At 34.5% G+C, this 104,604-nt stretch carries 84 protein-coding genes and 1 tRNA gene; 20 read left to right on the top strand and 65 right to left on the bottom strand.

Annotated features, from left to right (window positions below; translation table 11 throughout):
* Positions 1–347 precede the first annotated feature (347 nt).
* The 14 genes from ACFFIT_RS05845 to ilvD all read right to left on the bottom strand — a co-directional run bounded on the left by ACFFIT_RS05845 (position 348) and on the right by ilvD (position 16,115).
* Positions 348–1,166, bottom strand: coding sequence for a glycosyltransferase (locus ACFFIT_RS05845; RefSeq protein ID WP_385876711.1), 819 nt, complete (start codon positions 1,164–1,166; stop codon positions 348–350).
* The gene (locus ACFFIT_RS05850) at positions 1,163–2,014 is read right to left on the bottom strand and encodes a glycosyltransferase family 2 protein (protein WP_385876712.1); all 852 of its coding nucleotides are present in this window, start codon (positions 2,012–2,014) and stop codon (positions 1,163–1,165) included. Before ACFFIT_RS05850 ends, ACFFIT_RS05845 begins: the two co-directional genes overlap by 4 nt.
* Positions 2,011–3,333, bottom strand: coding sequence for a hypothetical protein (locus ACFFIT_RS05855; RefSeq protein ID WP_385876713.1), 1,323 nt, complete (start codon positions 3,331–3,333; stop codon positions 2,011–2,013). The genes ACFFIT_RS05850 and ACFFIT_RS05855 overlap by 4 nt, the downstream gene beginning before the upstream one ends.
* A gap of 4 nt (positions 3,334–3,337) precedes the next feature.
* Entirely contained in the window at positions 3,338–4,258 is a 921-nt protein-coding gene (locus ACFFIT_RS05860) for a glycosyltransferase family 2 protein (protein ID WP_385876714.1), read from the bottom strand.
* Between the two features lie 1,149 nt (positions 4,259–5,407).
* Positions 5,408–6,826: a lipopolysaccharide biosynthesis protein gene (locus ACFFIT_RS05865; protein WP_385876715.1), complete on the bottom strand. Its 1,419-nt coding sequence runs from the start codon at positions 6,824–6,826 to the stop codon at positions 5,408–5,410.
* 1 nt (position 6,827) lies between these two features.
* Positions 6,828–7,493 (bottom strand): HAD family hydrolase, encoded by a 666-nt coding sequence (locus tag ACFFIT_RS05870; protein WP_385876716.1) that lies wholly within the window; start codon positions 7,491–7,493, stop codon positions 6,828–6,830.
* Entirely contained in the window at positions 7,490–8,176 is a 687-nt protein-coding gene (locus tag ACFFIT_RS05875; protein WP_385876717.1) for an acylneuraminate cytidylyltransferase family protein, read from the bottom strand. The genes ACFFIT_RS05870 and ACFFIT_RS05875 overlap by 4 nt, the downstream gene beginning before the upstream one ends.
* Before the next feature lie 10 nt (positions 8,177–8,186).
* Complete coding sequence (locus ACFFIT_RS05880; RefSeq protein ID WP_385876718.1) at positions 8,187–9,791, bottom strand: aldolase catalytic domain-containing protein; 1,605 nt, start codon at positions 9,789–9,791, stop codon at positions 8,187–8,189.
* 9 nt (positions 9,792–9,800) lie between these two features.
* Positions 9,801–10,694, bottom strand: coding sequence for a hypothetical protein (locus ACFFIT_RS05885; RefSeq protein ID WP_385876719.1), 894 nt, complete (start codon positions 10,692–10,694; stop codon positions 9,801–9,803).
* A complete protein-coding gene (locus tag ACFFIT_RS05890; RefSeq protein WP_385876720.1) occupies positions 10,691–11,791 on the bottom strand; it encodes a DegT/DnrJ/EryC1/StrS family aminotransferase in 1,101 nt (366 codons plus the stop codon). The genes ACFFIT_RS05885 and ACFFIT_RS05890 overlap by 4 nt, the downstream gene beginning before the upstream one ends.
* Positions 11,791–12,264, bottom strand: coding sequence for an acyltransferase (locus tag ACFFIT_RS05895; RefSeq protein WP_385876721.1), 474 nt, complete (start codon positions 12,262–12,264; stop codon positions 11,791–11,793). Before ACFFIT_RS05895 ends, ACFFIT_RS05890 begins: the two co-directional genes overlap by 1 nt.
* 1 nt (position 12,265) lies before the next feature.
* Positions 12,266–12,658 (bottom strand): sugar 3,4-ketoisomerase, encoded by a 393-nt coding sequence (locus tag ACFFIT_RS05900; RefSeq protein ID WP_385876722.1) that lies wholly within the window; start codon positions 12,656–12,658, stop codon positions 12,266–12,268.
* Between the two features lie 53 nt (positions 12,659–12,711).
* A complete protein-coding gene (gene ilvA / locus ACFFIT_RS05905; protein ID WP_385876723.1) occupies positions 12,712–14,262 on the bottom strand; it encodes a threonine ammonia-lyase, biosynthetic in 1,551 nt (516 codons plus the stop codon).
* Between the two features lie 2 nt (positions 14,263–14,264).
* Positions 14,265–16,115, bottom strand: coding sequence for a dihydroxy-acid dehydratase (gene ilvD, locus ACFFIT_RS05910; RefSeq protein WP_385876724.1), 1,851 nt, complete (start codon positions 16,113–16,115; stop codon positions 14,265–14,267).
* Positions 16,116–17,143: 1,028 nt separating this feature from the next.
* Between ilvD and ACFFIT_RS05915 the strand changes: the two genes are divergently transcribed.
* Positions 17,144–18,286: a porin gene (locus ACFFIT_RS05915; RefSeq protein ID WP_385876725.1), complete on the top strand. Its 1,143-nt coding sequence runs from the start codon at positions 17,144–17,146 to the stop codon at positions 18,284–18,286.
* 267 nt (positions 18,287–18,553) lie between these two features.
* Here ACFFIT_RS05915 and zwf read toward each other — a convergent pair whose 3' ends face one another.
* Positions 18,554–20,023, bottom strand: a complete 1,470-nt coding sequence (zwf, locus tag ACFFIT_RS05920) for a glucose-6-phosphate dehydrogenase (protein ID WP_385876726.1) — start codon at positions 20,021–20,023, stop codon at positions 18,554–18,556.
* A 466-nt stretch (positions 20,024–20,489) separates the two neighbouring features.
* Here zwf and ACFFIT_RS05925 point away from each other — a divergent pair, with 466 nt between their 5' ends.
* Positions 20,490–21,011, top strand: coding sequence for a hypothetical protein (locus tag ACFFIT_RS05925; protein WP_385876727.1), 522 nt, complete (start codon positions 20,490–20,492; stop codon positions 21,009–21,011).
* Between the two features lie 368 nt (positions 21,012–21,379).
* The gene (gene secA, locus ACFFIT_RS05930; protein ID WP_385876728.1) at positions 21,380–24,091 is read left to right on the top strand and encodes a preprotein translocase subunit SecA; all 2,712 of its coding nucleotides are present in this window, start codon (positions 21,380–21,382) and stop codon (positions 24,089–24,091) included.
* 184 nt (positions 24,092–24,275) lie between these two features.
* Here secA and recJ read toward each other — a convergent pair whose 3' ends face one another.
* From recJ to efp, 11 genes are all read right to left on the bottom strand, one after another.
* The gene (gene recJ, locus ACFFIT_RS05935) at positions 24,276–26,021 is read right to left on the bottom strand and encodes a single-stranded-DNA-specific exonuclease RecJ (protein ID WP_385876730.1); all 1,746 of its coding nucleotides are present in this window, start codon (positions 26,019–26,021) and stop codon (positions 24,276–24,278) included.
* A gap of 133 nt (positions 26,022–26,154) precedes the next feature.
* Positions 26,155–27,495: an O-antigen ligase family protein gene (locus ACFFIT_RS05940; protein ID WP_385876731.1), complete on the bottom strand. Its 1,341-nt coding sequence runs from the start codon at positions 27,493–27,495 to the stop codon at positions 26,155–26,157.
* A 48-nt stretch (positions 27,496–27,543) separates the two neighbouring features.
* Positions 27,544–28,608, bottom strand: coding sequence for a glycosyltransferase family 4 protein (locus ACFFIT_RS05945; RefSeq protein ID WP_385876732.1), 1,065 nt, complete (start codon positions 28,606–28,608; stop codon positions 27,544–27,546).
* 315 nt (positions 28,609–28,923) lie between these two features.
* Positions 28,924–29,469, bottom strand: coding sequence for a dTDP-4-dehydrorhamnose 3,5-epimerase (gene rfbC, locus ACFFIT_RS05950; RefSeq protein WP_385876733.1), 546 nt, complete (start codon positions 29,467–29,469; stop codon positions 28,924–28,926).
* A gap of 99 nt (positions 29,470–29,568) precedes the next feature.
* Positions 29,569–30,114, bottom strand: coding sequence for a transcription termination/antitermination protein NusG (nusG, locus tag ACFFIT_RS05955; RefSeq protein WP_385876734.1), 546 nt, complete (start codon positions 30,112–30,114; stop codon positions 29,569–29,571).
* Between the two features lies 1 nt (position 30,115).
* Complete coding sequence (secE, locus tag ACFFIT_RS05960; RefSeq protein ID WP_385876735.1) at positions 30,116–30,565, bottom strand: preprotein translocase subunit SecE; 450 nt, start codon at positions 30,563–30,565, stop codon at positions 30,116–30,118.
* Positions 30,566–30,709: 144 nt separating this feature from the next.
* Positions 30,710–31,894: an elongation factor Tu gene (gene tuf / locus ACFFIT_RS05965; protein WP_385876468.1), complete on the bottom strand. Its 1,185-nt coding sequence runs from the start codon at positions 31,892–31,894 to the stop codon at positions 30,710–30,712.
* Between the two features lie 98 nt (positions 31,895–31,992).
* On the bottom strand, positions 31,993–34,101 hold the full coding sequence (gene fusA, locus ACFFIT_RS05970; protein ID WP_385876737.1) for an elongation factor G: 2,109 nt from the start codon (positions 34,099–34,101) through the stop codon (positions 31,993–31,995).
* A 117-nt stretch (positions 34,102–34,218) separates the two neighbouring features.
* On the bottom strand, positions 34,219–34,689 hold the full coding sequence (gene rpsG, locus ACFFIT_RS05975) for a 30S ribosomal protein S7 (protein WP_385876738.1): 471 nt from the start codon (positions 34,687–34,689) through the stop codon (positions 34,219–34,221).
* Between the two features lie 103 nt (positions 34,690–34,792).
* A complete protein-coding gene (gene rpsL / locus ACFFIT_RS05980; RefSeq protein ID WP_385876792.1) occupies positions 34,793–35,167 on the bottom strand; it encodes a 30S ribosomal protein S12 in 375 nt (124 codons plus the stop codon).
* A 721-nt stretch (positions 35,168–35,888) separates the two neighbouring features.
* Positions 35,889–36,455: an elongation factor P gene (gene efp, locus ACFFIT_RS05985; protein WP_385876739.1), complete on the bottom strand. Its 567-nt coding sequence runs from the start codon at positions 36,453–36,455 to the stop codon at positions 35,889–35,891.
* 792 nt (positions 36,456–37,247) lie between these two features.
* Here efp and epmB point away from each other — a divergent pair.
* Positions 37,248–38,267 carry an EF-P beta-lysylation protein EpmB gene (gene epmB / locus ACFFIT_RS05990; protein ID WP_385876740.1) on the top strand — a complete coding sequence of 340 codons (1,020 nt, stop codon included), beginning with the start codon at positions 37,248–37,250 and terminating at the stop codon, positions 38,265–38,267.
* Between the two features lie 79 nt (positions 38,268–38,346).
* Here epmB and mgtA read toward each other — a convergent pair whose 3' ends face one another.
* On the bottom strand, positions 38,347–41,121 hold the full coding sequence (mgtA, locus tag ACFFIT_RS05995; RefSeq protein WP_385876741.1) for a magnesium-translocating P-type ATPase: 2,775 nt from the start codon (positions 41,119–41,121) through the stop codon (positions 38,347–38,349).
* Positions 41,122–41,921: 800 nt separating this feature from the next.
* Here mgtA and ACFFIT_RS06000 point away from each other — a divergent pair.
* Positions 41,922–41,998, top strand: a tRNA-Asp gene (locus tag ACFFIT_RS06000).
* 112 nt (positions 41,999–42,110) lie between these two features.
* On the opposite strand, the gene ACFFIT_RS06005 is transcribed toward ACFFIT_RS06000, so the two are convergent.
* The 3 genes from ACFFIT_RS06005 to ACFFIT_RS06015 form a co-directional block, all read right to left on the bottom strand.
* Positions 42,111–42,659, bottom strand: a complete 549-nt coding sequence (locus tag ACFFIT_RS06005; protein WP_385876742.1) for a hypothetical protein — start codon at positions 42,657–42,659, stop codon at positions 42,111–42,113.
* Positions 42,660–42,750: 91 nt separating this feature from the next.
* Complete coding sequence (locus ACFFIT_RS06010) at positions 42,751–43,857, bottom strand: baeRF3 domain-containing protein (protein WP_385876743.1); 1,107 nt, start codon at positions 43,855–43,857, stop codon at positions 42,751–42,753.
* Positions 43,858–44,420: 563 nt separating this feature from the next.
* Positions 44,421–45,095: a type 1 glutamine amidotransferase domain-containing protein gene (locus ACFFIT_RS06015; protein ID WP_385876744.1), complete on the bottom strand. Its 675-nt coding sequence runs from the start codon at positions 45,093–45,095 to the stop codon at positions 44,421–44,423.
* Between the two features lie 504 nt (positions 45,096–45,599).
* On the opposite strand from ACFFIT_RS06015, the gene ACFFIT_RS06020 reads away from it, so the two are divergent.
* A complete protein-coding gene (locus tag ACFFIT_RS06020) occupies positions 45,600–46,379 on the top strand; it encodes an SDR family NAD(P)-dependent oxidoreductase (protein ID WP_385876745.1) in 780 nt (259 codons plus the stop codon).
* A 147-nt stretch (positions 46,380–46,526) separates the two neighbouring features.
* Here the strand turns inward: ACFFIT_RS06020 and ACFFIT_RS06025 are convergent, their stop codons facing one another.
* Positions 46,527–46,781, bottom strand: coding sequence for a YfhL family 4Fe-4S dicluster ferredoxin (locus tag ACFFIT_RS06025; protein WP_385876746.1), 255 nt, complete (start codon positions 46,779–46,781; stop codon positions 46,527–46,529).
* A 2-nt stretch (positions 46,782–46,783) separates the two neighbouring features.
* Complete coding sequence (trhP, locus tag ACFFIT_RS06030) at positions 46,784–48,172, bottom strand: prephenate-dependent tRNA uridine(34) hydroxylase TrhP (RefSeq protein ID WP_385876748.1); 1,389 nt, start codon at positions 48,170–48,172, stop codon at positions 46,784–46,786.
* A gap of 938 nt (positions 48,173–49,110) precedes the next feature.
* On the opposite strand from trhP, the gene ACFFIT_RS06035 reads away from it, so the two are divergent.
* Complete coding sequence (locus ACFFIT_RS06035) at positions 49,111–51,456, top strand: DUF945 family protein (RefSeq protein ID WP_385876749.1); 2,346 nt, start codon at positions 49,111–49,113, stop codon at positions 51,454–51,456.
* A gap of 381 nt (positions 51,457–51,837) precedes the next feature.
* Here the strand turns inward: ACFFIT_RS06035 and ACFFIT_RS06040 are convergent, their stop codons facing one another.
* From ACFFIT_RS06040 to mepM, 12 genes are all read right to left on the bottom strand, one after another.
* A complete protein-coding gene (locus ACFFIT_RS06040; protein WP_385876750.1) occupies positions 51,838–52,077 on the bottom strand; it encodes a YheU family protein in 240 nt (79 codons plus the stop codon).
* 58 nt (positions 52,078–52,135) lie between these two features.
* Positions 52,136–53,050 (bottom strand): bile acid:sodium symporter family protein, encoded by a 915-nt coding sequence (locus ACFFIT_RS06045; protein ID WP_385876751.1) that lies wholly within the window; start codon positions 53,048–53,050, stop codon positions 52,136–52,138.
* A gap of 286 nt (positions 53,051–53,336) precedes the next feature.
* Positions 53,337–54,584, bottom strand: a complete 1,248-nt coding sequence (gene fabF, locus ACFFIT_RS06050; RefSeq protein ID WP_385876752.1) for a beta-ketoacyl-ACP synthase II — start codon at positions 54,582–54,584, stop codon at positions 53,337–53,339.
* Positions 54,585–54,671: 87 nt separating this feature from the next.
* Positions 54,672–54,908, bottom strand: coding sequence for an acyl carrier protein (acpP, locus tag ACFFIT_RS06055; RefSeq protein WP_385876753.1), 237 nt, complete (start codon positions 54,906–54,908; stop codon positions 54,672–54,674).
* Positions 54,909–55,059: 151 nt separating this feature from the next.
* The gene (gene fabG / locus ACFFIT_RS06060) at positions 55,060–55,794 is read right to left on the bottom strand and encodes a 3-oxoacyl-ACP reductase FabG (protein WP_385876754.1); all 735 of its coding nucleotides are present in this window, start codon (positions 55,792–55,794) and stop codon (positions 55,060–55,062) included.
* Between the two features lie 54 nt (positions 55,795–55,848).
* Positions 55,849–56,787, bottom strand: coding sequence for an ACP S-malonyltransferase (gene fabD / locus ACFFIT_RS06065; protein ID WP_385876755.1), 939 nt, complete (start codon positions 56,785–56,787; stop codon positions 55,849–55,851).
* Between the two features lie 22 nt (positions 56,788–56,809).
* Entirely contained in the window at positions 56,810–57,763 is a 954-nt protein-coding gene (locus ACFFIT_RS06070) for a beta-ketoacyl-ACP synthase III (protein ID WP_385876793.1), read from the bottom strand.
* A 217-nt stretch (positions 57,764–57,980) separates the two neighbouring features.
* Positions 57,981–58,151: a 50S ribosomal protein L32 gene (rpmF, locus tag ACFFIT_RS06075; protein WP_093321095.1), complete on the bottom strand. Its 171-nt coding sequence runs from the start codon at positions 58,149–58,151 to the stop codon at positions 57,981–57,983.
* 45 nt (positions 58,152–58,196) lie between these two features.
* Complete coding sequence (gene yceD / locus ACFFIT_RS06080) at positions 58,197–58,739, bottom strand: 23S rRNA accumulation protein YceD (RefSeq protein ID WP_385876756.1); 543 nt, start codon at positions 58,737–58,739, stop codon at positions 58,197–58,199.
* 47 nt (positions 58,740–58,786) lie between these two features.
* Positions 58,787–59,503 (bottom strand): Bax inhibitor-1/YccA family protein, encoded by a 717-nt coding sequence (locus tag ACFFIT_RS06085; protein WP_385876757.1) that lies wholly within the window; start codon positions 59,501–59,503, stop codon positions 58,787–58,789.
* Between the two features lie 136 nt (positions 59,504–59,639).
* Positions 59,640–60,611: a lauroyl-Kdo(2)-lipid IV(A) myristoyltransferase gene (lpxM, locus tag ACFFIT_RS06090; RefSeq protein WP_385876759.1), complete on the bottom strand. Its 972-nt coding sequence runs from the start codon at positions 60,609–60,611 to the stop codon at positions 59,640–59,642.
* A 63-nt stretch (positions 60,612–60,674) separates the two neighbouring features.
* Positions 60,675–61,985: a murein DD-endopeptidase MepM gene (mepM, locus tag ACFFIT_RS06095; protein WP_446697450.1), complete on the bottom strand. Its 1,311-nt coding sequence runs from the start codon at positions 61,983–61,985 to the stop codon at positions 60,675–60,677.
* Positions 61,986–62,953: 968 nt separating this feature from the next.
* Here mepM and ACFFIT_RS06100 point away from each other — a divergent pair.
* A complete protein-coding gene (locus ACFFIT_RS06100) occupies positions 62,954–63,175 on the top strand; it encodes a SlyX family protein (RefSeq protein ID WP_385876760.1) in 222 nt (73 codons plus the stop codon).
* A gap of 20 nt (positions 63,176–63,195) precedes the next feature.
* Here ACFFIT_RS06100 and gmk read toward each other — a convergent pair whose 3' ends face one another.
* Together gmk and ACFFIT_RS06110 are read right to left on the bottom strand one after the other, a co-directional pair.
* A complete protein-coding gene (gene gmk, locus ACFFIT_RS06105) occupies positions 63,196–63,825 on the bottom strand; it encodes a guanylate kinase (RefSeq protein WP_385876761.1) in 630 nt (209 codons plus the stop codon).
* Positions 63,826–63,857: 32 nt separating this feature from the next.
* Positions 63,858–64,253 (bottom strand): ASCH domain-containing protein, encoded by a 396-nt coding sequence (locus ACFFIT_RS06110; RefSeq protein WP_385876762.1) that lies wholly within the window; start codon positions 64,251–64,253, stop codon positions 63,858–63,860.
* A 275-nt stretch (positions 64,254–64,528) separates the two neighbouring features.
* Here ACFFIT_RS06110 and ACFFIT_RS06115 point away from each other — a divergent pair, with 275 nt between their 5' ends.
* A complete protein-coding gene (locus tag ACFFIT_RS06115; protein WP_385876763.1) occupies positions 64,529–66,682 on the top strand; it encodes a hypothetical protein in 2,154 nt (717 codons plus the stop codon).
* A 123-nt stretch (positions 66,683–66,805) separates the two neighbouring features.
* Here ACFFIT_RS06115 and ACFFIT_RS06120 read toward each other — a convergent pair whose 3' ends face one another.
* Positions 66,806–68,722 carry an ABC transporter ATP-binding protein gene (locus ACFFIT_RS06120; protein ID WP_385876764.1) on the bottom strand — a complete coding sequence of 639 codons (1,917 nt, stop codon included), beginning with the start codon at positions 68,720–68,722 and terminating at the stop codon, positions 66,806–66,808.
* Between the two features lie 573 nt (positions 68,723–69,295).
* Between ACFFIT_RS06120 and ACFFIT_RS06125 the strand changes: the two genes are divergently transcribed.
* Both ACFFIT_RS06125 and ACFFIT_RS06130 read left to right on the top strand, forming a co-directional pair.
* Complete coding sequence (locus ACFFIT_RS06125) at positions 69,296–69,922, top strand: VUT family protein (protein WP_385876765.1); 627 nt, start codon at positions 69,296–69,298, stop codon at positions 69,920–69,922.
* A gap of 9 nt (positions 69,923–69,931) precedes the next feature.
* The gene (locus ACFFIT_RS06130; RefSeq protein ID WP_385876766.1) at positions 69,932–70,321 is read left to right on the top strand and encodes a hypothetical protein; all 390 of its coding nucleotides are present in this window, start codon (positions 69,932–69,934) and stop codon (positions 70,319–70,321) included.
* Between the two features lie 117 nt (positions 70,322–70,438).
* Here the strand turns inward: ACFFIT_RS06130 and yihA are convergent, their stop codons facing one another.
* The 4 genes from yihA to dnaB form a co-directional block, all read right to left on the bottom strand.
* Complete coding sequence (yihA, locus tag ACFFIT_RS06135) at positions 70,439–71,074, bottom strand: ribosome biogenesis GTP-binding protein YihA/YsxC (protein ID WP_385876767.1); 636 nt, start codon at positions 71,072–71,074, stop codon at positions 70,439–70,441.
* A 92-nt stretch (positions 71,075–71,166) separates the two neighbouring features.
* The gene (gene miaE / locus ACFFIT_RS06140; RefSeq protein ID WP_385876768.1) at positions 71,167–72,063 is read right to left on the bottom strand and encodes a tRNA isopentenyl-2-thiomethyl-A-37 hydroxylase MiaE; all 897 of its coding nucleotides are present in this window, start codon (positions 72,061–72,063) and stop codon (positions 71,167–71,169) included.
* Between the two features lie 138 nt (positions 72,064–72,201).
* Complete coding sequence (locus ACFFIT_RS06145) at positions 72,202–72,759, bottom strand: dihydrofolate reductase (RefSeq protein WP_385876769.1); 558 nt, start codon at positions 72,757–72,759, stop codon at positions 72,202–72,204.
* A 106-nt stretch (positions 72,760–72,865) separates the two neighbouring features.
* On the bottom strand, positions 72,866–74,278 hold the full coding sequence (dnaB, locus tag ACFFIT_RS06150) for a replicative DNA helicase (protein WP_385876795.1): 1,413 nt from the start codon (positions 74,276–74,278) through the stop codon (positions 72,866–72,868).
* 316 nt (positions 74,279–74,594) lie between these two features.
* Between dnaB and zapE the strand changes: the two genes are divergently transcribed.
* Positions 74,595–75,749 (top strand): cell division protein ZapE, encoded by a 1,155-nt coding sequence (gene zapE, locus ACFFIT_RS06155; RefSeq protein ID WP_385876770.1) that lies wholly within the window; start codon positions 74,595–74,597, stop codon positions 75,747–75,749.
* 82 nt (positions 75,750–75,831) lie between these two features.
* Here zapE and ACFFIT_RS06160 read toward each other — a convergent pair whose 3' ends face one another.
* The 5 genes from ACFFIT_RS06160 to ssb all read right to left on the bottom strand — a co-directional run bounded on the left by ACFFIT_RS06160 (position 75,832) and on the right by ssb (position 80,433).
* Positions 75,832–76,758, bottom strand: coding sequence for a LysR family transcriptional regulator (locus tag ACFFIT_RS06160; RefSeq protein WP_385876771.1), 927 nt, complete (start codon positions 76,756–76,758; stop codon positions 75,832–75,834).
* Between the two features lie 177 nt (positions 76,759–76,935).
* Positions 76,936–77,853, bottom strand: a complete 918-nt coding sequence (locus tag ACFFIT_RS06165) for an isoaspartyl peptidase/L-asparaginase (protein ID WP_385876772.1) — start codon at positions 77,851–77,853, stop codon at positions 76,936–76,938.
* A 59-nt stretch (positions 77,854–77,912) separates the two neighbouring features.
* The gene (locus ACFFIT_RS06170) at positions 77,913–79,133 is read right to left on the bottom strand and encodes a BaiN/RdsA family NAD(P)/FAD-dependent oxidoreductase (RefSeq protein ID WP_385876796.1); all 1,221 of its coding nucleotides are present in this window, start codon (positions 79,131–79,133) and stop codon (positions 77,913–77,915) included.
* Entirely contained in the window at positions 79,133–79,744 is a 612-nt protein-coding gene (locus ACFFIT_RS06175; RefSeq protein WP_385876773.1) for an HD domain-containing protein, read from the bottom strand. Before ACFFIT_RS06175 ends, ACFFIT_RS06170 begins: the two co-directional genes overlap by 1 nt.
* Positions 79,745–79,893: 149 nt before the next feature.
* A complete protein-coding gene (ssb, locus tag ACFFIT_RS06180) occupies positions 79,894–80,433 on the bottom strand; it encodes a single-stranded DNA-binding protein (RefSeq protein ID WP_385876774.1) in 540 nt (179 codons plus the stop codon).
* Positions 80,434–80,830: 397 nt separating this feature from the next.
* Here ssb and uvrA point away from each other — a divergent pair, with 397 nt between their 5' ends.
* Both uvrA and ACFFIT_RS06190 read left to right on the top strand, forming a co-directional pair.
* On the top strand, positions 80,831–83,656 hold the full coding sequence (uvrA, locus tag ACFFIT_RS06185; protein ID WP_385876775.1) for an excinuclease ABC subunit UvrA: 2,826 nt from the start codon (positions 80,831–80,833) through the stop codon (positions 83,654–83,656).
* A gap of 199 nt (positions 83,657–83,855) precedes the next feature.
* The gene (locus ACFFIT_RS06190; protein WP_385876776.1) at positions 83,856–85,052 is read left to right on the top strand and encodes a Wzz/FepE/Etk N-terminal domain-containing protein; all 1,197 of its coding nucleotides are present in this window, start codon (positions 83,856–83,858) and stop codon (positions 85,050–85,052) included.
* Positions 85,053–85,412: 360 nt separating this feature from the next.
* On the opposite strand, the gene ACFFIT_RS06195 is transcribed toward ACFFIT_RS06190, so the two are convergent.
* The 4 genes from ACFFIT_RS06195 to speG form a co-directional block, all read right to left on the bottom strand.
* Positions 85,413–86,813: a sodium-dependent transporter gene (locus tag ACFFIT_RS06195; RefSeq protein ID WP_385876777.1), complete on the bottom strand. Its 1,401-nt coding sequence runs from the start codon at positions 86,811–86,813 to the stop codon at positions 85,413–85,415.
* 44 nt (positions 86,814–86,857) lie between these two features.
* Positions 86,858–87,223, bottom strand: coding sequence for a thioredoxin family protein (locus ACFFIT_RS06200; protein ID WP_385876778.1), 366 nt, complete (start codon positions 87,221–87,223; stop codon positions 86,858–86,860).
* A gap of 140 nt (positions 87,224–87,363) precedes the next feature.
* Positions 87,364–88,443, bottom strand: coding sequence for an outer membrane-stress sensor serine endopeptidase DegS (gene degS / locus ACFFIT_RS06205; protein ID WP_385876779.1), 1,080 nt, complete (start codon positions 88,441–88,443; stop codon positions 87,364–87,366).
* A gap of 73 nt (positions 88,444–88,516) precedes the next feature.
* Positions 88,517–89,056, bottom strand: a complete 540-nt coding sequence (speG, locus tag ACFFIT_RS06210; RefSeq protein ID WP_385876780.1) for a spermidine N1-acetyltransferase — start codon at positions 89,054–89,056, stop codon at positions 88,517–88,519.
* A 519-nt stretch (positions 89,057–89,575) separates the two neighbouring features.
* Here speG and nqrM point away from each other — a divergent pair.
* The 3 genes from nqrM (at position 89,576) to pdxY (ending at position 92,781) form a co-directional block, all read left to right on the top strand.
* Positions 89,576–89,770 (top strand): (Na+)-NQR maturation NqrM, encoded by a 195-nt coding sequence (gene nqrM, locus ACFFIT_RS06215; protein WP_385876781.1) that lies wholly within the window; start codon positions 89,576–89,578, stop codon positions 89,768–89,770.
* An 84-nt stretch (positions 89,771–89,854) separates the two neighbouring features.
* Positions 89,855–91,750: a 1-deoxy-D-xylulose-5-phosphate synthase gene (gene dxs / locus ACFFIT_RS06220; RefSeq protein ID WP_385876782.1), complete on the top strand. Its 1,896-nt coding sequence runs from the start codon at positions 89,855–89,857 to the stop codon at positions 91,748–91,750.
* A 122-nt stretch (positions 91,751–91,872) separates the two neighbouring features.
* Positions 91,873–92,781: a pyridoxal kinase PdxY gene (gene pdxY / locus ACFFIT_RS06225; protein ID WP_385876783.1), complete on the top strand. Its 909-nt coding sequence runs from the start codon at positions 91,873–91,875 to the stop codon at positions 92,779–92,781.
* A gap of 79 nt (positions 92,782–92,860) precedes the next feature.
* On the opposite strand, the gene recG is transcribed toward pdxY, so the two are convergent.
* Together recG and spoT are read right to left on the bottom strand one after the other, a co-directional pair.
* Positions 92,861–94,954: an ATP-dependent DNA helicase RecG gene (gene recG / locus ACFFIT_RS06230; protein ID WP_385876784.1), complete on the bottom strand. Its 2,094-nt coding sequence runs from the start codon at positions 94,952–94,954 to the stop codon at positions 92,861–92,863.
* Between the two features lie 79 nt (positions 94,955–95,033).
* Positions 95,034–97,163, bottom strand: a complete 2,130-nt coding sequence (gene spoT / locus ACFFIT_RS06235) for a bifunctional GTP diphosphokinase/guanosine-3',5'-bis pyrophosphate 3'-pyrophosphohydrolase (RefSeq protein WP_385876785.1) — start codon at positions 97,161–97,163, stop codon at positions 95,034–95,036.
* A 341-nt stretch (positions 97,164–97,504) separates the two neighbouring features.
* Here spoT and bacA point away from each other — a divergent pair, with 341 nt between their 5' ends.
* Together bacA and ACFFIT_RS06245 are read left to right on the top strand one after the other, a co-directional pair.
* Complete coding sequence (gene bacA / locus ACFFIT_RS06240) at positions 97,505–98,329, top strand: undecaprenyl-diphosphate phosphatase (protein ID WP_385876786.1); 825 nt, start codon at positions 97,505–97,507, stop codon at positions 98,327–98,329.
* Positions 98,330–98,350: 21 nt separating this feature from the next.
* Entirely contained in the window at positions 98,351–98,500 is a 150-nt protein-coding gene (locus ACFFIT_RS06245; RefSeq protein WP_385876787.1) for a hypothetical protein, read from the top strand.
* A 277-nt stretch (positions 98,501–98,777) separates the two neighbouring features.
* Here ACFFIT_RS06245 and cpxA read toward each other — a convergent pair whose 3' ends face one another.
* From cpxA to recF, 3 genes are all read right to left on the bottom strand, one after another.
* On the bottom strand, positions 98,778–100,157 hold the full coding sequence (gene cpxA, locus ACFFIT_RS06250) for an envelope stress sensor histidine kinase CpxA (RefSeq protein WP_385876788.1): 1,380 nt from the start codon (positions 100,155–100,157) through the stop codon (positions 98,778–98,780).
* A gap of 8 nt (positions 100,158–100,165) precedes the next feature.
* Positions 100,166–100,882: an envelope stress response regulator transcription factor CpxR gene (gene cpxR / locus ACFFIT_RS06255; protein WP_385876789.1), complete on the bottom strand. Its 717-nt coding sequence runs from the start codon at positions 100,880–100,882 to the stop codon at positions 100,166–100,168.
* Positions 100,883–101,135: 253 nt separating this feature from the next.
* The gene (gene recF / locus ACFFIT_RS06260) at positions 101,136–102,218 is read right to left on the bottom strand and encodes a DNA replication/repair protein RecF (RefSeq protein ID WP_385876790.1); all 1,083 of its coding nucleotides are present in this window, start codon (positions 102,216–102,218) and stop codon (positions 101,136–101,138) included.
* A 255-nt stretch (positions 102,219–102,473) separates the two neighbouring features.
* Between recF and parE the strand changes: the two genes are divergently transcribed.
* Positions 102,474–104,372, top strand: a complete 1,899-nt coding sequence (parE, locus tag ACFFIT_RS06265) for a DNA topoisomerase IV subunit B (RefSeq protein WP_385876791.1) — start codon at positions 102,474–102,476, stop codon at positions 104,370–104,372.
* Positions 104,373–104,604 lie beyond the last annotated feature (232 nt).

The raw sequence follows: 104,604 nt of genomic DNA on the forward strand, positions 1-104,604 counted from the left end.
AGTTCATAATCACCATCCAAAAAGTCATAATTGATCATTTTTTGCTAATAATGTCAATGATTTAATATTGAAATGTGATAAATATCACAAAAAAACACATCAATTAATTAATTTTTGAACAGCGGAATGTCAGTTACAAATCAGATGAGCAATATATCAGTTTATTAGATGAAATTTTTTCATCTATTTCGAAGATTTGTAGGAAATCTAATACGAAGGGAGATAGAGAACCTGAGATGTTTACATCAGATCTGATCCCTTACTGCCAAATCCAATACTTAGAATTAGATCTGCATAAAAAACGAGCTTAAGAACTAACGTACGATTCTTACTTAGGGATAGCAGAATTATAATTTTTTTCTTAATATCTTATAAACTAAGCCAAGCAATACTACAGGCATAAATCTAAGCACTGCTCTAAGAAAAAAGACAAAAAAATTCATAAACCTATTAGATAATAAAAGTTCATTTTTTATTAACATAATCTTATATTCACTTTCAGCATATTTTAGCCCTCTTCTTCTAGATAGCATGTTATAACCTGCCCTTGCATTAACTAATGGCTCAGATAAATTTTCTCCTAGCTTTCCAGCAGCGATCATTCTGATCCATAAATACCAATCTTCCATTAGGTGTAAATGCATATAACTCCCAACAGCTAATATATCACTCTTTCGATAAACAACTGTCATATGGTTAAATGGTGATTTGTAAAGATAGCTTTTAACTATATCCTCATGCATGACAGGTACTGTTCTTAAAGAGATTTTTTCATCTGTTTCAGGGTCGATTTCTTGTATAAAACTACCACAAATACTAATCTTAGGATTATTTATCATGAAAGGAATTTGTTTTTCAAATCGATTATATACACAAATATCATCAGTATCCATCCTTGCTATTAATTCATGCTTACAATGAAGAATACCAACATTAAGAGCATTTCCTAGTCCAACATTAGAATCAAGCTTAATAATCCTTATTGGAAGTTTTGCCATAAAGTCCAAAACAACCGAATGCAAATCATTACCAACCTCTCCATCGTAAACAATAACTACATCATCAGGTCTCAAAGTTTGAATATTTAAACTTTCCAAACATTCGTATAAAAAATCTGCTCGTTCACGATGATATAGTGACATAAGAACTGAGAATTTACATGTCATATTTTACCAGTTTTCCTTCTTAAATAATCAATTATACCTTTTAATGAGTATGATATTCGTTTTATTTTTTGATCTGCGAAACATAATAGGAAAAAAAGTTTGAATGGTAACTTTATTAAGTTTTTTAATTTCCAAGCTAAAGGAGCATAAGGCTTAGAGATCATAAAAAGAATATTTCTAAATTGATAGTAATGACGAATTGGAGAAGATAATCTTAAATTAATATATTTAATGGTATATTCTCCTTGTCTGTGATTTAAAATAGCAGATTTAACTAAAAATATACAAAAGCCTATGTTTTTAGCTCTCCAGCCCCATTCATAATCCACGCAATCTATAAATAAAGACTCATCATAAAAGCCAATTTTTTTAAATGTATTTGTTGATACTAAAGTTCCAGAACTGATTAAATCTCTTATTTCATAAATACCTTCAGTAATTAATTTACCTGATTTTAACAAATCATTCCCATTTGAATCTATTGGATTAGGACAAACAATAGGATCTACAAAGCCACTATCAATTAAAAGATTTTTGTAATAAATTAATTTTTTTAACATATCTTTTTGCGGTAAACTATCATCATCAAGAAATAATAATTCTTGTGCTCCATTTTCGATAGCGAATTGAACCCCTACATTTTGTGCTGAAGCTATGCCTTTATTACCGTTCATTGAAATATAATTTAAGTTGAAACTACTACAAAGGTCTTCAATTTTATTTGATACTTCTAGAATTGTTGAGTTATCAACGATAATAAAATTGCCTAAAGAGTAGCAAGATAAAACAATCTCATTTAATTTATCGATTGTTGAATTAAATGTAACAATTACTATAAACACATTCATTTTTTAACCAACTTTAAGATGCTAGAAATAAACCATATAAAAAATATAAATAAAAGACTATCTGAAATATTACTTATTCCAACTGATGGTGTTAACAATATAGCCAATGATCTTATATAGAGAGTCACGATAAAGGCTACATAAAAAGAATTTAAATTATGCGTGAAAATTTTAAATGAATTTATTTTGGATAAAACAATTGCTAAAAAAATAGTAAAAATTAATCCTCCCCAATATCCAAAATATACATAACCTGAAAGATCAAAATGATTTGTTGGGCCTCGAGAAATGGAGTCATTAGGAAACCACAGCAACCAGATTTGTCTTCCTACGTCCACATTTGAAAAATTAATATCATAAAAATACCCCATAAAACTTGAACCAAAAACACTATTCAAAAAAATAGGTAATGGATTATTTATTATAATATTATCCAAAAGTTCGTTAGGCAATGATAAATAATACTTATCAGCATTAGCTATAATACGCTTTATTAATAATTCAAATTCCACTGGATAATCTGTAAAATACATTGGTTGTGTATAACCAAGTGCTATTGAAAATTTGTTTAAGGTAAAAAAAACAAATACTGAAATAAAACAAGTTATTATTATTCCATAAAAAATATTTTTACAGTTAATCCTAATTATTTTATTTTCAGCAATATAAACTGCTAATAAAGCCACATATATATGTGATAACAGTGCAATTTTAGCACCAGATAAAAAAGAACCTACCAATGATATGGATACCGCTGCAATTATATATGTTAAAAATAGCCCTTTCTTCCTTCGTACAGCATAGATAGCAAATAGAGCAGTTAAAAAGTACCTTAAAAAATCCATAATCCTCACTAATAATCCTAAACCTCTATTAGCTTCAAAACGAGATGTATAAAATAAAGTTGAATTAAACTTACTCAGGTATACTATTGCAAATATACAATAAGTTATCAATATGCAAGCCAATATATATAATTCTGCCCTAGCACAAGTAAGGGACATCCTATAAATCAGGCTATTGCTTAAATTAGAATTAGAAAATACGGTAGTGAAATATTTAAATGAAACAAAGAAAACAAAACCATTTGCTGCTATAAGGAATAAATAAAAAAAAGTAATATAGTTAAATATATAGAGTAAAAAAACGACTGCATATGCTGAACCAAATGTAAAAGTATAAGTAAAGTGAAATGGATCCAAAAAATTACCAACTAAATCCCTATAAGCATAATAAATGCAAACAATAAAAATAAAAGACAAGAATAGGAATAGCTGATAATTTAAAAAAATAAAATAAAAAAAATCTTCTGCGTTCATTAATCTATTGTTTCCCTATCTTTTTGTAGATTATCCTAATTACACTTCCAATAAAAAAAACAGGGTTATTCTTCAGCGCCTTAGATAAGGTAAGAAGCGAAAATTTTAGTTCAAGCGACCTTAGGCCTATAAGGAAATAAAAAGCATATAAAAATACTAAATTATGTTTTAAATTTGGTTTCGGTGAATAAGCATTCAAACATTCTTCAAGCATACTAAGTATTAGACTCAAATTTTTATGCAAATTATTTGGATGTTGCCTATATTTAGCTACATATATAGATTCAAAAAATTTTATTTCGCCCTTTTCTAATGAATATTTCAACATTAACCTAATAAATATGGGGTAGTCATCTAGCCTTATTGATTCATCCCAAGATATTTTTTTTAATTCTTTTGTCCTAAAAATAGAAGTTTGGAGTAATAATGGCTGAGGATAATTGCAAAAAATATCTTTTCTAATTTGATTGTCTGAAAGGGAAAAAAATTTCTTATGCTCATTTTTATAGATTGTTTTTTTTTCATCATTTTTGCCATAATACAAAAAACCATTTCCAATATATGCGACTGTAGAATTATCTGATTTTATTTTATTCAAAAGATTAATTAATCCTGATGGAATTATTATATCATCAGAACCAATGAAATAAATGAATTCTCCATTTGAATGATTTAATCCAATATTTAAGGAATTTACTAAGCCAACATTACTCGATTTTGTAATAATATTTACTTTATCGATATGATTATTAACATTTAAATAGCTTTTAACTATCTTTATTGTATCATCGGAAGAAAAATCATCAACGATAATGATTTCACAATTAATATCTTCCTGGAGAATTAATGCACTTTCTAGCGTGTCTAAAATGTAATCTGAGTGGTTATATGATGCTATTACGATACTTATTAAGTTACTTTTCATTACTATATCCATTTTATGTAAGGAGGCTGATTCTTGAGTATAGCACAAACTTCCTACTCTCATACAGAACCATAGGTGAGCCTTTAAACTAATGCGGTTCTTCTAGCTTAATCTCACTTGTGCTATACTTTTTGCTTTTATCAATAACTCTAATGACGAATATGCAAAGGGTTATAATAGTATAACATCTGGTTTGATCTCAGAAATTAATTAGTATCTTTTATTTCCTTTGATTTTTTTATCAACTAGAGCTAAAGGTGTCAATCAAGTGACGGCCTTATGCTTCTTAATTGTGTTGCATAGAACCTTATATGGACGTCTTCCAATTGGCAAGAAAAATTTAGATTTTGAAATAAATTCGATTGATTCCATATATTCGGTTTCTTTGTAGGCTATTGAGCCAGAGCACAAGATGAAATTCGCACATAGGATCTTATCAACTTCATGGCTTCATTGGTAGAAAGCCTTTGTAAGAAACAAATTTCTCTCATGTCGGTTAGACCAATGAGTCATCCTATTTTTTATGCGCAAACTGTTAGATTGTTTTAAATATTTACTTTTCTTCTATGACAATAAACTTCACTTATCTTAATTTCTCTTAGTCCTAGTCACTTTAGCTTCCTAAGGATAAGAATCCTGTCTGGGCTTTTTTATGCGAAACACATTCAGACGACCTCGTCTAGTAGCATCTTACAGGGATACTCAATTTTTTTATATAAAATAGCTCACATCGTGTTCGTCATTTTACAACCAAGTTTATCATTTCCACCTGAATGAATATTGGTTAGGAAGCTATCCCCAATTCGCAGCAAAGCGCAGCTGCGTATTGAATTTGCTTTCATTTCAGAGTCCAGCAACCAGACCTGATACAGTGATGGGACCCATACTATAATGGCCAACTAATTTTGGACACTTTCTTAGAGGTTTCCCAAAATAATTACTCTGATCTGTTTGGTTTCAGGCCACCGTTATAACGATGATGCCTAAACGGACTGCAATATTTAACAATATAGTTCACTATATTTTGTGAATCTGCAGTTGGCTTGTTACAAACTTATAATTAAGATTTGCTTTACCTGAGCCAAGGCGTTACCACTTTTTTCAAATGAAGGGGTTTGCCAACTTGACTGAAAACTGTAAATTATTAAATTATTTAAATAATTTAATGACTTTACTTATGTATAGCTTTCCACCTAAAAAATACATACTTATTAAATAAAATAAAATTCCCATAAGAATTAAAATCACGAGTGATAAAAAATCATTTATATACTGGGATAAATAAAAACAAATAGAAAACATCATAAATGAAGATAAAATTGGTATTAATCCAATTTTCAATTGGGTATAAGCATTTATACCAAGAATTTTTCCAAAATAATACGCGTTTATAAAAAACGACAAATAACTAGTAATTAACAATGCTATTACAACTGCATTTAAACCGAAAGAAATCGATAATAATATTGAAGATATTGTCAACGGAAATTTAATAATTTCAATTTTAAAAGTTAAATTAGCCTTTCCAATCGCATTTATTAAACTTAAATTCAGAGAGTTTATTGGGGTTACTACCCTTGCGAATGAAAGAATAACGATTAGAAAAATAATTCCTTCCCAATCATTACCCAAAAACAATAAAGTGAATGGCTTAGCAATAGCAGCGAAACCTAATAATAATGGAAAAGAAATTAAAAATGTAATTTCAAGAATGCGCAGATAAATTTCTTTGAGCAAATTAATATCAGTCTTTACAGATGAAAAAACAGGGAATATTACCCCTTGCAAAACTGAGGATACTAGTCCAGATAGCATATTAGTCTGAGAATTAGCCTGAGACAGATATCCCGCACTTGTAAAGTTTATATTTTTGGTAACTATGAATAAATACAAATTATTAGAAATAAATGCAATTATACTAGATAACATTATATATATACCAAATCCTAATAATTCCTTTAATGATTCCATGCTAAATTTAAGCCTAAAATACGATTTTTTTAAAAGAATAAATAAAAGAACTGAAAAAATAGATTTTGTTAAAACTTGTAAGACTAATGCCCAATATCCAAAACCTAAATTTATAGCTAAAACCGCTAATAATGTCGCTACCAATCCAGAAAATGAATTGATAATAGCTATTGTTTTAAAATTTAGTTTAATTATTAGCTTAGCTCTTGGGACAACCGTAAAAGAGTTAAATATTACAACTACTAATAGAATTCTTCCAGCTTGTATTAACTCATGCTTATTTACCAATTTACTCAAAAAAGGCAATAAATTGTAAAGTAACAAATAAAACAATAATCCTAAGATCACGCCACAAATAAAAATTGTTGAAAAATCTTCATTAGTTGCATTATTGTTTTTTTGTATTAAAGCTTGGCTAAACCCATTATTTAAGGTTGTTTCCACTAGCAAAACAAACACCATTAACAACCCTATCATTCCAAAATCAGCAGGACCAATGACTTTAGCAATATAAATAGTTACAAAAAAATAAACAAGTTGATTTATTAGCTTATCAAATAGATTCCATGATACTCCTTTTAAAAATTGCTTAATCAATTTATTTAACTTCTGTATTGAGTATTTCAGATAATGAGTTTAAAACTATGACGTCCTTATCATTAAAATATACTGTCCAATCAAAAAATTCTGTCCATTGAGTTATAAATACAAAATCAAAAGAATACTTTTTTGATACTATATAATCATATTTGCTATCACCTATGAACAAAACTGGTAATTCTATACTACCCTTTTCTAGTTGATTTTCAATAATAATTTCTTTGCTTGAAGGACTACCAAATATCCCTGCATTAAAAAAACAATCAATATTTTTTGTTTTAAATACTTTGCGAAGTTCACATTCATCTCCACCTGACACAACTAACCAATTAGTATCATTCCAAAAATGCCTTAAATCTTTAAGTGATTTTTCCACTTCACATTCAATTAATTTTTCAACCACCATATCTGAATAATCAGAAAGTAAAATATCTAACTCTTTTTTATACTCATTATTACTTAAGTCTAATTTCTGTAGTAAATATTCAAATTTTACATATCTAGATAACCCACCATTTTCTATGTGAAATTTAACAAGTTGATTTGCTTGCAATTCACCAAAACGTTTAGATACTTCATAAAAAGATTTAGTCTTTATTTTATTTGAATTTAATATAACCCCATCGCAATCAAAGATTATAGTTTTATATTTTTTCATATTCATAGAGTTGCCATTTTTGATTTTAAAATCATTTCCGCCAAATAAAAATCTTCTTCCCAATCAATATCATGACCAGTTATTTTATCAATTTCATATAAATAAGGCTTCAATCCTATTCTATCTGAATGATTTCTATAGTTAGATAAATTGCTTAGAAAAACACCACTATTGATTTCATGAATTGTTTTAAGGGTTTGAGTTCTAGGCCACTTTTCTATATTCCGCATGTAATTTATTGGACCATTTCTATCCCATAAAAAACTTCTTATAGGTGTTGTAGTCATCAAGGAATCATATCCTTCAGTTAACGCCTTGAAATAGGTACAAATTATTTCATCATAGCGTGAAGCATTAATAAATGGTGAAGTAACATGTGTCCAAAGAATATGCCCATCATTGAAAAGTGATCCAGCATATTTTATCAATTCATCCGTACTAGTTTTTGAACTAGATAAGCTATTTGTTCGTTTGTCAAGCAATATTCGTGTTGAATTTATTTTTTTAATATACTCAATTATTAGTTCATCATTTGTAGATATTAAAATATTCTTTATATATTTTGCTGATAAAAGTTGATTTATTTTTATTTCTAACAATCCGTGTTCAAATTCAAGGAATTTTTTTGTGTTTTTATTAACAATTCTTTCGCTACCTTTTCGACAGGGTAAAAATGCAAGTACTTCCATGTTTTTTCCTCTAAAATAGGCCATAAATGCTTTTCACTGGAATTTGATATCTTGTTGGTGTTACAGAAATTAATTCTAGTGATTCAGGTTTTTCTTTATATAATTTTATTATTTTATTCATTTCTGAGTTACGCGGATCGTCAGCCCCATAACCATCAAATCCTGCCATATAAATTTGTTTTGCACAACCAGCTGTTATGACTGCCAAAGCATAACTAAAAACTAGTGAATTTGGTATTACACAGGAACATGAATTAAAATCAAATTCCCCGGGAATTACTTGAATTGCATAGTCTAGTATTTTATTTACTCCTAATTGTTCAAGCTGATATTCATCAAATAATTTTTTATGAGTTATTAGTTCTTGCGGTAATTTTGCATATTCATTTATATCTGCAAGGATACGTATTGGATGACAAGCAATTCTGTATTTTATAAAATCCTGAGGAAGTTCAGACTGTGCATTTAGAGCTATTACAACTAAGTCCTTTTCTTTGATAAACCTTTCCAATGCCAGTTTATGTTTCTTTACACCAGGACCAGTACCAAGAAGTAAAACATCACGTTTATTTAATATAGTTTTGGGTTCCCAGTTTCCAATGTCTTCAGTAGAATTTAAAATTCGACTAGAATCTAAATTTTTAATATTAAATTTCTTCCCTCCACTATTTTTAAGATATTTAAGTGCGCTAATAATATCCTCATCCGTATAACGTGAATCACTCAGCATTTCTTGTACATATGTTGGGTGTATACCATATTTTCCTGATAAATAATAATAAGGATTTGTCCCCCATAAACATCTAGTTTTTAAAGGAACAAAAAAACTATTTATTAATTTCATTAAGGGTAAAATATTTATTGGTTTATCACGTATATCAGAAATTTCTATCATTAATTCTTCAGTTTTCGCATTCCCTGGTCCTCTTCCCATTCCAGTTACAGTCGAATCTACCCAATGAACTTTATTCTGAATAGCAACTAGTGTGTTAGATAATGCCAATCCTTTATTGTCATGAGTATGGATGCCAATCTCATTTTCCCAATATTTACGTAATGATTTAATAATTTTTTGCACATCACTAGGATTTAGACTGCCCATACTATCCGCAAAATATAAAACATTAAAATCACATTCTTTTGCTGCTTTAGCTAATTTTTCTATATTTATATAACTACTTTCAGCTATTTGCATTATATTTATTATTACTTCATAGCCAAGTTCCTTCAACTTTTCAATCACAGGGAAAATTAAATAAAATTCATCCATATGGCAGGCTAATCTTACTATATCTACTCTCGATTTATCTTTTTGAAGTGGCATAAGCTTTTCAATTATTTCTATTTGTGTGCTTCCATTAATCAGTTCACTGGCATTTATCATGACTGCTATTTTTAATGATTCAGGAATTATTAAACTAGAGAGGTATGCTTCTGTTGTAAAAGCATTAGGCCCCTTAAAACCATTATTTATAGAAGACCTAAATCCTAATTCAACTACATCTACTCCACAAAGTTCCATAGCAATCAAGTACTCATTGACTACCTCAGCAGGGAAATCCCATGAATTATAATATCCACCATCTCTTAAAGTACAGTCAAGAACTTTAATCATTATTATCACCTATATCCTTTTGTATGAATCAATCATTGAAAAACTTGATTTATTAATAATTTCACATCCATTATTTAACGCAAATATTGCTAATGAATAGTGCCCATAATATGTCAAGTAAGTAGTGTCCATTAACTCTAGCATAGTCATTTTTTTTTCTCTCTCTGGATTTTTAAATAAAATAACTTTTTCTGAATTACCGTAAAAGTGCCTATAAGTTATTTCCACATCATTAGTTATCTGATTTACACTTACATCATTATGGAAACTTAAGTCTGCTCCTACAATATAAATCTTTTCATACTTAGCTAGTACAGAGAAATAGACTGCATATATAAGAACGTTACAAGAAGGTGGTGTTATTATTTTATTTGAGTATAACTTCGCTGCTATTTGAATATTTAAATATAATCCTATAGCAGAGATATCTATTAGTTTAAATGGCAATATTTTCACATTACTATTGCTTATTTTTTTTTCTATATACTTAACATTTGAATTAATAGGTAATAATAGTTGCATTTCCCATGTTATTCTATTCAAGATTTCAAATAAATATTCGCGTCTTTCTACTAATTTCCTATCAGCCTTTTCATTCCAAAAATAATTATCTAATAAGATATATTTTTGAGGTTTAATTTTAAAAAAAATCTCATTTTCTGCAAAATGATTAACTGATATAAAATCTGCTGATCCTATATTTGAGTAAATAAAATCAACATCATTTGTAAGCGATGGACCGTTGCCTATTACAATTATATTTTTTTTGGTTTTATACAGTTTAATTGTTTTAATTTTAATACCATTACTTATTAAATATTTTAAATATAATGGTAACAGTAAAATATATAGCGAAAGTGTTTTTAAAATTTTTGTGGTTAACTTATATATATTGTTTCTCATTTGAATTCATTTATAATATCAATTATGTAATTTATATCAGAGTCTTGCAAATGTGACCCTATTGGTAAAGATAGAAGTTCTTTATGCAATAACTCAGTTATTGGCAAACTAAGTTCATTAAATTGACCATAAGCCTTTTGTTTATGAGGCGGTATTGGATAATGTATTAACGTCTGTATATTTTTTTCACTTAAATATTCCTGAAGTGAATTCCTTTTATTTGTTCTAATAACAAACAAATGCCATACATGTGCATTTTTATTTAAAACACTCGGTAGCGTTATTGATTCATTTTTGATTAGTGATAAGTATTTTTCTGCAATTTGCCGTCTATACTCAATTTCATTATCTAGGTATTTTAGTTTTACATTTAAAATAGCAGCTTGGATTTCATCTAATCGACTATTGACGCCTAAAAAAACATTTGTATATTTTTCTTTTGAGCCATAATTCCTCAAGCTTCTAAGAACTTCATTTAGTTCATCACAATTAGTAGTTATGGCACCTCCATCACCCAATGCGCCTAAATTTTTTCCAGGATAAAAACTAAATCCTGAAGCGTCCCCTAAATTGCCTGTTTTTTTAGTTCCTAATATTGCACCATGTGCTTGAGCTGAGTCTTCTAGCACTAAGAGATTAAAATCATTAGCTAATTGAATGACCCCTTCCATATCTGCAATTTGTCCATAAAGGTGCACTGGTAAAATTACTTTAGTTTTTGAAGTTATTGCTTTAATGATATTTTTTTTTGATATATTATAAGTTTTATCATCTGGCTCTACTAATATAGGATTAAGATTATTTGTGGTTATTGCCATAATCGACGCTATATATGTATTAGCTGGTACAATAACTTCATCACCATCTTTCAGTTTACCCATTTCTTTCCATGCCTTTAAGGTAAGAGTTAAAGCATCCAGACCATTCCCTACACCTATAGTATATTTACTGCCACAATAATTAGCGAAATTTTCTTCAAACCTTTCTAATTGCTCTCCTTGTATATACCGACCTGAATCTATCACACATTGGCAAACTTTTTTGATTTCTTCACTATATTGATTATTTATTTTTTGTAAATCTAGAAATTGTATCACTATTTATTTCCTTCATTTAGAAACCTAATAATTTTAGCTGGATTGCCTACAACTACTGCATCACTTGGTACATTATAAGTTACAACAGCTCCAGCTCCAACCATTGCCCTCTCTCCTATGCATATACCAGGTAATATTGTAGAATTAGCACCTAAAGATGCACCTTTTTTTATGATTGTTTTAGGGTAAAAATCTAAATAATTTTGTGATCGAGGTAGTTTATCATTTGTAAATGTTACATTAGGTCCAATAAAAACATTATCTTGTACTTCTATCCCATCCCATATGTAAACACCTGATTTAATTGTAACATTATCACCTATCAAGACCTCATTCTCTATAAATGTATGAGCACAAATATTGCAATTTATTCCTATTTTTGCATTCGGTAGCACAACAGAAAATTGCCATATGCGAGTTCCATCGCCTATATTTTTTGTTTGCACATCACTTAGTTCATGTATAAAGACCATTTCAAATACCTTCTATAAATTCTTGATAAATACGAATATAATCGTTTTCCTCATAAACTTGATCTGCTAAAACCAATAAAATACAATCTGGTGAAAAATCATACATTTCACGCCACATTCCAGGTCCTATATAGAGACCTTGTGACGGATTATCAAGAAGTATCTCTACTCTTTCTTTACCATCATCTAATATAAATTTACAACTTCCAGACAAAGCGATTGCAACTTGCTGTAGTGATTTATGTGCATGAGATCCTCTCATTACACCTAGCTTAGTATTGAATAAATAATAAACTCGTTTTATTTCAAAAGGGATATTTTTATCATACTCTATTGCTACTAATGATCCTCGCTCGTCTCCAAGCTTTTGTAATTGAATTAATTCAATTCGCATAATTTCACCTATCTAAAACTATAATTAAAGTAAACATATTTAATTGATATGTTTTATTTTACGAAAAATTCTAATGCAATATTTTGGGTTTCTTCACGATAAGAATAACCTATTTTGCTTAAATACATATCTATGTCTTCATCTTTATTTTCAAAACCGCATAATACTCTACCGTAATCCGCACCATGACTGCGATAGTGGAATAATGTAATATTACAAGAAGATCCTAATGTTTCCAAGAATAAAACTAAAGCCCCTGATGCCTCAGGAAATTCAAAACTAAAAATCTTTTCTTTTATCTTTTGATTAACCCTACCCCCCATCATATATCTTAAATGAGTTTTAGTCATATCATTATTAGATAAATCAGTAGCATTAAGGTTATTTTTTGTGAACAAATTTAAAATTTCATTTTTCTCAGTCAATCCATTCATTAATCTAATACCAACGAATATTTTTGCATCATTCTTTTGATCTTTAGCTAATTTTGAATAACGGTAACTAAACTCAGTTACAGATCTATTACCTAAAATTTTGCAAAATCTAAGAAAACTTCCTTTTTCTTCAGGAATAGTTACCACAAATAACGCCTCTCTTTGCTCACCAATTTCTGCTCGTTCAGAGACGTATCTAAGCGTATGAAAGTTCATGTTTGCGCCAGATAAAACATGGACAAGATTTTTTTTTGTTATATTATTTTGTTGAACATATTTTTTTAATCCAGCTAGTGCTAATGCGCCTGAAGGTTCACCAACTGCTCTGACATCGTCAAAAATGTCTTTTAATGCTGCGCATATTTCATCACTATCAACTAATGTAACATCATCCAAAAATTCTTTGCATAACCGAAAAGTTTCATCACCAATGCGTTTTACTGCCACACCCTCAGCAAAGAGGCTGACTCTTTCCAATGTGGTTGGTTGATTAGCATCGAAAGCAGCTTTGAGACATGCAGCATCTTTTGGCTCAACCCCAATCACTTTAATATGTGGCATTAGTTGCTTTATTAAAACAGAGACACCTGCCGCTAGCCCACCGCCGCCTACTGGCACGAAAATCATATCTAAGTGAGCATATTGCTGAATCAACTCAAGGCCTATTGTTCCTTGGCCTGCTATCACAGCTGGACTATCAAAGGGTGGAACAAATGTCATTTGGTCTTTTTGTGCTTTTTCTATTGCATATGCTTTAGCTTCATCAAAGTTAGCACCATGTAATACGACTTTACCCCCAAAGTTTTTTACTGCATCAATTTTAATATCAGGAGTGACTTTAGGCATTACAATAATAGGCTTAAGGCCTAAATTTTTACCTGCAAGAGCCACACCTTGGGCATGATTACCAGCAGATGCGGTAATAATACCACGGGCTTTCTCTTCATCACTTAGCTGCGACATCATGGCATAAGCACCGCGAATTTTGAAACTATGCACAGGCTGGTTATCTTCTCTTTTCACAAGGATTGTATTGCCTAATCTTTCTGAAAGCTTAGGCATTTCTTGAAGTTCAGTTTTTTTCGCCACTTCATAAATAGGAGCACATATTATCGCTCTTAAGTACTCTTCTGGTGTCGGTTTATCACCTAATCGCTCTTGCTTAGCCAAAACTAGCCTCCAAGTTTTGATTTATCACGCACGGCACCTTTATCCGCACTTGTTGCAAGAGAAGCATAAGCTTTCAGAGCAAAGGAAACTTCACGTTGGCGGCTCGCTGGCTTCCAAGCATTTTCGCCTTTTGCAATTTCTGCATTGCGACGTTCCGTTAGTTCATCGTCACTAATGGCTAAATTAATTGTACGGTTTGGGATATCAATTTCTATAATATCCCCCTCTTTGACAAGAGCTATATTTCCACCGCTAGCAGCCTCTGGAGAGACATGACCAATGGATAATCCCGATGTACCACCAGAGAAACGGCCATCTGTAATAAGAGCGCATGCTTTACCTAAGCCCATAGATTTTATATATGTTGTAGGATAAAGCATTTCTTGCATTCCAGGCCCACCTTTGGGTCCTTCATAGCGGATAACAACAACATCACCTGCTATAACCTCTCCCCCTAAGATAGCTTTGACAGCATCATCTTGGCTTTCATAGACTTTAGCTGGCCCTTTAAATTTAAGAATTTCTTCATCTACGCCTGCGGTTTTAACTATACAACCAGCATCAGCTAAATTACCTGCTAGAACAGCAAGTCCACCATCTTGACTATAAGCATATTGTTTTTCGCGAATACAACCATTTTGTCTATCATCATCCAATGTATCGAATCTACAATCTTGCGAAAATGCTTCTGTAGTTCTAATTCCTGCTGGGCCCGCTCTAAAGAAAGATTTAATATGCTCATCTTGCGTTAATTTTATATCATAGGCTTTCAGTTGTTCAGCCATGGTTGTTCCTAGTACAGTGTGAACATTAGTATCTAATAGGCCTGCCCTATCCAATTCACCAAGTATTCCCATCACCCCACCAGCTCTGTGTACATCTTCCATATGATATAACTGTGTACTTGGTGCCACTTTACACAAATGTGGTACTTTTCTAGACATTCTATCAATATCTTCCATGGTAAAATCAACGTCACCTTCTTGAGCGGCAGCGAGTAAATGAAGAACCGTATTAGTCGATCCTCCCATCGCGATATCCAAGGCCATAGCATTTTCAAATGCAGCCTTCGTAGCAATAGTTCTAGGCAACGCAGTCAGATCGTTTTCTTCATAATAACGCTTAGTTAATTCAACTATTCTCTTTCCTGCATTAATAAACAATGATTTTCTATCAGCATGAGTCGCGAGCATTGAACCATTACCTGGTTGTGATAAACCTAATGCTTCTGTGAGACAGTTCATAGAATTAGCAGTAAACATTCCAGAGCAAGATCCACATGTTGGACAAGCAGAACGTTCTATGGCGTTACTGTCTTCATCACTAACATTAGGATTAGCGCTTTGCATCATTGCATCAACTAGATCGAGTTTAATTATTTTATCAGAGAGTTTTGTTTTTCCGGCTTCCATAGGTCCACCAGAAACAAAAATTACAGGAATATTTAATCTCATTGCTGCCATTAGCATCCCAGGAGTGATTTTATCGCAGTTTGAAATACATACCATTGCATCTGCACAATGCGCATTAACCATATATTCCACAGAGTCAGCAATAAGCTCTCTAGAGGGAAGCGAGTAAAGCATTCCACCATGTCCCATGGCAATACCATCATCAACAGCAATCGTATTAAATTCTTTAGCCACGCCACCAGCAGCTTCAATTTCACTTGCTACTAGCTTACCTAAATCTCTTAGATGCACGTGACCTGGTACAAATTGAGTAAAAGAATTTACTACTGCAATGATAGGTTTACCAAAATCATCATCAGTCATTCCTGTTGCACGCCATAAAGCGCGAGCACCAGCCATATTGCGGCCATGAGTAGTTGTTGCTGAACGATAAACTGGCATGTCATCACTCCATTAGTAAAATATATTGTTATGTTATCTATGTGACTAAATAAAATCACATTTATTCTAAAATATCTGTATCAGTAATTTAGGTAAAAACTTATCTAAATATAATAACAAATTAAGGCGTAGTTGCATAGAATAGAAAATAAATTAATACCCCAATTAATTTTATCATTCTAAATAATCACTATTCGATGTAAATCATCCACACCAATGCTAGATTGATTGTACCTGTGCATTTGAAAATATCATCGGAATAACTTAGCTATGTTTGTTTTAGACCTTTAAGAGGTGATTTAGAAATGTGCTTTTGATAACTAACTCATAAGTGATTAACAATCACATTCTTACACTATAATCAGACCTAGTGACTGGATACATATGATTTTGAAATTGGCATATAGATTTTATGCTAAAGCCACTTTAAGTTGCAGGTACGGATATTATCCTAATGCCCATTCTGTGAGTGTTTAGCATTAGTAAAACCTGCATTATTATTTCCATTGGGTATAATAGTCCCACTCAAACTCATACAATTACCAAGAGTTTAATAGAAAAGCCAGATGAAATTTCATCAAATTATGTGGCAGAAAAAAATTAGACTAAATTTATAACTGTCTGCTAAATTTTGCTTTATTTTAAAAAAGTTCCCAATGTTTTGTTAAGTTTTTGATGTATTTTCGTCAACTTAAGTCTATATAATATTTTGAATAAGCCTAAAGTGAAACTTAATGTGTTCAGCACGCTTTCCACCAAACCTAAAAAATCAATTAAAATCAATATCTTTTTTTTAAAGCTTTTCTCAAAATGTAACAAAAATTTCATTTCAAATATTTGACACTCAAGTCGAAGCGTTAAACAATATATGCACAACTTAAATGAGTTAAGTTGCTTTGTAATAAAAAAAAGTGGTTTCTCCTCTTTTTTTATTGGTTTATTTGCCTGATTTTGTTTTATAAAACTAATTTTTAAAACAGTACATTAAGCAAATAGAAACTATTTAATACTACATGGAAGAATAGATTATGTTTAATCGTAAAATATTAGCAGTTGCTATCACATCTTTATTAGTAAGTTCTGCAGCAAATGCGGCTGAAATCTACAACAAAGACGGAAATAAAATACAATTAAAAGGTATGGTTGAGGCTAAATACAATTTTAGAGATAAAAAAACACCTACTGCACCTAATCAAAGTGTTGATAAACATGTCAATGAGGATAAAACTGTCGCTAGATTAGGATTCATAGGTGAAACTCAAATTAATAGTCAGTTAACTGGGTATGGTATCTTTGAATATCAGTTTGCAGCCGGTTCTGCTGAAGAAGATGAAACTCGTTTAGCATATGCAGGTCTTAAATATGCGAACATGGGCTCATTAGACTTTGGCCGTAACTACGGTGTCATAAGACATATCCGTGATTTTACTGACCAAGCGGCTGTGTTTGGTGGTGATGGCTTTGGTGGAGACACAGATATTTTCTTAACTGACAGAGCTTCAAGTGTTGCTACTTATACTAACCATGATTTCTTTGAAACAGTAAAAGGGTTGGATTTCTATCTTCAATACCAAGCAGAGGATACTTCTGCTGATGCAGGTAAAGATCTTTATAAACAGCATGGTAACGGCTTTGCTATCGCATCGACATATCACCATGATCAATCTGGATTAGGTTTAGGTGCTACCTATGCGCACAGTGACAGAACTTCAGATCAAAAAGCATTCGGAAATAATTCTAGTAAAAATGCTGAAATGTGGGGTATAGCTGCAAACTATGATGCAAACAACATTTATGTAGGTTTGAGCTGGGCACAATCAAATAATATGTTACCTGTAATAGGTTACAATGGCCTTGAAGAATTTGCACCTAAAACACGTGGCTTTGAAGCGGTAGCAAACTACCACTTTGATTTTGGATTAACGCCAAGCATTGCATATAATCAATTACGAGCACGTCATTTAACGTCAAATGGCGCTGGTGTTGACAGCCCAACTAATGCCAATCTCCAAAAATATGTTTCTATTGGTGCAAAATATGACTTCAATAAAAACATGGACATGGCTGCAGGCTACAAAATCAATTTAGTCGATAAAGATGCTCAGTTTAGTCAAAATGCGCAAATTGCTACAGACGATCAAATTGAGATGAGATTAACCTATACGTTCTAATTTTTACATTTGAAATATCCTAATATTTCAAATACTTCTACTTGGTTTATTCAATAATAAGGCAGCGCTGAGCTGCCCTATTATTTTCTCATCTTAGTTATATAGATAAAAAAATAAGCATTTTGAATGAAGTAGTTATAGAGACACAGATATGATATTTATGTTTCTCTTAATTAAGCTTCAACTCTTCATGGTTGATAAGTAAATCAAAAATGTTCATGTACAGCTAATCATAATTACCAACCTTTTCATTTAAGCTAAAGAATTTTACTCTTCATTCCAAGAACGCCCATCTCTTGCTATCATAGCCACAGAAGCAACTGGTCCCCATGTCCCAGCCTGATAATGCTTAGCTGACTCATTTTCCGCTTTCCATGCATCCATAATAGAATCAACCCATTTCCAAGCTTCTTCCACTTCATCACGTCTGACAAATAGCGCTTGGATTCCACGCATGGTCTCTAATAATAGACGCTCATACGCATCAGCAATATGTTCTTGATGGAAGGTTTCGGAAAAACTCAAATCCAGTTTAGTGGTTTGCAATCGGTGTTTATGCTCTAATCCAGGGATCTTATTTAGAATTTGAATTTCGATTCCTTCATCTGGCTGCAAGCGGATAATTAATTTATTTGGGGGGAGCTGTTGGTAAGAATCGCTGAATAAATTAAGTGCCGGATTTTTAAAGTAAATAACCACTTCAGATGCTTTAGCAGGTAAGCGCTTACCTGTGCGTAAATAAAATGGTACACCAGCCCAACGCCAATTATCAATATCTACACGGATAGAAACGAAAGTTTCCGTATCACTTTTGGTGTTAGCGCCCTCTTCTTCTAAGTATCCTGGTACTTTTTTACCTTGTACAAAACCAGCAGTATATTGACCTCGAACCGTGTTTTCATGCACATTCGTTCTATCAATTCGTCTTAATGAACGTAATACCTTCACTTTCTCATCCCGAATTCTGTCAGCGGTTAAGTCCGCAGGAGGAGTCATAGCTATCATAGTCAATATTTGCAGTAAATGGTTTTGGACCATATCTCGCATTTGACCGGCTTGATCGAAATATCCCCAGCGCCCTTCAATGCCCACTTCTTCTGAGACTGTTATCTGCACATGATCAATAGTCTTATTATCCCAATTATTCGCAAATAAGGGATTGGCGAATCGTAGGGCTAAAAGATTCAGCACGGTTTCCTTACCCAAATAGTGATCTATTCTATAAACCTGTTTTTCGGTAAAATATTCAGCAACTTGATCGTTAATCTGGATAGAGGAAGCAAGATTTGTTCCTAATGGTTTTTCCATAACAACACGCGCTGGCTCAAAATTCAATTTGGCCTTGCCTAAACCTTTACAAATAGCCCCAAATGTTGTGGGCGGCATAGCAAAATAATTAATTGTTATTCTATTTTTTTGATCTAACATTTTGCCTAGTTTAGTGAAATTGTCCGTCTCATTTACATCAAGATTACAAAAATCTAAACGATTTGAAAGTGATTGCCATATTGACTCATCAAAATTTTTAACAAAAATAGCTAAAGCTTCTTTAAGAAAAGCTTTAAAGTCATCGCCACTCCAATTCGCTCTGCCTACACCAATAATTCGTGTTTCAGGATGAATATAGCCTGCTTTTTCTAATTGATATAAAGAGGGTAATAATTTTCTACGAGAAAGATCCCCTTTCGCGCCAAAAATCACCAGATCACAGGCCTGAGCGACGGAATTATCAGTCATATTTACTCCAGATATTTGATGGTTTTAAGTATATAAAATAATTGAAAAAACAATAAATAAAGCTAGATAATAACGCTAAGTCACAATCAAGCAAAATGTGTAGATTCGTTTTTGTTAACTCTGTTATCTAAAAAATATTATTGTTGAATTTTACCATGCATTTATACAGGAATTAATTTTTTTTGACAAATAGTTAAAACCTAAAAAATTTCTATTCGATTAAACACTATGAACTACAAATCTTGTAAACTAAAAAACTAGCAATCTTTGCTGAGTTAATTAAACATTTCTGATATACTTTAATTAAGCAATAAATAGAAGCTTAAAACCAGCTTCACTTCATATAGAGTCGGTTTTTCAAAAATACTCAAGAACATAAACGAAATTCAAACTATCTAGTTAATTAGTCAACTATTGATTAATTGCTTAAATACATACTTTTTACGTGAAAGGTGGTACTGCACCAATGCAAGTAAGCATTTTAAATTGCAATCAAAAAACGGCTAATAAGCAATTACGTTGGTTATGCGTATCGCCCTATCTTTTTATTGCATTGCTTACCGCAGGCATCTCTTTGCCTGTTGCCGTTAGTTTGATGAACGATAGCAGCATCCAAACTGTTCCTGGTAAATCTCAGCCCTACCCATCAAAAAAATATTCTTTTACGGATTTAATCCAAGCTTTTACCTCTAACCTCATTTTAAATGAATTGTTGGGAATTCATTCTTCTTTTAAACATAACCCCTCAGTCGAAAATTACTCAAATAGTGCCTTGAGCCGTAAACCATTAGATAGTCGACATGTCTATTATCTAAATACAAACAATCAAATCCAAGCTAAAATAGCACATTATTTTTCTATTAATTTTTATCAAAGTGGGGCTATTTCTTCATTTAGCTCTGCTCAATTCTCATCTCATCCTAGGGTTATCTATTTTACTGTTGCCTCTTGGTTAACTCTCCTTTTCTCTAATAACTCACAGTATTAAATCATCCTCTTAATTGACTTGTTACGTCTATAATATGATTGTGACGAACTTTAGATATTACATGACTCTCAATCTATTAGTGCTGACGCAATTTTATTGACTTCATGTGTTTACTAGATAAGTAATGTTTAGATTTATTTGAATTTCCTTGTTCATTGAATAAATTTCTAAAGATAGAGACACCGACAAAGCTTAACAAGTAATTTAGTCAATTTTAAGGATCTTCGTTCTATTGAATGAAAACCAGTAAATAAACAGATCTCTTAATATGCGAACAATTTTTATTTATAACATCCTTGATTACAGTAAAAACCAATAGACTAATAAATAGACTAATACTGTGATCTCTCAATAAAAAGAAGGTATTTATGTTAGGTGCAATGCTCACAAAAATTTTTGGTAGTAAAAATGATCGCCTCATCCGCAAAATGAGAAAATCAGTTGAACAAATCAATCAACTAGAATCACAAATGCAAGCGTTAACTGATGAAGAACTCAAAGCAAAAACTACTGAGTTTAAAGAAAAAATAGCTGCTGGTAAATCTTTAGATAATTTACTCATTGAAGCTTATGCAGTTGTTCGTGAAGCAAGTACCCGTGTTTTCAAAATGCGCCATTTTGATGTTCAAATGCTAGGGGGAATGGTCTTAAATACTCGCTCTATAGCTGAAATGAGAACAGGTGAAGGTAAAACCCTTACAGCTACACTTCCAGCATACCTTAATGCTCTTACAGGCAGAGGCGTTCATATTGTGACGGTTAATGATTATCTTGCCAAGCGTGATGCAGAAAATAATCGTCCACTATTTGAGTTCCTTGGTCTTACTGTTGGGGTCAATGTTCCAGGTATGCCCGCCCAAGTCAAACGCGCAGCCTATGCTGCTGATATTACTTATGGAACTAATAACGAATTTGGCTTTGATTATCTTAGAGATAACATGGTGTATAGTAAATCTGAAAGAGTCCAACGCGATCTCTATTATGCGTTAGTCGATGAAGTTGACTCAATTTTAATAGACGAAGCGAGAACACCTTTAATTATTTCAGGCCCTGCTCAAGATAGCTCTGAAATGTACATCAAAATTAATACACTTATTCCCCACTTAATACGCCAAGATAAAGAAGACAGTGAAGAGTATCAAGGTGAAGGAGATTTTTCAGTAGATGAAAAATCTAAACAGGTTAATTTTACTGAAAGAGGTCTTGTAAAAGTCGAGGAATTACTTGAAAAAGAAGGGATATTAGCCGAAGGGGAATCACTCTATTCACCAAGTAATTTAATTCTTATGCACCATGTTTTGGCTGGCCTTCGTGCACACGTTCTTTTTGCCAAAGATGTTGATTATATAGTTAAAGATGGACAAGTTATTATTGTTGATGAACACACGGGACGTACAATGGATGGTAGACGCTGGTCTGAAGGGCTTCACCAAGCAGTAGAAGCTAAAGAGGGTGTTAAAATTCAAAATGAAAACCAGACGCTTGCCTCTATAACATTCCAAAACTATTTCCGCCTTTATGAAAAATTAGCGGGTATGACAGGTACAGCAGATACAGAAGCATTTGAGTTCAGATCAATATATGGACTTGATACCGTAGTCATTCCAACTAATCGGCCGATGGCAAGGATTGATATTACCGATTCAATCTATATGACCGAAGAAGAAAAAATTCTTGCTATTATTAAAGATATTGAAACAAGACGAGCAAATGGTCAACCTATCTTAGTCGGTACAGCTTCGATTGAAAAATCAGAACTTGTGTCTAACGCTTTGAAAAAAGCCAAAATACCTCATAGTGTTCTCAATGCAAAATTTCATGCACAGGAAGCAGAAATCATCGCTGAAGCTGGTAAACCTGGTACAGTAACTATTGCAACTAATATGGCTGGACGTGGTACTGATATTGTCCTTGGAGGCAGCTTGCAGGTTGAATTAGCAAAATACCCTGAAGCAACTGAGGTGGAAATTGAAAAAATTAAATCTGATTGGCAAGTAAGGCACGATGCGGTCCTTGCATCCGGCGGGTTACATATAATAGGTACTGAACGTCATGAATCACGCCGAATAGATAACCAACTAAGAGGTCGTGCTGGTCGTCAAGGGGATAAAGGTTCATCACATTTTTATCTCTCTATGGAAGATAATTTAATGCGTATTTTTGCCTCTGACAGAATGGTCGGATTTATGAAAAAATTAGGCATGGAGTACGGTGAATCAATAGAGCATCCACTTATTGCCAAATCAATTGCAAATGCACAGCGTAAGGTAGAGAGTCGTAACTTTGATATCCGTAAACAGCTGTTAGAGTTTGACGATGTCGCCAACGATCAGCGCCGCGCAATTTATACCCAACGTAACGACTTACTCGATTTAGAAGATGTGAGCGAGACTATCACTAATATTAGAGAAGATGTCATCAGAAGCGTTGTACATTTTTATATTCCCCCTCAGTCCCTTGAAGAAATGTGGGATATAGCTACACTTGAATCAAAATTAGCCTCTGATTTTGGAATTGTTCTTCCTATTAGCCAATGGCTTGAAGAAGATAAAACGCTTGACGATGAAGCATTGATTGAGAAAATCCTTGCTGCATTAATTGAAAAATACCAAGAAAAAGAGTCTATTGTTGGTGCTGATGCAATCAGACAATATGAACGCAGTATCATGTTAAGTACACTAGATAATCTTTGGCGTGAACATTTGGCTTCTATGGATCATTTACGTCAAGGTATACATCTACGTGGCTATGCTCAAAAAGATCCTAAACAAGAGTATAAAAGGGAATCTTTTTCTATGTTTTCGTCTATGCTTGAGGCATTAAAGTTTGACGTGGTATCAACTTTAAGTAAAGTACAAGTTAGTCGCCCTGAAGAAGTTGAAGCGGTAGAAGCCTTAAAAAAAGAAGCCACTGAAGCGTTAATGAAGCAACAACAAACTTCACATGATATGGCAAGTGAACAAAATTCTCAGCAAAGCCATAAACCTTTAATGGTTGGTGAAGAGGGTAAAGTGGGACGAAACGATCCTTGTCCTTGTGGCTCAGGAAAAAAATACAAACAGTGCCATGGTAAAATTTAAATAATGAAACATAAACATATTACTGTACTTATTAAACAATTAAGTCTAATTAAGCTTTGTATCGTAATATGTTTAAGATCCTATATTAATATTTATTGTTTAATGGTAACAGTAAAGTTATTAGGATCTTATCCAGTTTCTACTTATATTAGTTAACTTTGAACCATTTAGTTAAAGTAACCATTTATTTGGCCGGTTCCAAATATTCTATAAGTAACTGAAGATTTTCCTCGCCACGATAGAAGTTAATGTCTAATTTAAATACGGAATGTATTTTATGAACTGACCTATCTGGCCAAATGGTATTATCCACATTAAATGCAATCGCATCAATCAAAATACCTGGCAATAGATCAGTAGTAGATGTAATTGGCTCAAGCACTAATTTAAGATGTTTATCTTTTAATAATTTTTGGTTAAGGACTTTAAATGTTCCTTCAAACATAGGTTCATTGAATCCTTGTCCCCATGGTCCTGCGGATTTTATCTTTTTCGCAACATCTAAATCAAATAGCACTTTGGGTAATTTGCCATCAATAATAATCTCTTCTTTAAAAACAGAAGGATCAACTGAATTAATTAAGATTTGATTAAATATATCCTTGAAAAGAAAGAAATGTGCTTTTTTAATTGTTAATCCAGCTGCCATAGCATGTCCACCAAATTTTTCCATTAACCCGGGATGTTTTGTCTGCATAGCCTCCAAAATATCTCTTAAATGTATTCCGCTGATAGAACGACCAGACCCTTTTAAAAAATCTTTTTCATCCGATGGAGCAAAAGCAAATACTGGCCGTCCAATTTTTTCTTTTATTCTGGATGCAATTAATCCAATAATGCCTTGATGCCATTCTTCATGGTAGAGGCTAACACCATATTGATTATCTAAATCATCCTGCAGTATGGATTGGCATTGAACTAATGCCTCTGACTGCATTACTTGTTCAATTGCTTTACGCGATTCATTTAATGCATCTAACTCTTCAGCGAGAGCGATGGCTTGATTTGGATCATTACATATTAAAAGTTCAACTCCGACTGACATATCATCTAAACGCCCTGCGGCATTCAATCTTGGTCCTAACGTAAAACCTAAATCTCTTGCATCAATTCGGTTCATATCCTTCTTAGCAACTTGTAGTAAAGCAGCGATGCCTGGGCGACAAAAACCAGCTTTGATTCTTTGGAGCCCGTGGAAAACTAATATTCGGTTATTTTCATCCAGCGAAACCAAGTCAGCCACCGTACCTAAAGCAACAAGATCTAAAAAAGAAGCCAGATTTGGCTCAGGAATGTTATTTTTATCAAAGTATCCAATATTACGTAAAAATGATCTAAGAGATAACATCAAGTAAAAACAGACACCAACACCTGCTAAATTTTTAGATGGAAAATGGCTGGTTTGTAAATTGGGATTAATAATAACATCCGGCTCGGGTAATGTATCAGGCGGTAAATGGTGATCGGTAACAATAACTTTTATTCCTAGTTCTTTAGCCCTAGCAATTCCATCAAATGCACTTACCCCATTGTCTACAGTCAAAATTAATTTCGTACCTAAACGAAATGCTTCATCAACTAATCCCGGAGTTAGCCCATAGCCATCTTTAAATCGACTTGGAATAAGGTAGCGAACATTTTTTGCACCAAAAGCGTTAAGAGCAAGAATTGCCAGTGCAGTACTTGTCGCACCATCAGCATCGAAATCACCCACTACGGCGATTTGAAAATTGTTTGTTATTGCATCAGCTAAAAGAGATGCTGCTAGCTCAGATGAGTCTAACAAATTAGGTGAGTGAATATTTGTTAGAAGAGGTAATAATGTCTTGCTATTATCGCCTCTTGCTTCGTATAAACTAAAAATAAAATCATTTAATATGCTATTTTTGTCTACATTAGCCCAATGTTCAACACCATGTAAATTAGCCAAAAAAACATTCTTTCGGAGAACTATATCCATTTTTTTCTTTTATTATCGTTGAGTTAAGCTATATGCTTGATAACTGAAAATTTATTTACAATAATTATCAGTAAAACTATTCTTCGGCATTTATTAAGTATTGTTATAAATTAGTTTCACTACCAGAACGCGGGTTATAGTACAAAATACTTCTCAAATATAAAGACATGATAAGCCCAATGCTTATAGAAAAAGCTGTTCCAAAATAGTTATGGTATGTGTTTGCATTAGTCATACCTGCGGTTAAAAATAAAAAAACCACACCTATCAGTGAGATTGAAATTGAGGGTTTGTCAATTCTAATTAGCCAAGCAAAATAAATTAGTGCAGCTGGATAAAGCAGTAATGAGATAATACCTAAAATACCATAAGTCAAAATTGCCTGAATAAATTCATTATGAACTTGATTTAATCCTTTAATTATTGAAGAATTAGCGGTCATTCCAATCTCTTTAATTATTTCGACTGTCGTATCCTTTCCATGGCCTAACCAAAAATCAGTCTTAATAAATTGTATGCTCTCCGACCACATATGGAGCCTTGCTCCAACTGATGTATTAGCCCCATTAGCGCCCAACTCAATAAATTTTTTAATTTCAACCATGGCCATTTCAATTCGTTGAAGTCCATTATTTAAAATTCCTTGTCCAAAGAAAGAAAGCAACAGGATCAAACCAAAAAATATGATGACAATTATAGTAATGGATTTTAATGTGATTTTTTTCCTGTAAATTACAAAAAGAGAACTAATCATTAAAAACGCTAACCAAACTATATAAAAATAAGATCCTCGAACTCCAATATTAAAAATTGTTAATAATATAAGCAGACTATTGCACCATCCTAATAATTGCCACCATTTATTATTCAGATTTTGGAGCATCAAAATATGAATTGAAAGAGATACAATTGATATTCCCGCAGCCCAAGGAATTTGATTGGTGCCAAAACTGATGTTTCCCCACAATACATATCCTATGATAAATGTCACAATACCAAGAGAAAAAATAGGATATGGTAAATATTTCAAATAAATAAATAAATTATTATTTACTCTAAATTTTACGAAACAAACATACATAAATAACGCAAGAATTATATTTCTAGAATGAAATGATGAAACGTCATTAAATTCATCATGATACAGCTGAATCATTAGTTTCATCCCATAGGCCACTAAATTAATAGCTAACCAAAGTTTTACGATGTGCTCAAATAAGATAATACTGCTATTTCGTGTTAATTCCCGCATAGGTTTTAAAATCTTAGCATTAAGGTGACCTAAAACACTTTGATATACAAAAAATACTGATAGTAATATTAAACTTGCACTAGCAATTTTGGTATGCAGTGGAACTAGTGCAATACTAAAAAGAGTAATTAAGCTAATTGCAGTATTTGATTTTAACTGATTATGAACTGTTTGATTTTGTAATATATTCACGATTTATTCTCTTTCTAAAAAAAGAAATGATAATTTATATTTTTTTGGTTAATTTACTTTTTTATTGAATAATAACTCAATTAATTTCTGCGAATGGGAGGATAGGCTTATGTCGTATCTAATGTGGCTATTCTGATTTTCAATTCGTATTCTTAGTTGCTCAAGATTATCTAATACCTTGCATAAACTATTTTCCTCATTTGTAACCGAAAAAATATGGCAACTTGTATGACTTAATACTTCTGTTGCACCAATATTTTCTGAAAATAAACATGGAGTTGCGCACAATACAGATTCAGGTCCGACCAAGCCAAATGGTTCATAAACAGATGCAAGAACAGTAAAGTCTGCAGCCTGATACAAAGACTCAATGTCACTTCTAAAATCATGGAATAATACAAAATCCTCTTTATACTTTGAATTATATTTACCTAGTACTATAAGTTTAATCTTGTCTCTATTTGATGATTTTTTAATACTTGAGATAATATATGGAAGCCCTTTTCTTTCGTGTCCTGATGAAGGAAAAAGTAAAATAATATCGCCATCAGACCAATTATTCTGTTGTCTTATTGACTTTCTATCATCATCATTTATCGGATGAAATACGTTATTATTAATTGGTGGATAAATTACTTTTACCTTAGATTCTTCAATTTTATATAATTCTTTTAGTTCAGCAGCCATAAGATTAGAATGTGCAATTATATATTTCGCTTTTGAATACATACGTTTTTCTAAGGCTATTTCAATTTTATCCCAAATTTTTGGTTTTTTATTAATCGCTTTTAAAAATCCAATATGTGTTCCACCGCAAATTGCAATCTCCGAACTAGTATTTCTATTACAAGCCACTAGTAAATCAATATGATACTTACGTTTATAATAATTAAGTTTAAAATTAAAAAAATGAATGCCTAATTTTCCTAATATTTTAGGTCGATTGATTATTATAGGTTTAAAATCGACAAGAGATAATAGTTTTTTATCAAATCTGGATGTTAATACAAAAGGCATAATCCCTTTTTCGTTTAATCCTTTGATCAAATCTAGTGAATAGCGTTCCATTCCCCCAGATAGAGTTAATTTTGTTACAACGATAGCAATATTCATCTATTAGGTTGCCTGTAAGATATAAAATTCAATAAATTAATTCGGAGCATTAATAAAATTTTATTTTAAGCCAATTAATCTACAGTATAATTGAGTAATTTACTCTATATATTGACACATCTGATGGTAAATCTTTCAAATATTCACAAAGAAATATATTTTAGTTATCAAATATAGGATAATCAATTCAGCTGTTAAGTCAAAAGCCTATTTTTTACAGTATATTTTTAGAACTTAATTAAATAATTTGTGGACTTAATAAGGCTCTATTAACTAGTAACTATTTACTAAAAATTCCCCTTTTAAAACGTAGATTTAATCAAATATTTCTGAGTCTTTGAATTTTTTTCCATTTTTATCTTTTTCTGATAGTATTGGAATTCCCTCATATTGCCAATTAATTTGCAATTCACCATCATCCCATGTTATACATCTTTCATATTCAGGCGAATAATAATTAGTTGTCTTATATACAAAGTCTGCTGATTCACTTAAAACCACAAATCCATGGGCAAATCCTTCTGGTATCCATAAAGATTTTTTATTTTTTTCACTTAAAATAGAACCAACCCATTTGCCAAATGTCGGTGATGCTCTTCTTAAATCAACAGCGACATCGAATACTTCACCTTTGACTACCCTAACTAATTTTCCTTGGGCATTTTTGATTTGATAATGTAGTCCTCTAAGTACTCCCTTACCACTCTTACTATGATTATCCTGAACAAAACTAACTTTATAACCTATCGCTTCTTCAAATAGCTTTTGATTATAACTTTCAAGAAAAAATCCCCTTTCATCGCCAAATATTTGGGGTGTTATTAATTTGACATCATTTATTTCTAATGCTTCTATTTGCATTCTTTTCTCCAGCTAGTCAACATTATTTACATCTATTTATATACATTTTATAAAAAAAAAGCCCGCAAGTTTTGCAGGCTCAAAGTTAATTTTAAAATATTACATCTTTTCTACTTGACCAAATGCTAATTCAACTGGGGTTGAGCGGCCAAATATTGATACAGAAACTTTTAGACGGCTTTTTTCATAATCCACTTCTTCGACTGTACCATTAAAATCAGCAAACGGACCTTCATTAACTCGAACCGTTTCACCTGGTTCAAAGAGAGTCTTAGGACGTGGCTTATCTCCGTCTTTTTGGAGTCTATTTAATATGGCATCTGCTTCTTTGTCTGAAATGGGTGCAGGTCTATCAGGTGTACCACCGATAAACCCCATCACTCTTGGGATACTCTTGACTAAATGCCAACTCGCATCGTCCATAGACATCTGTACAAGCACGTAACCTGGAAAAAACTTACGCTCACTTTTACGTCTTTGGCCCCCTTTCATTTCCACAACTTCTTCTGTTGGAACTAAAATTTCACCAAATGCATATTCCATATTATTTAATTTAATATGCTCATGTAAAGATTCTTTAACTCGGCCTTCAAAACCAGAAAATGCTTGAATAACATACCATCTCTTTTTAACTTCAGCAGTCATTTTATACTCCCACACCAAATTTAGTTATTAGCGTCACTAGACGAATTAGAATACCATCTAGTCCCCATAAGATTAGGGAAATTAGAATGGTAATTGCAGCAACAATCATTGTTGTTTGTGTTGCTTCTTTTCTTGTAGGCCAAATGACTTTTCTTAATTCAGTTCTCGACTCGCGAGCTAAATTAATAAATGATTTTCCTTTTGTGGTAAGCAATGCTAATCCTACAGCGAGGGCCATAACAGCAATGACTGCAATAATACGAACCGAAACATATTGATAGTCTCTAAAATAGATATTACCGACTATAGCGGCTGCAGCTAAAATAAAAACACCTAACCACTTAAACGTATCATTACTTCTCTCTACACTGGCTTCGTGATTAGCGATTTCTTTTTTTGCTTTTTTATCTTGTTTGACGGCATTATCCGTATTTTTTACATTTGAGCTCATTGAATATTAACCACCTAAGTTGTCGTTTATTATTAGAATATACAATTATTTTAATTTGCTAAATAAATATATATTCGAATAATAAATCAGTATAAGAAATAGGGCAACTTATTAGTTGCCCTAATAATTATTTATGCGCTGTTATTAAGCAATAACTTTCGCTACAACACCTGCACCTACTGTACGGCCACCTTCACGGATAGCAAAACGTAAGCCGTCATCCATCGCGATAGGAGCGATTAGAGTAACTACCATTTTGATGTTATCGCCAGGCATTACCATTTCAACACCTTCTGGTAATTCTACTGCACCTGTTACGTCTGTAGTACGGAAGTAGAATTGAGGACGGTAACCTTTGAAGAATGGCGTATGACGGCCACCTTCATCTTTACTTAACACGTAAACTTCTGATTCGAATTTAGTGTGAGGTAAGATTGAACCTGGTTTAGCAAGTACTTGACCACGTTGAACGTCATCACGTTTTGTACCACGTAATAAAACACCCACGTTTTCACCAGCACGACCTTCGTCAAGTAATTTACGGAACATTTCAACACCAGTACAAGTTGTTTTAACTGTGTCAATGATTCCGATGATTTCAACTTCTTCACCTACTTTAACAATTCCACGCTCTACACGGCCTGTTACTACTGTACCACGACCAGAGATTGAGAATACGTCCTCAATTGGTAATAAGAATGGACGGTCAATAGCACGCTCAGGCTCTGGAATGTATGAGTCTAACGCTTGTGCTAACTCAATGATTTTTTCTTCCCACTCAGGCACGCCTTCTAGTGCTTTAAGTGCTGAACCACGAATAACTGGTGTATCATCACCAGGGAATTCGTATTGTGAAAGTAATTCACGTACTTCCATCTCAACTAATTCTAATAATTCTTCATCATCAACCATATCACATTTGTTTAAGAAAACAAGAATGTAAGGTACACCTACTTGACGACCTAAAAGGATATGCTCACGAGTTTGTGGCATAGGACCATCTGTTGCAGCAACAACAAGGATAGCGCCATCCATTTGCGCAGCACCTGTGATCATGTTTTTAACATAGTCAGCATGTCCTGGGCAGTCAACGTGTGCATAGTGACGCGTTGGTGTGTCATATTCTACGTGAGAAGTATTAATAGTAATACCACGCGCTTTTTCTTCTGGTGCATTGTCAATCATGCTATAGTCACGTGCTTGACCACCATAAGTTTTAGCTAAAACTGTAGTGATTGCAGCAGTTAACGTTGTTTTACCATGGTCAACGTGACCGATAGTTCCGACGTTTAAATGGGGTTTCGTACGTTCAAATTTTTCTTTAGACACGGCTGTGTTCCTCTTAAAGTAGCGCAATATAAATTAGCTTAAATTGCGCAATTGAAAAATAAATAAAATTAAAATAACAAACAAATTAAAAAATTAACTTATTTGCCTCTACGAGTTTCAATGATGCCTTGTGCAATATTGGTTGGTGCTTCATTGTACTTCAAGAATTCCATTGAGTACGATGCACGTCCTTGAGTTTGAGAACGTAAATCTGTTGCATAACCAAACATTTCAGATAAAGGCACTTGCGCACGAACAGTTTTACCTGTTGATGTGTCATCCATACCTTCTATCATACCACGACGACGATTTAAGTCACCCATTACATCACCCATGTAGTCTTCAGGTGTTTCCACTTCAACTTTCATGATTGGCTCAAGTAACACAGGTTTCGCTTTCATGAAGCCTTCTTTAAACGCCATAGAACCCGCGATTTTAAACGCTAATTCTGAGGAGTCAACTTCATGATAAGAACCATCGTAAAGAGTAACTTTAACGTCAACGATTGGGTAGCCTGCAAGAACACCGTTTTTAAGTTGCTCTTGGATACCTTTATCAACCGCAGGGATATATTCTTTAGGAATGACACCACCAACGATTTCGTTAACGAATTCATAACCTGCACCACCAGCTTCAAGTGGTTCAATACGGATACGCACGTGACCAAACTGACCACGACCACCCGATTGTTTCGCATGTTTACCTTCTTGTTCAACAGATGAACGGATCGTTTCACGGTAAGCAACTTGTGGTTTACCCACGTTTGCTTCAACGTTAAATTCACGGCGCATACGATCAACAAGAACGTCAAGGTGAAGTTCACCCATCCCTGCAATAATCGTTTGGCCTGATTCTTCATCGCTGCTTACACGGAATGAAGGATCTTCTTGTGCTAAACGCCCTAATGCAAGACCCATTTTTTCTTGGTCAGCTTTAGTTTTTGGTTCGATTGCAACAGAGATAACAGGATCTGGGAATTCCATACGTTCAAGGATGATTGGATTAGCGACATCACAAAGTGTATCACCTGTCGTCACATCTTTAAGACCGATAGCCGCAGCTATATCACCCGCGCGAATTTCTTTAATTTCTTCACGTTTGTTAGCATGCATCTGTACGATACGGCCGATTCTTTCACGTTTAGACTTAACTGAGTTAAGTACTGTATCACCTGAGTTAACAACACCTGAATACACTCGGATAAACGTTAATGTACCTACAAATGGGTCTGCTGCAATCTTAAATGCTAATGCAGAGAAAGGCGCTGTATCTTCATACTCACGAACTGCTGGAGTATCATTACCATCTGGTAACACACCGTGAATTGCATCAACATCTGTAGGCGCTGGTAAATATTGAATTACCGCATCAAGCATTGCCTGAACACCTTTATTTTTAAACGCCGAACCACAGGTTACTAGAACAATTTCACTGTTTAATACTCTTTGACGTAACGCACTAACAATTTCTTCTTCTGTTAGTTCTTCTCCGCCTAAGTATTTATCCATTAGTTCTTCAGAAGCTTCAGCAGCTGATTCAATTAAATTTGAACGCCATTCTTCAACTAAATCAGCCATATCTGCAGGAACATCTTCATAGGTAAATGTTTTACCTTTGTCTTCTTCACTCCAATTGATCGCTTTGCGTTTAATTAAGTCAACTACGCCTTTGAAATTATCTTCTGCACCAATAGGTAACTGTAATGGAACAGCATTTGCAGCCAAACGTGTTTTTAATTGCTCAACAACACGTAAAAAGTTAGCACCTGTACGGTCCATTTTGTTAACGAAAGCAATACGTGGCACTTTATATTTATTTGCTTGACGCCATACTGTTTCAGATTGTGGTTGAACACCGCCAACAGCACAATAAACCATTACCGCACCATCAAGAACACGCATTGAACGCTCTACTTCGATAGTAAAGTCAACGTGTCCCGGAGTATCGATGATATTGATGTGATGCGCTTCAAATTGATTAGCCATACCAGACCAGAAACAAGTAGTTGCAGCAGACGTGATGGTTATACCACGTTCTTGCTCTTGTTCCATCCAGTCCATCGTTGCAGTACCTTCATGGGTTTCACCAACTTTGTGGTTAACGCCTGTGTAGAACAAAATACGTTCAGTCGTTGTTGTCTTACCTGCATCGATATGAGCACTAATACCGATATTACGGTAAAGTGAAATGGGAGTTTTACGAGCCATTTTATCCTCTGTTTTTTAACGTTTGCTTTTTTGGGTGAAATAAGAGTTATTTAACTTTTATTTCCTATAGTTATAAATCAAACACTCAAAGTATACGCTTTGAGTGTTAAAATGATATTACCAACGATAGTGCGCAAACGCTTTATTCGCTTCCGCCATACGATGAACATCTTCACGTTTTTTCACAGCAGAACCTTTGTTCTCAACAGCATCACTTAACTCATTTGCTAAGCGAAGTGCCATTGATTTATCACCACGTTTACGAGCTGCATCCACAATCCAACGCATTGCTAACGCATTACGTCTTACAGGACGAACTTCTACAGGCACTTGATAGGTAGAACCACCTACACGGCGAGATTTAACTTCTACTGTTGGGCGAACATTATCTAATGCCACCTCTAGCGCTTCAAGGTGCGCTTTACCTGTACGCTCAGCTAAAGAGTCTAAAGCTGAATATACAATTGATTCTGCGATTGATTTCTTACCATCAACCATTAGGATATTGACAAATTTTGCCAATAATTCTGATCCAAATTTAGGGTCAGGTAAAATTTTACGCTGACCGACATCGCGACGACGTGGCATGGAAATTCTCCGTTTAAATATTTCAGGATTGTCCAAAACTCATTGAGATAAGTTTGACATTGTTTAATTAAAAATAACGTTTGGCCTTACTTAACGGAATCCATTAAGATTTAGGTCTTTTAACGCCGTATTTTGAACGAGACTGCTTACGGTCTTTTACACCTGCACAGTCAAGTGCACCACGAACTGTATGGTAACGCACACCTGGTAAGTCTTTAACACGACCACCACGGATTAAGATCACGCTATGTTCTTGTAAGTTATGACCTTCACCACCGATATATGAAGTTACTTCAAAGCCATTAGTTAAACGAACACGGCATACTTTACGCATTGCAGAGTTCGGTTTCTTTGGCGTTGTTGTATAAACGCGAGTACAAACTCCACGTTTTTGTGGGCAAGCTTCTAATGCAGGAACGTTGTTTTTCACAACTTTCGATGCACGTGGCTTACGCACCAACTGATTAATTGTTGCCATTAAATTTCTCCTAAGAGGTTCTATCAAGGTCTATTTATCCCATAGGACAAATAAGACCGCCTTAAATAAACGTGTGATAAACCTTCTCATTACCTCTTTTAAAGATAACAAAAAGGACGCAATATTCTAAGCACGTATGTAATTTATGTCAAGCCCTAAACTCATTGCGATTCTTTTATCTTTTAGGGTTTTGTAAATTTGCATCACTTGTTAGCCGTTCTAATTTCATCATTAATTTACTTTAAATTCAGAGTATCCAACTTTCAAAATACTTCAATAATTTTTATTTAAAATGCTTCCGAGTTAATATTGCTATGTAGATGTGGTTATTAAGATCAAATTAATCATTTTGTATATCCCCTCACTATGTTAAAAAGAGTCATACAGAACCAAGCAAGTCCAAGTATCTACGTTTCATATGAGGAGTAACTTTTAATTACGTAAACTCGCCTTATTCTGGTTAGCTATGCTCAATGGAAATCAAGATGCGGGTTTTGACATTATTTAACCTTCACTCACTAGACATACGAATGATATCTGCACCTGCAACCTAACGTAAATAGATTAAAAGCATTTCTGAACATTCGCGTGCAATACTTTTGTGCTAAGAAGACAAAAAATAAAAAACCAGAAAACATTTTTTGCTGTTTTCTGGTTTTTTCTATGATTTTTTATGGCGTCAATCTTTTAATAAAATACGGGTATTTCTCTCAGTCATCGATTATTTTACACGTGAAACGTATTCACCACTTCGTGTATCAACTTTAATGACTTCACCTAACTGTACAAAAAGTGGAATTTTAACAACCGCGCCTGTTGATAATGTGGCTGGTTTACCGCCTGTTCCCGCTGTATCACCTTTCAGACCAGGATCTGTGTCTACAATTTCAAGTTCCACAAAATTAGGTGGTGTTACAGCAATAGGTTGTCCATTCCATAAAGTTAAAATACATTCTGCATTTTCTACTAACCACTGGGCGTTATCACCAACTGCTTTAGCATCCGCTTGTAATTGCTCAAACGTTTGATTGTTCATAAAGTGCCAAAACTCACCATCGGTATACAGATAGTCCATGTTTAGATCCATGACATCTGCACCTTCAACTGATTCATTTGATTTAAACGTTTTGTCTAGGGTTTTACCAGAGATTAATTTTCTTACACGTGTACGTGTAAATGCTTGACCTTTACCTGGTTTTACAAATTCAGTGTCCAAAATTACACAAGGTTCGCCATCTAACATGATTTTTAAACCGTTTTTTAAATCATTACTTCCATAAGTAGCCATTGGGGTCCTCTTAAAATATAATTAATAATGCCGATACATAAAATGCAATTGGTAATGAGTGATAACCCGCCAGAGTAAAAGCCAGTCACATTCATTGAGCACGCAGTTCTTTTTTTATGGTACAAAATAGCACTCACAAAAAATTCTTTCTCATATATAACCAACCTAGCAAATCTTAGATCCTAATGTTAAGCTTAGTTTTAAAGCAAGAGCTTCACAAATAGAGGAGAACTGAGACAACAGTAAATATTCTTTGAAAATATTCAGGTTATAAATTAACAGATACAATTTTATGTGAGAACTATCTAGCAGCCAGTTATGAGTGATTCAACACACTATTGCCTCTATTGTACTCCAAGGCAGCCATATAATAGTTTACCACAAAGTAAAGTAATTAATCATGCTGTATTTTATTTACGATCTCTAATTTTGTTCTGTCTGGCAAAAAAACTTTTTTTACTTTACGCATAAACCAAAATATTTCAATCGTTTACAAAAAAACTTAAGCTCACTTAAATCATGCTGGTGTTACCTATCTTTAGATCAGTATTCGTTATGTGGCTGATATGGTATAATTATTCACTTAAGCATTGCTATGACATAGCTCTTGTTTCTATAAAAGAGAATGCCATCATCTTCTTTTAATTTACTAAGATTTGCCTCTACTTTTTATAATAGATATAGAGTTAATGAATACAACACATTACAATGTAGCACTCACAGAAGTCATTTATTCAAGATAAAAAAAGAAAAACTTGAACGTATTCAACATTTCTACTTAGGGAACCCATAATGAGTGAGCACAAGGATAATAGCTTAGTTACTAAAGAATGGATTAGCGATTTAAAACAAGTTGTGACTTCACCTGAAGAATTATTAAGTTTACTAAATATTCCCGTTACTCCTCAGTTAAAAGAAGGCTTTCTCGCTAAAAAACTCTTTAATTTGCGTGTTCCTCGCCCTTTTATTGACCGGATGGAAAAAGAAAACCTAAATGATCCCCTTTTAAAACAAGTGCTAACTCACCAAGATGAATTTATACAGGCTCCAGAGTTCACTAACGATCCTCTCGAAGAGCAAGAAAATTCAATTCCAGGTTTATTGCATAAATATACCTCTAGGGTATTACTTGTATTGAAGGGAAGTTGTGCTATTAACTGTAGATACTGTTTTAGGCGGCATTTTCCCTATGAATCAAATGCTGGTAATAAAAAAAATTGGCAAAATGCGATTGATTACATTCAAAATGATCATGCCATTGATGAGGTGATTTTATCCGGTGGAGATCCTTTAATGGCAAAAGATGAGGAAATCGCCTGGATATTTGAACAAATTGAAACCATACAGCATATTAAAACCATCAGAATACATACACGTCTTGCAGTTGTTATCCCAAATAGAATATCTGAAAAGCTACTCGATATTTTTTATGCCAGTACAAAAAATATCGTACTAGTTACTCACATTAATCACCCGAATGAAATAGATGATAAAGTGATTGCAAAAATGAATTTACTGAGAAGCGCTAAGGTAACGCTCTTAAATCAGAGCGTGCTATTAAAAGATATCAATGATAACGAAAAAACGCTCATTTCGCTCAGTCACAAATTATTTGATGCGGGAATTTTACCTTATTACCTGCATCTTCTTGATAAAGTCGAAGGAGCTGTACATTTTTACGTAGACGACAATAAAGCTAAATTGCTAATGCAAAAAGTACAAGCGGCTATTTCTGGCTATCTCGTCCCTAAATTGACAAGAGAAATCCCTGGTAAACCAAGTAAAACCCCTATAGATTTTATGTCTCTTTAGGGGTATAACTTGACTACTCAAATGATATACTTAAGCACTAATAATAATTTAAAACCGTAAATTAATTGTTTCAAACACACTAGTACCACTTGCCGTATTTTTTTATGTATATCGTTTTAATTAGTTGAGTCAATGACATATAACCTATCATGGTTGCTATCAGCCAATAAAAATATGACCCGTCAAGGGCAATAAAGCCTAAACTTGCTCCGAGTGAAGAATATGGAAGATAACAAGCAACAGCAATTGCAAGTGTCGTTGAGATCATAATAGGTAAAGACGCTCGACTTTGAATAAAAGGAATTTTACTGGTTCTAAGCATATGAACAACTAGCGTTTGTGAGACAAGTCCTACCATAAACCAGCCAGAATTCATAATATCTTGCCCTGCATTTCCTCCATGTAGCGCATAAGCAGCACCCGCACCAAACACAGTCCACATTAAGATATACGTTGTAATATCAAAGACTGATGAAGTCGGTCCGAGCCAAAGCATAAATCGTTTAATATTAGGGGCATCCCATTTACGAGGTTTAGCCAAAAACTCTTTATCCATTTTATCCCAAGGCAATACGGTTTGTGAGATATCATAAATCAGATTTTGGATAAGTAAATGAATAGCTAGCATAGGCTCCCATGGTAACCAAGCTGAAGCTACTAGCACGGAAAACACGTTACCGAAATTTGAACTGGCGGTCATGTTCAAGTATTTAAGAATATTCCCGAATGTTTCTCTCCCCTTAACGACACCTTCTTCTAAAACCAATAAACTCTTCTCAAGTAAAATAATATCAGCCGTCTCTTTAGCAATATCTGCACCTGTATCAACTGATATACCAACATCTGCGTCCCTTAGTGCAGGGGCATCATTTATACCATCACCTAAAAAACCGACAGTATGCCCATTAGCTTGTAATGCCTTAATAATTCTAGATTTTTGTGTAGGTGTAAGTTTCGCAAAGAGGGCTGTCTTATCGAGAATCTTGCACAAAGCAATATCATCGAGTTTATCAATTTGATTGCCTGTAATTAAGTGTTCAGTATCAATACCAACAAGTTCACACACTTGTTTTGCGACATAAACGCTATCACCAGTCAAAACTTTAACTTGTACACCCTTTTCATTTAGGGCTTTCACTGCGCCAGCAGCAGACTCTTTTGGTGGATCGAGAAACGTCAAGAAACCCGTTACAATAAGATTGTACTCATCATCAGCAAGATAATTGACTTTTTTATCTTCATCAGCAATATTTTTAAATCCAATTAACAATGTCCGATAACCAGATTCATTGAATACCTTAGCTTCTGATAAAATATGTTGTCTGATAGATTCATCTATGGGTAATATTTTTTCTCCAATCTGGTAATGTGTGCTCACAGAAAGCATCTCTTCTACTGCCCCTTTAGTGATCATTATCTGCTGTTCAGTTTGGTCACTTAATACGACGGATAAACGTCTTCTCATAAAGTCAAAAGGTACCTCATCAATCTTTACATACTTATCAAGATGAATAGTATATTTTAGTGAATTTCCTGCCTCTATAATCGCTTTGTCTATTAGGTTCTTTTGACCATTCTGAAAAGAGGAGTTTAACAAAGCTTGTTCTAAAACCTTTTCACAAGGCGCTTTATTCATATTTTGATAATGGGAAAGTGTAATATGATCATGAGTTAATGTACCTGTTTTATCAGTACATAGCACATCCATAGCACCAAGATTTTGGACGGAATTTAATCTTTTTACCACCACTTTACGTTTGGCGAGATTAATTGCACCTTTAGCAAGATTGGTTGAAACAATCATAGGAAGCATCTCAGGTGTTAATCCGACAGCGACTGCTAACGAAAAAGTGACTGCACTTAGTATGTCACCTTTAGTAAACCAATTAATGATAAAAACCAAAGGTACCATTACCAACATAAACTTGATCAGTAACCAAGAGACACTATTCACACCTCTATCGAAATGCGTTTCAACTCTTTTGTGGCTAGTCACATTTTTTGCAAGTGCACCAAAATAGGTTGAATCCCCTGTAGCGATAACGATGCCTTTTGCATACCCACTGACAACATTTGTGCCCATAAAACATAAACCTGGGGCATCTAATACACCGCTCTCTTCACTACTTGATTTCACCTTTTTTTGGGAGACATGACTCAATGTATCATATTTTTCGATTGGTAGAGCTTCTCCTGTTAACACTGCCTGACTGACAAACAAGTCTCTTGATTCTAATAACCTAATATCCGCAGGGATCATATCTCCAGCTTCAAGTTGAACAATATCACCAATAACTAACTCTTTCATATCCAGCTCAATTCTTACTCCATCAACCTCCTCTTGACTTCGCCTGATAACAGATGCTTTATTGGAAACCAACGCTGATAATTTCTCCGATGCTTTATTAGAACGGTACTCTTGAATAAAACGTAAAAAACCACTTATACCGACCATAGTCAAGATAACCAAGATACTGAATAAACTTTGTTCTTCTGGACTTGCAAATTTTACGTCGGTGAAATAGCTTATGGTAGCAAGAATCAATAGTACGTAGATAAATGGATTATTGAATGCTTTAAAAAACTGAACTAAGAGAAAAGGTGCTGAGTCTGATTTAATGGTATTAGGGCCATAAATAGCTAATCTTGCTGAAGCATCCTCTTTTGTCAGTCCTTTAGGATTTGATTGAAAGAGTTCAAACAGTTTATTAAGTGGAGGATATGCCCACTGTGTTACCTTTTCTTCTAATGAAGATTTGCCTGTAGTTGAATCAATAGGCTGGGAAGTTTTTTGAATTAATTTAAGATATTTATTAGATACTTTAATTTTATCTATTTTTTTTGGATAAGTCATAAGATACTCCAATGGTTATGCATATGCATATTCATTGAGTATTTATCTATTTAAAGAGAGTCCTCAAAAAATAAGCATATGCAAATGGCTTAACTAAATAGCAAGCTAAATCTAAATAACTGTTTTGCCAGCACAGCGTTACTAGCAATTTAATGTATTTATTTAGTAAAATTTCGCTCGGATCGTCGTCCATTAGTTTTCCTTTAAATGAATAAAAAATTGTTTATAAAACAACGTGAAATTGAAGAAACACAACAAAGTGCCTTCACCCAGTCCATTAATTGAGATAAATGACGCTAGGCTCCATTCAGTTTAGCTGCAAAATCGAGTCATTAAAATAATGAGCGCAACAAAATAATGACCACAAAAACTTAACTGTTATTGCTTGATTAGAATAACTGAACCCCTTAACGTTACTACTACTTATTAAGTTCTGCAAATTTAAAATGTGAAAAAAACTCATCGAAGAATCAAAAAAGTGACTCGTTTAATAAAAATTTCTTTTATTCTACTTAAACATGAAATTTAGTAAGAACAGTAACATACCTTTTTTATATTAACTAACTTTAAGAAACTCGACAAAGCTTGACTATAATAAATAATTAACCTTATTTACATATTAATACATATAGATGCACTCAATTAAACTTTTACAGCCTGGCAAGGATTTATATTGATTAAAGTAGAAAAGTCACTCTATTTGATGAAAAAAAAATCAATTAAATACAGCAATTAAAAATTATTGTTGACGAAAAGCAAAAATATCATTACTATTTGCAGGTCTTCAAGAGATGATAAGTGGAGCGGTAGTTCAGTTGGTTAGAATACCTGCCTGTCACGCAGGGGGTCGCGGGTTCGAGTCCCGTCCGTTCCGCCACTTATCCTAATAAATAATTGCAACTTCATTTTTTTAACATAATCCCATCACTCATTATCATTTAATAATACCTATTTCAGAATATTTTCCTGACATTTAAATTAACTCGTAATTAAAGCCATTTTTCTAATATTTTTTTTACATACTCATTTTCTAAACGATGACCTGCCCCTTCAACAATATGCAATGGTATGTCTAGATAACTTGCTATTTCTTTCATTTGATCATTTGGACATTGCCAATCCTGAGATCCTAGATGTATCTCAAATCTCTTTGGGAGTGGAAATTGGCCTTCTTTAACACAATTTTTTATGCGATCACTTTGAGGGGGAATAAATATTTTACCTAACTGAGAATGTGTCGCCTTTCCAACAATAGGTGAAAGAAGTAAGACTTTACCTCTGAAGGCTGGGAGGCCTATTTGTGCTTGCAAATATAAATATGCGCCAAAAGAAATGGCAATCAGTTTAGCCTCTGGTGAGTTTATCCTTACCAGATCAGCTTGAATGATATCTATCTGTTGCGGATAAAATAATTTACCAAAATCATCAACAAGTGCTCGTCCTTCTACATTAAATCCTCGTCTCAGTAATTCAGCCCCTAAGCCTTCATCTAGTGCACGGCCTCTTCCGGGTAAAAGATAAATTTTTTCTGGCTTCATTATTCAATTCCTTAAAATAAAAAACCCAGCGTAAAAACACTGGGCTCATCAGTATAACTCATTTTAATCACTTATCGTAAGCGATTAGTGGTTATAGTGCGTAACGAAGAACAGCCACCACACTATTAGCACCTTGTGGTAAATCTTCCTTACGGACAGCAACAACTTTAGCCCCAGTTTCTAGAGCACGTTTAGTGATTTCATCAATAACATCACCTTTTTCAGCACTTGAAGCATCATATGTAGTTACTTTTCCTTCAGCACAGATTCTACCAGGAATAGAAGCATCAATATCTACAAGTAATGTATCCACTGCACCAAAAGTCACTTTGCGAGCAATATCAGATAGATCAAAAGCAGTACGATTTTGGTTTTGACGTTCAGCCACAAGAGCTAATGCCGCATCTAATTGAGCTTTATGATGAAGAGCTAAAACAGGACGCGCTAACTCAACTAACTCAGCTACGGATGTGTTATCTGCACTTAAATTAACGTGAGTTTGAATCAAGTTAGGTAAATTACAGTGCTTTTTGAATAACGCGGCAATATGATCTGTTGCAACTAAAATCAAAGGTTGGTTATTTTGTAGATAATAAGGACGTAATACTTGATTAATATAACGCACATATTGTGTTAATCGCGCACTTTCTTTATGCATAGCAACTTGTCCCATACCATCAGGGTTAGCTAAAAGAGCATGCATTCCTTTTGATGGTAGTTCAGCAATATTTTCCTCTACTGCTTGGCCATTCTCAAAAAATTCAATAAGACGAACACTGTTTTCAGTTAACACTAAGATATCAGCAGAATGGGAGAAAGTTAATGAACGTAGTAGCGGTTTGATATAAAAAGTACTAGATACTTCCACACGAGAAGTTATCTCATTTGGTAAACGGTAAGTAACTAATTTATCCGCAGTAACAAAAACAGCAAGAGCACTTGAGTGTAGACGCCAAAATGAATCATCTGCAAGAAGATCGTCTAATTGTTCAGTAATTGCAGCTAAACGGCGTTTATCTAAATTTATCGCTTCTAATTTTTGTACCGCAGTCTTAACTAGGTTTGATAATTCCACTTTACTTGAATGAAGTTCTTCTCTTAAAGGTGATGTTTTAAGAAAGATACTCACACATGCATCTGCATTCTCATTCGCTAACTGACTAATTTCTGACACACAAGGTAAATCAATATGTAACATGTTCTTCTCCAAATAAAATAAAATAACGCTATTAAAAACTTATTGTGGCTATTCGGCCTATTCACTACCATATATTTATAATGCAAGGATATTTAAAGAGAGAAATTATCTCAGCGCACCTAAATTCACTTTTGGTTTAAACATCAATAAAACTGTCATCCTGAGCATTTAGCATGAAATTAGAAATTTTGGTAATTAAGGCGAATACTTTGTATTATGCTATGATAGCACTATTGTAAAAATAGTTATCAATATAATTTACATAAAATAACACCATGACTATTATCACATCAATTTGAATGAGTATCAAATATAAATGATGAAATAAAAGGCATTTTGAAGAAGAAAAGTTCATTTTTTAGGTAATATTTTGTTACGCAATTAACAGAGAGGGAATAAGGAATTAAATAACAACGTGTGGATGTGAGCGCAGCAACGGGCAGGAAAATCGAATTGAAGCAATGAATCGTTAATTAACAGAAAAAAATCAAACCAAAAAAGGTACCCTCAATCCTCATTGAAAGTACCTTGAATAGAAGAAATAAATGAATCAATATGCTTGTCTATTTCGTTAGTAACTTAATAAATGCCTCAGCTGTTGCTTCTGAAGATGCTGGATTTTGGCCAGTCACTAGTAAAGGGTTTATTGCAACATGACTTTGCCAGTTAGCAGCTCTTGTATATATACCGCCATGACCCTTTAACATATCTTCTACTAGAAATGGAACTATATTTGTTAATTTAACGGCTTCTTCTTCCTCATTTGAAAAGCCAGTAACATTTTTTCCTGCAACAATAGGTTCACCAGAAGGTGTTTTCGGATTTTTTAACACTGCAGGACCATGGCAAACTGCGCCTATTGGCTTGGATTGAGCATAAAAAGATTCAATTAAATGAATTGAATTTTTATCTTCTGATAGATCCCATAAAGGCCCGTGACCACCTGGGTAAAAAATAGCATCATAATCGTCAGCCTTAAGCTGACTTAATACATGAGTATTTGCTAATGCCTCTTGCAGTGATTTATCTTCATTATAACGTAAAGTAGATGCGCTATTATCTGCCATGCTGCCAGGATCTATCGGAGGTAAACCTCCCTTAGGTGAAGCCAAAGTGATTGTTGCACCGGCATCTTTAAAAACATAGTAGGGAGAGGTAAACTCTTCTAACCAGAAACCTGTTTTAATGTCCGTATTGCCTAATTGATCATGTGAGGTTAAAACCATAAGAATATTCATAAAATAGCTCCAATATAATTTAGAAAGTAGAAAAACGACAATAATTGTTACTGCAAATTCAAAAAAACAGATTCATTATAGGGTAAAGAAAAAAGTAAAATATAGCTAAATTTCTTTATCAGCTTTATGTCTATAAATTTTAAAGTGTACAGAACAAGTTATAACCTGAATAATGCTTTGTTTTTTGAACTGATGAAAATATAATACCTCAACAAGCATTATTCTAAAAATACTAATTTATTATATCTGATATAAATATTTTGAATATCAAATTTAATAATTTCGAAGTGCTCTGTTTGCTCAAGAGATTTTGTTGCTTATAACAAATAATGCGCTTTTCTTGTTATTGAGCAAAGGTGATAATATTAATAACGTATTCACTAGATTTGTGCTTTTAAAAAAATAGAGAAAGCATACGTTTCAATACCTTAATTAAGGTACTATAAAAAAAGAACACTATCCTTTAATACTTCATTTAACTTTAAAGAATCATTAGGAAAAAATATGTCGCTACCTTATCCAAATAAAGAAATAGAACATCTCGCAATAGTCACCGGTGCTTCAAAAGGCTTAGGCTATTCAATGACCAAAGTCCTTTTAAGTGAAAATGTATTTGTTGTCACTATTGCCAGATCTGATAACATCCTAGACGAAAATGATCTTCTTACAGAAAAAAATACACATCATTTTTCGGCTGATTTATCTTGTACTGAATCAACAACCTCACTGTTAGAAAAATTAACTAATTTTATTGACGGACTAGACGCACTCAAAAGTATTACACTCATTAACAATGCAGGCACTGTCGCGCCCATGGGACTGTTCGATAGCACCCTAAATGACTATACTTTTAGCGAGGCATTCGAGTTAAATGTTGTGTCCGCTATGCGCTTATGTAAATGGTTAATCGAAAGAAAAGATATATCAGATGAAAATAAAAAAATATTAAATATCTCATCTGGAGCGGGTAGAAAAGGTGTTCCTGGCTGGGGAGTTTACTGCGCGACGAAAGCGGCGTTAGATAGATTTAGTGAAGTCATTGCATTAGAACGGCCCAAGATATTGGTTTCCTCGCTTGCGCCAGGTGTAATTGATACACAGATGCAACAAACCATAAGAGCGACACCTAAAGAAAATTTTCCTACCTTAGATAGATTTACTGAATTGCATGCAAGTGGAAATTTATCTCATCCTGATAAAACCGCCAAAAAAATCATTAACTTCCTAGCTAATAAAGACTTTGGAGCAACAGTTATTGACGACATCAGACTGCATGATGTTTAAAAGGATGAAATCAAATGAACAATTTATCGAGAAATAAAAAATAACTCCCCCCTGACCATTAAAATATAAATAAGCTCAAAGGGATATGTCTAGGTTACATCAATGAGGTATATACTAAAAAACTGAATATCCCATAAAAGAGATTAGTTAAGCCAATCCCTGGATAATAACAAATTTTTCTAGCAATTGCTCTTCTGTCTCTATGTGTTTTGGATCGGTAATAATACAATTATTAATGGGGCAAACAGAGACACAAGTTGGCGTTTCATAATGCCCCTTACATTCCGTACAAAGAGAGGGATTAATCTCATAAATCTCTTCTCCTAGGCTAATTGCCCCATTAGGGCACTCTGGTTCACACATATCACAATTTGTGCATTTATGAGTAATGAGTAAAGCCATGCTTAGTCCACTTTCTTCATAGGATTGCGTGTATCTTGCCCAGGTTTGAAGTTACGCATCAACAAAGCATAATCTAATAAAATATCAGTAGGTATAGGTATATAGACAATATGACTTTGTCCTTTTGCATCGGTGATCTCTTCGCCTTTTTTATTTTTCATTTGGGTTAAGTCAAAAGTAATGTTTCCCTGAGGAGTCATTAATTCTAAGTTATCACCTACTTCAAATTTATTTTTAACTTCCACCTCAGCAAATTCACCATCTCTGATGCCCGTGAATTCACCAACAAATTGTTGTTGTTCAGATAACGAATAACCATATTCATAAGTCTGGTAACTATCATGTGTATGGCGTCTTAAGAATCCTTCTGTATAACCTCGATGCGCTAAATTCTCAAGTGTTCCCATTAAACTTTCATCAAACGGTTTACCTGCAACCGCATCATCTATTGCTTTCCGATAAACTTGAGCTGTTCTGGCACAATAATAAAATGATTTGGTTCTTCCTTCTATTTTTAATGAATGCACACCCATTTTAGCTAATCGTTCGACGTGCTGCACTGCCCTTAAATCTTTAGAGTTCATGATGTAAGTACCATGTTCATCTTCAAAAGCAGCCATTTTTTCATCAGGATTATGAGCTTCGCTAAGCAGCATCACTTCATCCGTTGGTAATCCTTCACCTAATGTAGGTTCGGGCCTCTGTTCCAATACTTCAACTTTTTGTGGGGTAAAATATTCAACTATTTGCCCAGTTGCAGTATCCTCTTTAGCCGGTTCCACTTGATAAGACCAACGACAAGCATTAGTACAAGTCCCTTGATTAGGATCACGTTTATTCATATAACCAGAGAGCAAGCACCGGCCTGAATATGCCATACAAAGTGCGCCATGAACAAAAACTTCTAGCTCCATTTCCGGGCAATGGGTTCTAATTTCTTCTATTTCATCAAGGGATAATTCTCTAGACAAAATCACACGACTAATTCCTTGAGAGGCCCAAAACTTCACACTTGCCCAGTTAATCGCATTGGCTTGAACAGATAAATGGATGGTCATATCAGGAAAATGATCACGCACCATCATAATTAAACCAGGATCACTCATGATAAGTGCATCAGGTTTCATCTCAATGATGGGGGCTAAATCTTTAATAAAAGTTTTTAACTTAGCATTGTGAGGACTTATATTACAAACGACGTAAAATTTTTTACCCTGCTCGTGCGCTTCATTGATCCCAATGGCTAAATTTTCATGATTAAATTCATTATTACGAACACGTAAGCTATAACGTGGCTGACCTGCATAAACTGCGTCTGCTCCATAAGCAAAAGCGTAACGCATATTTTTTAAACTACCTGCAGGTGACAAAAGTTCTGGTTTAAAATTCATCTTTTTTCTCAATTATTAACACTGGTGTTTAGAGTGATACTTCACTCTGAAGTTACTCCCCTAAAGTGCAGGAGGATGACAATTAAATTCTTTATGAAATAGTGCTATTGCGCTGCCTAGGATACAAAAGACTCAAAATATACAAGGTATATAATCCTGTTCTAAGAGTCATTTACAGATTAATTAGATTTATTCATTGATCCATAAATTGAATTAATTTATTTATTTTTGTTCCGAATTAAATCACTCTGACTACGAATTAAATATATAGATTTACATTCAATTAAATAGTATTTTTAAAACATAATAAAAGCATTAACCATTAATTTTCTTAGGGCATATTCTACCATAAACTCTTGTAGATTTAAGTAACGAAGAAATAATTTTTAGAGTCTCTTTTTCATCTTAAAATATGAGTCCATAATATTTATCCTACCTACAACCTAAAAGTTCACTGATGGTTTGCTCATTCCTGAAAATTCTACCCTTCATTTTTTTAACTGTTAGAATTAATAGCAACTATTTAATTACTTAATTTAAATAGTTTTTACCTAACACTTAGCCAGTTAATTTATCCAAACCGTCTATTTTCCATGAATTTCTTCTATTAATTTCATCAATATCATCTATTAAATACAAAACTTTTCAATTATAATGATTAGTCAATTAACACCTAAAAGTAGCTCGGTATCCTCTCAACTTTTTAATTGCCTTTAGTGAAAAAAATTAAAATTTAGACTGACCGTGTTATGTTGTTAATGTGTTAATTAGGTCATTTTTTAACTCTGTATCTAGAATCGAATTTTTCTACATACATTCATTTGACTCCCCTTAAAATAAACCAGTCCTTTGATTCGAATTTGAGTGGTTCTAATTTAAGTGGTTTTTTACTCTTGCAAAATATTCATAACGCAAAGAGTCCATACAAAAGGCATAATATGAAAACACAATCTAAATCAAAAAAATCACTCGTTGCTGTAGGTGTTCTTGCTGCCATTACACTAGGTTGGCTAGGGACAACATACACTATAAGCAATAGCGTAGAACAACGTCTTGGTAACTACGTAGAGACCTTAAATCAACAAGTACAAAGTGAAGATTTATTCTTTGTAAAACCTAAATTTATTTTAAAAGAAGTGAATTCCTCTTTTTTTAAAAGTGACTTTATCATTTCTGTAGAAATTGAAAATTTTAAGAAATTTATTGAAACACAAAAATTAAAATCTAGAAAAGCAACGAGCAATGCTGAGTTTTCTGAAGAATATTTTAAAGAAGAGGAAGCCCGTATCAAGGCTTTACCTGATTTCATAAAACTTTTTGATGTTAAAAATATTGCAACTCATGGCCCTTTTCCTAAAATCACTGAATTCAATTTTACTCCCGGTGTCATGAGCATTGATTCAGTTACGACTTATAATGATTTAAACGCTGAAGTAAAAAATTTCACTAAAAGCCTTAAACTAGACGATAAAACATTAGCTAGCATAGAAAATCATCAGGTATTTAGCGCTAATACCATGATTCCCTACAGTAAATCAATTAGCACCACGCTACAAGCCTCTCCATTTGATTGGACTATTAATAACACTGTGATCAAATATGAAGGCTTAAACTTAACATTTAACGGTGCAGCTGATTTTGATTTAAACATAAAATCTGGCAAAATCGGCTTAACGGATTTACCTTCGCGTGAAGGGTATGAATCTGAAGAAGCTTTCAAAAAAGCATTGGCTCAAGTGGAAGAAAATTTTACGCTCAACGGATTGACTTTTGTCCAAAAAAGACAATCTGGAGACATAACGACGGGTTCAATTAATCTCTCTTTTGAGCCTATACAATTTAAGGCATTGAGTTCTGAAACTGATGAAAACCAAAAACCTCTATGGAATACTTTGAGTTTTGAGGGATTAGATGTCAACTATGAAAGATCTAAGAATGATGGCCTTACATTCAATGAAAAAGCTAATCTGATTATTAAACCCGCGACTTTTAACGCAGTGGAATATGATTATTGGAATGATGGGACAAAAGTAATCACAGGTAATAGCTCAGTAGTTGAAATGGTCGCCGATTCGAAAAGCATTCCAAACGGCTTCTTATTAGCTGGTCGTGAAAGCTACAAAGCCGATTTTAAATTAATAAGAGAAGCTTTATCAACTGGTGACCTAGAAGTTTTAATCAAGCTAAACAATTGGACATCCATCGCAAAGACTATAGAATTATACCGTCAACTCGCAGGTACATCGACAGCCGCAATCAAGCCTTTTGAAATTAATGTTAAAGAAGAATCAAGTGATCCTGTCGATTTAAATATTAAATTAGGTGAAATCTCGACTACGTTTTCTAGAGAATCGACGGATACAAGTAAGCCTTTAGTATTATCAGCTAAATTAAATTCACTTGATGCGAAAGAAACCAACAAAAATTTCCATATTTCTTTAAAAGATTATTCATTGAGTTCAACTATTCCTCTACAAAATTTTTACCCGTTTAATATTGATTATTCTATAGGTAATACGTCATTTAACATTGAGAATAGAAATATATTTACTACAGATAATATGAGAGTTGCCTTAGGTTTGGTTGAAAATGAAAAATCCGTTGATATCAAGCAGCATTTCAGTGGTAAAAATATCTTAGTAAATTCAGTAGATTTTGGCAGCTTCGAGCTTAATGAAAATTTAGAGAACTTTAACAAAGAGTCTTTTAATCAACTGCAAGATGTTTTTATTGAAAGTTTGAAATTAGCACTAAGTAACCAAGATCTATTTACTCCGCCACAAGACATTTTCATAGAAAATTTAATGGCAAAAGCACCAGCAAGCTTAGAAGGTTTGCTTTCAAATGGTCTGATATTTAATAAAAGTCCAAACACCTTTAGCTCAAAAGCAGGTAAAACAGATCTTTCTTTGGTCGTTAAATTAAAACCAATAACAAATCAATCTATTGCTGAAGCATCTAGTTCTATTGATTCTGCTGTAGCTCTGATTGAAAATCTAAATTTTTCACTTGATGCTGACATCAATTATCTTGCAGATACTGGGGCTAAGTTCCAATTACTTGCCTTTAGCGGTGGAGAAACTCCTGAAGCTGAGATGATTGATTCGACTCGCATGCAGTTTGCAGGAATGATCCCTCAAATGATCTCATCAAGCCCTGCTGCATCAATCATCAATGTCACTGAAGATAAACTATCTAGTAAGATTGAAGTAAAAGATGGCAAAATAACTGTCAATGGGCAAGAAATGACGCCTGATGAAATTTTAGGGCTTTTGGGCTTGTAAGACTTAGATTTTAAAATTTCATTGCGCAACAAGTTAAAATAAATCGATTGCGTCATTTACAATAGGCGTTGGAAATAATCCAACGCCTTTTTTTACATGTTATTGTTGTTTAATTGTTTTCAGATGGCGTCATACTGAGTATTAAGAAGTTTTTTCAGTAATATAAACATTTTTAATTATTGACTTCTCTAACTAAATTTAGGAATTCAGTCTTATCCGACACTCTCTTCTTCAGATCATACAATCGATAGAAAAATTTCATCGTTCACCGCAGTTGCCCAAAGGAAGTCTGCTTCCTTTAACTGTTCTGATACATTTTGCCTTAAGAGACTAATACCTTAACTATTACTAAGCTCAATGATTAGCCCAATAAAATTTAATTTATGATTCGTATAAATCATCAACATACTTTATTTCATCAGCAGGGACAAGATTAACTGTCTCGGTTGTCTCAGACCAAAGTAACACGACTTTTTTTTCTTTAAAGAGCTGCCTTACCTGGCTGATTTTAGTCTTAAGTGGAACCTCTTCTTCTCCATAATCAGTGCCCTCTCTTAAAATAAATTCAGTAATAATCGCATCAAGTGTATCACTTTCAATAGATTCCCAAGGTATTATCATATGTCCCCTATCGTTGCGCTTACAAGAACTAATCTGAATATAGAGATTAACAAATAAATTATGATTTAGGTGGGTTTTTCGCCCAAAATCCCGCTAAAATAGAACCTGAAACATTATGCCATATGCTAAATATTGCACCAGGCAAAGCACTTAATGCAGAGAAATATTTAGCGCCTAGTGATGCTGCTAACCCTGAATTCTGCATACCTACTTCAATAGCCACTGTTCTTGCTACTTTTTCATCAAATCCAAGTAGCCGGCTGATAGTATATCCAGCAATCAACCCTAAACCATTATGTAACACAACACCTACAAATACGAGTAGACCAACATTTTTAATGTTCCCTTGGTTAAGCGATACCACAATAGCAATAATCAAAACAATAGAAAACATAGAGGCTGTTGTTAAAGCATCTCCTAGGCTATCTAACTTGTTTTTTAATAATGCATTACCCACTCCACCTAGAACAATAGGGACAAGGATAATTTTTACTAAATCAATTAAAATGCCTTTAGAATCTATCTCAACTTGACTAGAAAGATAAAGTGAGATTAATAAAGGCGTCATGATAATTGATAAAAGAGTTGAAACGAGTGTCATGCTGACTGATAAAGCAACATCACCTTTTGCAAGATAAGTCATTACATTAGATGCGGTACCACCAGAAACAGCGCCAACTAAAATCATACCGATCATAATCTCCTCACTAAATCCCATCACTTTTGAAATAACTAGGGCGAATAGTGGCATCAATAAAAATTGCAATGCCACAGTAATAATTATAATTGTTGGTTTTTTTACAACTCGCTTAAAATCATCTAAAGACAAGGTTAAACCCATAAAAAACATAATTGCCATTAATAAATAGCTAATGATACTTTTTAAAGATGTAAAGATTGTAGGGAAATAAAAGGCTATTGCACTCAATAAAATCGCCCAGAAGGGGAACAATTTATTAATATTTTTAAGCATAGGATGGCTCCATTTGTATTGTATTAAGTCAAAATTGTGAAAGAAAAAGGAACATGATAATTATGCCCAAATTTTTCTATACTGTTCATCCACAAGTCATAAAAATCTAAGTCGTTCGGCATTTAATTGCGTGAACTATCTATAAATAGGCACAATCGGAACTTGTCAAAAACAATAACTTGTCTTAATCTTTCTTTGCATCATACAGAAAAAGCTGCAAGAGCAGCTTTTTCTGTATGTTGATACTATTGTTAAACGATAGACAAAATCAAAGATTGAGGGAACATTAATCCATTTTTTTTAGTAAAATAGATCCATTTGTACCACCAAATCCAAAAGAGTTACACAGCACATATTTTAGATTGCTTACCTGTCTTGCTTCGTGAGGTACATAATCTAAATCACATCCTTCTTCTGGGTTATCTAGGTTAATAGTAGGAGGCACAGCACCATCTCTTAATGCAAGGACAGAAAAGATGGTTTCTATAGCCCCTGCGGCACCTAAAAGATGCCCTGTCATTGATTTAGTGGAACTTACCATGACACGGCTTGCCTCTCCAGTAAAAATAGATTTCACTGCAGCAGTTTCAGCTTTATCTCCAGCTCCTGTTGACGTACCATGTGCATTGACATAGCCTACCTCAGAAGGTGTGATATGAGCATCCTTGAGCGCATTTGTCATAGCTAAAGCAGCGCCTTCACCATTTTCAGGTGGTGATGTCATATGATAGGCATCACTACTCATACCAAATCCTACAACTTCTGCATAAATTTTCGCTCCACGTGCTTTAGCATGTTCATATTCTTCGAGCACTAAAATACCAGCACCGTCACCAAGAACAAAGCCATCACGGTCTTTATCCCAAGGTCTACTGGCTTGTTCTGGAGAATCATTTCGGGTCGAAAGTGCTCTAGCTGCACCAAATCCACCAACACCTAAAGGTGTACTTGCTTTCTCCCCTCCGCCTGCGAGCATAACTTCTGCATCGCCATGCATAATAATACGCGCTGCGTGCCCTATATTATGCACACCAGACGTACATGCTGTTGCGATAGTGATACTTGGGCCTTTAATGCCATAAATAATACTTAAATGGCCAGAAATCATATTCACAATGGTTGATGGTACAAAGAAAGGACTGATCTTTTTAGGACCACTTAGCACGAGTGCTGCATGATTTTCTTCTATCAGGCCTAATCCACCAATTCCAGATCCGATTGCACATCCAATGCGGGCTGCATTTTCTTCTGTTACTTCAATACCTGCATCTTGCATAGCTTGTATACCTGCAGCAACACCGTATTGAATAAAGAGATCCATTTTTCTGGCCTCTTTACGTGAGATATTATAATCATCACAATTAAAATCTTTGACCATACCAGCAAATTTAGTTGAGAATGGTGTGGTATCAAAATGATCTATTAGGCTTATCCCACTCTGACCGGCTAATATGGCTTGCCACGTGGATTCAACTGTATTGCCGACAGGAGTGAGCATGCCCAGACCGGTCACGACTACTCGACGCTTAGACACTGCGCCCTCCAAGGTTTATTAAGGTAGGAGAAAAATAATAAGAGTATATAAAGCGAGGCGATCAAAGATCGCCTCTAAAGCATTTGATTACTGCAAATTAGCATTAATGAAATCGATTGCTGCTTGAACAGTAGTAATTTTTTCTGCTTCTTCATCAGGAATTTCAGTATCGAATTCCTCTTCTAAAGCCATAACTAATTCAACTGTATCAAGTGAGTCAGCACCTAAGTCTTCAACAAAAGATGCTGAGTTAACAACTTCTTCTGGTTTAACACCTAGACGTTCAACAATGATATTCTTAACACGTTCTTCGATAGCGCTCATACTTGTAAATTTCCTATCAAACTTCGCTTGCGCGATGGTTCTTGTAATTTATAATGGAAGAAAAAATCAAACAGCTTAAAAAAATAAGCTAACACACATTCTACACTATTTTGCGATAAATTAGCAAAATTATACAAAAAAATGTGTTAGATTATACCATTATCATGCCACCATTGACATGAATGGTTTCACCATTGATGTAGCCGGCTTCATCAGAAGCTAAAAAAGCGACAACATTAGCGATTTCTTTCGCCTCACCCAAGCGTCCTGCGGGAACTTGAGAAAGAATGCCCGATCTTTGTTCTTCCGTGAGTGCTCTGGTCATATCAGTTTCAATGAATCCAGGAGCAACGACGTTTACCGTAATACCACGAGAAGCAACTTCTCTGGCTAACGATTTACTAAAACCAATTACACCAGCTTTCGCTGCAGCATAATTGGCTTGCCCAGCATTGCCCATAGAGCCAACAACTGAGCCAATAGTTATGATACGACCAAAACGTTTTTTCATCATGGAACGAATCACAGCTTTTGAAAGATGAAAAACTGAACTTAGGTTGGTATTAACAATATCATCCCATTCAGACTCTTTCATACGCATCATTAAATTATCACGCGTAATACCTGCATTATTAACTAAAATATCTATTTCACCAAATTCTGCACGGATTTTTTCTAGTGTTTGCTCAATAGATGAGCTATCTGTCACATTTAATACAAAACCTTTACCGTTTTGGCCTAGATATTGACTGATATTTTCTGCACCAGATTCAGAGGTAGCGGTACCTATAACTTTGGCACCACGCTCAATACATTTTTGTGCTATTGCCTGCCCTATACCACGGCTAGCTCCAGTGACTAATACAATTTTACCGTCTAAATTCATGTCATATTCTCTTTTTTGTAGTTTAAAAAAATCTAACAAATACGTCAAATCAAACTAAGCATTTAATTGTTGTAATGCGGTTTCTAATGTATCAGGCGTGTTAATACAAAAAGCCTCTAAACGCGCATCTATACGTTTAGCAAGTCCAGTCAGAACTTTTCCTGGTCCTAATTCATATAATTGCGTTACACCACTATTAGCTAAAAATTCCATACTTTGCGACCAAAGTACTGGATTAAATAATTGACGTGTAAGTGCATCTAAAATGACATCACTTTCAGTTGCGATAGCCACATCGACATTATTAACAACTGGGATAACAGGCGTTTGTATTGATATACCAGCCAAAGCAGCTTTAAATTCTTCGGCTATGGGTTTCATCAATAAACAATGTGATGGTACACTAACAGGCAATGGAAGTGCCCTTTTCGCACCTTTTTCTTTACAAAGAATATTCGCACGTTCAACTGCAGCTTTATCTCCTGCGATCACTACTTGGCCTGGAGAATTAAAATTAACAGGACTGACAATTTCGCCCTGCGCAGCTTCTTCACATGCTTTTGCTATCTCTTCATTCGACAAACCAATAATCGCTGACATAGCACCAGCACCCTCAGGTACTGCTTTTTGCATTAATTGGCCACGTAATGCGACTAATTTAATTGCATCTTTATAATTTAAAGCACCTGCACAGACAAGTGCCGAATATTCACCTAGACTATGCCCTGCCATATAGTCTGGACTACATCCATTTTTTTCTACCCACAAGCGATAAATAGCCGTAGATGCCGCAAGCAAAGCAGGTTGTGTTTTTTCTGTTTGATTTAACTCAAGTTCAGGCCCCATTTGGGTTAATGCAAAGAGATCGTAACCTAATACTTCGCTTGCTTCATCGAAGGTATTTTTAATTATAGAATTTATCTCAGATAAAGCATTAAGCATGCCTACACTTTGTGAGCCTTGCCCTGGAAAAACAAATGCGATTTTACTCATAATCTATCCTACTTAAGCACTATTAAAATTTAACTAACGCTGAACCCCAGGTAAACCCTCCACCAAAGGCTTCTAGCAAAATAATTTGTCCACGTTGGATACGTCCATCTCTCACTGCTTCATCAAGAGCAGTAGGTACCGAAGCTGCAGACGTATTACCATGTTTATCGAGGGTTATAACTACTTTTTCCATTGGCATACCTAATTTTTGGGCGGTGGCGGAAATTATTCTTAAATTCGCTTGATGCGGTACTAACCAATCAATTTCACTGTCTTTTATGTTATTTGCTTTTAATGTTTCTTCAACTACGTTAGCTAATTCAGTAACGGCAACTTTGAATACTTGATTTCCAGTCATCGATAGAAAGGCTTTATCAGTGGGTGTATCCCTTTTTTGATTTGGTAAAGTTAACAATTCCCCAAATCTTCCATCGGCATGAAGGTGCGTAGTTAAAATACCTGGTTTATTTGATTGCCCTAAAACAACTGCACCTGCACCATCACCAAATAAAATGACTGTCCCTCTATCAGTTTTATCAACGGTTTTAGACAATGTATCAGCACCAATTACCAGTGCATGTTTGACCATGCCTGTTTTAATGAATTGATCTGCAACACTAAGCGCATAACAAAAACCAGCGCAAGCTGCGGCTATATCAAATGCAGGAATATTTTTTATACCTAATTTATTTTGTATTTCGCATGCTGCGCTAGGAAATTGATGGGTATGAGAAGTCGTCGCAACAATAATAAGATCGATCTCTTCTTTTTCAATACCAGCCATTGATAACGCATTTTTAGCTGCTAATTCACCCATAAATGTAACGGTTTCATTTTCGCTAGATATTCTTCTTTCTTTAATGCCAGTGCGGGTGACAATCCACTCATCAGTAGTTTCCACCATTTTTTCCAAATCCATGTTTGTTAATTTTTGATTAGGTAAATAACTTCCTGTACCTAATATTTTACTGTAAATTTTATCTGACATAGATTGGTTATCTCACACTATTTAATTTTATTTTTAAATCAAAGAACAATAAACTGGAAAATTGGTATTCAATTAAATTAATTTCGAAATTTACTTACTAGAAAGAGGGTAAATCGATTTAGAAATTAACTTTGGTACTATAAAAAACAAATCCTAAGCATTTCAACAGAAACAAAAGTGAAATAGCTTAGGATTTTTTGAATGATTACTTGTTGATTACTTTACGACCACGATAGTAACCATCTTTAGTAACATGGTGGCGCAAATGAGTTTCACCACTTTCTTTGTCTACAGAAACTGCTGCTGTTGTTAATGCATCATGTGAACGACGCATACCACGTGCTGAGCGAGTAGGTTTGTTTTGTTGAACTGCCATTATAAACTCCTAAACTAATTGAAATTTTAAGCACTAAAATTAGGCTTAATGTTTTTTTAATTGTGATAATACTGCAAAAGGATTTTCTTTATCAGTATCTTCCTCTATTTCACCAAAAGTTCTGACTAATTCAGGTACTTCACATGATTCAATATCATGCTTGGTAAAAGTAGGTAGTGATAATAAAAATTCATCTTCAATTGCATTTACAAGATCAACTTCACCAAATTCATTAACCAAGATAGGCTCATAGTCATAAGGTAATTTGTCTGCAAACGCGATTTCTTTAATTGGTGAAAGTAAAAATTTGACATCAATGTGTTTTTTAAATTTTTCATTACACCTTTGGCAATAGACAACTACATCTACGCCGGCTTTACCTTCAATAACTACCCTCTTTTCTAGATCAAACTGAAAGGAAACAGAAATATCTATGTCGCTTTCAATTGATTCAACTGAATCACCTAAACGCTCTTGAAAAAGAGATTTGGTATAGTACCCTTGAAAGTCTAAACGTTTTTGAGCACATTTTAACGCATCAAGGGTATGGGGTAATTTTTGTTCAAAATTAATATCATTTGTCTTCATAGGGCGCGCATGATAACCGTCTATGAGAAGATAGTCAAAAATAAATATTAGCGACGATCACCCATAATACGTAAGAGCATGATAAATAAGTTAATAAAATCTAAGTATAAAGTTAAGGCACCAAAAATAGTATATTTTCTGAACGTTGATGCATCATTTTCATCAATTTGTTCACCAATTTCCTTTAATTTTTGGGTATCATAAGCCGTTAAACCAACAAAAATGATAACTCCTAAGTAACTTATGAGCAGATTTAATCCAGTATTTTTTAAGAATATGTTAACTATACTGGCAATGATGATTCCGATAAGTCCCATCATTAAGAAACTTCCCATTTTAGTTAAGTCTCTTTTAGTGGTATAACCAATAAATGTCATGGCTCCAAACATACCTGCCGCTGTAATAAATGCTCCTGCGACAGAAGATGTAGTATATTGCATCATTATAGCAGAGAGTGTTACACCCGTCAGCGCAGAATACAACATAAACAAAGCTGTTGCTGCTGAAGCACTCAGTTTTTTCATCGCTGCAGAAAGAGCAATAACAATACCAAATTGTGCACCAATCAGTAGAAAAATAATCATACTGTTTTGCGATAAGAAAAGTCTAAATGCATATTCATTCATCATTAAGAAGTATGATACAACAGCAGTTAAGGTGATTCCAGCAAACATCCAGCCATAAACACCTGACATGTAGGTTTGAATAGAAGATGCTCTGTTTTGAACAATTGATCCGTTAGGATCTCTTCCAAATTGATTCATTTTGTATTCCTCATTAGGCGATTAATATGAATTAAATAAATTTAAATTAGATAAATTGAAATTAAACAAAAATAACTTGTCACGTTACTAATTTACCACACATTGATTTTTTTTTCAGCATGAAAAATTCTTTTTTTTAATTTTTTTCATAAGGATCTCCATCCCCTTCTTTTCGAGTCTTTAACAGTTTAAGAATCCATGTATATTGAGATAAATTGTCTTTAATTAGTTCTTCTACTGTACGATTCATTAGAAGCGCTGAAGTCATTTCGTCAGCTACAAGCAAATCATTATTCAAAGGTGGGAGTATATTAATTTTTAATCGATGTGCTTTCTGGCAATAACTAGGAAATAGTGGAATTACTTCTGCTCTCGTCACTTTAACTAATTTGCCTAATGCTGGCAGTGTCGCTTTATAAGTGTCAAAAAAATCAGCAAATACACTAAATTCAGGCCCATGATCTTGATCTGGAAGATAATATCCCCAATATTGTTGTTTGATAGATTTAATGAATGGTTTAATACCATCATCTCTTGCATGCATTCTGCCGCCGAATCTTCGTCTAGCATAATTCCATAAATAATCTACCAATTGATTTCTTTGGTTATGAAACATAGCTGCCATAGGATGGCCTTTTGAAGCAAATAGCATCGCTGGAATGTCTACAGCCCAGCCATGTGGTACCATAAATATAGCATTTTTCTTGGAAGCAATTAACTCTTCAATTATCTCATAACCAAACCAATCGACTCTTTTTAACACTGCTTCAGGAGATTTGATACTCAGCTCGACCATCATAATCATAGCCTGAGGAGCTATTGCAAACATATCATCTATTATTTTTTCTCGCTCTTCTACAGAAAGTGTTTTAAAACAATATGAGAGATTTGCTTGTGCTCTTCTTCTTGCACCTTTTGCTAAGCGACCCACTTTAATACCTAGCCAACTTAACAATGGAGCTCGCATCTTAGCAGGTATGCAGGCCATGAATACCATCATTAGTACTGCTAGCCAAATACCCCAATACCTAGGTGATAAAAAAGCGAGTTTAAACATCGGAATAAACTCTTTTTTGCTTGTAGTCGTAGGTTCTTTTATTTTTTGCATATTATAAGTGAATTACCTAAGAGTGCTTTGAATCATCAAAGCACTGGAGAAAACTTATTAGAATTAGAAAATGAGTTTGTCTTTTACTGGAGCTACGTAGTTTTCAAAAGCTTTTTTATCGCTTGAAGACATACTTTCAGTTCTTGGAAGGTTTGCTTTTAAAGGATTAACTGCTTTGCCATTAATCCAAATTTCATAGTGTAGATGAGGTCCAGTCGAACGACCTGTATTACCCGAAAGTCCAATTTTTTGACCTCTTTTAACTTTTTGACCTGGTTTTACATGTAAGGATTTAAGATGCATATAGCGAGTTGTGTACTGACCATTATGCTTAATAGCAATATAATTTCCAGCTGCACCCTCCCTTTTTGCATGCGTTACTACACCATCACCGACTGCCAAGATAGGTGTACCTATCGGCATAGCATAGTCCACACCATTATGAGGAGCGATTCTTTTGGTTACAGGATTTAAACGCCTAGGATTAAAATGAGAGCTCACTTTAAAAGATTTTGACATTGGAGTCCTTAAAAAGCCTTGAGATGGTGCGTAACCTTTAATATCATAGAAATTACCATTCTCAGCTTGAAGAGCATAGTAATCCTTACCATCAGTATTGATTCTGACGCCAAGCAACTGACTTTGTTCTAAATCACCGTCAATTAATTCACGTGAAACAACAGCAACTAGCTTGTCCCCCTTTTTGAGTGACTTTAAATTGAACTGCCAACTGAGCGCTCTGTTCATCTGAGCTATCTCTTTTTTGGTCAGCCCTATTGATTTTGCGGCTTCAGATAAGCTGCCTTGGATTTCACCTTGTAGTGTTTTTTCAACCCATTCACCTTGAATAATGTCTTTAACTTCTTCAAATTGATTGCCAACTAATTCATAAGTTCTAGTTTCTCTTTTAGATACAGACCACTTTAGTAATTTAAGCCCACCGTTGTCATCTAGCTCCCAGCTTAAAGTCTGACCGATACCCATATTACTCAATATTTTATTATTTTTAGTTAATTTAGAAATATCAGATAAATCCACACCGTACTGATTTAGAACACTACTCAATGTATCCCCTGACTGAATAATATGCTCATATTTTCCAAAATCTGTTATCGGTGGGCTACCGCCTTCACTTTCAGCAGGATAAGGAAGAACATCATAGAACTCTGAATCAGGGCTTAGAACAAATGAAGGATTATCACTGGAACTCAAAAATACTTCAAGGCCATCCATGAAGTCATACCTACCTTTTTCATTAGGATCGAAAAAAGCAAGACCAACTGTAATAATAGTTAAAGAGACAAGCAGGGCTCTATGCACAATAGGCATACTAGTATAAGTATTAGCTGATGTTTGTAGTATTCTAATTGACACTTAAAAATCCAATCTAGAGGTTGATAAATCTAAAAAATCATGAATTTAATATTTCTCAAATCATAATAATCATTTTATCAACAAATTAATTATAAAAATCTGCCCACAGGAAGTTGAATCAACCAACTAAACCAGCAATTTGGCTTTAGAACATTGCTTGTTCAGCCCCGTTTTGCATTTAACCTATTACATAATTTGCTTTTAGTTTATTGCCCCTGCATGAGTAGGCCTAGTTGCCCTTAAGTTTTGCCATATATTAACTTATGGTCATTAACAATTAACAGCCGTACAACAGTCATAAACCTCAACATTATACACTATCTTCAGAATAAGCTTTTAATAAATCACAATATTTTACTTTAACTGCAAAATCCACTATAGATAAACTGGTGAATAATCAATTTACTTGTTTTATTATGTTTTAGCTTGCTTTTCGTAACTAATTTTACGAAATATTTTTAACTGGTAAATATCACCCAAAAGTATCAATTGTTTAGCTTTTTACCTTAATTGACAAAGCATTTTAAGCTAGCCTCTAAAAAAATCTACCCAATAGAAATCAAGATGCAGTTTTTACTAATCTATAACACTCACCGAATGGCCATTAGGATACAATCTGCAACAGCAACTTGAAGTAACTGTAGTATAGTCTCTTTTACTTAACAGAACATGAATACATTAATCAATAATTCAATTTATATTTCAATAGTAAAATTTACACTGATTTAATTAGACTTATTTTTTTTAAAAAAGTTCCCCAAAAGATTACGATCAATTTAAAGATCAAATTCTCTAGGCCATCCATATGATATTCTTCGTATTCCTCGACTTTGCTTAGATTAACTTTATAAGTATTTCACTATGATATCTGTTATTTTTAATGTAATATAGAATGACAGACAAGGGAATAATTTCCGACAATATATAGCTGTCAAAATATACTTATAAGTAAAATTCTGAGAGAAAATATGCAGCAAGAACATGACCTTCATGAAAACTTAATCATCCTTGAGACAAAAGTTGCTTATCAAGACAGAACGATTGAGCTTCTGAATGAATCTATTATAGAACAACAATTTGAATTAGAAAAATTAAAAAAACAAATTCACTACTTAAGTAAAAAATTACATAGCATTGAACCTTCAAATTTGGCAATGCCTCATGAAGAGACACCACCACCTCATTACTAAAATTTCAATTATCTTTGTGTTTATTCTGATGATAAGAGCTGAAAGATCAAGCTATCATTTGCCTTTATTTGCTTTTGTAACTTAAGCCTTTCCGCTCTTAATATTGTTTTTAAATCATGTAGCGCTTTTTCAAAGTCATCATTGATAATTATGTAATCGTATTCTGCATAATGTTCCATCTCGCTAATCGCTTTTTGCATCCTAAAATTAATGACTTCATCACTGTCTTGTCCTCTGCCTTTTAATCGCCTCAACAACTCATTTTTTGAAGGGGGCAGAATAAAAATTGATACGGATTCTGGCATTTTGCCGCGAATTTGTCTTGCACCTTGCCAATCGATATCTAAAAAAACATCCACACCAGAGTTTAAAGTTTCAAGGATTGATTGCTTTGAGGTACCATAAAATTTACCAAAAACTTCTGCATACTCAAGAAATTCATTATGGGCAACCATTTGATGAAAATGCGCTTCATCAACAAAGTGATAATGAACACCGTTTTGCTCGCCCTCTCTTTTGCTACGGGTTGTATGCGACACTGAAACTTGTGCATCATAACGTGGTTGTGTTTTCAAAAACGCTTGAATAAGGCTAGATTTACCAGCACCACTAGGCGCGGAAATTATATATAGTGTACCTAACTGACTCATGCTTAAACCTATTTTAACAATGATAAGAGTGATTAATTATCAAACACTTCAAGAAGTTTGAATTGAATACATACTAAAGGCATATCGTAGGAAAACATATTAAACTCTTCGAAAAAAGCACGTGTTTGATTTTGCCAATAGGCTAAGGACAGATCCCCTTCTCCTTCAGCCCTTGCATGCTCTTCATCCACTTTCAAAAAAGTAGTCACTTTTACATGTGTGACCTCAACTGAACATGCGGGTTCAGAGTCTGCGCCTATGATAATAAATGCATCACCAGCTTCAGGTAGATTATCAGCTTCATATAAAGTACATGTAGCCGTCTTGACTCCTAGTGTGATAAGTTCTAGTAAATGCTTTGTTTCTTCTTCGGTGTAACCGAATGTCCATCTTTCAACATTATCATAGATAGCCGGAATTTGTTTCATATGCAGATCCCTTTAAATGGTATGCTTTAGTTTACTTACGTTTAGTTTAGTTTAGTTTAGTTTAGTTTCAGTGTATCTAATTAATAAAAGCAAATTCAACAACATTAATTAAAGTGAAAACAAAACGTGGCTACATAAATCAATGCTTCATAAAACACCTCAATCGACTTTTTTCTATGAAAGCATTATAATTCAAATTCAATAAAGAACATCATTTTCTGTTAAACTATGGAAAAAAACAAGCATAGTATGAAATACTGGCAGAGGATTATAAAATGAAGCGCGCAATAAGAATAACATTTACTTTAATAAGCTTAGTTTTATCTGGAATTCTGCTTATCTATTTTTTGCCGCAATCCCAGCAAGTCGCACCTTGGTTTGCAAAATTTTTATCTAAACATAATGAGCTTACCATCAATTTTAGTCATATTGAACATAGTCTATCTCAAGCAAACACGATAACGATACATAATCTAGCCATTAAGTCTGCTGACGATGAAAATATATTGACAGCGCAAAAAATGATTGTTTCTTTTAATTCATTAACTGACTTTTTTACGCTTCCTACTCAAGAATTTTTGAATTTAAAATACCTTTATATTGAAAACGGCCATATTAATCTTTCTAAACTTCCATCACAAAGAGTCATCCATATTAAAGAGTTACAGCTAAAAAATGTAAAATATGAAACCGTGATAAACTCATTTAAGACACAATTTATCGGCCTTAGTGGAAAATTCAGTGATTGGATCAATAATCGTGCAGATTGGTATGACAAAACTAGTGAGTTTAATTTGTATGCTGTAAAGGTCGTTTTTTCTCGAATTGATGACCTCTCTAAGATCCCGTCTGATACTAATAACAACTTACTGCCTTCCTTAAATTCTACCCATGCCCTGAACACTATTTTTGGTGATCGATTTAATGTTTCTAACCTAACATTAAAGGGTAGAATACTTGATAAAGTTTTGTTTTTGGATATTTTGGGTTTTGATTGGTTAGATGGAGCAATTTCAACTAACGGTCGCTTTTCTAATGACTTATGGAGAATAGATACTTTATTTATTGATAATATTCAACGTGATTTTAATATTGATATTGATATGAGTAGGCTGGATTTATTGAATAAAAAAATTCAAATCAAAGAATTAACAATCATTAATTCTACACTTTCTGGAATAAATTGGGCATTAGAAGATTTGTATTTCAAAGCAAAAAATATAGATCTTTCGAACGGAAAGATAACTAAGTTGAATGATAATACCGAGAGCCTAATTGAATCAACCGCAAATAGATTACTTTTTGATGATTTAATTTTGAATCAGTTAAATATTTCAACTGAAATTAAGAAAAATAAATGGTTGTTAAATACCATTAGTACCTCTTTGCTGAATGGATTTATCTCTTTTAGTGGTGTTATTGACTTGCAGAGCAAGCATTTAGCCATTGATAAAATGGTTGCGAATGATTTTAGTTTTACTATCCAAACATTACCTAATTCATTGGGTACACTATTGAACTTCCTTAATCCACTGAATGATTTATCAATACAAATACTTCAAGTTAAAAATTTTTCGCTACAAAGTACATCTAGTAAGTTACCCTGGCAATTTAGAAACTTAACGCTTGAAGGTAAAAATATCAAGTTAAAAGAAAAAAGTGTTTATCAATTATTCAATGGTATTTTTAATGGTTCCATGGATAGATTTTCAATTAAAAAAATTGATATGAACAAAGGATTATCCTTTACCCTGCTTTCAGATAGGCAACAATTCTATTTTAGCAACATACACAGTGCAAATAGCAATGGTTATATTAATATTCCCAAATTAAGTATATCTAAAACATCTCCTGCAAAAATTGATTTATCCTTTTTAGCTCAGGGGATTGATAGTGATATTTTTACGCATTGGCATATACCCTCTTTTAATATAGATAGTAAGGTATCAGGTAAAACTATTGATATACATGCGCATGTAAGAGGAGTAATACCGGGTAGTTCGACAGTAAACTCATTATTAAATAAAACAACTGAGATCTTACCAAATTTCGATTTACCTAAATACTTAGGTTTATCTGGAGAGATAGAGGCTTCAAATAGCGCTGATTTTGGTGTTAACAATCAGCGATTTAATATCATACAGCAATACGTTGATGGAAATATAATATCAAGATCTGAAGAACACTTACCATCACTTAAATCACTTGGCGATGAAGTTAAGAAAGTTCCCCAAAAAGAAATGATGCATCCAGAAAAGATTTTAGAAATTTCTACCAAGGCCCATCAAGAAGTTGATTTTATTTTTGAACTCTATCAATCTATTTTTTCAAATGCCATTGATTTAAAAATAAACAAGCTGAAAACTGCCCCTTTTTTTGATAACATCCCACAAGATGTTAATGAAATTGAGACAATTCCTAGTGAGTAAATCAATACATAAGCCATTGAGATAAATAAATAGATTACAAAAGATCGTAGTTGAGAATTGAATAGATTATAAGAATTTAGGACACTAAAAATAGATCTCTAATGAATCAAATTTAATATATGTTCAACTATTTTCTAGTTCATTTTGCAACGAAAGCCATTCTTCTTCTGCAGACTCTAAATTATACTTTATCTCAATTTGCTGCTGTAATATATCTTGAAGTTTCGATTTATTCTCTGGTTCATAGAGTGAGTTATCTGATAACTTTTCTTCTAACTCAGCCAATAATTTAGCTTGTTTTTCAATTATTTTTTCTTGTTCAGTTATTTTCTTTCGTATTGGTGCTGTTTTTGCTCTTAATTGTGCTTCAATCTTTTTTTGATCTTTTCTACTGATACTTAGATTGTCATCTTCTTGCTCTTTTATCGCGACTAAATTGGATTGCTCTTTTGCATTGATTAGATTATTTTTTTGTTGCTCAGCAATCCATTTTTGGTAGTCTGCTAAGTCACCTTGAAATATTTCTACTTGGCCTGCATCAACTAGATAGAATTCATCCGTAACAGCTCTTAATAAATGTCTATCATGTGATACTACAATCAAAGCGCCTTCAAAACCTATCAATGCATCAGTTAAAGCATCGCGCATTTCTAAATCGAGATGATTTGTTGGCTCATCTAATAGTAACAAGTTAGGTTTTTGCCAAATTATTAAGGCGAGTACAAGACGTGCTTTTTCTCCTCCTGAAAAAACCCGCGTAGGTTCTAATACTTTATCACCTTTAAAGGCAAAGCCTCCTAAAAAATTGCGTAATACTTGTTCATTTTCTTTAGGGGCAATTCTTTGCAAATGTAATAGAGGTGATCCTTCTGGATCGAGATACTCTAATTGATGCTGAGCAAAATACCCTAATGCAATACCTTTTGAGTGGGTAATATTTCCTTCAATAGGGGCAATTTCTCCAGCTAATAATTTAACCAACGTTGACTTCCCCGCACCATTACGGCCCAGCAATCCAATTCTTGAACCTGGCACGAGGTTCAATTTGATCGATTTTAATATAATTTTATCCGCATACCCTGCGCTGACTTTTTCCATTTGCAAAATCGGGTTGGGTAAATTTTCTGGCTTCGGGAACTCAAAATCAAAACCTCTATCCACTTTCAAAGGGATCAGTTCATCCATTTTTTCTAGCATTTTAATACGACTTTGTGCTTGTTTTGCTTTAGATGCTTTGGCTTTAAATCTATCAATGAAGCTCTGTAAGTGTGCTTTCTTTGCTTGTTGTGCTTCAATCAAAGCTTGATGTTGAGCCAATTTCATTGCCCTTTGCCTCTCAAAACCACTATAATTCCCAGTATATTCAAACATTTGTTGATTTTCGATATGAATGATTTTGTCGCATATAGGATCAATAAAATCTCGGTCATGAGAAATTAATATTAATGTTCCAGGGTAAGATTGGAGCCATTTTTCCAGCCAAATCACCGCATCCAAATCCAGATGATTCGTCGGCTCATCTAAAAGTAATAAATCAGAACGGCACAGCAATGCCTGAGCTAGATTAAGTCGCATTCTCCACCCACCTGAAAAATCTTTTACTGGTGTTTGGAGCATATCTTCAGTGAATCCTAAGCCAGCTAGCAATTGTGAAGCTCGAGAGTGAATTGTCCAGGCTCCAATGACATCAAGTTGCTCGTGTAATTTTGCAATACGCATTCCGTCATTGTTTAGCGTTGCTTTGTCTAGCGCAGATGATAATTCTCGATATTCCCTATCACCATCCAGCACATATTCAAGTGAACTGATATCTAAAGCGGGTGTCTCTTGTAATACCCAAGCCAAAGACCAAGTAGGTGGAATCTGAATCTCTCCTTGCTCTGGATTCAATTCTCCTTTTATTAGAGAGAGTAGTGTTGATTTACCACAGCCATTTTTTCCAACTAAACCTACTTTTTGTTTTGGATTGATTACTGCTTGGCTATTGTCTAAGAGGACCTGTAGGCCTCGTCTTACTTGTAAATCAATAAATTTAATCATTTCAATCTTTACCTAATAATTATCGCGTGATATGTCGCTTTTATTTCATGTTGCAAATTTACGTTTCTCTGATTGCGTTTAAGAACACGTATTTAATTACTTATGATAACATTTTTATTCCTTATTTAATGCCTTTTTATCGCGTTCTAATGATCCACATTTTAAACTCATTGTTATTCTACCGCTTTTCATCACTTTCTGATGCCAATATTGACTTAGCATAACGTTGAAAGAGACAAATTACTTTTTTGTCAGTTCATTTAATTTTACGTTTGATTAATATCAAGTCTATTGGTTCAAAATTAAAATGAGTATTTTGAAAACTAGCAAACAAGCAGTCTTTTCAGAATAATACTTGACTATTTCTCTTCAATAGCATCCTACAAAACATAAATACTTAAATACAGTGGATGTCAGCATATTACTCTCTGGTTTTTTGAAAATAAATAGCTTAAAATATAAAAGCCGTCAGACTATTTATCTGAAATGGTGAGGGGCTTGCACTTTGCAAGTCAGTTATTCAATTCAGCTATCATATCGAACTGTATTTCGATGGTGATATTGGAGTTTATTATGGTTTACGTAGGTCTACTATGTTACGCATTGTGCGTTCTTCTTGCTAATATTTTTGTCACCACCTTTGTGTACTTTGATAAAGTTCCTGTTATAGAGCACATTCCCTATATTGAAACACTACCTTTAAGCATTGGTACTATTTTTTTTGGGGCTATATTCACACTTAGAGACCACTTACATCGCTCAGGGTTAAAATATGTCTATATCGGAATTGCATTATCACTATTGGTTACTTTAACTTATAACTACTATAATGATATTCCTGGCCAAATTATTTTTGCTTCTTTCTTCTCTTTATTTTTAAGTGAATTAACTAATACTGCTGTTTTCCAACGCTATATCCATCAAACATGGTATAAGAAAGTTTTAAAAAGTAATGCAGCCAGTGTACCAGTTGATAGTACTTTGTTTGCTTTTATGGCATTCTACGGAACTGAACCTATAGATTTTATATTAAAGATCATTCTTGCAGACATCATTTTCAAATTTTTCTTTGCAACTTTAGTTATACTTATTCCTAAAGACTTTTTTAGAAGCAAAAAGAATATCGAAGCCGCGAGACAAAATGAGTCAGCTAATGCAAATTTAGCTTTTTCAAACGCAGTTCAAGAGAGCAATAAATAAGGAAATTATGTGGACATTGAATCTTCATATAATGGCTTGTGGATTAAAACAATTACAAATCCACATCCAGAAATCAGCATGATACAGACACATATTGTAGATTTACCTATACTGTGTCCTAAGAGCCAAAATCCTATGCAAGGCTCTACTTTAAAAATAACCTATGATGCAAAATCTTATTTATTAGAATTATTTGCCCTTGATAAATATATTAAAGGATTTATTGGTCATCAGGTTGTGAGAGATATTGAATACTTTGTGCAGGTAGTTGCAATGGATTGCGCTAAAGCTCTAGCTAATGAAGTTACTGTTGAAGCAGATATTATTTTAAATACCGCTCCACCCTATGGGCTATCTCAAAAACAACATATAGTCATCAAGGCATCTCCACAAAATTAGAGTAATTAAAATATTATAAATATCAATGTGTTATCAATAATAGGGTTTTATAACTTGTTTATGTATTTACCGTTTTTAATTGATTTACAGCGGTAAATACACATACAAAGTTAGACATTACTCGGAGTCTTCATCTATTAAATCAGGCACTTGCAGAACATTAAACCAATGATTCAATTTATTTTTAACTAATTCCACCCCTACTTTTTTAGTAGATGAAAACACTTCAACTTGAATATCCGCATTCATTGATTTTAAAGAGTCTCTGACCTTACTAAGCTGTTGTTTTAATGCCCCCGAAGCTAATTTATCTGATTTAGTTAACAATACTAAAACGGAAAGTTCTGCGTCTACGGCCCACTTAATCATATTTTGATCGAGCTCTTTTAGTGGATGTCGTATATCCATTAAAATCACAATTCCTTTTAAGCTATCACGTTTTTGTAGATATTCACTTAAAGATTTTTGCCATTTACGCTTTACTTCTTCTGGTACTTCCGCATATCCATAGCCTGGTAAGTCAACAAGCCGGCAATTATCTGCTACTTCAAATAGATTAATTAATTGTGTTCTTCCTGGCGTTTTACTTGTCCTAGCTAAGCTTTTTTGCCCAGTTAATGTGTTAAGTGCACTAGATTTTCCAGCATTCGAACGCCCAGCAAATGCAATCTCCACACCTGTATCGGGGGGTAAATGTCTGATATCAGGGGCACTTAATACAAATTTAGTCATATGGTAGTTCAATGATTGCATGATTTATCCTAATCAATAAAAAAGTAAGTATTATTTCTAAAAATTAAAAATTTCGTTTGATTCAGTTTCTAATGGGCAACAGCTTTCATAATTTACATCGGTACACCACTATGAAAACGAAACTCAGAATCTGCACTGAGTATCAACTCCTCTTCAATTCTTGCGAAAAAATGAATCCTATCTTGAATTTTTTGGGTGCTCAACTGATTTTCACTATTTTTAGTGGTTTCACCCATCAGCATGGCACTCAACGACAGATAATCTTGATAGTGCCTCGCTTCAGAACGTAATAAAGAGATATAAAATTGACTTAGTTCTTTATCTACAAAAGGGGCTAAACGAGCAAATCTTTCACAGGAACGAGCTTCAATATATGCTCCACAAATCAATTTATCAACCAATGTCATGGGTTCATGGGTTCTTACCCCCTGTAATAATCTTTTGGCATATCTACCTGCGGTAATGTTAGCATATACAACGCCTCTGCTTTGCATTATTTCTAGCACTTGAATAAAATGGTGCAATTCTTCTTTTATCAGCAATACCATATCGCTTAATAAAGTTTCTGCTAACAGCTCAAAATCAGGGGGTTCACTCTGGTAGTCAAAAGAACTTGAGAACATGGTTTGATTAAGATCTTTTCTGATAGAGAGTTTCGCTTTCGAAAAATGATGAGATTGTCTTAACTCTTCAAGCGTACCTTTTTGCCTATAAACATAATCTTCAAATGGCTTTAATTGTTTTAATAAGGCATTTGATCCTGCATCATCTAAAACATACTTGCGCAATAATAAAGCTGCTGTTTGAGCCGCCTTTAGTTCACACACTAAGTGATCGATAAGCACTAATGAGAGATTTTGTGGCTTAATTGCTTCATCAACCCACGATTGAGGGGTTCTACAAGATAAAAATGTGGTTACAGGAAGCAACCACACCTCTATATTGGCTAAAGAAATTTCATTTTCTACTAATTTTACAGGCACATTCATAAATTATTCTTATTCAATCAATTAAAAAGTTCATACATGGTATTGAGTGCATTGGTTTTTTATGATGCATTTTTCTTTTAGAATTCTCCGCTTTCATGTTCATTATTTCATCATGCTATTACTTATAAAGGTATCGCTTTACTTATTCACTCGATCATAAATTTTAAATACCATATCAAAGGCATTATTTTCATCAGCTAAATACAGTTCTTCGTAACTTAAATTGAATTGTAGATTATTGGAAGTGGATAGAATGCCATTAAATTTTGGGAAAAAAGCATCGGCATTAAATTCATGTTTTACTTCAGTTATATAAAGCCTATCTGCTAAGTCTAGACTCGAATGATAAATAGTTGCTCCCCCAATGATCATGATTTCATTTAATTGTTCGATGTCATGTGAGTTTAGGTGAATACTCTTCTTTAAAATGTCTCTTTTAGCAATCTCTAGGCTTTCTTGAAGAGAATGCGCAACTACAGCATCATTTAGCTTAATGGCTTGTTTAGTCAAGACAATATTTGTTCTTCCGGGTAAAGCTTTACCGATCGATTGATAAGTTTTTCTCCCCATAATAACAGGCTTGCCGAGTGTATGTTTTTTAAACCATTTAAAATCAGCGGGCAAATGCCACAGCATTTTATTATCTAAGCCTATGGCATTCGATATATCTATTGCTGCAATTAGACTAATTTTCATTATCCCCTCTTTGGCTGATCTTATTAAGTTATTTATATTTTCAGGTACTTATTTAACTTAACCTAGTACCTATTAATTATAAAAATTTATATCTGAACTGACTGATTTATTCATCATCATCGTAATAACCACCGCTATAATTATCAAATCTTGACCATTGACCATTAAAGGCTAACCTGACTTTTCCTATCGGTCCATTACGTTGCTTTCCTAGAATAATCTCCGCAATCCCTTTAAGATCGCTATTGTCGTTATAGACCTCATCTCGATAAATGAACATAATAACATCAGCATCTTGCTCTATAGAGCCAGACTCCCTCAAGTCAGAGTTGACAGGCCTTTTATCTGCTCTTTGCTCTAGACTTCGATTCAATTGTGATAGAGCAACAACTGGAACTTGCAACTCTTTAGCCAGTGCTTTTAATGAACGGGAAATCTCGGCAATTTCCAAAGTACGATTATCCTTAAGCTCAGGTACACGCATCAGCTGAAGATAATCCACCATAATCATACTTAAACCATCATGCTCACGATAAATTCTTCTGGCCCTTGATCTTACCTCGGTTGGAGTTAAGCCTGAACTGTCATCGATATACATATTTTTCTTATCAGATAAAATACTCATTGTACTAGAAATACGTGACCAATCATCATCATCTAATTGCCCTGTTCTTACTTTAGTCTGATCGACCCTGGACAAAGAAGCGAGCATTCTCATCATTAATTGTTCTGCTGGCATTTCTAGACTAAAAATAAGCACAGGCTTATTTTGCATCATCATGGCATTTTCACACAGGTTCATTGCAAATGTTGTTTTACCCATGGACGGTCTCGCTGCCACAATAATAAGATCAGAGCGTTGAAGTCCTGCTGTTTTTTTATCTAAATCAATGAATCCAGTAGAAACACCTGTCACTCCATCATGAGGTTTTTGATATAACAGTTCAATTCTTTCAATCGTTTCTGATAGAACCGCATCAATATTTTTAGGTCCTTCACTGGTATTGGCCCTTGATTCAGCTATTTTAAACACTCTTGATTCAGCTAAATCTAATAGCTCGGCACTGCTTCTTCCCTGAGTGTCATAACCTGCATCGGCAATTTCATTTGCCACAGCTATCATTTCTCTTACAATAGCACGCTCTCTAATGATATCTGCGTACGCCACAATATTAGCAACACTTGGCGTATTTTTGGCCATTTCAGCAAGATAAGAAAAACCACCAACCTGCTCAAGTTCATTTAACGCTTCAAGAGACTGAGATAAGGTAATCAAATCGACTGGATTTCCTCTCTCTATTTGCCGATGAATTTCCCTAAATATGATCCTGTGAGATCTAGTGTAAAAATCAGACTCACTTACTCTTTCTGCTACCTGATCCCATTTTTCATTATCAATCAGTAATCCCCCTAAGACGGATTGCTCTGCCTCCATTGATTGCGGAGGTAATTTTAATTGAGCCATTTGTCTATCTTGATAGTAGGAGTTAGGTGAAGAATAAATTGGTTCATAAACCATGTTATCTCCTCTATCTTCAGGGTAATTATCCGAAGCATAAGGTGAGGGTTCGGGTGGCTTTGAATAGAAAGATGATGGCATAAAATACTCGATTTAATTTTAATAAAATAAGGATTACTTTTAAAAAAGTTTCCTATGAACTAAACTTTTAATTAATGATAGCATATCATAAGTACATGCATTATTTTTGCTTATTGTATGCTAATATATCTTTTTGAGGAATATCATGCCATGCATTTATTTTTTGGCAAGCTAAGGATATTTTTGCGCACTATAGTTTCAAAAAGTAACACCTCTATTTTAAGGATATTAAGCCATGTCTCCACTAGAAAAATATCAACAAGCCCTAGCATCTAAAGAATTTATGCCAGATTCTATCCAAGAATCAGCAATAAAAGCACTAAATGCACGCTATCAAGAGCTAATTAAAATAGATTTTACTCAACTGAGCACATCTTCATATAATAAAACATCGTTCATAAGACGCTTCAAACCGCTATCTAAACTTTTAAAAAGCAATCAAAATCAACAACCTAATTTTACCCCATCTGCAGTAAGAGGATTATACATGTGGGGAGGCGTAGGACGCGGTAAAACCTGGATGATGGATATATTTTATCATTCATTACCCGCACCCTATAAAAAGAGACTACATTTCCATCGGTTTATGCATTTTGCCCATGAAAAATTAAATGCTCACCAAGGGGAGACGAATCCTATAGAAAGTATAGCTGATGAAATAGTGCAAGATACCAGAATTTTATGTTTTGATGAATTCTTTGTATCGGATATTACTGATGCTATGATTTTAGGTAATTTACTTGAGGCACTATTTAAGCGAGGGGTAACATTGATTGCCACATCTAACATTCCTCCTGATGAGCTTTATAAAAATGGATTACAACGAACCCGTTTTTTACCTGCAATAGAATCGATAAAAGCACACTGTGACATTATGAATATTGATTCTGGAATTGATTACAGATTAAGAACATTAACTCAAGCGAGCCTGTTCCATTTTCCTTTAAACGAAGAAAATAAAAAGAAACTACATATACTCTATGAACAGCTAAGTGGAGAGAAAGTATCACCCCACCCCAAAATTATTTCGATTAATCATCATAATTTTCAGATTGAGAGTGAAGCAAATGGCATTGCATTAATAGATTTTCAGACCCTTTGTGTAGAGCCGCGCAGTCCTCAAGACTTTATTGAATTATCACGCTCTTATCATTCTGTTATTTTACAAAATATCACCCTGATGAGTAGACAAGATGAAAGTGCTGCAAGAAGATTTATTGGCGTTATCGATGAATTTTACGAGAGAAAAGTAAAACTTATCCTAAGCAGTGTTGCTCCAATCGATACGATATATCAAGGGGAATTATTACGCTTTGAGTTTAAACGTTGTTTATCAAGGCTACAAGAAATGCAAAGTCATGAGTATCTAGCTATACCGCATATTCCTTAATTGTTAAATAAAGAGTAGAAATAATGTTTCCTTGAGTAAAGTGAACTCGTCAAATCAATTTACGCTGTGATTTTTATTTAACTCAACCGAACAAATTTTGTGGTGTTCTAAGGGTTTTTTCAATCAGTTTAGGAAGTTTTTGAATGGCTATGCTTTTTGCTTTCCCCATGTTATCTCTTTTCCAAAAGAGCATCAGATCTTTTTTAATAATATCTTCTGTTGAACCTAACATCTTTAACCTACCTGCTTGAATATCATCTTTAACATAATAATAAGGTAAGGTGGCTATGCCTAATCCAGCAAGAATAGCTAAACGTTTATCAGCAAGAGAACTCACCACTAATCTTGACTGTTTAGGTAAGACATGTTTTGTTAGTGCGGTAAAATTTTTTGCGGTATCAGAAATAACAACGCTTTGATATTTTTCTCGTACCTCATCAAGAAATGGAAATTTTTCTTGATGAATAGGATGCGAGGGACTTGCGACAAAGACCATTTCTAAACCAATAATTCTTTTTTTCATGTTCTCACTAGATTCATGCTCTGGCGCATCAATAGCAATAAGGACATCTGCATCTCCACTTCGTAATCTTTCAAAAGCCCCAGATAATACTTCTGTTCTTAAAATTATTTGTGTCTTAGATTGTTCGTTTAACTCTTCTATAAAAGGGAACAATAGATGCTGAGGATATATCGCTTCACATACGATGACAAACTGACTTTCCCAACCACTTGCAATTGCTTGTACTGTTTGTCCTAATTCATCTGCTGTATTTAATATAATCCTGCCTTGCTCTAATAAAAATAATCCCGCTTTAGTGAATTGAGTTTTATGGCCTGAACGGTCAAAAATCATGGTATCTAGCTCTTCTTCAAGCTTTTGAATACTATACGTAATTGCAGAGGGAACCTTATGCAGGTGGTGTGCTGCAGCAGCAAAGCTACCGCACCTATCGATTGCATCAATAATTCTTAACGCTTCTAAACTTAATTGAGGTTTTTTACTCATATTATATCCAAAAGTGAAGATTGCCAGATAATAAAGTTAAATCGGGATAAACAAATAATTGTTAACACATCCTAGAACAACTAACTTGTTAGCAATATGACAAATATTTTTACATTTTGCAATACACAACCAATTAATAAGCAAAAACTTTGATTTAGATTAATTATTGCACAACTGTTAGTCCATGCTAATGACAATATCTGCTTCTCTTTTTTCTGCCTTACTCATGCCTGAACGCCAAAAGAAATAAGGCTCTGTAAAGCCACCTATTGCAGCAAGAAAAGGCTCGCCACTATTTGAAACTGCATGTAGTCCGATTGCCGCTTTCATACGTTTAGGCAAACGCAATATCTCTTCTGCAACTTTCAGAACAGCTTCTTTAGAGGATAATCCACATTCCATATACTGAACTATAGATTTAGCAGCGACAGTCCTAATAGCATACTCACCGTGCCCAATGCAACCTGCTGCTCCATAACGAGAATCTGCATACATACCTGCGCCCAAAATGGGTGAATCACCCAAGCGTCCAGGGTGTTTCCATGCCCATCCACTGGTACTGACTCCCCCAGCCATATGTGTAGTATTATCCTGTACTAATGCAACGACCGTGCCACCAGCTTTTTGAGGATCTGCAGTTTTCCAGGCAAGTTCTGAGAAATTTAAAGAGGGAACATCAACTAAATTATGATCTTTTAGCCACTTGTTATAAGCGATTAAACTATTAGGTGTCAGCGCAATATGTCTCCCAAATCCCTGTTCATCAGCAAAGTGTCTTGCCCCTTCACCTACCAAAACCACATGAGGTAAAACTTCCATGACTTTTCTGGCGACCGATATGGGATGAAGCGCTTGTTTAAGAGCGCCAATCACGCCAGCCTCTTTAGTTGTTCCATCAATAATCGCTGCATCAAATTCCATTTCTCCTAGCATATTCGGCCATGAATGAATTCCCACAGAAGTGACTTCTTCATCTAACTCAACAATTTTGATCATTGTTTCAATTGTATCTAAATGGGATTTATTTGCATTAAGTGAAGAAATTCCTTCATCCAATGCATTTTTACCCTCACCTGTTATTAAAAAAAAAGCCATAGTGATTCCCTAAGTTAAATTAATTTTTGCAGGTAAAAAGACATGGATACATGGTGTGTTTATTGTTCATATATAATCGCATCAGCTGCAGCATAGGCTGAGCTCCATGCCCATTGGAAATTATAGCCTCCAAGCCAACCTGTTACATCTAGTACTTCTCCAATAAAATAGAGACCTTTGACAGATTTTACTTCCATAGTTTTTGAAGAAATATAATTTGTGTCAATGCCACCTAAAGTCACTTCAGCAGTTCTATAACCTTCAGTGCTATTAGGCTTGATAGCCCAGGAATGTAACAATTGATCGATTGTTTCAATCTTTTGAAGGCTCAACTCTGCTAAAGTAGTGACAGGTAATAAATTCATTTCATAAAAAAGTTCAACCACTCTTTTGGGCAGCAATTGAGAAATGAAGGTCTTTGTTTGTTGATTCGGATGAGAAGATTTTGCATGGATAAGTAACTCTTTAAGTGAGTGGCCTGGCAATAAGTCTAAAATCAACGATTCTCCTTCTTTCCAATAATTAGATATCTGTAAAATAGCAGGTCCCGAAAGTCCCCGATGAGTAAAAAGAGTGTTTTCTTTAAATGTCATCCCTGTTTCAGATTTCACTTCACTTGCAATACTTATCCCAGAGAGAGTAGCCACATGATCTAATAAAGGTTTATGTAAGGTTAATGGCACTAGCCCGGCACGGGTAGGATAAACAGGTAAATCGAATTGTTCAGCAATTTGATAGCCCAAAGGGGTAGCTCCTAATCCGGGCATAGATAATCCCCCTGTAGCTATAACCAGTTTTTTAGTGATTATTTCTCCGTCCTGACTCCCAATAGAGAATGCATCATCAAACAGCTTTTCGATGGACTTAATGGTTTGCCTCAACGCAATTTTAACGTTTCCTAACTTACATTCCTCTAGGAGCATATTCACAATATCTTCTGCACTATTATCGCAAAAAAGTTGACCTAGTGTTTTTTCATGATAAGGGATGTCATAGCGACGAATAAGCTCAATAAAATCCCATTGCGTATATCGCGCAAGCGCTGACTTGCAAAAATGGGGATTATGCGAAATAAAAGCCCCAGGTTCTATATTTAAATTGGTAAAATTGCAACGACCTCCACCGGACATTAATATTTTTCTTCCCGGTTTTTTACCATTATCTAAGACAATAACAGACTTACCCATTTGCCCTAATTGTGAAGCACAAAAAAGACCCGCTGCACCAGCACCTATGACAACAACATCATACTCCCTATCTGCAGGAGATAATGGTGCCATCATTTCAGCCAACCTTTGTTTTTGGCATCTTGAAGTTGCTTGACAATGACTTCATACAGCTCAGGGATCATCTCTTTAGCAATTGAAGCCCTCTGAATGACTTGTTCATATGCGATACCATTATCAACCCAGCTCTGCCCTCCATTATGTAAATTAAGCATCATAGGCATAATTCTATCTATCACTTGCGCATATTTTGATTCTGGGGTTAAAGAATCTTCATACTCTTCCCATAACGACATAAATTCCTCTTTAAGAGGTGTTGATAATATGCCAAAAATTCGGTGAGCGGCTTTCTTTTCGTTTTCAGCATTTGCTTCTCTGGCTGCTAGATCAAATGCAATCACATCTCCCGCATCAATTTCCACGATATCATGCAATAAAGCCATTTTAACCATCCTAAAGAAATCAAGATGTGCAGGTAGAAATGGCTTTAACGTTAATAATCCAATAGCTAGCTGCCAGCTATGCTCTGCTGAATTTTCATGGCGATGCTGGCCGTATATTTTAGTTTTTCGTTCAATCTGTTTTAACTTATCTATTTCCATCCAGAATTGAATTGTTGCGGTAAACTGTCCAAAATCCAACGTTTCATTATGAGTATGATTCATTAATTATCCTTTTAATTAAGTTATTTGCTACACTAAATATTCCATACTGTTAAAAAAGAAAGCCCTTCACAAAGAGGGCTTTAATTATTATTTAGCAATCTATTCAACTACTATAAAAATGAATAATTTGCTCTTTTAATTCATCGCTTTTAAAAAGGAATATCATCAGAAAAATCAGCAGGTGGTTCCATCGATGGGCCGGAAGGATTACTACCAGTAAACTGAGGAGCTGCAGGAGTCGAACTCGTAGCCATTCCTGCCCCCATAGCCATAGCAGGTGCAGCTGCCATTGAAGCTGCTCCCATTGGTGGTGCATCATAGCCCCCTTGTGCACCAGGACGTCCACCAACCATTTGCATCGTTCCATTATAGCCACTTATCACTATTTCTGTTGTATAACGTTCAACACCTTGTTGATCTTGCCATTTACGTGTCTGTAATTGTCCCTCAACATATACCTGAGAGCCTTTTTTTAAATATTGCTGTGCGATTTCAGCCAATTTGCCAAAAACAACGACTCTATGCCACTCTGTTTTTTCTCTATTTTCACCTGTATTTTTATCACGCCAGGTTTCGCTTGTAGCAAGACTTAATGTGGCAACAGGATCATTATTCGCCATAAATCTAACTTCAGGATCTGCGCCTAAATTACCAAGCAATATCACTTTATTTACGCCTCTTGACGCCATAAGATTCTCCTAATAATTAATTATTGTAACTCTTTTATAATAACAAATTTAATGACTTATGAAAAAACTCTAAGCTTAAACGTTTAAAATTCATTTTATTTTCTATTCTGCCATGCTCAATATAGTTTAACATAGGACACGCAAAACGGCACTGAAAATCCATTTTCAAAGAAAAAGAGATGCTTCTATATGTCTTATTATATTTGTGCGATAATATAGCAAGAACAAACTTAAAATTAGCATTTGTGAATTTCTAGCCATTATAACAAGTAACCACGCTAAACAAGAAAAAATTCAGATAATAAAAATTTTGTTATTGAATAATGCAAATTAAAAATTCACCAATAATCAGTTAAAAGACAACTATATTTTCTCTATTCAACGGATAAAAAATCTCATGAAATTTATTGATATACGCGGTGCTCGTACTCACAATTTAAAAAACATCAATTTAACTATCCCAAGAGACAAGCTGATTGTCATAACAGGTTTATCTGGTTCAGGTAAATCTTCTCTTGCATTTGATACTCTTTACGCTGAAGGACAACGTAGATATGTTGAATCCTTATCCGCTTATGCTAGACAGTTCCTTTCTTTAATGGAAAAACCTGATGTTGATCATATTGAAGGGCTTTCTCCCGCTATTTCAATCGAGCAAAAATCAACATCGCACAATCCTCGCTCTACAGTAGGGACTATCACAGAGATTCACGATTATTTAAGATTACTTTTTGCCCGAGTCGGCGAGCCTAGATGCCCAACCCATGATATCCCTTTAGCTGCACAAACAGTCAGTCAGATGGTTGATCAGATATTAGAACAGCCAGAAGGTACTCGTCTTATGATACTGGCCCCTGTCATCAAAGAACGTAAAGGTGAGCATACCAAACTGTTAGAACAATTTGCTTCTCAGGGATATATTCGTGCAAGAATAAATGGAGAGATTTGCGATTTATCCGATCCACCTAAACTTGAATTACAAAAAAAACACACCATAGAAATCGTTGTGGATAGAGTCAAAGTAAGAGATGATATTGCTCAAAGATTAGCAGAATCAATTGAAACAACACTTGAGCTAACAGGTGGTATAGTCGTTATTGCAGACATGGATAATCCAGAAGTAAAAGAATTGCTGTTTTCAGCCAATTTTGCATGCCCAAGTTGTGGTTTTAGTATGCAAGAATTAGAACCTCGTCAATTTTCATTCAATAACCCTGCAGGTGCCTGCCCCACTTGTGATGGTTTAGGCGTACAACAGTATTTTGATGCCTCAAGAGTCATTCAAAATGATGAAGTTTCACTAGCTGGCGGGGCCATAAAAGGATGGGACCGCCGTAATTTTTACTATTTCCAAATGCTAACATCTTTAGCAGAACATTTTCAATTTGATGTGGAAACCCCTTTTAATGAGCTCAGTAAGAAAATAAAAGAAGTGATATTAAATGGTTCAGGAAAAGAAAAAATCGCATTTAAGTACACAAACGATCGTGGAGATATCGTTACAAGAAATCATCCTTTTGAAGGTGTACTCAATAATTTAGAACGCCGATATCGTGAAACGGAATCGATGGCAGTAAGAGAAGAATTGGCCAAATATATTAATAATCGCCCCTGCCAAAGTTGTCATGGCACTCGGTTAAAAGAAGAATCACGGCATGTTTTTATCAATAACACCACATTACCCTACATCTCTGATTTAAGTATAGCCCAAGCAGCTGATTTTTTTGAAACACTCAGCTTATCGGGTCAAAAAGCTAAAATCGCTGAAAAAGTACTGAAGGAAATCAAAGATAGGCTCCATTTTTTAGTCAATGTGGGATTAAACTATCTTTCCTTATCTAGAAGTGCAGATACTTTATCGGGGGGAGAAGCCCAACGTATCCGTCTGGCAAGTCAAATAGGAGCAGGGTTAGTAGGTGTTATGTACGTTCTTGATGAACCTTCTATTGGTCTTCATCAACGTGATAATGAGCGCTTATTAAAAACACTTATCCATTTAAGAGATTTAGGTAACACTGTAATTGTCGTCGAACATGACGAAGATGCAATTAGGGCGGCAGATTACATCATAGATATTGGCCCAGGGGCTGGTGTGCATGGTGGACAAATAGTTGCAGAAGGTTCGATTGATAAAATATTAAAATCAAAGACGTCACTGACAGGACAATATTTAAGTGGTAAAAAAAGTATTATGATGCCTAAAGAACGCCATCTTATTGATAAGGATAAATGCATAGTATTGAAAGGAGCAACGGGTAATAATTTAAAAAATGTAGATTTAACAATACCTGTTGGATTATTGACCTGTATTACTGGTGTATCTGGTTCTGGTAAATCGACCCTTATCAATGACACACTTTTTGCGATTGCACAGCGAGAACTTAATCGGGCCACATTAAATGAACCCGCCCCTTATCGCTCAATCGATGGATTAGAACATTTAGATAAGGTCATTGATATCGATCAAAGCCCAATAGGAAGAACTCCACGGTCCAACCCAGCAACTTACACTGGCATATTTACGCCAATAAGAGAACTATTTGCAGGGGTTCCCGAGTCTAGGGCTAGAGGATATACTCCTGGAAGATTTAGTTTTAATGTGAAAGGAGGCCGGTGTGAAGCTTGTCAAGGTGATGGTGTTATAAAAGTAGAAATGCACTTTTTACCTGATGTTTACGTCCCTTGCGATCACTGTAAAGGCAAGCGATATAATCGTGAAACACTAGATATAAAATATAAGGGTAAAAATATTCATGACATCTTAGAAATGACTATTGAAGATGCAGCTGAATTTTTTAAAGCCATCCCTGCGCTTTCTCGTAAACTGCAAACACTGCTAGATGTTGGGCTATCTTATATTAAATTAGGACAGTCTGCGACAACGCTTTCTGGTGGTGAAGCTCAAAGGGTGAAATTATCCAAAGAATTATCAAAAAGGAGTACTGGACAAACACTTTATATTTTAGATGAACCGACAACAGGACTCCATTTTGCCGATATTGATTTACTGTTAACCGTGCTTCATCAATTACGAGATCAGGGTAACACGATTGTCATTATCGAACATAACCTAGACGTCATTAAAACGGCCGACTGGATTGTAGATTTGGGTCCTGAAGGCGGAAGTGGTGGTGGAGAAATACTGACTTTTGGTCCACCGGAGACAATAGTTAAATGCAAAAAATCGCATACAGCACGTTTTCTCAAACCTCTGCTTGGATAATAATTAAAACTTTATTCCCCTATGCATATTTGCTTAATCTCAATTAAAGTAAGGGGTAGAAATTATAATAGTAAAACGTGTTAAGTTATCCAAGTAGAACTTAATTTGAGCCAAGAATAAAAAGTAGGGTATAATTATTGATTAGACCAATCAATTTATAAATAATTGCTTACCTTAATAAGTAATAGAAGAGGAATGTATGAATTCTGAAAGTAAACACCATGAATCGAATGATGAAATAGATTTAAAAGAATTAGTAATCACGCTATGGAAAGGCAAATGGTTCATCGCTCTGATTGCGATAATCATGATGATTTTAGGTCTTTTGTATAGTACATTTATTCAAACACAAACATCTACACTATCGATTAACGCTTTACCATCATATAAAGCGAACGCATATAATGAATTAAACGCTCAGCTAGCTCAGCTCAATAAAGAACTTACCCCATTTGTTAGTAGCGAAAAATCAGAAGAGAGAAAGGCGTTGAATCTATCTTCTGGATTTTTATTGTCTAAATTAATGGAAAGACTTTCGTCAAGGGAAAATTTATTAGAAATAGCAAAAAAGATCAATTTGATTCCTAAGAAAAAATTAAATGACGAAGAGTGGAATGAAGCCATCATAGGCTTTATTTATGACATAAATATTTTACCCCCTTTAAGCGCTGAAGAGTTAGCGGTGAATAAATCACCTAATCCAAGACGATATTGGGAAATCAGTAGTAGCAACGTTAAAGATAGCGAAGCGTATACAAATCTCCTCAATCAAAGCTTAGCAGAATCGAATGAGTTTGTAAGAGTCACCATTTTAAATGAGATTGAAAAAGAGATTAAACTGTTACAACTCCTCAAAAATCATGAAATAGAAAATATTAATACTGATATAAATAATTTAAAAGCGCGTTATGAACAGGTTATAGAACAGAGAAAAGCGGAATTAATTGAACAAGCCCAGATCGCTCGTCAATTAAACATTGCTAAAAATACGCTTGAAGGTAAAGAATTTATTAACGTACCTAATGTGATTAGCACATCAACTGAAAACAGTTCACCTTTATATTTCCGTGGCTATGAAGCGCTTGAAAGTCAATTAGCACTATTAAATGAGCGTAAAAATATAGAACAATTTATTCCTGAATTGGTTCAGCTAAATGACAGAAAAAGAGTCCTTGAGAATAATCAGCTAGAAGAGCGATTAACTCAAGCGATAAATAATAGCCCCTTAGCCGATAAAACACTATTTCAAGCTGCTAATTTAGACATTAACAAAATCAAATTTGTAAGCAAACCTAACAAGTGGATTTTATTGTTTTTACTTGGGTTTTTGGGAATAGCTATAGGGGCTGTGTTTGTTTTATTAAAAGAGACCTTATTTTCAAAGAAAGTACTATAACATTTGAAATACCATTATAGAAACTGAAAAGGTATAAATTGCTAGCACATGTAAATGGGCTAGCAAAAAATAGCTAATAATTAATTTTGAAGACTATCTAGAAATTGCCACTTAATTATTCGCATTATAGATACTGATTGTGAAGAAGGTGTGAGAGCACTAGAATAAGCATAAATACGTTTTCATTATCTAACTTCACCTGTCAAGCCTCCCTTTTTTCTCTCACCAATTAATCATTTATATTAATAATTCTAAGCTAATCTTGGATAGTAACGCTTAACTTTCCACTAATTATTGAGCACAAGAATATGCAAAGTACTATTGTGTGGCTCATTATTTAATTAATCAACCACACCTAAACTAAATGAGACTTTGCATTACGCCACAAAAGCCCGTAACCGATTCTGTCCCACACACGGCATTAACTAATAGTGTCATTTTACCTTTGATATCAAAGATTAAAATAATAATAACAGGAACCACTACACCTAAAAATATTCTAAAGGGTAACATCAGTGATTTTAATTTCGGTGAGTTAGCAACTAACTGTTCTTCAATTAAAGGCCAAACTTTCCATGCAACAAATAAGGCCAAAAAGAGTTCTCCTATTGGCATTAAATATTGACCAGTGACAACATCCAAAAAGTCAAATAAAGAAAGATTTAAAATTTTCAGTTGGTCTGTAGCACCCATAGACAAGGAACACAATACGCCTAAGGAGAAAAAGCCAACCAAAGAGATAACCACCGCAGTGATTCTTTTCATCTTAAACTGATCTATTAAAGAACTCACAATAACTTCTAACAAAGAGATAGATGAAGTGAGTGCCGCAACAAATAGTGAAGCAAAAAATAATCCACCAAATAACTGTCCTGCCGGCATACTTGCAAACACTGAAGGCATAGTAACAAAGGTTATCCCTGTTCCAGGATTAGCAGGAAGGTTTAACGCAGTAATCGCAGGGAGTACCATCAAACCGGACAAAACGCATGTCGTTAAGGTCAGAACAATTATCCAAACTGTGGAGGGAATAATGCTAGATTTGTCATCTACGTAAGATCCATAAGTAATCATAATCCCCATAGCTAACGATAGGGAGAAAAAACTCAAACCAAGTGCTGATATCCAAGTTTCTCTTGTTACTTTGCTAAAATCAAAGTCTAAAAATTGTTTTAATCCCTCCTCAGAACCAGGTAAAGTATTAGACCGGATAATAAGTATAAACAATAGAATAAGTAAAATTGGCATTAGGTACTTAGATACTTTTTCAATCCCTTTTTGTACACCAAATAATATAGTCGCGGCGGTTGCGCACGCAAAAAATAAATGATACATAACAGGAGAAATAGGTGAGGCTACATAAGTATTAAAATTGTTTAAACTGATAGCCCCATCTGTTGTATGAGTGGCACCTGTTAGGGTACTTACAAAATAAGCGCTAGTCCAGCCTCCGATAACGCTATAAAAAGAGATTATCATAAAACATACAAGAATACCTACCAGTCCAATAAGAGACCAACCTTTCCCTCCAAGCTTCTTGAATGCACCGTAAGGATTTAGCTGAGTTTTTCTACCTAAAGCAATTTCGGTACTCATAAGCACGAGCCCCAAAGTAAGGCAAATTCCTAAATAAATAAGTAAAAAAGCCCCTCCTCCATTTTTAGAGGTTTCAAATGGAAATTTCCATACCGCACCTAATCCTATAGTTGAACCGGCTGATGCCAGTATAAATCCTATTTTTGAACCCCACTGAGAACGCATAAATGCTCCTTAAAATCAAAATTATATACAATCTGTCTATTTGTTTAAGAGTGTTTGCCTTGAGCAATTTCATTTCTGATTGCATCCATATCTAATTGTTTTACTTGATTAACAAGTTCCTCTAGCGCATTTTGGGGTAATGCACCTGATTCTGAATAGAGCATGATATTGTCTCTAAATACCATTAGTTGTGGGATACCCCTAATCTGAAAAGCATTAGCAAGTTCTTGCTCAACTTGGGTATTTACCTTAGCAAAAACCATATCAGGGTGCTCATTTGCCACAGCTTCAAAAATGGGGGCAAAACTCACACAAGGTCCACACCAAGGTGCCCAAAAATCAATGATTACGATAGAGTTATCTTCGATGGTTTTTTGAAAGTTAGTATTATTAAGTTCAATCACAGACATAATTTTACCTTTATTAAGTTTAAGTTTAAGTTTAAGTTTAAGTTTAAGTTTAAGTTTTTAGCACAAAAAAAATTTTGCCGTAAAAAGTACAACACTTTTAGTAAAAATAAAACTGATAATTTCCAACCACTGAAACACTGTTAATTTTTATCTGAAGGGTACTGATCTACGGTGAGCTCTAGCTCTAACGGATAATCATTTCTGATAAGAAGAATAGGGATTTTAGTACCGGGCTCTATTTCCGCGACTCTATCAAGGGTATCTAACGTATTAACTGTAGGTAAATCATTTACCTTTATCAGGATATCACCAATTTTTATGCCACTTTTAGCTGCTGGCCCTTGTTCATCCATAGCACTGACGTATATGCCATTTATTTCCTCTAATGAGTCTTTTCTAGAGAGCTTAATATCTCCTCCGGTAATTCCAAAATAGCCTCTAATTACTTTACCATCTTCAATGATTTTATTCATTACCTTTAGTGCAAGTTCGGTGGGTATTGCAAAACTTAAGCCACCAGAAATATGCGGACTATCCTCAGATGTATTTTCAAATGATAGGGTATTTATTCCAACTAATTCGCCCAATGAATTTACTAATGCACCACCAGAATTTCCATGATTAATAGCCGCATCCGTTTGTAAGAAATTTTGTCTACCCGATTGACTCAGACTCACTCGACCAGTAGCACTAATAATCCCTTGGGTAATTGAAACACCTAGATTATAAGGATTACCTATTGCTAATACTAAATCTCCTACGCGGGTAGTCCTATTTAGGTTGACTGGAATGGCTTTTAAATTATCTGCATCTATTTTCAGTACCGCAAGATCAGTAAGCTCATCCTCACCAACTAAATTTGCCTCGTAGGTATTGCCATCTTGCAGGCTAACAACAATTTGTTGTGCTCCCTTTATAACATGACCATTAGTTAAAATGTAACCATCACTACGCATGACAACTCCAGAACCTAACGTTTGAATGCCCAATTGAGAATCTTTTAACTCATTATTTGGTGCTCGATTATAGACATATACAACAGTGGGCGCTGCAATAGCTACTGCTTTTGAATAAGAAATAGGGGTAGAGTCCATGACATTGTCAATCAATGATGTTGTAGTATTAGGTTGATTAACCTGTCTTATTTGAGGAAATAAAACCAGCAGTAATCCCCCAACTGAAAGACCCATAACGGCAGCTTTAATCAATTGCTTCCACACAAAAACAGACTCCTATTTAATGGCCATTTAATAACGAATATTTCATGGCCCTATTAAACTGATATAGATTACGTTACTTATGAGCACTATTGTAGGCAAAATATTCATCTTGAAATAAACACATCCTAATGATGTTTCGATATTTACCATGAGAAAAATACTCTTTAATAAGCTTAGCTTCAAATTTAAATCCTAATTTTTCATAGATATGAATTGCTTTTAAATTGTCTTCATCAACTATCAAATAGAGTTTATAAAGATTTAGAACTGAAAATGCATAATCAATTGCCAATTTTACTGCTTCGGTCGCATGTCCTTTTCCTTGAGATTTAGGATCAATCATAATAGCAAATTCCGCTCTTCTATGAACATGGTTTATTTCAATCAGTTCAATTAACCCGACCTTATTTCCTTCTGATTCAACGATAAACCTACGTTCAGATTGATCGTGTATGTGCTTATTATACAATTCAACAAGTTCAACAAAAGCTTCATAAGGTTCTTCAAACCAATACCTCATCACAGTTGCATTATTATCTAATTGATGTACAAATTTCAAATCTTCATGTTCTAATGGCCTTAATTTGACCTTTGTTGTAATTTTGGTATTCATCGCCACTCCTTGTTGGTTTGAAAAATTTAAACAGACGACCACATATTTATATTAATTCTTTTAGATAACTAGACATAAAACAATATCTAAAAAATTTATCGGTTTGTCACATTAAAAAAGCACATTTTAACAACCAAGTATTAAAATAAGTATACAGGATTCATCTAAATGAAGCTCACCTAATTTAAACATCTAAGACCATTCAAAAATCTACTCTATTAACTCCCGCATATCCATAAAAACTACGCAATCAATAACCTAGATAACCCTACTATTGGCTATTCCTTGCATAAAAAAACATTACTAGCCTAACAAAAATGTAGAGAAAGTTTCATCTTTTTATTCAAGTATAGTATGATTCAATTATCGTAAATTATATAGACTTAATGGGTTCGGTTCGACTATGAAACATAAGTCAAAATAGAAATGAATATCTCATCTAAACTTATTCTTAGCTTCTCAGATAATTTAAGGTATTCATTTCACCCTAAAAAGGCATCCTTGAAGAAGAAATCAACTATGGAACATATTATCTTTTGGTTAATTGTCATTGGCTTGTTGTTACTTATTGTGCTTGGTATGGCAATTGGTGTAATGTTCGGCAGAAAACCTATCGCTGGTTCATGTGGTGGTATCAGTGCGCTTGGCTTACGCAAAACAAGTAAATGTGAATTTTGTGGCAATGACCCAACACAGTGCAAAAATAAAAAATAAATTCTAAAAATCAGTTTAATTGGCCTGATTATAAGATTGTAAATTTTTAACTTTTACCTAATTGACGTTTAAGATGGGAGCAGCATGGTTTTTGACCCGAATAAATACCCTCTACTTGCAAATGCAAAGTATCCTGACGCACTAAAAAAAATCCCAATTGATTCGCTAAATCAGCTCAGTGATGAATTAAGAGATTTTTTATTACACTCTGTCAGTCGCTCAAGTGGCCATTTTGCCTCAGGTTTGGGTGTGGTAGAGCTGACCATTGCGCTTCATTACGTTTACAATACACCATATGATTATTTAATATGGGATGTAGGTCATCAAGCCTATCCTCATAAAATATTAACAGGTCGCCTAGACAAAATCAGTTCCATTCGCAAAAAAGAAGGAATCCATCCTTTTCCTTGGCGCGAAGAGAGTGAGTATGATGTTTTATCTGTAGGTCACTCCTCCACCTCTATCAGTGCGGCAGTCGGCCTAGCTATTGCGTCTAGAAAACTTAACACCAATAAAAAAACTGTCTGTGTTATTGGCGATGGAGCTATCACAGCAGGCATGGCATTCGAAGCAATGAACCACGCGGGTGATATTAAACCTGATATGCTGGTTATTTTAAATGATAATGAAATGTCGATTTCAGAGAATGTAGGTGCTCTTAACAATCATTTAGCCAAATTATTATCAGGCGATTTATATAGTCGACTCAGAGAAAGTGGCAAAAAAGTACTCGATACTTTACCTGATTTATCCGATTCTCCCGTCCCTTTGCCTCCATTAAAACACATCATTAAAAAAACTGAAGAACATGTAAAAGGTATGGTTGTTCCAAGCGCACTTTTTGAAGAGTTAGGTTTTCATTACACAGGGCCTATTGATGGACATAATGTAGAGCTTCTCGTATCCACATTGAGATCATTGAAAGAAAAAAAAGGTCCTCAACTCTTGCACATTATGACCAAAAAAGGCAAAGGCTACGCACCTGCAGAAAATGATCCTATTCGTTTTCACGCTGTTCCACAATTTAACCCCTATGAGGGATTATTACCTAAAACTAAACCAAAAACCAAGACATACTCTGAAATATTTGGCGATTGGCTTTGTGAAGTGGCTGAAAAAGATAAAAGCATTATGGCTATTACGCCTGCTATGCGCGAGGGCTCTGGACTGGTTCGTTTCTCAGAACAATTTAAAGACCGCTATTTTGATGTTGCAATTGCTGAACAACATTCGGTCACTTTTGCAGCTGGGTTAGCAATTGCGGGATTAAAACCCGTTGTTGCTATTTACTCAACGTTTTTACAGCGTGCTTACGATCAAGTTATTCATGATGTCGCCATACAAAATCTTCCTGTCTTATTTGCAATAGATAGAGGCGGTATTGTCGGCAGCGATGGACAGACACACCAAGGTGCATTCGATCTCTCTTTTCTTCGTTGCATCCCTAATATTGTCATAATGACACCGAGTGATGAAAACGAGTGTCGATTATTACTTCAAACAGGTCTTTATCATAATGGACCAGCTGCAGTGAGATATCCTAGAGGTAATGGCCTAGGCGTTGAGTTGGCCCCCCTTGCCCCATTAGAAATAGGTAAAGCGAATAAAATTAGGTCAGGAAAGAAAATTGCAATTCTAAATTTTGGCACATTAAAGTCACAAGCAATGGTTGTTGCAGATAAACTTGATGCAACGCTGGTTGATATGCGTTTTGTTAAGCCACTAGATGAATCATGCATCATTGATTTACTCAATGATCACTTATTGTTAGTCACCCTAGAAGAAAATGCTATCGCAGGCGGTGCGGGTAGTGCTGTGAGTGAATTCCTTCACTCACAAAATTTCCATACTTCTATATTGCATATAGGGTTAACTGACGACTTTGTTCCCCCAGGTGAACAAGACGAAATCAGACAGATGCTTGGATTGGATGCTAAAGGCATAGAACTAAAAATCGTGGCTGCCTTTAATGCTTTATAATAATAAAACTGTTTATGTACTGAATTAGTTCTTCTTAGGGATTTATTATTACTCCCTCACTTTTTTTGAGCTATACTTACATATCTATAGCTTTTAACTGCGTTTTCCTATGAGGTCATGCGATGAAAACAACGCTAACTACTGAGAATTTAAAGTCTGATATTTCTACTCCTCGTTACGTTCTTACCATACAATCCCACGTTGCTTATGGCCATGTGGGTAATGCGGCGGCAACTTTTCCAATGCAACTATTGAAAATACAGCCTATCGTTATCAATACGGTTCAGTTTTCAAACCATACAGGTTATGGTGAATTTAAGGGGAAAGTATTTAGTGCTGCTCACATAGAGGATGTCCTTTTAGGGCTTGAGGCCAGAGGAGTGCTAAATCAATGTAACGCAGTATTATCAGGTTATTTAGGTGATGCTGCTATTGGCGATGTGATTTTAGATGCGGTCAAAAAAATAAGACAATCTCAACCGCAGATGATTTATCTGTGCGATCCTGTGATTGGAGATGTAGGTAGAGGAGTATTCGTCAGACCTGGTATCCCTGAGTTTTTAAAAACACAAGCCATCATGCAAGCGACAATCATCACCCCGAATCACTTTGAGTTTGAACTGATTGCGAAAAGAACATTTACTACAGTGGATGAAGTGATATTAAGTGCAAGGAAATTGATAGATCAGAGTCAATATTTAGAGGCCATCGTAATTACTAGCTTAAAACTGCCTGAATTACCTAATGACAAACTTGAAACGCTATTAGTTACCAAAGAAAGTGCTTTTTTAGTTGAAACACCCTACCATGATTTAAACCCTTTACCCAACGGCATGGGAGATACTTTTTCTGCAATTTTATTGTCTCACATACTAAATCAAATGCCAATTCATAAGGCATTAGAGCATGCAGTGAGCAGTCTTTATGCTCTAGTTACCCATACAAAGCAAGGCGCAAGAGATTTACCTTTGATAGATCATCAAACAGATATTCACTTACCTAGTACTTTGTTTACTAGTCAATCTATTTAGCCTCTAATGACTAACTTTGCTTAATTCTCACTCCCCTACCTTTAGCTTAAAAGCAAAAAAGGATCTTAGGGGTATTTTACTAAGCCCGTTTAAATCGTAAACTTTCAGGAAGCCAGCGTTCTATGAGTGCGTATGCTTTATTTGGTTCCTCGTCTAATAACCTTATAGCGACTGTTTGTGCATAAGGGATCAGAGTTTTATCTCTGATTAAGTCCGCCATATGAAAGTTCAGAGCGCCTGTTTGCCTCGTTCCTAAAATTTCTCCAGGCCCACGAATAGCTAAATCTTCTTCCGCAATAAAAAATCCATCATTACTTTGTCTTAATACTTGTAATCTCCTTTGTGACGTTTTACTTAACGGCGTTTTATACAGTAACACACAATGAGAAGCCACACTGCCTCGACCCACTCGCCCCCTTAATTGGTGTAATTGTGCTAATCCTAAGCGTTCCGGATTTTCTATTACCATAAGGCTAGCATTAGGCACATCCACCCCAACTTCAATCACGGTGGTTGCAACTAAGCAATCATATTCTTGTGCTTTAAAGGCAGCCATTAGCGTTTGTTTTTCGGAGGCTTTTAATCGACCATGAATAAGCGCAATTTTGAGTTCTGGTAACATATCTTGCAGTAATAAATACGTTTCTTCAGCTGCCTGTGCTTCTAGAACTTCTGATTCATCAATAAGAGTGCATACCCAGTACACTTGTCTTTTTTCATTCAGACATGCTGCACGAACTCTATCGATTATTTCATCACGACGGCTATCAGGAATAGCTACCGTCGTAATGGGGGTTCTACCAGGAGGTAATTCATCGATAATGGACGAATCTAAATCAGAATAAGCAGTCATCGCTAGAGTTCTTGGAATAGGTGTTGCAGTCATAACTAATTGATGAGGATAGATATCTCGGTCTATTCCTTTTTCAAACAGCGCCAATCTTTGTTGTACCCCAAAACGATGCTGTTCATCGATAATAACTAACCCCAAGCGCGCAAATTGTATTTGCTCTTGGAAAATCGCATGGGTGCCTACAACCATTTGTGCTTGGCCTTTGGCTATCGCCTCTTCTTGCTGTTTACGCATTTTGCCCTTTTGTTTACCGGCAACCCATCCTATTGAGATCCCAAGTGGCTCAAACCATTTAGAAAAATTATTGGCATGCTGTTCTGCGAGTAATTCTGTAGGAGCCATCAGTGCGACTTGAAAACCTTGCGCTATCACATCTATTGCACTTAATGCAGCGACCAAAGTTTTTCCTGAGCCTACATCCCCTTGTACTAAACGGATCATTGGAGTATTTTTAGATAAATCTTCTGCTATTTCTTCAGCAACCCTTATCTGAGCATGAGTAGGCTTAAAAGGCAATCCGTTCAAGAACATTTTTTTTAGTTTTGAATTTTTTTCTATAGGATAGGCTTGTAACTTTTTCGTTTCTTTTCTTGCTAATAGCATACTTAAGTGATGCGCTGTAAACTCTTCAATAATTAGACGCTTCTGTGCTGGAAATGTGCCTTTTTCAAACTGTTCTAGTGTCATTTCTACTGGAGGTAAATGCATTAGAGTTATCGATTCAGCTAATGAGGGCAATCCCATAGCAATGTCATTGGGTAATAGTTCGTCAAGCGGAGTTGTTTTCAGTAGGGTGAGAGCTTGGTGGGTTAACTGCCTTAATTGATTCTGATTAACCCCTTCTGTTAAAGGGTATACAGGGGAGAGGGTTTTCGGCAATTTATCCGAATCAACAAACGCTTGCGTCGTAATTTTATACTCAGGATGAATCATCTCTGGTCCGTACTTACCAGGACGAACTTCCCCAAAAGCAATCACAAATTTACCCACTTGCATTGCCTGCTTCTGCCCAGCAAAAAAATTGAAAAATCTCAAATTAATGACACCTGTTCCATCATTCACAGAGCAAGTTAAAATGGCACGTCTTGCATAAGTCACTTCTGACTGAACAATCTCACCAAAAATTGTAGCATATTCCAATGGCGACACCTGTCCCACTGGTGTAATTTTAGTTCTATCTTCATAGCGTAAAGGTAAATGGAACAACAAATCTTTTACGGTAAGAATATTTAACTTATTGAGTTTTTTAGCCAGAGCAGGCCCTACCCCTTTTAAGGCATGCAATTCAATACCATTGAGAATAGTCCCCAGTTTTTTCATCCAAATCCTTTTAATTTTTTAGAGTCTGTCTATCACGCTTTTTTATCTTTTAATGGGTCAGCATTCACAAAATATATAATTAATTGCGGTTTCTACTTACCTTAATCACCTCAGGAGAAATTCTAACTTTGCGCATAATATTTGCTAAATGCACTCTATCTTTAACCATGATATGCATATAAATAATATAAATTCGTCCCTCTTTTTCTTCAGTATTTAAGTGTACAATGTTTGAATCAGCTCCACTTATTATAGAAATTAAATTGGCCAGTGCACCTTGCTGATTAATCAACTCAATTTTAAGTTCAGTGACAAACTCTTGGGTTTGCTCTTTATCCCACGCAACTTCCATAAACTTATCATTATCTTTATCCGATTGTCTAAAGTTTCTACATCCTGCATGATGAATGACAAAGCCTTTGCCTGCACTAACATGCGCAATAATGGGATCGCCTGGAATAGGTTTACAGCATTTCGCAAAATTAAGCAGAATTCCACTAGCTCCCTTAATCGGTAAAAGTCCATCAGTGTTACCGTTGCTATAACCAGGTTCAAAATGTTCAGCTTCGCCTAATAGATGTTTGGCAATAACAACATTCATTTGATTTCCCAAACCAATTTCTGCGAGTAAATCATCCAATGACTCTAATTTTAAGCGAGAGAGTTCTTTTTGTAAGATATCTGGTGAAACATCATGAATATTAATCGTATCCCCAAGAGCATGATTAAGCATTCTTCTACCAAGAACTATTGCTTCATCTCGATTAAGATTTTTAACCATCTGCCTTATTTTTGCCCTCGCTTTAGAACTTACCACAAAATTTAGCCATGTGGCATTCGGTCTTGCTCCTGGAGCTGTAATGATTTCAACAGTTTGACCGTTTCGAAGCGCTTGCGATAAAGGATAAGGATTTCTATCAACCCTTGCCCCAACACAGGAATTACCAATGTCTGTATGGACTGCATAAGCAAAATCCACTGCTGTTGCTCCTGCTGGTAACTCAACAATACGACCTTTAGGGGTAAATACATAAATTTCATCAGGAACGAGATCAGATTTGACACTTTCTATAAATTCAGAGCTGTTACCTGCACTCTGTTGCAACTCAATGATACTTTTAAGCCACTTCTCTGCTCTTACTTGAGCTGTAGTTCCTTGTTTTTGTGAAACATCAACGCCGTCTTTATAGGCCCAGTGGGCTGCCACTCCCATTTCGGCCATCTGATCCATATCCTCAGTTCTAATTTGTACTTCAACAGGCACGCCATGAGGGCCAATTAACGAGGTATGCAAAGATTGGTAGCCATTTGCCTTAGGAATAGCTATATAATCTTTGAATCGACCAGGCTTAGGTTTAAATAGCCCATGTACCTGCCCAAGTACCCTATAACAGCTCTCAATATCTAGAACTATTACTCTAAAAGCATAGATATCCATTATGGAATGAAATCTCTGTTCTTTTAATTGCATCTTAAGATAGATTGAATAAATGTTTTTTTCTCTTCCAAATACCCGGCATGCAATACCATTTTCATCTAAACGCCCTTTAATTTCATCAAGGATACGTTGAATCATCTCTTTGCGATTACCACGAGCAGATTTAATTACTTCTTTGATCACACGATACCTATTAGGGTATAGCGCTTCAAATCCAAGATCTTCCAATTCAACTTTAATATGCTGGATTCCCAATCTATGGGCTAGAGGACTATAAATTTCTAGCGTTTCTTTGGCAATTCGTCGACGCTTATCTGGTCTCAATGATCCAAGCGTTCTCATATTATGGGTTCTATCTGCTAATTTAATTAAAATCACCCGAATGTCTTGGACCATTGCCATGATCATTTTGCGAAAATTTTCTGTTTGAGCCTCTTTCTTGTCTCTGAATTTTAATTTATCTAGTTTAGAAACTCCTTCGACTAACTCAGCAACACTCTGGCCAAAGAGTTGTTTCATATCATCAAAAGTTGCGTCTGTATCTTCTATCACATCATGTAATAAAGCCGCCATCAACGTTTCAACGTCAAGATTCATCTCAGCTAAAATTGAAGCGACAGCCACCGGATGAGTAATATAAGGTTCGCCACTTGAACGTGTTTGCCCATCATGAGCATCAAATGCTACGAGGTAGGCTTTATAAAGCTTCTTAATTTGATCTTGAGAAAGATAATTTGATGTAATCGATTGCAGAGGATAAAAGTAGTCCAAGTTAAAATCCTATTGTGATTTAAGCATAATTAATATTTAGTCGGGAGAATAGTCCCCAACTTTTTTGTCTAACTTTTTACCATTCAGTAAAGTTGAATATCATTTATTGTTCAGCAATTAAAATATACAAGACAACAAATAGATTTTAAGTGTCTTAATATTAGCCCTTTTTTAATTAAAAGAATAACAAAAGCTATGATAGAATTCATCTCATTTTAAGGCATTTAAACGCTTAAAGGCAAAATTATACTCAAAAATTAGATGAATGTTTGCATTTCAGTGTTTTTATTCCCTATAATCTTCCGTTTATACTCAATAATCTTTTTTTCGAGACAAAAACTATGACTGAGCAGCTACAAATTTTACACGCAATTATATTAGGTATTGTTGAAGGTTTGACTGAATTCTTACCTGTTTCCTCCACCGGTCATATGATACTGGTTGGTCATTGGTTAGGATTTGAAGGTAAAGCTGCAGAAACCTTTCAAGTTGTGATTCAGTTAGGTTCTATACTTGCTGTGGTTTGTGTTTTTTGGAAGAGACTATTTGGGTTAATTGGCATTCATTTTGGTTCTAAACCTGCGCATGTCAGTAATGGACATTTTAGCTTGTTACACCTTATTTTAGCTGGAGCACCTGCTATCGTACTAGGCTTGCTCTTGCATGACCAAATTAAGTCACTTTTTTCATCTAACTTAGCAGTCATCTATGCACTTGTCGCGGGTGGTGTGCTATTAATTATTGCAGAGGTATTTAAACCTAAAATTGAAAAAGTTAGAACAATCGATGAAGTAACTTATGGACAAGCATTCATTGTGGGATGTTTCCAATGCCTAGCACTATGGCCAGGTTTCTCTCGTTCAGGTTCGACAATCAGTGGTGGGATGCTTCTTGGAATGAATAGATATGTGGCGGCAGAATTTACTTTCATTTTAGCCGTTCCGATGATGATGGGCGCATCAGCATTAGATGTATACAAAAATTATCAATATTTGACTTTGGATTTATTACCTGTTTTTGCTTCGGGTTTTATCACTGCTTTTTTAGTCGCATTGCTTATTATTAAAACCTTTTTAGCACTAATCAAAAAAATAAGCTTTATCCCCTTCGCTATTTATAGGTTCATCATAGCCGCAGTGGCTTATTATGTGTTTTATTATAATTAATTTACTTAAAGGCATATAATTATGAAGGCAACAATTAGCAATGTTGCCGATTTTTTTATGCTTGGGTTATCAAAAGTTACTGAGATATTAAGAGTTGATAGATTTATCAAAATCAGCCACATTACCTATCTTAAGCTTCTTCATATGTCCGATGATATTGTGATATTTTAATTAAATAAATTTGATTTGATTTGATTTGATTTGATTTGATTTGATAATATTTTATGCCTAATTAGTCTCATAATAAACTTTTTTGCGCGGTAAGTTTTAGTTACAAAGCTAGCATAGATAAAAATTTATTGTAAAAAATGGATATTTTCACTCTCATTGAAAATGAACATAACAGACGAACTTGTCAGCAATTTATCTAGTTTTTTTCCGCTTACAAGAAGAGCTAACACATCCATTCTGCAAATTGGGCTAAATCAAGCACCTAATTCAATAAATTTTAAGCTGGTACAGGCTCATAAATAGGTAACACGACCGTCATTCTTAATCCACCTAAATGACTTTTTTCTGCTTTAACTCTGCCATTATGTTGCTCAACAACCGCTTCAACAATTGCTAGGCCGAGACCTTTCCCTCCAGACTCTCTATCTCTCGCTTCATCTGTTCTATAAAATGGCCTAAACAAATGTTCAAGTTCATTTTCTTTTACACCTGGCCCATCGTCGTCAACAGTAATAATTATTTCCTTACCATCACTGGCAAATCCTACTTCAATTTTTCCATAGGAATATCTGAGTGCATTTCTAATAATGTTTTCAATCGCACTTTCAAGGGCATTAAGAACCCCATAAATCATCCAATCACCAATATCAGAAGTTAATACCAGACATTTATTTTTCTGCTCGGCTTCAAACTTAGCATCATCAATTACATTGTGCCAAAGCTCTTGAGCGGTAATTTCTTCACGTGAAAGCTCTTCACTATATTGTTTACGTGATAGTTCTAGTAAATCATTGATCATCAAATCTAAGCGCATAGTTTCCATTTCAATACGATTTAACTCTTCTGTTTCACCGTTTTTGCGACGCATTAATGCACTTGCTAATTGTAATCTTGTAAGAGGAGTCCTTAGTTCATGAGAAATATCAGACAATAAACGATGTTGTACATTCATCATTTTCTCGAGAGATTGCACCATATGATTAAAACTGCGGCCCGCCGCAAAAAACTCAACAGGTCCTGACTCCAGTTCTGGACGAATAGAAAGATCTCCTTGGGCAACTTTATCTGCAGCCAATTTTAATCTTCTCGCGGGTTTAGCTAGACTCCAAGAGAGCCACAATAAAAGGGGAGTACTGACCAACATGATGACTAAAAGTAGCAAAATAGGATCATCAAAAAGTTGGCTTAAAAAGGCAGATTGAGAATCACTGATTTGACGAATCATATAAAGCAGGTAGACATCATTTTCATCATTTACAAGAAAAGGTCCTATCAATTCTCTTTTGTCATAGCGCTTTTTTTTAGGTGATTCAACATCATTAGATACTCCAATGAAGTGGCGTATTAACTCAACGTCTGTTCTTTTAGCACCAATCAGGAGTCCTTCACTATTAACCAAAAATAAGTTAACTTCTGGAAGTTTAACGCTATTAACAATTCTTGCCAATTTTTCAGTCCAAAAGGGCTGATTATTTGGTTGTTCATCCAACGTAGCCTCAAGTCGCTGTACCATCAGCGACCCTGTCGTGTTTTCTTCTTCCTCGATGGTTTTAATGTTCCTCATATCAAGTTTGGGAACAAATAAAACCATCAATACTACCAGTACTACAGTAAACCAAAAAATCGCAAAGATTCTCGCAGAAAGGTGGTTGAACATATAAATATCTAACCTACTGCAACCATTAAATAACCTCTACTACGCAGTGTTTTAAACCAAGGTAGACCATCTTTACGATCAGGTAGTTTACGTCTTAAATTAGAGACGTGCATATCAACAGCTCTATCAAACGGACTTAGTGGTTTTCCTAGTACTTCCATACTCAAATCATCCCTTGATACAACTAGCCCAATATTTTTGGCTAAAAGATAGAGTAGAGTGAATTCGGTCCCTGTCAAATCAAGCACCTGATCATCAAACCGAGCTTCCTGACGACCTGGGTAAAGAGTTAAACCATCAATTTGAATTACGGGAGAAACATCATCAGAACTTGAATGGTCTTGACTTTGATTTTGTCCATCAGTCCAAACAGAACGTCTCAATAACGCACGAATTCTTGCTAATAGCTCCCTATCATTAAATGGTTTAGCTAAATAGTCATCAGCTCCAAGCTCAAGACCAAGAACTCTATCGAGCTCCCCACCTTTAGCAGTCAGCATAATGATAGGTATAGTATAATTTTGTCTGATTTCTCTTAGAGCATCGAGTCCATTTTTGTTAGGCATCATAATATCGAGCAATACCAAGTGTACTGAATCGTCCAATTTTTCTAATGCCTCAACCCCATCATGGGCAACAACGACTTGAAATCCATCGAGTTCAAGAAGCTGTTTAAGTAAACTGGTAAGTTCACGATCATCGTCAACTAGCATTATTTTGTTCATAAGTTATCCTTACTGAAATGAGCATCTGTTATAGAGATGCAATACATAACTATAATGTCATCATCCTCTGATGCACTAAATACAAATTTTTCTATATCATACAACATTATTTGAACTAAATATCGACAATAATACTAGAAACTGTAACATTTTATTTTAAACAAATAAATTTATTTTTTTAGAGAAAATGTAACTATCTGAAACTATTTGAAACTTCTCAGCGCTAAAATGTTATCTCTCTCATTTGAAGCTTTTAATGACTATAAAAACATCCATTTTTAACGCTAAACACACTAAAATCTTTTTGCACATTAAACATGTTAATTAAGTCAAGCCTTAATGCAGTAATACAGACCTGAGCACTTTGTTCCAATAGTGATTCAGCAAGCAGTGTTTGCCTTTTAGTATCTAATTCAGAGCTAAAATCATCTAACAGAAAAAGGCAATTCTTTTCATTATTTCTAGCAAAAAAATCACCTTGGGCTAACCTCATAGCGCACATAAGCAGTTTAAGCTGCCCTCGAGACAAAACTGACTCAACAGGTAATTTATTGATAGTTAATTTTAAATCTGCTTTATGAGCGCCAAAGCTCGTATAACCTAATTGCTTATCCCTTTCAAAAGATTCACTTAAAAGGCCGTCATATTCATATTGTACATTCCAGCCAGGGTAATAATTAAAATCTATAACGTAGCCTGGTAAAAATTTTTCAAGATACTCTTTAATGATAAATATTAGGGTATCGCAATATGATTGTCTCATATAATGAATAGTATATGTATATTTTACCAACTCTTCATCCCAAATTTGAATATCCTTATAGCGGTGATGTTGTTTTAAAGCTGCATTCCTTTGTTTAATAAGGCGTTTAATATTAAACCACGCCTCAAAAAAATTAGGGGTATGATGAAATACGCCCCAATCTATAAATGCACGTCTAAATTTAGGCCCTCCATCAATTAGAGAGAATCCTTCTGGTGTGATAAGTTGGATAGGGAGATTTTTGGCTAAATCAGCTATTTTACAAGCTGTGACTTCATTAATTTTAACTTTTGTCTCACCTTGTCTATCTTTACTTAGTCCTATTTTTACACTATTTGATCTATTATCAAAAAGACTTGCATGCAAATAAAATGCTTGAGCATCATGATGAATAACTCTCTGAGTCATTGAAGTTCTGAATGCTCTGCCATGACCCAATGTATAAATGGCCTCTAACAGACTTGTTTTGCCGCTTCCATTATCTCCAACAAAAGCATTTATACCCGGATTTAATCTGATATCTGCATCAATAATATTTCTAAATTGATTAATCATCAACCGTTCAATTAACAAATGAATACCTTATTTAATAATGAGAGATATTAGTAGATGGTAAGTCTTAACAAACCATTAATATAATACAATATTTAACCTATAATTACGATAAAATTAAGCAAGTGGATCATTGAAAATAAGAATTTAATTCATTTTTCATGTATAATTCTTTGAATAACATTTTACAGGACTTTTAGTCTAACATTTACCTAGATTATTCTCTTATTAACACATAAAGTAAATAACTTATTTAACTTAAAAACACCCGAAATTATGACTACTGAATCACTTTATACCGCCAATTCGATTGAAGTATTGAACGGCCTTGAACCGGTAAAACGCCGACCTGGTATGTATACTGATACAACTCGCCCTAATCATTTAGCACAAGAAGTAATTGATAACAGTGTTGATGAGGCATTAGCTGGCCATGCGAATCTTATCGAAATCACCCTGTATCCTGATCAAACTCTTGAAGTGAGAGATAATGGTCGAGGTATGCCTGTAGATATTCATCAAGAAGAAGGGGTAAGCGCAGTTGAATTAATTATGACTCGCTTGCATGCAGGAGGGAAATTTAGCAATCAAAACTATAAATTCTCTGGTGGACTTCATGGCGTCGGTATCTCAGTAGTTAATGCATTATCAACCCGAGTTGATGTGGAAGTCAGAAGAGATCAAAAAATATATCACATCGCCTTTGAGCATGGTGAGAAAGTCAGTGAATTAACATTGATTGGTGCATGCCCCAAAGATGAGAAGGGTACAATGGTTAAATTTACTCCTGACCAAACATATTTTGATTCCCCCAAATTTTCAATCCCCAAATTACTCCATAATTTAAAGGCTAAGGCTGTTCTGTGTCCTGGAGTTGAAATCAGATTCAAAGACGTAGCAAGTGAAACAGAAGAAAGTTGGCGTTATGATGATGGACTGAATGAATACCTTACAAAAGCAATTGAAGAGTATATTACACTCCCCGAAACTCCTTTTGCAGGTAGTTATAATGGTGAATTAGAAGCTGTTGATTGGGCTTTATCTTGGTTACCCGAAGGCGGTGAATTAATCACTGAAAGTTATGTTAATTTAATACCGACTCCAGTGGGTGGAACTCATGTTAACGGGCTAAGACAAGGGCTATTTGACGCAATGAGAGAGTTCTGCGATTTTAGAAATTTACTACCACGAGGTGTAAAGTTAAGTGCTGAAGATGTTTGGGATAGATGTGCTTTTGTGCTTTCCCTAAAAATGCAGGAACCTCAATTCGCTGGACAAACGAAAGAACGACTTTCTTCAAGACAAGCTTCTGGCATTGTGTCAACCATCATTAAAGATAATTTCAGTATTTGGTTAAATAATAATACTGAAATCGCTGAAAAGTTAGCTGAGATTGTTATTCTAAATGCTCAAAAACGTCTAAGAGCTTCTAAAAAAGTAGTACGCAAAAAATTAACCAGCGGGCCGGCTTTACCAGGTAAATTGGCAGATTGTTCTTCTCAGGATTTGAGCATGACAGAACTTTTTTTAGTCGAAGGAGATTCAGCTGGAGGATCTGCCAAGCAAGCAAGGGATAGAGAATTTCAGGCAATTATGCCACTTAAAGGAAAAATTCTAAACACTTGGGAAGTGTCCTCTGATGAAGTACTGGGTTCTCAAGAAGTCCATGACATTTCTGTTGCTATAGGAATAGATCCAGATAGTGAAGATTTATCCGGTTTGCGTTATGGTAAAATTTGCATCCTTGCGGATGCGGACTCGGACGGATTGCATATAGCCACTTTATTGTGTGCTCTTTTTATGAAACACTTTAAAAAACTAGTTGAAAATGGTCATGTGTATGTTGCTATGCCACCACTTTATCGTATTGATTTAGGCAAAGAAGTTTTTTATGCCTTGGATGAAGAAGAAAAAGATCACATCCTCGAGAAACTAAAACGCAAACGAGGAACACCTAATGTGCAACGATTTAAGGGCCTTGGTGAAATGAATCCCCTGCAGCTGCGTGAAACGACGCTAGATCCGAATACAAGACGATTAGTTCAGTTAACTTTAACCGCAGAAAATGAGGAAAGTACTCACGCTATCATGGATATGCTACTCGCTAAAAAAAGAGCCGAAGATAGAAGAAATTGGTTACAAGAGAAAGGTGACAAAGCAGATATTGAACTATAATTTTTATATTGAGTACTTCTGCTTAAATACTATTTCACAGTACTCTCTTCTTGATCTATCAGGAGATTGTATACATTTAAGGTGAATTAGCGCATTTTAAATACAAGACAAATAAATTCATTGAAAAATTTATATAAGCTCAGTTCATCTTAGTAAGAAAGAACAAAGTAAGCATCCGAGGAACGCATCTAGAGTAAGCCTATAAATTCACTAAAATAAGCATAGTTTCAAC

It is taken from the genome of Thorsellia kenyensis (assembly GCF_042432445.1).
In the GTDB taxonomy this organism is placed as follows: Bacteria; Pseudomonadota; Gammaproteobacteria; order Enterobacterales; family Thorselliaceae; genus Thorsellia; species Thorsellia kenyensis.

What these genes read in the sequence shown, in the direction of transcription:
- rpmF (WP_093321095.1), bottom strand. Translation starts at nt 58,151, where the DNA reads ATGGCAGTTCAACAAAACAAACCTACTCGCTCAGCACGTGGTATGCGT.
- acpP (WP_385876753.1), bottom strand. Translation starts at nt 54,908, where the DNA reads ATGAGCGCTATCGAAGAACGTGTTAAGAATATCATTGTTGAACGTCTA.
- lpxM (WP_385876759.1), bottom strand. Translation starts at nt 60,611, where the DNA reads ATGCAAAAAATAAAAGAACCTACGACTACAAGCAAAAAAGAGTTTATT.
- mgtA (WP_385876741.1), bottom strand. Translation starts at nt 41,121, where the DNA reads ATGACTTATCCAAAAAAAATAGATAAAATTAAAGTATCTAATAAATAT.
- gmk (WP_385876761.1), bottom strand. Translation starts at nt 63,825, where the DNA reads ATGAGTCAGTTAGGTACACTATATATAATTTCCGCGCCTAGTGGTGCT.
- ACFFIT_RS06120 (WP_385876764.1), bottom strand. Translation starts at nt 68,722, where the DNA reads ATGATTAAATTTATTGATTTACAAGTAAGACGAGGCCTACAGGTCCTC.
- ACFFIT_RS06165 (WP_385876772.1), bottom strand. Translation starts at nt 77,853, where the DNA reads ATGGCTTTTTTTTTAATAACAGGTGAGGGTAAAAATGCATTGGATGAA.
- ACFFIT_RS06145 (WP_385876769.1), bottom strand. Translation starts at nt 72,759, where the DNA reads ATGAAAATTAGTCTAATTGCAGCAATAGATATATCGAATGCCATAGGC.
- uvrA (WP_385876775.1), top strand. Translation starts at nt 80,831, where the DNA reads ATGAAATTTATTGATATACGCGGTGCTCGTACTCACAATTTAAAAAAC.
- ACFFIT_RS05880 (WP_385876718.1), bottom strand. Translation starts at nt 9,791, where the DNA reads ATGATTAAAGTTCTTGACTGTACTTTAAGAGATGGTGGATATTATAAT.
- ACFFIT_RS06045 (WP_385876751.1), bottom strand. Translation starts at nt 53,050, where the DNA reads ATGCTTAAAAATATTAATAAATTGTTCCCCTTCTGGGCGATTTTATTG.
- rpsL (WP_385876792.1), bottom strand. Translation starts at nt 35,167, where the DNA reads ATGGCAACAATTAATCAGTTGGTGCGTAAGCCACGTGCATCGAAAGTT.
- rpsG (WP_385876738.1), bottom strand. Translation starts at nt 34,689, where the DNA reads ATGCCACGTCGTCGCGATGTCGGTCAGCGTAAAATTTTACCTGACCCT.
- ACFFIT_RS05885 (WP_385876719.1), bottom strand. Translation starts at nt 10,694, where the DNA reads ATGAGAAACAATATATATAAGTTAACCACAAAAATTTTAAAAACACTT.
- ACFFIT_RS06245 (WP_385876787.1), top strand. Translation starts at nt 98,351, where the DNA reads ATGAAGGCAACAATTAGCAATGTTGCCGATTTTTTTATGCTTGGGTTA.
- ACFFIT_RS06160 (WP_385876771.1), bottom strand. Translation starts at nt 76,758, where the DNA reads ATGAGTAAAAAACCTCAATTAAGTTTAGAAGCGTTAAGAATTATTGAT.
- ACFFIT_RS05845 (WP_385876711.1), bottom strand. Translation starts at nt 1,166, where the DNA reads ATGACATGTAAATTCTCAGTTCTTATGTCACTATATCATCGTGAACGA.
- yihA (WP_385876767.1), bottom strand. Translation starts at nt 71,074, where the DNA reads ATGCAATCATTGAACTACCATATGACTAAATTTGTATTAAGTGCCCCT.
- speG (WP_385876780.1), bottom strand. Translation starts at nt 89,056, where the DNA reads ATGAATACCAAAATTACAACAAAGGTCAAATTAAGGCCATTAGAACAT.
- ACFFIT_RS05860 (WP_385876714.1), bottom strand. Translation starts at nt 4,258, where the DNA reads ATGAAAAGTAACTTAATAAGTATCGTAATAGCATCATATAACCACTCA.
- ACFFIT_RS05945 (WP_385876732.1), bottom strand. Translation starts at nt 28,608, where the DNA reads ATGAATATTGCTATCGTTGTAACAAAATTAACTCTATCTGGGGGAATG.
- bacA (WP_385876786.1), top strand. Translation starts at nt 97,505, where the DNA reads ATGACTGAGCAGCTACAAATTTTACACGCAATTATATTAGGTATTGTT.
- zapE (WP_385876770.1), top strand. Translation starts at nt 74,595, where the DNA reads ATGTCTCCACTAGAAAAATATCAACAAGCCCTAGCATCTAAAGAATTT.
- cpxA (WP_385876788.1), bottom strand. Translation starts at nt 100,157, where the DNA reads ATGTTCAACCACCTTTCTGCGAGAATCTTTGCGATTTTTTGGTTTACT.
- recG (WP_385876784.1), bottom strand. Translation starts at nt 94,954, where the DNA reads ATGAAAAAACTGGGGACTATTCTCAATGGTATTGAATTGCATGCCTTA.
- efp (WP_385876739.1), bottom strand. Translation starts at nt 36,455, where the DNA reads ATGGCTACTTATGGAAGTAATGATTTAAAAAACGGTTTAAAAATCATG.
- ilvD (WP_385876724.1), bottom strand. Translation starts at nt 16,115, where the DNA reads ATGCCAGTTTATCGTTCAGCAACAACTACTCATGGCCGCAATATGGCT.
- ACFFIT_RS06020 (WP_385876745.1), top strand. Translation starts at nt 45,600, where the DNA reads ATGTCGCTACCTTATCCAAATAAAGAAATAGAACATCTCGCAATAGTC.
- ACFFIT_RS06040 (WP_385876750.1), bottom strand. Translation starts at nt 52,077, where the DNA reads ATGATAATACCTTGGGAATCTATTGAAAGTGATACACTTGATGCGATT.
- ACFFIT_RS06100 (WP_385876760.1), top strand. Translation starts at nt 62,954, where the DNA reads ATGCAGCAAGAACATGACCTTCATGAAAACTTAATCATCCTTGAGACA.
- ACFFIT_RS05925 (WP_385876727.1), top strand. Translation starts at nt 20,490, where the DNA reads ATGCAAGTAAGCATTTTAAATTGCAATCAAAAAACGGCTAATAAGCAA.
- epmB (WP_385876740.1), top strand. Translation starts at nt 37,248, where the DNA reads ATGAGTGAGCACAAGGATAATAGCTTAGTTACTAAAGAATGGATTAGC.
- fusA (WP_385876737.1), bottom strand. Translation starts at nt 34,101, where the DNA reads ATGGCTCGTAAAACTCCCATTTCACTTTACCGTAATATCGGTATTAGT.
- zwf (WP_385876726.1), bottom strand. Translation starts at nt 20,023, where the DNA reads ATGACTGATAATTCCGTCGCTCAGGCCTGTGATCTGGTGATTTTTGGC.
- ACFFIT_RS06195 (WP_385876777.1), bottom strand. Translation starts at nt 86,813, where the DNA reads ATGCGTTCTCAGTGGGGTTCAAAAATAGGATTTATACTGGCATCAGCC.
- ACFFIT_RS06170 (WP_385876796.1), bottom strand. Translation starts at nt 79,133, where the DNA reads ATGGCACCATTATCTCCTGCAGATAGGGAGTATGATGTTGTTGTCATA.
- ACFFIT_RS05875 (WP_385876717.1), bottom strand. Translation starts at nt 8,176, where the DNA reads ATGGAAGTACTTGCATTTTTACCCTGTCGAAAAGGTAGCGAAAGAATT.
- dxs (WP_385876782.1), top strand. Translation starts at nt 89,855, where the DNA reads ATGGTTTTTGACCCGAATAAATACCCTCTACTTGCAAATGCAAAGTAT.
- fabD (WP_385876755.1), bottom strand. Translation starts at nt 56,787, where the DNA reads ATGAGTAAAATCGCATTTGTTTTTCCAGGGCAAGGCTCACAAAGTGTA.
- parE (WP_385876791.1), top strand. Translation starts at nt 102,474, where the DNA reads ATGACTACTGAATCACTTTATACCGCCAATTCGATTGAAGTATTGAAC.
- ACFFIT_RS06200 (WP_385876778.1), bottom strand. Translation starts at nt 87,223, where the DNA reads ATGTCTGTGATTGAACTTAATAATACTAACTTTCAAAAAACCATCGAA.
- ACFFIT_RS06025 (WP_385876746.1), bottom strand. Translation starts at nt 46,781, where the DNA reads ATGGCTTTACTCATTACTCATAAATGCACAAATTGTGATATGTGTGAA.
- ACFFIT_RS06115 (WP_385876763.1), top strand. Translation starts at nt 64,529, where the DNA reads ATGAAGCGCGCAATAAGAATAACATTTACTTTAATAAGCTTAGTTTTA.
- ACFFIT_RS06190 (WP_385876776.1), top strand. Translation starts at nt 83,856, where the DNA reads ATGAATTCTGAAAGTAAACACCATGAATCGAATGATGAAATAGATTTA.
- dnaB (WP_385876795.1), bottom strand. Translation starts at nt 74,278, where the DNA reads ATGGTTTATGAACCAATTTATTCTTCACCTAACTCCTACTATCAAGAT.
- ACFFIT_RS06010 (WP_385876743.1), bottom strand. Translation starts at nt 43,857, where the DNA reads ATGTTACATATTGATTTACCTTGTGTGTCAGAAATTAGTCAGTTAGCG.
- ACFFIT_RS06035 (WP_385876749.1), top strand. Translation starts at nt 49,111, where the DNA reads ATGAAAACACAATCTAAATCAAAAAAATCACTCGTTGCTGTAGGTGTT.
- ssb (WP_385876774.1), bottom strand. Translation starts at nt 80,433, where the DNA reads ATGGCGTCAAGAGGCGTAAATAAAGTGATATTGCTTGGTAATTTAGGC.
- ACFFIT_RS06125 (WP_385876765.1), top strand. Translation starts at nt 69,296, where the DNA reads ATGGTTTACGTAGGTCTACTATGTTACGCATTGTGCGTTCTTCTTGCT.
- ACFFIT_RS05915 (WP_385876725.1), top strand. Translation starts at nt 17,144, where the DNA reads ATGTTTAATCGTAAAATATTAGCAGTTGCTATCACATCTTTATTAGTA.
- ACFFIT_RS06175 (WP_385876773.1), bottom strand. Translation starts at nt 79,744, where the DNA reads ATGAATCATACTCATAATGAAACGTTGGATTTTGGACAGTTTACCGCA.
- ACFFIT_RS05855 (WP_385876713.1), bottom strand. Translation starts at nt 3,333, where the DNA reads ATGAACGCAGAAGATTTTTTTTATTTTATTTTTTTAAATTATCAGCTA.
- nqrM (WP_385876781.1), top strand. Translation starts at nt 89,576, where the DNA reads ATGGAACATATTATCTTTTGGTTAATTGTCATTGGCTTGTTGTTACTT.
- ACFFIT_RS05900 (WP_385876722.1), bottom strand. Translation starts at nt 12,658, where the DNA reads ATGCGAATTGAATTAATTCAATTACAAAAGCTTGGAGACGAGCGAGGA.
- ACFFIT_RS05850 (WP_385876712.1), bottom strand. Translation starts at nt 2,014, where the DNA reads ATGAATGTGTTTATAGTAATTGTTACATTTAATTCAACAATCGATAAA.
- secE (WP_385876735.1), bottom strand. Translation starts at nt 30,565, where the DNA reads ATGAGCTCAAATGTAAAAAATACGGATAATGCCGTCAAACAAGATAAA.
- ACFFIT_RS06085 (WP_385876757.1), bottom strand. Translation starts at nt 59,503, where the DNA reads ATGAATCAATTTGGAAGAGATCCTAACGGATCAATTGTTCAAAACAGA.
- miaE (WP_385876768.1), bottom strand. Translation starts at nt 72,063, where the DNA reads ATGAATGTGCCTGTAAAATTAGTAGAAAATGAAATTTCTTTAGCCAAT.
- ACFFIT_RS05895 (WP_385876721.1), bottom strand. Translation starts at nt 12,264, where the DNA reads ATGGTCTTTATACATGAACTAAGTGATGTGCAAACAAAAAATATAGGC.
- rfbC (WP_385876733.1), bottom strand. Translation starts at nt 29,469, where the DNA reads ATGCAAATAGAAGCATTAGAAATAAATGATGTCAAATTAATAACACCC.
- secA (WP_385876728.1), top strand. Translation starts at nt 21,380, where the DNA reads ATGTTAGGTGCAATGCTCACAAAAATTTTTGGTAGTAAAAATGATCGC.
- ACFFIT_RS06005 (WP_385876742.1), bottom strand. Translation starts at nt 42,659, where the DNA reads ATGAAGCCAGAAAAAATTTATCTTTTACCCGGAAGAGGCCGTGCACTA.
- trhP (WP_385876748.1), bottom strand. Translation starts at nt 48,172, where the DNA reads ATGAATTTTAAACCAGAACTTTTGTCACCTGCAGGTAGTTTAAAAAAT.
- ACFFIT_RS06110 (WP_385876762.1), bottom strand. Translation starts at nt 64,253, where the DNA reads ATGAAACAAATTCCGGCTATCTATGATAATGTTGAAAGATGGACATTC.
- fabG (WP_385876754.1), bottom strand. Translation starts at nt 55,794, where the DNA reads ATGAATTTAGACGGTAAAATTGTATTAGTCACTGGAGCTAGCCGTGGT.
- ACFFIT_RS05870 (WP_385876716.1), bottom strand. Translation starts at nt 7,493, where the DNA reads ATGAATATGAAAAAATATAAAACTATAATCTTTGATTGCGATGGGGTT.
- ACFFIT_RS06015 (WP_385876744.1), bottom strand. Translation starts at nt 45,095, where the DNA reads ATGAATATTCTTATGGTTTTAACCTCACATGATCAATTAGGCAATACG.
- nusG (WP_385876734.1), bottom strand. Translation starts at nt 30,114, where the DNA reads ATGACTGCTGAAGTTAAAAAGAGATGGTATGTTATTCAAGCATTTTCT.
- cpxR (WP_385876789.1), bottom strand. Translation starts at nt 100,882, where the DNA reads ATGAACAAAATAATGCTAGTTGACGATGATCGTGAACTTACCAGTTTA.
- yceD (WP_385876756.1), bottom strand. Translation starts at nt 58,739, where the DNA reads ATGAAGACAAATGATATTAATTTTGAACAAAAATTACCCCATACCCTT.
- pdxY (WP_385876783.1), top strand. Translation starts at nt 91,873, where the DNA reads ATGAAAACAACGCTAACTACTGAGAATTTAAAGTCTGATATTTCTACT.